Origin of the sequence: Labilibacter marinus, from assembly GCF_001659685.2 — a bacterium.
GTDB classification, from domain to species: Bacteria; Bacteroidota; Bacteroidia; order Bacteroidales; family Marinilabiliaceae; genus Saccharicrinis; species Saccharicrinis marinus.
The window spans coordinates 1-110011 of the sequence record NZ_LXYE02000029.1 but is presented as its reverse complement, the minus strand read 5'-3'; the positions used below and the strand labels follow the sequence as shown (position 1 = coordinate 110011).

Sequence of the window (110011 nt, the reverse complement as noted above, 5' to 3'; positions counted from 1 at the left end):
GACACGATACAAGACTTTCAGAACATTAAAATAAATCATTTAGGACGCCTATTGGTATTCAAAAAAAGTTTAACAGATCTTCAAACTCAGTGTAGCATCCAATTGAACTCGTATCTTAAATCATTAAAAGTCATGTAAATCAAGCTCTCCTTCTTTTCAAAGAGGAGTACCGCGAAGAATGAGTGGGGAGGTGGTTTTTTAATGCTAAATGCAATTACCCTGATCTATGACCATTGTCCGATACACCTACTTCTTCTTCAGATTTTTAATAATCATAATGGCATCCGCTTCATTGCGCCACGGGCGCCAATCCCAAAAGCCATATTTATGTGGAAATTCCAGTTTTTTCTCTTCTGTGTATTCTCCGGTAATGGTATTAAACCACTGTTGGGTAGCATTTGCCCAATCAAACTCTTTATCTAAATGTCTTTTAATATCATCTGAGTGTACTTCTTTAGGCATATACTGAAGTAGAATTCCATCTTCGTAGTTGGTTAGGTTATAAGAACGTACGTTGTACTTAGTAACCGGAACAAACTTATCGTATGCAACCTTATCGAACAACTCGCGCATATATTTAAAGTACTCAAAGTGTGGTTTCTTAAACTCTGCACTTTGCTCAAACGGATTATATATTAAAGCCGTCCATGCAGCACCTTGCCAATAATAAGTGGTATAGGTTCCGGCAAATAAACACAAGTAATTTCTACGTAGGCAAGCCTCGGCATTTGAGTAACCACCAGGAAAAACATCGTAAGGTGATTCTTCATAACCTCCATGTTCAATATTAAATACAGGTTTATCTTGATACCTTTTGTATGCATTTAACATTTGCGTATGAATAGATAATTTCCAATCCTGGATAGATACAAAATCAACCACATCCATATTATTTTTGCAAAAGCCATGATCATGAACAGAAACCAAACGATTATAAGCATCCAGTTTGCGGGTATCAATACATCTGTTACGAATATGCTCCCCAATATTATCGAACTTTTCCAAGGCAATTTTCGAGACTGCTTCTTTAGATACATCCCACATAATATTAGGAAATGCCTGATAACGTTTAACCACGTATTCAAAATACATATCGTCGGCCGCAGAACCTGGCTCGGGCCAATTAACTAGTTTATTCCATACATAAATCATTAAATGACTTACTATGTCCTTATCGTGCATTTCGGATATTACTTTATCAAAGTGTTTAAAAAAGTCAACGTTTAAAGCACTATAATCAGGCTTGGCATTAGAGCCTAAAAACGGAAAAATATCTTCTCTACCGCCAAAGTTATGTTCTGGGTGTTCTGCCAATAGCTTATCCTGTACCCAGTTGGTATCCACATCGTAGGCATACACATTCATCACCACTTGGTTAAAACCATTTTCGCCTATCAGCGATAATAAATGCTCCGTTTTAGAAATTTCATCTTGTCCGTAATCCAGAGCAAACAACCAATCGCACTCAAAAGCCAAGTTAAAATAATGCGAACCGTCTTCGTAATAAAAACGATTGGGTTGTTCTTCGTTTAAAACAATACCGCCATGTCGACCTTCTTTCTTGTTTTCTGTAATAACAAACTTCCCTTTCTTTCCATTTAATTCTTTTATCTCCGACTCTATTACAAATGACTTTTCACCTACAGTAGAACTAGAAAAACGAAACACCCATTCTTTATCACCATTAAAAAACATAGGTATTTTTTGTGTACCATCCTCACCTGTAACAATAGCATAGACTTCTTTATTAAAAGGGTCTTTAATATTCTTCTTGATTTTATACACCAAGTCGTTTACTTCCCATTGAACTACACTGATGGTTTTTCCTGTTTGTGGAGCATCCAAAACCTTTATTTTACCATAACTTAATGGTGCCATAAAAAGGCATATTAACAATATTATTACATGTTGATTTTTCATTTTTTTACGGACTAACTATTATTACTATAAAACTAATTCATGCCATACAATATTCTGTATACAAAATACATTACAATATGTAGGATATTCTATCTTTTTCAAAGAATAAGCATATCTATTTCAATAGAATACTCTATTCAAGTTCTATACAGTTATTTTATCACCCTTGTATAATATTAAACACCCCCTATGCTAGTCACAAGGCATTCATCCTTAAATAAACCCTTTAGGTTTCTCCTGATACAACAGAAAAACTGATGCTAATAGATATTTCACATTCACACCATCTAGCTATTTCTTTATTCCTGAAAAAATAGCACTTATTTTATTCAGCTTTTATGTTATAATTATTTTATATTGGCTAAGTAGTACAACAGTTTAAACATTACATATGCATTTAACTTCAGTTCATGTAGATCCCATAGTTTCTGAGTTTGTCATATTATCGGCAATCATTATAGTAGCGGGTTTTGTTTTGAGGTTATTTAATCAACCATCAATTGTAACCTATATTATTGTGGGCGTAGTGGTTGGCCCCTTAGGCTTAGGATTAATCAACGACGAAATACTCATTACCAACTTAGGCTCCTTAGGTTTGGTTTTGCTACTGTTTTTTATTGGTATGGAAATACACCTGCCCGACCTAATTGCCAATTGGCGGATTTCTGTAATAGGAACTTTGATTCAGGTATGTATTAGTATAGTGTTTATTTGGTTACTAGGGTATTATTTTAATTGGAAGATTAACCAAGTAGTGATGTTTGGTTTTGTAACCAGCATTAGTAGTACCGCAGTAATAATTAAGCTATTGCAAGATAGAGATGAACTAAACACCAAAGCTGGGCAAAATGTATTAGGAATATTACTGGCCCAAGATGTACTGATAGTACCCATGTTAATAATATTAGGATACTTAGGAGGAGAAACTCCAAGCAGCTCTGAGGTTATTAAACAGATTATAGGCGGAATTATTATTGTGGGTATTATAGCCTATATCATTAAAAACAAAGAAATTAAACTTCCCTTTAGGGTGAAGATTTACAAAGACCACGAAACGCAGGTTTTTGTAGCCTTTACACTCTGTTTTGGTTTTTCCGTGCTCACGGCTTACCTTGAGTTATCAGCTGCACTGGGTGCCTTTGTGGCAGGAATCATCATTTCCTCTACCAGATCTACTAAATGGGTACACGATAGTCTATCCGCCTTTAAAGTGATGTTTGTGGCCTTGTTCTTTGTATCCGTAGGCATGCTGATAAACCTGAATTTTATTAAAGAAAACCTACTCACCATAGGAACCTTAGTTGTTTTCGTTTTCCTTATCAATAGTTTTATCAATTATATTGTGATGCGTATTTTTAAGGTGGACAAAAAAACCAGCCTGTATGCCGCCGCATTACTTTCGCAGGTTGGCGAATTCAGCTTTATACTGGGTTCCATAGGTTATAAAGCAGGTATTATAGAAGATTATGCTTACCAGATTATTATTAGCACCATCGCTTTAACTTTACTACTTAGTCCTAGCTGGATTAGTATGATAAGAAAAGCAATAAAGGTGGAATAACAATTACTGCTTACTCAATATTCTTTTCGCTATTGGCGTTGACAAATAAAATATCTCCCATTTCGTTGTAACCATCAAAAATAGAAGCTCCAGCATGTTTTATTTGCTCTTCTCTAAAACCTATAATAGTTAAACCAGCATTAACAGAATGCTCCAGTACCAATGTTTTAATCGAGGCTTTTTCTTTTAAGGGTAATATTTCAATATTAGATAATGTGATAGGTAATCTACCTTCCTGAACCAGTTCTTTTAGCTTCTGTTTGGTAGATGCAATCTCGTTTTCATCACACACACTAAATATTTTTACATAGCCTTTTTTCCAATCGGGATGTGCTTGAAGAATAAAGCCTAAAAGAATCATTAAGTTAGCATTGGTCACATCAATATGCCTAATCCAAATATGAATACCATTCTTAAAAAAAGTATTTTTATTGGCATCTGCAAAAACACAAACATCATAATTTCCTGCCTGGGTAAGACTAATATTATCTAGTACATCATTAATAGCCTCGGGCTCACTTCTACGGTATTCGAAGATAATCATATTGTTCTCCATACCACTAATACTAGGCGATTGAATAGCCTGAGCAATGGCGGTAGTATACGAAGGAGAAATCATGCTATCTACATACAAGCTGCTTTCTTCATCGTGATGCTCTTCAATCATATCACGAACTATTTTTTCAGCTTCTAACCTATTGGCTTTGGAATAATATCCCTTGATAAAATGAAAATACGTTCCAAACCCATGCTTGTACGAAATCCATTTCATCAAACTAAATATTTTTTGATGATTAAAAGAATTGGCTGAAATACAAATAGCTGAAGGACGCCATTGCTCCTCATCAGGATGTTTAGTTCGGTTCTTTTGAAGGTATAATTGCACGCGCCTGCTTAGCTGAAACAAGGCACCCACAAATATTTTCTGCAATCCACCTCTATCCTTATGTAAATAATTCAGATAAATATATATAACAGTGATTAAAGCATACGCCAATACGGTGTAAATTGCATTAATTTTAAACATCACCCATATGGAAAGAATGAATCCCACCAAAGAGATTAACCAATGTGATTTAAACTGAGGACGATACGATGGAGAAGCTCCAAAATGATTCAAGAAAGATATCAAACATAAAGAGCCATAGGTAATCATAAAAAACATGGAGATGATTTGCGCCACAAAATTCACCTCACCCAGTAACACAAAAAACATAGCAATGATCAGAGTAATAAAAGTAGCATTATAGGGCTCTTTATTATCTCCTTTTCCTTTTGCTAACCAAAGGTTTACTTTTCTACCTGGCAGACTTTTATCAATAGCCAATGCTTGCAGGGTTCTGGGAGCAACCAAAACAGACCCAATGGCCGAAGAAACTGTAGAAGCACCTAATCCTAGCGGAATAATAATACTACCCCAAATAGCAATATTAGCCATAGATAATTGACTAGCAGTCATTTCTTCTGGAGAGGATGAAATGGAGAATTTATATACGATAAACACATAAATAATCATTCCTGCTAGCGTTCCCCATAAGGTACCACGTGGAATTGACTTTTTAGCATCCCTTAAATCGCCACTTAAACCAACACCCGCAGTCATACCCGTAAAGGCAGGGAAACAAATAGCAAACCAAACAAAGAACTGACCTCTATTGGAAAATATGAAATTACGACTGTAATCCACCTCTTCTATACTGCTAGGCTGCCCTGCAAAAAACATAGCCAGCGAAACAAATAAAATAGCCACTACAATATATAAGGTCTTTACTCCCATAGCAGACCCCTTCTTTAAAATAATGACAGCTAAAAGCAACAGGGTTGGTACACTAATGGCTTGACGAGGAAGTACAACATCGAACGATTGTAACAACCAATTAAACAGCGGTTCAAAGGCTTCGGTAAAAGCTATTACATAAAATGCTACACTAATGGTTTGAGAAAAATATAAAGCCAATCCAATGGTTGCCCCAATATTTAATCCAAACGAACGGGAAATAATAAAATACTCTCCACCTCCCTCTACACGCTTGTTAGTAGCTATTTCGGAAATAGCCATAGCTGTAGGAATGGTTATTAGGTGCCCCAAAACAATGATACCTATAGCACCCCAAAACCCCAAGGTACCAACTGCCATTCCAAACCTTAAAAAAAGGATGGCTCCAAGAATTGTAGATATGGCGGTAAAAAAAACGGGGGCTGTCCCAAAGCCTGCTTTATTATTATTTGTTCCCATAAGTATCTTAATAAGGATATGTTTGCTTTAAAACAAATGTAAATAATTAAAAAGTAATTATTGTAACGAAAACCAGCTCTTAACAATGTATAACAAAAAAGGCCAACCCGTAATAGGCTGACCATTTTGTATCTGAATATGATATCCCTATTCGTATTTACACAAGTAGCTCACTGGTTCTGATACTTTTACCTTAAAAGAAACACCTTTTTCTACTTTAAAGGTTTCTCCTTGTGAATATAGCTTCCATTCCGTTGTTTCAGGAAGTAAAACCTCCATTTCTCCATGCGTAATAGTCATATATTCAACTGTTGCAGTCCCAAACTCAAACTCACCCGGAGCAATAACACCAGCTGTTGCTTTTCCTTTACTATTATCTACCGCGATAGACTTTACTTGCCCATCAAAATACTCGTTTACTTGTAACATGTTAATTTTTATTAGTGTAATATATTGGTGCTGCAAATATATTACAGTTCTTAGTTTTTAGATACTAGTCATTAGGTTTATTTACAAGATGTGCGTTATTAAACTCAATAGATTTCTGATTCTAATAATAATCCTAAAAGCAGAATTACAACTCATTGAACCTCGTTAATTGGAACTTACGAACAAATTTATATATTTGTATCGATAATGAAAACAAGAAAAACATACACAAGAGTCATTCTGGAGGTCGTTAAAAAACATAACTGACTTTCGGTATTGTCGTGTATAAAATATATTCACCCTATCGAATTTTCGGTAGGGTTTTTTTATGGATTTTAAATTACAAAATAACATTCTTCAACTAGTCGTGGTGGTCGGTAATCGAACTCCATAGGCACCGTATATCTTATTTTTTAACCTTAAGCCCTGTGGAATCTTCTTTTCACAGGGCTTTTTTTATTTACACAAACTTTCACCATGATGAATCAGACAGAAAACATGATCCAAGCCGCCTTTAGTCAACGCATTAATCAAGTACCTAGGTCCTTTATACGCGACATATTAAGCGTTACGAACAAACCTGAAATTATTTCGTTTGCAGGTGGACTGCCCAATAAAGACTTTTTTCCTATTGAGGAGATTAAAGCATGCACGCAGAAAGTACTTGAACAAGAAGGACACCAAGCCTTGCAGTATAGCACCACCGAGGGACTGCCTGCTTTGCGAGAGCAAATCTGTGCCAACTACAAAAAGCAAGGATTAAAGGTATCTCCTAATCAAGTATTAATTACAACAGGTTCGCAACAAGCTTTAGATTTGATAGGAAAGGTATTTATCGATAAAGGAGATCGGGTATTAATAGAAGAACCAGCCTATTTGGGTGCCATTCAAGCTATGTCGATGTATGAGCCAGAATTTTACCCAGTTCCTTTAACTAACCAAGGCTTAAACCCTTTTTTACTAGAAGAAACACTAATTCAGAAAAACATTAAACTGGCATATTTAGTACCTAACTTCCAGAATCCATCTGGCATTAGCTATACGGAACAAAGAAGAGCTGAAGTGGCCGAACTTATTACCAAACACAATGTCTTAATTATAGAAGATGATCCATATGGCTCTATCCGTTTTGGCGAAAAAGCACATCATAGCTTATATTATTACGCACCGGAGCACACCTTTATGTTAGGTACTTTTTCTAAAACGGTGGCTCCAGGTTTCAGAATTGGCTGGATAGTAGCACCTAATCAACATTACTATGAAAAGCTTGTTACTGCCAAACAAGCAGCCGACTTACATTCCGATATCTTTTCGCAGCGTATCATCAGTTCTTTTTTATCTGAATACGAACTTGAAAATCATATCAAGAAAATTATCAAAGCCTATAAAAGTCAATCAGAAGTGATGATACAAGCCATGGAAGAACATTTTCCTTCTGAGGCTAGCTTCACCAAACCTCAAGGAGGCATGTTTTGCTGGGTAAACATGCCCTCTCATTTCTCGGCCATGAAACTATTCCATGAAGCCATCAAACAAAACGTTGCTTTTGTACCTGGCGTGCCTTTTTATATTGGCAAACAAGATTCCAATACTTTTCGCTTAAACTTTTCGTGTTCAACTCCCGAAGAGATTCAAGAAGGAATAAGGAGGCTTTCTGAAGCCATAAAAAACAATTTTACATAAAACTTGTAAGCTAAGGACTCACCATTATATTTTTCAAAGGTGAGTCCATATTTAAATGTAGACTCAGTTAAAAACTCTAACTAAACTATTCTATCCATTTAATAATTCTTTGATATAACCCCATGTTAGGAACCCCATAATCCAATAGTTTTTGCATGGCAGGTCTTAATTCTTGTTTAAATTTTTCTTCTGGAATTAACAATACAAACTTCTCTAGTACATGATTAAACTCTTCTTTTAGAGCATTTGACTGTTCTATCAAACTCCTAAAACCAGTATCATTTAACCTGCTACGTTCATAGTATTTTTTAATATCCAGATTTACTTCATCCACCTTAAATATAGCCTTAACCGTTTCGTTTACTTTCACATAACTATCATCAAACTGTATAATATCCTCCTTTTTTAGTGCGGAAGGCTGATTCATTAGAAATGCATTATCCAGTTCTATTAAACGTTTAGTTAAGGTTGATTTATAGTATGACGAGATTAAATTAAAAATGAAAAAATACACTAAAAAAGTGCTGACTGCCACACTAGATATAAACAACAACAGGTTTTTTAGTTTACTCATTTTTTCTTCCGTATGGGCTATTCTGTAGTTTTCGTAAAATGGAATTTCGTCTAACTGAAAATTTTTAGCTAACTGAGCTTCTGGAATGGATGATTTGTGTTCATCTAATATTTTTAACACCTCCAGGGCTGTTGAATTATCAACATCTTTAGAAGCTATTAAGGTGGCATAGGATCCATAAGTACTTATGTTTTTTCCTTGGTCTTCATACAACCCATTAAAATCGCATTGCACTATATCCAGGTTCGAACTTTTAATAACATCATTTATAAATATAGGTGATATACTCATTAGTTTAATATTCGGATCCTTAAGAGCCCTAGTTATGCTATTTAGGGGAGCTCCTGCAGTGAAAAAATCAAGATGTATTTTTCCATCCTTTAATAATTCAAGCCTTTCTTCGAAGTTACGCGTATCTTTTTCTGCCTCATAAAAATCTAACGTGATGTCTATTTCTTGACCTCCTTTCTTTATATTTTTAATATATTTAAGCATATGCTCTGCAACGAAATAAGCGCTACTTCCCACTGGAGGCCTATGTATTTTTGCCTTATTCAAAAACTTAAGTAACATAGTATTTGAATCATAACTACCTATAGTTATTACCTTCTTCTTATCAGCCTCATTTTTTAACAATGAACAATTATATAAAATATGAACTCTTTCAAGATAGAGTGGACTAATTACGTTCACAAAATCATAATTTTCTATTATATTTTTTGCATCATCTATTTGTACTATGCCAATGGACTTAGTTTTACGTAATACAGAACGAAGATTATCGGGACTGCCTTCGGTTGTTACATTGCTTACCCTAACATTGTACCTTCTTAGTTTAGATTTATTTTGGAGTAATTGTCCAATTTTTATGTAAAATCCTCCATTTGTTCCTGAGTAAAAATTTAAGCGTTCGGAAGATTGCCAGTTTATTGTAAAAACATTTTTACCATTAGGTATATAGTTGATTAAATATGTATAACCAACAATTCCAGAAAAAAGCGCCAAAATAAACAGAATATATTTTAAACTAAACATTTTTTTCAAACGAGGCACGTTAAAACTTTCAATCAAATTCATAAGGTTATTATTAAGTTCATATTAAAAGACCCTAATATCCTATATTCTCACTCCAATGTCAATACTAAATTTTTAATTTGTAAAATATAACTCCCTAAAAAGCTAGATCTATCATTCTAAATATATGATTTTTTGACATATATTTTTTATATCCTACTTTACCTATTAAGGTTTTTATAAAGAGACTTTCAGTATATCATACTCAACACCCTATTAACTATATCTACCTATCAATGCTCCACTTTATATTTACGGTTTGAACAACAGAAATAGCCTGTGGATTAAACTTCAAATCGCCATTGTTATAATACGAGTCTTTGATGGGTGGAGTATCACATTCCATTTCTTCCATTAAATCAAATGAATGTGGAAATATATAGTTTTTACTATAATTAATTTGATGAATCTGCACCAGATCAATATCTGCGGCTTCAGCTATTACAATCGCTTTTTGCTTTGCATCTTTAATAGCTCCTTTAATAGCCAAATCTCGTAATTTTTCCTTTTGAGTCTCAGATAATATAAATCTAAAATTATAATTTACTTCAACAGAATAGTTTTGAAAACTCTTTAGTAATTGGTTGGCAAATTCGGGTGTATACTCTTCCTCAATTACCATGGATAAATTTGCACTATATCCATTCTTTTTCCGCTTATTATTTTCCCAATTATAATCTTCAGAAACATTAAAAGAGTTTGTTTTAACCGCTTTCTCTGAAATACCATTTGCGATAAAAACTGCCTTTAGTTTTTTTCGTGTTTCAACCGCCTTCTCAAAACAGATATTGTACTTCATATCCTTTTCAGTGATATGCAGGTTCACTTGAATATCTTCAGGCACTTCTTTAGTTTTAAATTCTCCTTCGACTGAAACCAAACGAATATCCTCTTTCTTTTGCGACAATATGATGGTTGGCAGAATTAGTAAAATAATCAATATATTTTTCATCTCTATATAATTTAAATAAAACAATAGTCATTAAACAAACCTTCTTCTCTGTTCTGTCTATCCTACTCTAACTTAAAATTTATGGGCACAGTATAACTCATAGGCACACTTCTACCTCTTTGCTTGCCTGGTTTCCATTTGGGCATTGATTTTACTATCCTGATAGCTTCTGCGTCAACTGAAGGACAAATACCTCTAACTACTTTCACATCCTTTATACTTCCATCTACATCCACCGTAAATGTTACATAAACCCTTCCTTGAATACCACTTTCTGCTGCAATTGGTGGATATTTTAAATTAGATGCTATAAATTGCTTTAAGGCTTCCACACCTCCTGGAAATTCTGCATTAGTCTCAATTAGGAAAAATGGAATCGTTTCAGCTTCTTTCTCATCCTCCTCTAAGTTAAATTCGATAATTACATCTTCTTCAGATTCACAATCAAACTCCAACTCTTCACAAAGTTCTATATCATCTTCTACAATACTCAATTTTCGAGTTATAGGATATGGGTTAACACCTTTAGGAGATGTTACAGGTTGTCTAATGGTTCCGATCGTTCCGCTTACATTAGAAACATGATTATCAATAGCCAAGAAAGATGTATATTCTGTAAGCAGATTATACTTTTTACTTAAAGCAACAATTTCTTCTTTTTCGGTCTTTTGATAACTCAAGTTATTATAATCGGAAAGTAATCGTATTTTCTCTCTGGCCCATAAATATTTTAAGGCTTTACCATGTTGTTTGCTTTTTGCATTTATATTTATAGTTTGTAAATATTCCTTTTGTCCATTAATGCCTTTAATAGTCAACTTACCATTTGCCTCACCTTTATATTTGCCCGCAATTACCAATGGTCGGTTAGCAAATAAATCAGGGATTTGAGTAGGTAAAACATCATAAACCTCAAATCCTTCAAATTTGTATTGAATATTAGTTAATACAGGATTAGAAACATATTTAACAAAGCGATTAGCTACTTGATTTGCTACGGCTATATTCTCTGCTACAAAGGCTTCTCCATACCCAACATGAGCCATACCTTCAATAATGTGTCTATTTACACTTGACCCAATTCCAAACGAAAAGAAATTGGCTATCCCCAAATTACTACGGATATAATCAAAAGTTTGCGCTTCTACAGTAACATAACCATCCGTAAGAATAATAAAAGAGCGTGCATAATTAGGATTGTTATTGAGTTTCATTGCATTTTTTAATGCTGATAACAACTCTGTTCCTCCACTACCATCAATATTATTCATATACTCAATAGCACTTTGAATATTGTGCGAATTAGCAGGCAAAGATTCTGATGAATAAAGCTCTGATCCTCCAGCAAAAAACACAATATTAAACAAATCGCTTGGCTCTAGCTGTTCCAAAACTTTACGCATTATATTCTTAGATATATCCAACGGAAAACCAGACATAGAACCGGAAACATCTACAATAAAAACATACTCCCGAGCAGGAATTAAATCTGTTTTTACTTGCTCAGGAGCTTGCATCATAGCTAAAAAATAGTTTTCACCAGACGGATCTTGATAAGTAAGTACTCCCGATTCTATGTAATTACCTGCTAGTCCATATCTTAAAATAAAATCTCTATTTCCACCGTAAGAATCAATCAACTTAAGTTGAGCTTTGCTTTTATCGGAATACTGAATATTATTTTTGTGAGTAACACATTGCATATGTTGAATTGGCATTCCTGTATTTAAAGAAACTTCAATATCAATAGTTGGTGCTTGTGAAGTTCCTTCCTTGAGATATGGATTAACTACCCACTCCTCCTCAGATGATCCAGAAGAATATCTTGGACCAACGACTGTTGGGTAAACAAACTCATAGACTTTTTCTGTTGGAACTAACAATTCGGTGTAATACAAATCAACTTCCACCCTAGCACCTGGCGTTATATTGGCCACATTCATTTTAAAAACATTGGGTCTTTCTTCTTCCAGTAAGGAAGCCGTTTTACCTTTCTTTTTAGCGGAATTGTATTTTTTTCGAGCCAAACCTTTCTCCTCAATAACAGCTCGTATTACTCTGTCATCCACTTTCATTACCATATCGTAAACTGCGGCTTTTGTAGAAGCAGGAAAAACGTAAATAGCCTCGATGGTCTGTTCACCTGTATTTGCATATACTTGTTTTACATGAACGTCAGCTATAACACCAGAAATATCCACACTTACATTGGTAGATTTTAAAGGAAATTGTTCCTTATCGCCATTTTCAGAAACAACGATAAAATAAGGGGACTTGTTTTTATCCTGATTGTTTCTTTGTGCCAGTAAGCAAGTACAAACAGAAACAACAATTAGTGAGAATAAGGTACGTAACCTCAGATTAGTTTTATGTGTTTTCATCAGTAAAGTATTTAAACGGTTTCAACTGATGAAATAAAACCAAGTCTTGTGCCAACACTCAAAACTTAAAATTGCACTAGCAACTTAGCCAAACACATCATCTTAGTTTTAAGCTATATAACTAGATTGAATTTTCTTTACGAATGATAAAATACTGTTTCATACTTTTAAAGAACAAGCGCCCAAATGGGCGATATCGCATATCAAGAAGAAGTATATATACTAATTAAAAGAAGGTTTGATTATATGATCAAAAACTATTTGAACCGATGTTCCTCTACCTAATTCAGAATCAATACGAAGTTTCCAATCATGTTTTCTAGAAATTAGTTTAACCAAACTAACGCCAATTCCTAGTCCATTACTTTTGTGAAGAAGCAACTTATGGTTAATATCAAAATCATAGTAGGATCTCATTTCATGATTAGACATACCAACTCCAAAGTCTACTACTTCAATTAATAATGCATGATGAAATTTCATTTTTATAATCACCTCAGAACTTGAATATTTTAAGGCGTTCTTGATCAACTCAATAATAGCAATTTTAAATATTTCAATATCCAATTCAATGGTTGTTGAATTATGCTTACAATCATCATCTAACTTAAGCTCAATAGACCTATATTTAAATAAACTTTCTAATTGATTTGCAACTCCTTGTAAACAAGAGTAGACTTGCTCCAAAGAGTAACTCTTCTTCTTTAGAATGACAGAATTAGACTCAAAATCAGCCAACAACAAAAGGTTATCCAGCTTATTGGTAAGCTCGTTTGAATTTTCCCATATCGCTGAACTCAACTCTTGTGTATCTGGGTTGGAGTTTAGCATGCGTAAACCAGCATCCATCAGTCCAACAATTCCGTTTAAAGGAGTTCGTATTTCGTGACTTAAATTATTTATAATAGATGTAGTAAATTTTTCTTTAACTGTACCACCCGTTATATTATAATTATATAAATCTAAAATTTCTTTCATCCGTCTTGAAAACAAAGGCACAGTTTGCTCAAGCTCCGAAAATTTTATCTTATCTAATCCTCTTGGAAAAATAAAAACGCTACCTATTAAAACATTTTCATGATTTAAACCTATGGTATAAATATTATCTAGCCTAAATATATTTTCAATGGTTTTACAAACCCATTGTGGAAAAACACCTTCACTAAATTCAAAAAGACTCCCTTTAAAACTTTCTAAATGATTGGTGTGATAGAAATTTTCACGTCCATGTTTAGTATTCTTAAAACGTTTACCAATTGGATTTAAGCCAAACGTTTTAATAGATTTTACTAATAATGATTGAGACAGGCCAATAATATCATAAACAAAAGCTTCGTCTCTTTTTTCGTCTAATTGAATGAGAATACAAATAGAACTTTCAAGTATTGATTGTAGATATTCTGATAACAAATCATAAACCTCGTTGATGCTATGGGCCTGCTGCATTTTTATGTCTAGGTTCATCGAATACTTTTTTGCAAAATACTAATATTTTATAGTTGTACAATTATTTTTATGTTAATATTCGTAATGCATTCTATGCAACGACTTACTTTCTATATAATTAACAAATATTATTCATTATTAATTGAGTACTTTAATTACTTAATTATAATTCAATTATTCATAGATGATAATAATTAATACGTGTTGCTATCAAAATAGTTACTAAAGAAGCTAAATACGGTATAAGTTAATTACCACACATACATAGAACATCTATATATACTATTATATATCTAACACTTAAAACGTATAATTTAATAAATTATTTTACCTAATATTCTAACCTACACTCCTCAGCATCACAAATATATATATTAACATAACATATCTAATACGTATGCTTTTTACAGTAAAAATAACACGAATGTACATGATCAAAATTTATCGCAAGAAACTGTTGCTTTTTAAAAATACATTTAATATTTTTGACTGAACGTTTAGTCATTTTAAAATTATGTCACCGAGAAACGATAGTCAGAACGAGAAAATTAGGCAAGAGCGTAAATTACAAATAATGAATGTAGCACTTGAGGTAATTGCAGAAAAAGGTTTTTCAAATGCCTCTATTGCTACCATTGCCAAAACAGCAGGAATTTCAAAAGGGCTTATGTATAATTACTTTGCCAGCAAAGAAGAGCTGATATCAAGCATTATGCTACATGGCTTTAATCAGTTGACAACGGACTTTGACCCAGATAAAAATGGACAGCTGAACGAAAGTGAACTTCATTTATTTATTGATAGCTCCTTTAACCAATTAGAAAGTAACATTCCGTTTTGGCGAATGTATTTTATGGTACTACTACAACCCGAAGTTTTTAATATCATTGGTGAAGAATTTGAAAAAACAGTAGAACCTTTTATGGCCACTGCCATGACCTATTTTACCAATAACGGTTATGAAGACCCTGTGGCAGAGGTTCGCTTTTTTGCAGCCATGATGGATGGTGTAGGACTGCACTTTATTCTTGACCCTGAAAACTTCCCCTTAGAAGCTGTTAAAAAGAAGATACATCGCATATTTATTAATAAATAATATCAACATAAATTACCACAGCTATGCTTACAAGAAAAACAATATTGAATTTAGTTTTTGTATCTATGTTAAGCTTAATAACACTAAACATTGGTGCACAAACTGCTGCTGAAATAGTACAAAAAGCCAACGACAAAAGATTGGGAGAAAAATCAAGTATCTCAGAAATGTCGATGATTATTAAGCGGCCTACATACGAACGCAGCCTATCTTTTAAAAGCTGGACCAAAGGTACCAAGTATTCCATCACATTGGTAACCGGCCCAGCACGCGAAAAAGGGCAGGCATTCTTAAAACGCGATAGAGAAATGTGGAATTGGAATCCTAAAATTTCGCGTATGATAAAATTGCCACCTTCCATGATGTCGCAAGGTTGGATGGGCTCGGACTACACCAACGATGATGCCATGAACCAGGCTTCCATTGTAAAAGATTATACCCACAAAATGCTTGGGGAAGAAACTGTTGAAAATTTAGAATGTTACAAAATAGAGTCTATTCCTTTTGAAGAGGCTTCCGTAGCATGGGGCAAAGTTATTTTATGGATTTCGAAAGAAGAAAGTCTTTTGCTAAAACAAGAATATTACGATGAAGACGATTTTCTGATTAAAACAGAATTAGGGCATAATATAAAAACCTTAAGCGGAAGAGTATTGCCTACTCAGTTTGAAATTATACCTGCTGACAAACCAGACCAAAGAACCATTGTAAATATCGAAAGTATAGAATTCAACCCTGATATTGAGGATAATTTCTTCTCTCAACAAAACATTAAAAAAATCCGATAAAAACCTGAATACAATAATATTATGGCAGCTACAGAGCTTAAGTTAGCATGGCGAAATATATGGCGCAATAGGCGTAGAACGTTTATTACCGTTGCATCCATCTTTTTTGGCGTAATACTATGTACATTAATGAGTTCGATGCAAAATGGCACCTACTCTAAAATGATAGATAATGTGGTGAGTTTTTACTCTGGTTATGTGCAAATTCACCATCCTAATTATTGGGAAAGTAAATCCATTGACGACCTAATTATCCCCGATGATTCGTTGATAAATAAGGTAAAAGAAAGCGAGCATATTGAATTGATAGTTCCTAGAATTGAGTCCTTTGCCTTAATGTCGTACGGAGAGAATACGAAAGGAGGAATGCTCATTGGCATAAAGCCTGAGGAAGAAAACGAACTGACCGGACTAAAAAAATGGGTTAGTAAAGGAAGGTATTTAAACACCAAGGATGACGGCATACTAATAGCCGTAAACCTGGCGCGCAACTTAAATGTTGAGGTAGGCGATACGGTGGCGCTCATTAGTCAAGGCCACCACGGCTATAGTGCTAGTGGACTTTTCCCCGTTGCAGGAATTTTAGAATTCCCATTTCCTGCGTTAAACAATTTTGGCACTTATATCACGCTAGAGCAAGCTCAGCTCTTTTTCTCTGCTCCAGATATGGCAACCAGTCTAGTTTTAACCGTGGATGATTATGACAAAGTTTATCCCGCCAAGGATAATTTAGTAGATAAATTAGGTGAAAAATATTCTATTATGACCTGGGACGAAATGGACCCTGTTACCAAACAAATGATAGAAGGCGACAAAGGCCAAGGCATTATTATGAAAGGGATATTGTACATACTCATTGGCTTTGGTGTGTTTTCTACTGTTATTATGATGATAGCAGAACGAAGAAAAGAATTGGGCGTTATGGTGGCTATTGGCATGAATAAGCTCAAACTTGCCCGAGTACTATTTTATGAAACTGTTCTGATTGGCATTACAGGTATTGTTACTGGATTTTTAGTCAGCCTACCCTTGGTCATTTGGCTAGTTCATAAACCTATTCCACTAGGAGGCGAGGTAGCATCTGTTTACGAAGAATTTGGTATGGAACCTGCCATTTATTTTGGTGCTGACTCCATGGTTTTTGGTGGACAAATTTTAGTGGTCATTGGAATTACCATACTGGTCTCCATCTACCCTATCACTAAAATAATGCGCCTAAAAGTTACAAAATCACTTAGGTCTTAAAATCAACATTGGATACTTTAAAAATATAAAAATGATACTATCTGTTTCGTGGCGAAATGTTTGGAGAAGTAAAACCAGAAGTTTGGTGATACTTTTTGCCATAGCCCTAGGTATATTTACAGGTGTTTTCAACTATTCCTTTTATAACGGAATGGCCTTGCAAAGAATTGATTCTGCCATTTCAACCGAAGCTTCTCACATTCAGCTTCACCGTAAAGGATACCTTGAAAACCCTGAAGAAAAAGCATTTATTAAAGATGCAGAACAAATAGCATTGGCCATTGAATCGGAAGATTCGGTAAAAGCCACTTGCTATCGATTTATAGTGCAAGGAATGATTCAATCGCCCACCACTTCAACAGGTGTAAAAGTACTGGGTGTTAATCCTGAAAAGGAACAAAATATAACTAACCTGCACGACAAGATAATTGACGGAGCTTATTTCGAGGGTATTTCACGTAACCCCGTGGTCATTGGAAAAAAGCTGGCTGAAAAACTGAAATTAAAAGTTCGTTCAAAGCTGGTTATTTCTTTTGCCGATGCTTCGGGATATATTTCAGGCGCTTCGTTTCGTATTGCAGGCATTTACGAAACATCTAATAATGTATACGACAACTCCACTGTTTTTGTACGAACCGAGGACTTAAATCAGTTATATGGAGCAGATATAAAAGCAGGACATGAGGTAGCCGTTCTATTAAGTCACTCCGATTATGTGCCAATTAAGCAGCATGAACTTAAAGCCCAATACGTAGATTTAGATGTGAAAGAATGGCGAGAACTTCTTCCCCAGGTTTCAATGCTTGAATCAAGCTTAGACATCTCTATGTACATATTTATGATTATTATTTTATTGGCGCTCATATTCGGCATTATTAACACCATGCTTATGGCTGTATTAGAACGCACAAAAGAGTTAGGAATGTTGATGTCCATTGGCATGAATAAAGCCAAGGTATTTAAAATGATTATGGTAGAAACCGTTTTTTTATCGCTCATAGGCGGATTAGTAGGTATTGCTATGGGTATTGCTGTTACCCTTATTTTTGCTAATTCTGGCATTGATATCTCCAGCGTATCCGAAGGTTTTGGAGCCATGGGTTACGATTCTATCATTTACCCTGTATTATTAGTTAAAAACGTAGTTGACGTGGTAGTCATGGTATTTATTACAGGAATTTTGGCTGCTATTTATCCTGCTATAAAAGCACTTAAACTAAACCCTGCCGAAGCTTTACGCATGAATATGTAAAAGAGCATAGAACAAAGCGATACGTGCGAAAAGCTGAGAGCCTAAATACAAGGACTTAAAAGTATAATCAATAAAAAGTATTGACATGAATGTAATTGAAACAAATAATTTAACAAAAACATATAACGATTCTGAGGTAGAGGTACATGCGGTTCAAGGAATTGATTTAAAAATAGAAGAAGGAGAGTTTACCGCTATTGTAGGACCTTCGGGCTGTGGAAAAACTACTTTTTTAAACATGGTTGGTGGACTAGACCAACCGACATCTGGAACTGTAAGAGTGGGCGACACTTACGTCAACGAATTAAAATCATCCGAATTAATCGATTTTAGATTACACAACATTGGCTTTGTTTTTCAGGCCTATAATTTAATTCCTGTGCTCACTGCACGAGAAAATGTAGAGTTTATTATGCAGTTGCAAGGCAAGGATAAAAAGGAACGCGAACAACGAGCCAGTAATTTATTAACCGAAGTCGGTTTGGGCGATCGCATTAACAGCCGTCCATCACGTTTATCCGGAGGACAGCAACAAAGAGTTGCTGTAGCCAGAGCTCTAGCGTCAAAACCTAAGTTTGTTTTAGCCGATGAGCCAACAGCTAATCTAGACTCAAAATCGACAGAAACGTTATTGGATATGATGGAAAAACTCAATAAGGAAGAAAACATCACTTTTATCTTTAGTACACACGATATGCGCGTGGTAAATAAAGCACGTAGAGTAATTAAACTTGAGGATGGTAAAATTATTAGTGATGAACGTAAATCATAAATCATCAATAAGCTTCATAAAAATGAAGTATGCTGTAGTCTTAGCTACTATAATGCTTGTTATGCCGTTGCTAACATCTGCGCAAAGCAACGATAAATTCGAGTTAAACGGATATATCACCAACATGCAATATGTTTCCATATCCGAAATGCCCGATATTATTCCCGAGGAATTTAAAGACTTGTTAGAAGATGACAATAACTTATATAATACCAATATCAATTTCCAAAACAGGTTAAATATGTATTGGTATGCCAACGACAAATGGACTTTTTCTGCGCAGATGCGAAATAGGCTAATCATTGGCGACCAAATCCGATTAGATTTTAATCAGCAAATTGAAAAAAGCTATGAGAACAATGGTAACTACTTTAATCCTGCATGGAATGTGGCAGTGGGAAATAGTTATATCTTAAACCTAGCTTTCGATAGGCTTTACGCCGATTATTCCAGTGGTAACTTGGATGTTACAGTGGGTAAACAACGTATTAACTGGGGAAAGACTTTTGCCTTTAATCCTAATGATATGTTTAACACCTATTCGTATTTTGATTTTGATTACGAAGAAAGACCTGGTACAGATGCCGTGCGCATGATGTATTATACTGGAGCTTCAACATCAGTGGAGTTTGCAGCCAATATAGATAGCGCCGCTCAGGTAACAGCAGCTTTAAAATGGAATATAAATGTAAATAATTACGATGTGCAACTCATTGGAGGTATGTTGCAAGAAAGTGACCTTGCCTTAGGTATTGGATGGTCGGGTTATGTGAAAAATGCTAGTTGGCGCGGTGAATTATCTTGGTATCAACCTTTTGAAAACTTTGCAGACACCACTGGAGTAGTCATGCTTTCAACTGGTTTAGATTTTAATATTGGTAGCAAATGGAATCTTCAAACCGAAATGATGTTCGCTCATTTATCCGAAGATAAAAAAGTGAGCATGTTAAATGCATATTCTTCCCCTAGTTCAGTAAAAGACCTAGCCATTTCTCCATTTCAAATATTAGGAAGTGGTATGTTCCAAGCCAGTCCATTATCTACTTTCTCTTTGGCTTGCATCTGGTATCCGCATCAAGACATTAAGGGTATTTTCGTAAGTCCCTCGTGGTCGTATAGTATTTCTGATAATTTTAATGCTTCGTTCTATTGGCAATTATTCAATGGTAAGTTCCCTAATGAAATTACACAGGAGGTAAAACAACAAACGGTTAATTCAGGTTTTGTAAGATTTAAATATAGTTTTTAATTCTACTCATGTTCGATACTAAAAAAGGCCGATTCTCTTTCGAAAATCGGCCTTTCATATTTTTGGTGGGCACAATTATTATAATCCTATCAACTTAAACCCTAAAGTAAAAGTTAATACATCCGTTCTTCCATCAATATCTACCTTAGCAATATTCTTTACTCCCCACTCATAGCGAACGTCAGCAGTTAATCTCCAAAACTCAACACCTCCTCCAGCTTGCACTGTCCAATTGGTATTCTCTAAATTATCAAAATCTGACTTAGTAATAAATGATGCTACTGGTCCCCCAATACCATAAATTTTCGCTACTTTAAGATCTAGTACATCTAAACGAGCTAATAAAGGAATATCCCATGTTTGCAAATTACCATCAGTAGATATACCTTCCTCAGTTATTTCTGTATTCTTTTTGGCATAATAAAGCTCAGGTTGTACATAAAACTTCTCTGTTAATCTAATTTTAGCAAAACCTCCAAATAAAAATCCACCTTTAGCTTCATTCTTAATATCGGAACCAGAAGGAATGCTCGATAAGTTTATTTTAGTACTGTTGAATCCAGTTTTCAATCCAATGGCTACTCTATCCTGAGCACTAGATGCAAATGTTACCCCAACAAATGCCAAAACAAATAATAACTTTTTCATAATAATAGGTTTTTAATAATCTTCTTTATTCAATATGTTCTGTTAATAATGACAATCTATATTAAATATACACTTATAAATTATTTTCCCAGAAACATCTTTCATCAAACTTTATTACCTGTTAATTCTTTTTTGAAGAATTGTTGTCTCTCTTCTGATTGTCCTTTTTAACAGGCACTCGTCTTTTGCTATTTCGGTTAGAAGAGTTATTACGTTTGAAATTCTTTTTTGCAGGCTTCTTCTCTTCTACTGGAGCTTCCCCTGGCTCAAACTCTTCTATTATATTTAACGGAATTGTTTGTTTTAATAAACGTTCTATTCCTTTTAAATAATCCATTTCATCATGGCTAACCAGTGAAATAGCTTCTCCGTTGGCTCCTGCCCTGCCCGTACGACCAATACGGTGCACATAATCCTCGGGAACATTAGGAAGCTCAAAATTAACAACGTGTGGCAACAAAGGAATATCTAAACCACGCGCTGCTACATCAGTAGCCACAAGCGCTTTTACTTTTCCTTTTTTAAATGAATCCAAGGCTTTTACTCGTGCATTCTGGCTTTTATCACCATGTATTTCTACCGCATCAATGCCTCGCTTATTCAACTTTTTACTCAGTCTACTGGCACCACTTTTAGTACGTGTAAAAATAAGTACTTGCTTCCAGTCTCCTTCTGTAGCTAACTTTACCAACAAAGCTGTTTTATCCGTTTTGGCCACATGGTAAGCTTTTTGAATAATCTTTTCAACTGTTGTATTTTCCGGTGCTGCTTCTACCGTTACTGGATTTCTTAAAAACTTCCCAGCTAGCTTTTTAATTTCCTTCGAAAAGGTAGCCGAAAACAACAAGTTCTGACGACGAGAAGGCATTAACTGAAGTATTTTATTTACATCGCGAGCAAACCCCATATCCAACATACGGTCAGCCTCATCTAACACAAATATTTCAATTTTTGCTAACGAGATAATTTTCTGATTATGTAAGTCTAACAAACGGCCTGGTGTAGCTACCAATACATCTACGCCAAAGCGTAATTTACTAATTTGAGGTTTGATGTTTACCCCACCAAAAACCACCGTCGACTTAAGGTTTATAAATTCACTGTACTCCCGTACGTTTTCATAAACTTGTGCGGCTAGCTCACGTGTAGGTGTTAAAACCAAGGCTCTGATTGGCCTTTTACGCATGGGCGGACTTTGTGATAATATTTGTAACATAGGCAAGGTAAAACCAGCCGTTTTACCCGTTCCTGTTTGTGCTGATGCCAACACATCTTTCCCTTCTAAAACACTCGGAATAGCCTTTGCCTGAATGACAGACGGTTCCGTATATTTTTTCTTTGCCACTGCTTTTAATAAAGCAGGCATTAATCCTAATGATTTAAATGTCATATGTATAATTTTGTATCTGCTAGATTGACTAGCTATATTTTTTGTCTTTAATAAGAAGGCGACAAAAACAAGGCTTTCGATTAATTGAAACGTGAGAGATTACTGTAGTAACAAGTAGTTTCAATAAATGATAATAACGCAGTATTTGGTAATTTCTATAAAGACCATTTTAAGATATTACTTGAATAAATCGAAGTATCTATTCTAAAAATGCGCACAAATATACGCTAACATTTCCATTAATGACTTATGAATGACAAAAACAATTGGAGATAGCAACTCAAAAGTCATATTATATCAGATATTTCATACTTAAAACACAGACTTCATAGTACCTATAACCACCTGCATAACAATACTGTCTTTGTTTCTTTGTTCTGTGGTAGGAAATTTAACGTAATTGCCTTTAGCAATTTCTTTTGCATTAATGCTTAATACAATGCTATCCAGTATATCATCATCTGCTACATCCTTTTTTAAGAATTGGCTCCTAACAGATTCAAATAGTTTTTTAATATGAGGAAAGTTTCTTTCTAGAAGTTGCAAACGTTCTTCTTTTCCCTCTTGCGTTTTCTTTTTATAATTGAGTGATTGTCCTTTGAGATATTTAAAACAAAGTTCGGGATGACCTTCAAACATATTTTGCTTCAATTCAGGATATTTTCTTAGAAGCTTATCCAACTCTTTTATTTTTGGAACTATATTCCAAGATTGAATAGAGAGTCCTTTACCAAGAATTTCTTTATTCACCCGGTTTGCTTTAGGATAATCGTGAGCGTATACTGCCTGATGACAGGGAACATTAAATACAGACGAACTAAATGGGCTACCTAGCTCCTTACGTAACGAAACGTCACAATCTCTTTGCTCCGTATTTTCATGAACCAAGCCCATTGGCATATCTATAGAAACCACTTTAGATGTTTGTAGTATCTTAATCGCACTTTCTAATGAAGTATAAAGCTGAACATAAAGTTTCAAGTCAACATCTAAAGTGCTTAACAACCAACCTCCTCTACATCCATCAATTCCTGTATACGCTGCCATTTTAACCACTAGATTTTACGGGCAATATAAAATCCATAAGAATAATATTCCTTGTATTTCTGATACAACTCTATTTCGTCCCTATTTTCGTTTACAACTTGCTCTGCGAGCTTATTATTAGGATGGCGCCCAAGAAAAGCCGCCATCTCTTTTTGCAAAGGCTGGTAATAGTTATCTAACCAACAATACGCTGGTAAAGTAAAGAAACCAACAGGGCTATAACCACTTCCCTCTAACACCTTTACTTTGTTAGAAATTGTATCAATTTCAGGATATGCTTCTTTCCAAAACTTTTCTAATTCCACTGGTCGTTTATGAGTAGTCCAGGATAATTCCGAAATGGCAATGTATCCATCTTTCTTTAAAAAATTAGACCAATATTGAATGCCCTTTTCAAATCCCATGATATAAATAGCTCCTTCCGACCATATTACATCTAAACTTTCCTTTTCAAAAGGCATATCATCCATGGATGCACAAAGCGTAGTTATTCGATCGGACAGATTTAAATTTTCCGCTTTTATTTTTAGTTTATCTAAAAACTGAGGGAAAATATCAACTGCTGTTATGTGCGCTTTGGTATTTTGAGCAAGGTCAATGGTTTGAGCTCCTGAGCCACATCCTATATCTGCTATTCGAATATTCTGATTGGTATCTACATTTAGCAGCTCTAAAGCCTGCAAGGTTTCTTTAGTTCCACCTGGACCTTGACGGTCTTGTTGTAAATTTAAATCAACTAATAATTCTAATTCATTCATCATCAACCTGATTATATTTCTTACCTAAAATTAACCTTCTATACTGGTTTCTACAATTAATTTTAAAAATACTAGGGTTTCTCACAGCTAAAAATGCCAACATAAAAAACGCAGATAATCAATGAAGACTATCTGCGTTTTTTTTATGTGCTATAAAATTAATCTTATTCTTCCTTTAATTCATCTGGAATAATCCAGCCTCCGCCAAGCGCTTTATATAAATTTATATAAGCTTCGAGCTTTTGCTTATTTACTTCAGATGCACTTAATTCCGATTGAAATAAAGTACGTTCAGAATCTAATACCTCCAAGTAACTAGTTACGCCGCCATCGTATCGTTGCGATGATAATCTGGCCGCATTTTCGGCTGCTTTTTGCTGATTATTGATTGCCTCATATTCCATGTTATAAGTTGCTACGCTAACCAAGGCATTTTCCACTTCCTGAAAAGTAGTCAATACTGTTTGCTCGTAATTTAAACGCATCTGATTAGTCTTCTCTTTCTCGATTTCAACCCTACGTTTGTTTTTACCAAACTGAAAAATGGGACCTAATAAACCTCCTGAAACTTGATAAATAGCACCATTATCGCCAATCGTTGTTAAGTCATTACTTACAGCTCCCAATAATCCAGTTAAACTGATTGAAGGAAAACGCATAGCCTGAGCCACTCCAATTCGTGCATTTTGCGCTTTTAGTGTTTGCATAGCTTCTTGCACATCAGGTCTGCGTATTAGAATATCCGAAGGCAAACCAACAGGGATATCCATTTCAACAATGTGTCCAACACCCAAATCCTTGCGTGTAATTTCACCAGGATTCTGACCTAAAAGGATAGATAAACTATTTTCGGCAATAGCTACCTGGCGTTTAAAGAATGGTACCGCTTGCGCTGCAATAGCTTGTTGTATTTGAGCTTGATTATAATCCAACTCTGGCGCTATACCTTTTTCAAATCGTTGGTAAATGATGTCCATAGATGCATTTCTCGATTCCAATGTTCTTTCCGAAATGGCCAATCTTCTATCAAAATCTACCAAGGCAAAGTAGTTTGTTGCTACTTCCGCCATCAAATTTAAGATAATCCAATGTTGTGCAAACTCATCAGCCACTAACTCGGCACGAGCAGCCTCATTTCCTCTTCGGAATTTACCCCAGAAGTCGATTTCCCAACTTAAGCTAGCCCCAGCGCTGTACATTTCAAAATCAGTTTTAGTACCTGTATTCTGATTAAAATTAGAGAAGTCCGTAGAACCAGCATACCCAATAGAAGGCAACATATCCGCCTTTGTAAAACCAAGAAATGCTCTTGACTGCTCAATGCGAGAGGCCGCCATCAATACGTTTTTGTTATTATTGATGGCCGTTTTAATCAACTCCGTTAAAATAGGATCATTCATTAATTCAAACCACTCTGTATTAATTGTACTATCGCCAACAACAACGTCGTACCTAAACTGGTCTGGTGCATCTGTTTTAGGCGCAGCAAACTTGGGACCAACCATACATCCAGTTACGCTCATCATCGTTACAGCACACCAGATGATAAATATTATTTTAGTCTTATTTTTCATTTTCATTGTTTTCAGATAGTTTGGCTTCAGCTAAATCTCTCTTTTGCTCATATTTTCCTAATTTACCAACTAACACAAAAAACATTGGGTAAAAGAAAACACCTAATATAGTAGCAACAGTCATACCTCCAAGAAGCGCCATACCCATCACCTTACGGGATTCGGCTCCAGCTCCAGAAGCAAGTACTAAAGGAAACACCCCTAGGATAAACGAGAATGCTGTCATCAAAATAGGTCTGAATCGAAGTTTTGCAGATTCCATAGCAGCGTCGAACAGGTTCATCCCTTCGTCGAACTTAATTTTAGCAAACTCTACAATAAGGATGGCATTTTTAGCCGCCATCGCAATCAACATCACCAAGGAGATTTGCATAAAAATGTTATTCTCAAAACTTGGACTAAAAAAGCGTGAGATAAATACGAATAACATGGCACCTAGTATGGCAAATGGAGTTCCCAACAGAATACTAAATGGTAATGACCAACTTTCGTACTGAGCTGCCAGAATTAAGAATACAAATACCAAGGCAAATACAAATACGATATTACCCGATCCACCTGCTATTCGCTCCTGATAACTCATATTACTCCACTCAAAGCCCATACCTGCAGGTAATACTTCCGCAGCAACTTCCTCTAAGGCATCTAAGGCTTCCGCCGATGTAAACCCTGCTGCTGCAGCTCCTGATAGTTCTACAGATCGATATAGGTTATAGCGATTGGTATACTCTGGGCCCGAATTGGCTTCCACATTTACCAAAGAAGATAAGGGTAAACTTTGACCATCTCTATTTTTCACATAAAACATATTCAATTGCGAACCATCTTGTCGGTACTCTGGCTCGGCCTGTATATATGCTTTATATAAACGACCAAACTTATTAAAATCATTCACATAAGCCCCTCCTAAAAAGGCACTAATAGTGGTATATAAATCATTTAAAGGAACACCTGATTTTAAGGCCTTATCTCTGTTAATATGTAATCTACGCTGCGGAACATTAGCCCTAAAGGTGGTAAATACATTTCCTATTTCAGGCCTTTGGGTGGCCGCCGTAATAAATTTATTGGTTTGCTCAGATAGATATTCTGGTGTATTTCCAGACTTATCCTGAAGCATTAGTGAGAAACCAGAACCACTACCTAAACCTGGAATAGCTGGAGGCCCAAAAGCAAATACTTGTCCTTCCTTAATTCCCATAAAGAATGCTCCGTTAATTTTTCGCGCCAATTCTGTAGCTGTGATGCCTCGCTCACTCCAATCTTTTAATGTTAGGAACATGATACCCGCATTGGTACTCATACTTCCTGACAAGATATTGAAACCAGAAACCGCAGTTACCGTTTCTACTTCTGGGAAATTCTTTAGTATAAAATCTGCTTTATCTAATACAGCTGTTGTGCGCTGTAAAGACGCTGAATTAGGTAATTGTACATTAACAAACAAGTAACCCTGATCCTCTTCAGGAACAAAACCACCCGGCACAAATTTTCCGATGACAACGATAGCAACAACAGACAGTGCAAGATATATCATGCTTCGCTTAATTTTTTTAGCAAAGATGTTAGTCCCTTTCATATAACCAACCGATGTACGATCGAATACATTATTAAAGCCTTTAAAGAACTTCCCTAAAAGTCCTTTTTGCTCTTCAGGTGCTCTAAGTAACATTCCTGCCAAAGCCGGACTTAATGTTAATGCATTTAGAGAAGAAAAACATACCGACACAGCTACGGTTATAGCAAACTGCTGATACAGTCGACCTGTAATACCAGCCATAGCAGCTACCGGAATAAATACAGCCACCAACACCAAGGTGGTAGCAATTACCGGAGCAGTAACCTCTTTCATTGCTTCAATAGTCGCTTTTTTCCGTTCCATTCCTTTGGCAATATTTACCTGAACTGCTTCCACAACCACAATGGCATCATCTACTACAATACCAATGGCTAACACCAGTCCTAGCAAGGAGAGTACGTTTATAGTAAACCCTAACATCGGAAAAACAATAAAAGCACCAATTAAAGAAACCGGTATGGCAATAGTTGGAATTAAGGTAGCTCTCCAATCCTGAATAAATATAAACACGACCAATATCACCAGCAATAAAGCAATCACAAGTGTAATCGCAATTTCTTTGATACCCGCCGTAATAGGCAAGGTAGCATCTAAAGCCACATCGTAATTCATCCCTTCAGGAAACGAAGCCGAAAGATCATCCATAATGGCTAAAATTTCTTGCTGAAGTTCAACCGCATTAGAACCTGGTGCCTGATAAATAGTAATTAAAGCACACGGATTCTTTTTAAACTTAGAAACCACATTATAACTTTCCACACCTAACTCTATACGAGCTACATCTTTTAATTTTACTTGGCGACCTTTACTATCTGTTCGGATAACAATTTCACCAAATTCTTTTTCTGACCGAAGACGATCGGGAAGCGTTACTGTATACGTAAACTCAGTTCCTTTAGGTGCTGGTTCTGCACCAAACTTACCACCCGGTACAATCACGTTCTGTTCACGTATGGCAGCTGTAATTTCGGGCACCGTAATTCCTGTTTGCGAAAGCCTATCTGGGCGCACCCAAATACGCATAGAATAATCACTTGCACCAAGAACATTTACACGTCCAACACCTTTAACACGAGAAAGAATATCTTGAATATTAATTAATGCATAGTTTCCTAAAAAGTTTTGGTCATATCTTTCTTCGGAATATAAACCCAATGCAAGAACGATACTACTCATACTTTTTTGAGTAGTTACCCCCAAACGTTTTACTTCTTCGGGTAATTTAGCTGTAGCTGCAGAAACTCTATTTTGTGCAAATACAGTGTTCATATCCGGATCGGTACCCACCTCAAATGAAATTTGAATATTCATAGAACCATCATTGGCATTGATAGACTTCATGTAAAGCATGTTATCTACACCATTGATTTGTTGCTCAAGAGGAGTAGCTACCGATTGTTCAACATTTAATGCATTGGCTCCAGTATATTGAGCCCTTACCTCAACCATAGGTGGGGTAATATCTGGATATTGCTCCATGGGAAGACCAATAATGGATATTGTTCCTATGATTACAATTACAATGGCTATCACCATTGCAACAATAGGTCTTCTAACAAAAAACTCTCCCATATTATTTAGTTGTTTGTTTAGTTACCGATTTAAATTCTGTTATTTTAGGAACAATGGTCATTCCTGTTTTTACTTGTGTAAAACCCTCTAGCAAAACTTTTTCACCTACATTTAAACCAGATTTAATCACCATTAAATCGCCATGCTGTTGAGCAATTTCCACCGTTCGGAACTTAACCTCGTTTTTATCATTAACCACCAATACATTGTATTGTCCTTGTAATTCTTGTAAACAACGATGCGGGATAACAATTCTATCAGAAGAATCATCCATTATCGCTCTAATTTTAGCAAATAAACCAGGGCGAGCTGTAAAATCAGGATTTGGGAATGAAGCCTGAAGCATGATGGTACCCGTAGTAGGATCTATGTTTCTATCAATAAAATCTACTCTTCCAGGATAAGGATGCTCTGAATCATCTGCAAAAAGCAATTTAATATCAGCTTCATCACCTCCTCGTCCCTTATATAAATTTTCATTTTTCTTAGCATATTCAACTAATTCAAGATACATCATTTCAGAAAGTGTAAATTGAACTAAAATGGTATCGATACGAGATACAGCATTCAAAACAACAGGATTAGGATCTCGCCCCACAAACTCACTGGTTTTAGCCTCTGTACGACCAATAATACCACTTATAGGAGAATGTATTTTTGTATAACTCTTTTCTATATTCGCAAATTTAAGCTGAGCTTGGGCAGCTTCAACACCTGCTTCAGCCGCACCTAAAGTTGCAATTGCTGCATCTAGGTCGCTCTGGCTAACTGCATTGCTTTCTGCCAACGGTTTAATTCTAGCAAAATCACCTTCAGCTTGTACCAATCGTGTTTTTGCTTCAGCTACTCTACTTAAGGCCTCTGCCACTTTAGCATCAAATGGATCTGAATCAATGGTATACAATAATTGTCCTTTTTTCACTCTTCCTCCCTCTTGAAAATGAACACCTTCAAGATAACCTTCAACACGAGCCCTAATGCTGATATCAAAATACCCGAAGGTCTGTCCGACAAAATCTTGAATTAAAGGAAAATGTTCTACCTTAACCTCTACAACAGGTATTTCGAGAGGCATGGCTTGTTTGGCTTTTTTCCCTGAACAGCTATTCATTAGAAATAGCACAGCCAGCGACATAAAAAAGCCAATTGTGGTTAGTTTTAATCTTCTCATTAGAATAAGTAGTTTATTTAATTTATTTGTTTTTTATTCAATATAGGATCTATAAATCAGTATGGAAAACACGTTAGGCTCCATATAGTTTTTAAAACCGGCTTCAAATACAAAAAAAAATGTAAAATAAAAGCCTAAAAACGTAACCTTTTTTATAACGAGGAAAAAGATAATCATTTTAAATATTTCAGAAGTCATAATTCATCCAAAATATACCTCCCCAGTACAATTTACTATAAATTTCGCGCTTTAAGCTCCTGTGGTAACAGGGTATGGTATATAAAAAAGCTAGTTGAAACTTCAATCTCATGCTTTTTAGCCAACTTAACCACTGTTCCTATTTGATAATCTAACTCTGAAGGTTTACCCGCCCATAAGTCTCTTGCCATAGAAGAAGTGGCCTGTGGAGAAAAGCTTTCTGTAATTTTTAAAGTAGATTCCTTTATGGATTCTTTCAGTTTGATTCCTTCATATTGTGAAACCGTATATATTTCGGAGAGTATTTGCTTGAGCATTTCTTTTAACTCAGGCGTGTTACACAAAACGCCGTAATTAGATTTAGTTAATGCGCCCAGTGTACCCAAACAGATTAGCATAAACTTACGCCACGTATCTCCTTGAATATAATCTGATAATTTGCTTGTAATACCCGCATCTGTAAATATGCTTTCAATATTTTTACTTCTATCAGAAATGGAATTATCTAACTCTCCGAAAACAATAGTAGGATCGGCACTCATATGCTCAATAACACCTGGCTCTTTTATCTTACTGAAAACATTACACAACCCTCCCATCACATTGCATTCTGGCAGTTCATCCAGCAACTCTTCAGCCGCCATCACACCATTTTGTAAGGGAATAATTATAGTATCATTTGTAACAATACCTTTTAGCTGGATTGCTATTTCTTTTACCTGCCAAGCTTTTACACCAATTAATATGAGTTCAGGATTATTTAATTTTAGTGGTGAGTCCACTACTTGTGTATCTTTGTGCAAATAATCGCCCAACGGACTTATTATTCGCAATCCATTATCTGTCATGCTTTTTGCATGCTCGCCGCGTGCAACAAAAGCTACATCATGTCCTGCTTGAGCTAATCTACCTCCAAAATAACCACCTACTCCACCAGCTCCAATAACTGCAATTTTCATTGTTGTTTTGATTTATCGTATTGGAATTTCTTTCTTGTGACAAAAGCCAATCATAAAAATGATTACTACTGCCTAAAAGCCTGTGAAGTTAAGATTTCTGATTGAATTATTTGAGTAGGAAGGTACTCTTTTTTATTGGCTCTTACTGGACAGATATCAATTCCACCTCTTCGGGTGTATAAACAAGCCACCATCAGCATTTCAGGTTGAAATTTATCTGAAAGGCGCTTGAATAACATCTCACAAATTTCCTCGTGAAAATGATTCTCATCCCTAATGGATACCAAGTATTTAAGCAAGGATACTTTGTCAATATGATGTTTAGATTTAATACGAATAAAAGCACTTCCCCAATCGGGTTGATGCGTTATTTTACAATTACTACGCAATAAATTACTCGATACTTTTATCTCTATTGACGCACCTTGTTTAGTTGCCTTTAATAATGACTCATCTTCTGTATACTTCTCGAAGCTTACCTCATCTGCCTCTGGCAAATCCTCCAACAATTCAAACCCTTCAAAGTCCGTTATACCTTTACTGTATTCTGTATGAAACGACAGATCAATTTGAGTTTGTAATAACTTAGATAAATCTGCTTTTATGGTCTCTAAAACGATAGTTATTCCTTGCTCACGATTAGCCCCATACCTTCCCATATTAAAGGAATTTAGGTAAAGCTTTAACGATTTACTTTCCACCAAACATTCGCTATCGCACGAATACACCAATTTTAAAACTCCTGCAACAGGCAATCCTTTTTGAGTCAGAAACCCAAGTTCATAAGCATGCCAAGCATCCACTCCAACAAATGGTAAGTCTTGCTCTTCAATTTGATACTGCTCCCTGTTTAAATAACGCGGTACAGCAACTAATATTTCTGGAGCATACTCGCGCGGGTGACTAATTTGTTTCCCTAATACTTTCCCTTCAATTAAATTGGTCATTAGGTGTTATTTTTACAGTGATAAGTTGAATTGATAAGTATGATAAAGCTAAATTAAACACCTTGTTTAGAGCCAAATATTTCAATATGAATACGCGGTGTATATTTCCAACCATTTTGAATACACAACTGAAGTACGATTGGGTTAGATTGTTCAATCTGCTCATGGGTTGCACCAAGCGGCATCAACATGATATCTTGTTTGTTGTACCTTTCTAACACATTTAGGTAATCTGATATAATTTCATCTGCATCACTTTGCATGCCAACCACAAACTTCAACTGTAAATCCTTAGCTGAATCAATATAATTCTGTAATACAGGTATATTTCTCCTAACCTCGTGGTGATATCTTGATGCTCCTGTTTCTTCCTCTTTATAAAATGTTAATTTTTCAGATGAAGGAACGGAGTTGCTTAATTTTGGTGAGATGCTAAACAAATCTACAAATTGAGTTAGTTTCTCATCATACAAAGTACCATTGGTTTCTATGGTAATATGTAAATCCAATTCTTGCTTAATAGCCTTACAAAGTTCTGTAACACCATTCTTCTGCAACAAGGGTTCACCTCCTGTAATAACCACATGCTGCATTTCACCTATATTGTGCTTAACCAGTAACACAATCTCTGCTATATCCCAAGTCTTTTTATCATCGGGATGAAACGAGGCGTAGGACGTATCGCAACGACAAAAACTACCATCAACCATTTGCCAAATACATCTTAAATTACAACTTGCCAAACGGATGAATAAAGAAGGTGTTCCTGCTAATTTACCTTCTCCTTGAATGGTACCTGCAATTTGAAGACCTGTTTGTGGACAATCGTTTATATGCTTACCTTCAGCATCTTTAGTAATTGGAAAAACACCCTCTCCTACTAATACTAACTTAGCAGTATCTTTCGATGAGCACTTATCTACCCCAGCTTTATCTCTTACATCAATATCCATTACTCTATAACTAAACTTTGTAAATCTTTGTTTTTTTATTTCCTTCTCTTTGCTCAAGCCGCAAGCTTTTACTTTCTTCCTTCAGTCGAAGAAATCAAACAAAGAAAACCGCCGACTCCTTATTTCTTTAGCGCCGCATCTTCGTAGCCAGCTTCAGCAAAAGCTTTTGCTCTCAACAAACAGCTATCGCAGGTACCGCAAGGCTTTTCTCCACCTCGATAACACGACCAGGTTAATCCAAAATCAACCCCTAAGTCCATACCTAGCTTTATTTCTTCAGCTTTGGTTTTATTCACAAATGGCGCATGAATTTTAATGGGCTTACCACCTTCGGCACCCATTACAGTACCTTTATTAATTGCCGTTTCCATGGAATCAATAAACTCTTGACGACAATCTACATAACCAGAATAATCTACTTGACTAACACCTATATATATATTCTGCGCCTCAATACTCTCTGCATAAGATGCCGCTATTGAAAGAAAAACCATATTGCGAGCTGGTACATATGTCACAGGAATATCTGTACGTGTTACATCTCCATCTTCTACTTCAATGCTTTTATCCGTTAAGGAAGATCCTCCAAAATCGCCTAAGTTCAAGGTGACAATTTTATGAGCAGCAACTCCAGCTTTTTCTGCAATCGCTTTAGCATGGTTTAACTCTGTTTCATGGCGTTGTCCATAATCAAAGGAAACCGCATGAACCTCATCATACCCCTTACTCTTAGCCAAATATAGTGCAACAGCCGAATCGAGTCCGCCTGATAATAATACAACTGCTTTCATTTTTTTACAAAGTATCAAGTATTAAGACACACGTATCAAAATTATTTAGCCTAAGTCCAAAACAACAACCACGAGATATACGCACAGAAAAGTGCACAAGAAAAGTTTCTAGATATCTACCCTGGTTTTGTTTATAGACAGGATGGCGTAATCGAACTGTCTTAATAAAATTCTGTGCAAAGATAACAAAATACCTATTCGTCAACAACAATCATATTCAAATAATATATTGGAGCATTTAATAAATTTAAAAACTAGTTTTTAGTATGTAAAAGAGCCTATAATCGTAAAATATTTTCAACACTTAATTGAAACCGAATATTAAAAAAATCACTTCTTTTCACCAGAATCATACCGAAAAAGACAGCTATCACAGGTATAAAAAGATATAAAATAAGGGGGTATTCCGTTTCACCATGCAGATTCCTTAAAAATTCCCGCATTCTACTTATGTAATTCACTACTTTCATCAATACCATTTAAAATAGTTAACAACGAATACTAAAATTAACATACAAAATGAAACAATTATTATCACTGTTATTCATGAGCTTGGTATTAACATCCTGCTCAACGCAAACCGTAAAAGAAGAAAAAAAGGAAGACGTAAAATACGAAGAAAATTGGGAATCAATGTCTGCCCACAACGAGGCTCCTGATTGGTTTTCTGATGCTAAATTCGGAATTTATTTTCACTGGGGTGTTTATTCAGTTCCTGCACATTATTCGGAGTGGTACCCATTTTTTATGTACCGAGATAATAAAGTAAAAGAATACCACGAGAAAACTTATGGTAAATTGGGTGAATTCGATTATCACGATTTTGTTCCTATGTTTACCGGAGAGCAGTTTAACGCAGAAGAATGGGCGCAACTGATGACTGATGCTGGTGCAAAATTTGGAGGTCCTTGTTCGCAACACCACGATGGTTTTGCAATGTGGGACAGTAAGGTTAATCCTTGGAACTCCACCGACAAAGGGCCTAAAAAAGATATTACTGGAGAAATGGAGAAGGCTTTAAAAGCACGTGGACTGAAATTCATATCTACTTTTCACCACGCTCGTAATTTACAGCGCCACGAAGGAGACCCTGAAAAATTTGATACATATCACAGTCATTTCGCTCATGTTCCTGGTACTGCAACTGCTGACACCGATGCTGAAATCGCAAAAATGTACGGCAACATCCCTGCTGCTGAATTTAACGAATATTGGTTTGAGCAATTGAAAGAGGTAATTGACCAGTACTCTCCTGACATTATTTGGTTTGATGTTTGGTTAAGAATGATTCCTTTGGAATACCGTCAGAAATTTGCAGCCTACTATTTAAATGAGGCTAAAAAGAAAAATCAAGAAGTAATTATTGCCTACAAACAAGCTGCCATTCCTAAAAGTGTTGGTGTGCTAGATATTGAGCAAGGTGGTAAAAGAGACATGTCAGAATCAGCATGGTTAACTGACATTACTTTAAGCAACAAATCATGGAGTTATGTTGAAGGACAAACTTACAAATCACCATCCATGGTGGTTAGAAACATGATTGATGTTTGGAGTAAAAATGGAGTTGTTCTTTTAAATATCTCTCCTACAGCCGACGGCGTTATTAACAAAGAGCAAAGAGATATTCTTAAGCGAGTTGGTGAATGGATGAAAAAGCACAGCGAAGCAGTTTACGAAACTCGTCCGTACAGCATTAAAGGTTTTGGCCATGCTAAAGCAGAAGACGGTGCCCATGGTGGACAATCAGCTACTCAGAAATACACTGCTAAAGATGCTCGTTTCTTAAAGTCTAAAGACGGTAAATATCTTTACCTTTTTATACTTGGAAAACCTGAGGTTGGTTCTGTGATAGCTACCAAAGAACTGGGCTTACACAAGTATTATCCTGAAGAAGGAATTAAAAAGATTACCTTAATGGGTTCGGATACCGAGTGTAAATGGGGGTTTGGAGACATCGACTTCGAACTTACTGTTCCTGATGCTGAGCTAGATGATATTGCTAATGTATTTAGAATGGAGCTTAACTAGTTTTTACCCGTAAAGTCTAATTTCTTCGTGACGGCTTTTTTTGAAAACAGTCCTTTACAAAAGTAAATTCCTTGATTTTCGAAAAGGCCAAGCTTTGAACTTAAACTATAGGATTCAAAATCTAAAAAAACAAGATATTTACCCCAAGGTTATTCATTTAATCTTGGGGTATTTTTTCATCTCTGCGCATAAAATCAAATTACCCACACAACACTTTACCTAAAAAATGGGTACATTGAGCTAACTTAAATCGGCAAATTTTATTTAGCACAGATGAACCACTATCATCAAATACTAGGTATTACCGCAAATGCCTCCTTAGACCAGATAAAATCTGCTTATCGAAAAAAGGCTAAACTACTGCACCCCGACATCAACAAAGCCGACAATGCTCAAGAACAATTTATCTTATTAAATGAAGCTTACGAATATCTTTTAAATACAGCAGGAAGCCATACCAATCAATTTAAAAGAGCGCAAGAGCAAGCTAAGCGACAAGCTGCTTATCAAGCACAATGGGAACAACAAGAAAAGGCAAAAACTAGAGTTAGAGCACAAGCGTATGCTCGCATGAAATACGAAGCTTATATAAAATCAGATATTTACAAAACAACAGAAGCCATTAATATGGTAGTTGATTTTATGGTGACTTGTCTTATTTTACTTTTTGTCATCGGCCTTCCTGTATTAAGCTATCAAGTACATGGTCCTTTTGCCCTCATTTTCTGCGCTATAATTATTTTACCCACTTCTCCTCTTTGGTTTCGTTTCTTGGTAAGTATGTTTGGTAACCTGCGCTTAAAAAGTCTGATTAAAAACCGAAAAGCAACTTTACGCTCTAAAATGACTGTATTGGTTGGTGCTACATTCCTTAACCTATTGGTGTTATTTAAAATAGCGTTCTGTACGCTTATAGAAATTCACATTTCATTTAGCTTGTACATATTGGCTATTTCAATAGCTGTTTTGTTGACCAACGCCAACAAGGGTAAATTCAAGAAATATATGTACCGCTACAACCTTGCACCAGGAATTATTAGCCTACTTTTTGCAATCAACTATTATTTATCATTTAATCCAAGTAGTGAAACTTATATTTATAGCTACAAATACAACTCCTCTCCTATTTTTGTATCTATTCAATTAAACAACAACGCCTATTTCCATCACAAAGGCATTAGAACATTTATGTCTAAAGAATCCATTATTGGTTATAAATACATTAAATATACTTTTGCAGAAGGCGCAATGGGTTATAAAGTAGCTAGAGCTAGAGAGTTTATGTATGAATTGCCTCAATAGTAAATTTGATTTACCTTCAAGAACTAACAATATTACTTACATACTAACAAATTAAAATATGAGTTTATAATTATAACGATTTAGTAGTTATTAGTAGTTTTATTTGTAAACTAATAAGTTCGATAGAAAAAAAGATTTAAACACAACACATCATGAAAAACATATTAATCATACAAGCCCATCCAGACAAAGATAGCTTCTGCTCAAAATTGGCACAATCATACCATATTGGCGCTACTAACTCATGCAATTGCAAGTTAATACACTTGAGTGACCTAAACTTTAATTTAGTGTTGGAGCACGGCTACAAAAAACGTACAGAATTAGAACCTGACCTATTAATGGCTCAAGAAGAAATTAAAAAAGCCGACCATCTAGTATTTGTTTATCCCACATGGTGGGGCACCATGCCTGCTTCGTTAAAAGGATTTATAGATAGAACGTTTTTACCGGGTTTCGCTTTTAAATATCGCGACAACTCCGCTTTATGGGATAAACTATTAACAGGAAAATCAGCTAGGCTAATTGTAACAATGGATGCGCCAACTTGGTACTATAATATATTTTACAAAAAACCAGGCCATCAAGCTATGAAAAAAGCCACTTTAAATTTTTGCGGAGTAAAACCAGTAAGAATAAGCACCTTTGGTTCTGTAAAATCATCTACCGTAAAAAAGAGAGAACAGTGGCTATTTAAAGTGAGAAAACTCGGAGAAGCCTTAAAATAAGTATGATCCCATAAAAAAAACTTAACAAAATATTTAATTATTACTTTTAATATAGCTAAGTGTTGATTAATTTTATGGAGATAAAACCAACAATTCTTCATTAATGAGAACAATAACTTCCATGTACCTAAGCCCTAAAGGCAGCATACGATTTTTATGCTTCATTTTATGTATCATCATTTTTGATGCATGTACAAACTCTTCAGAAAGCAATGCAAAAATAGAACACATTACTAATTTCTCATCTAAGTACGTAGCCACACGAAACATTGACGTTTGGCTTCCGCCGGATTACAGTAGCAAACAAAAGTACAGCGTATTATATATGCATGATGGGCAAATGTTATTTGATAGCACTGCAACTTGGAATAAGCAAGCCTGGATGCTAGGCAAAACCATGAACCAACTTATTGATGAGCAAAAAATTAAAGAATGCATTGTGGTGGCCATCTGGAATATAACAGAGTTAAGAACCATAGAGTATTTTCCGAACAAAGCATACTTAACATTATCTGACTCAGTTAAAGAAGGATTAAGCAAGGAGCGATTGAAAGAAACACCTAAGTCTGATTTATATTTAAAGTTTATTACCCAGGAATTAAAGCCATATATAGATGAGACCTACAGCACATACTCGGATGCCGAACACACTTTTATTGCAGGTTCCAGCATGGGAGGATTAATATCGATGTATGCCATTTGCGAATACCCTGAGATATTTGGGGGTGCAGCTTGCTTATCCACACATTGGCCAGGCACCTACAATAGCAACATTGAAATACCTACCGCCTTTAGAGACTACTTCGAAAGCCATGTTCCTTTTGCCGAAAAGCACAAAATATATTTTGATTACGGAACTGAAACATTGGATGCCTTATATAAACCGTACCAACAGATGATAGATACCGTAATGCTACGTAAAGGCTACCCTTCTGAGTTATGGATGACAAAAGAGTTTATTGGCCATGCTCATGATGAAAGAAGCTGGGCAAAAAGACTTCACATTCCCTTAGAATTTTTATTATTAAAATAAATATATTAATTTAATAGAACAAAATATTTTATTTACCGTAATAAAAAACCGTGGAGTCCAGAAACCACTAAAAACGGGGTGAATCCGAAAAACCTTAAGAGTAGGAGTCTTAAAATTTAAATCTATTATGGAAGAATTTGATCAATCAGCAGGTATGTTTGCTGCCGTTGGAACAGGTGCAATTATTTTCTCATTATTAATTGCAGTTTTTTTCATTATTGTAGGTTGGAAAATATATGAAAAAGCAGGGAAGCCAGGCTGGGCAGTTATTATCCCTATCTATAGAGAAATTGTACTCCTAGAAATCATTAAAAAACCTATGTGGTGGATAATAATGTTATTTATTCCTCCATTTTCAATAATTTTCGGAATATGGTCCGTAAATCTACTTTCTAAGAGTTTTGGAAAAGGAGTTGGTTTCACTATAGGCTTATTATTTTTCCCTTATATTTTTGGTCCAATCTTAGCTTTTGGAAGTGCAAAATACGAAGGATAAACAATCATCCTCATAAAATACAAAAGCCAGATTCTTTTCAGAATCTGGCTTTCTTGTTTATCAATTCTAAGAATTGACCTCCTAATCCCCAACCCTTGCAAGCAACAGAAACGCCTCGACATCTCAATTAATAAGAATGTAAGATTACTTTTTGTCCAAATTTTAAACTTCATACAGAATACACCCTATAAAATGTATTTATGGCACTCATACATACAACAAACCCCCAGTAAACTTGCCTAAACAAAACAAGTAAAATCAAGATAGACTCAAAAGCTATCTGAGAATGAGAAACACAAATAATCAATACTAAATGCTAAAACGCAAAATGAAGAAACTCTTATTATTAAACCTTGCAACCCTATTCATTAACCTTTCCTATTCACAAAGTAAAACGCAAGTTGGTTTCATCATACAATTAAATGGTGATACTATTCATGGAGAAATAGAAAATAGATCAAACATAAAAAATGCAGAACAGTGTAAGTTCTATAGTAAAAATGGAAGTTTCACATACAATGCTAATGAAATAAAGGAATACAATATTTCTAATCAGAAATATTACATAAGCAAAAGTGTTAAACTCCCTACCGAAACACAAAAAGAAACCTATTTTCTAGAGTTTCTTGTAAAAGGAACAGCAAACCTGTACTATTTAAAAAGAATGCATGATGAATATTTCTTTATTGAAAAAGACAGCACTTTTACGATTCTAAACAATAATGAATCCATTGTGAATGAGGATGATGGTTCAACTTATGCTAAAGAAAGTAAACAATATATAGGAGCTATGATTTATGCATTTCAGGATGCACCCCAACTAAGAAACAAAATTAAGAACAGCGAATTTTATTACAAACCACTCATTAAAATAGTAAAGGAATATAACACATCTGTTTGTGGCATAGATGATAATTGCATTGAGTATAAAAAAGATGTAGAAGATAAGGTATACCTGGAAGTTCTTGCGGGATATAACAGTCAGAAACTTACGCTTAACTCATCAAGTCAGTCAATAAATTCAAACAATCTTACCTTTGGAGCCAATTTTGCCTTTACACCTTTAAAATCCCATTATGTATGGAATTTTATAAGCGGAATTGAGTTCTCAAACTTTAACAGCTCTCAAAATATTACAGACTATACTGCTATACCTAACGATTTTGTATCTGTTGAAGCTTCTTTCTTTAGAATTAACATTCCTATTAAAGTTAGATATACACTGCCATTAAATAGATTCAGGTCATTTATAAGTGCAGGTATTAACAATAGTTTCATTGCTTCAAACAAATCAACAATGATTATACAAAGAACTCAGTATACTAAATACAACAAGGATACAAAACTATCAACATACCAACTTTTTTACTCACTTGAGGCCGGATTAAAAATTCCTAATCAAAAAAATAACTACTGGATTACACGCTTGAATTATGACATAAAAAACTCGAATTCATTTCCTGCAAAATCAATTTTGGATGATAGTTCGGAAAATAGAATAATGTTTACTCTTGGATATGCATTTATTTTGTAAACCAAACATAAGCCTCTAAAAAATACAAAAGCCAGATTCTTTTCAGAATCTGGCTTTCTTGTTTATATACTATATACTATTTCTACTTCTTTGCTTCTACCCACTTTCGAGCATTTACAAAAGCTTCAATCCAAGGGGTTACTTCGTCTTGTTTACGATTCTCAGGATAGTGCGCCCATTGCCATGGGAAAACTGCTCTTTCTAAGTGAGGCATCATTGCTAAATGACGACCATCTTCAGAGGCAATAGCTGCTGTACTGTAATCACTTCCGTTTGGATTTCCTGGGTATGCAGCGTAAGAATATTTACCTGCAATACTGTATTTATCCTCACCATAAGGCATGCTAAACTTACCCTCACCGTGTGCAATCCAAACTCCAAGTTTGTTACCTGCCAATGTTTTTAACATCACCGAGTTGTTTTCAGCAATATCCATATTCACAAAGTTAGATTCAAACTTATGCGACTCATTGTGCAACATAACTGGTTGCTCAGCATGATCTGGATAGACTAAACCTAACTCAACCATTAACTGACAACCATTACAAACTCCTAAACTCAAAGTATCTTCACGCTGATAGAAGGCATCTAATGCTGCTTTTGCTTTTTCGTTATATAAGAAAGCTCCAGCCCATCCTTTTGCAGAACCTAATACATCCGAGTTAGAGAATCCTCCTACAAATACAATAAAGTTCACATCCTCTAAAGTTTCTCTTCCTGCAATTAAGTCAGTCATGTGAACATCCTTCACATCAAAACCAGCTAAGTACATTGAGTAAGCCATCTCACGATCGCCATTCACACCTTTTTCACGAATGATGGCTGCTTTAACTCCACTCTTCTCAGAACGATTTAAAGCTAAACCGTAATCGGCTAATTTACCTTTAAAGTCCATATTAAAACCGAACTCCAGTGGCTGCTTTTTATAATTGTCGAAACGCTCCTTGGCTAATTTATCTCCACTTTGCTTTCTATCTAACAAGTATGAAGTTTTGTACCAAGCATCACGCATTTCGTTAATATCAAAACTTAAAGCTTGAGTATCTTTAGTTATACTTAAGGTTCTTTCCTCAACAGGAGAACCTATCACCTCATAACCCAACTCATTCTTCTCCAATAAAGCAGTTACCTTACCAGTATCTTTCACCTGAATTAATACACCAGGATTTTCAGCGAATAAAATTTTCACTAAATCATCCTCAGCTATAGCTGACAAATCGGCTTTAATTCCATAAGAATTGTTGGCAAAACACATTTCTAACATAGCAGTCACCATACCTCCAGCAGAAATATCATGTCCTGCAAGTATATCTCCGCTATTCACTAATGACTGAATAGTTTCAATACCTGTTTTAAAGTAAGCTGTATCTGCAACCGTAGGTGCTTCTGCTCCTAATTTATTTACAACCTGTGCAAAAGAACTACCGCCTAACTTATGACTATCGAAAGATAAATCGATATAAACAAGTGAAGTATCTGTATCTTTTACTAAAACTGGCTCTACAATTTTCTTAACATCATTTACCTCTACTCCTGCAGAAATAATAACAGTTCCTGGAGAAATGACTTGCTCTCCGTCTTTATATTTTTGCGTCATCGAAAGCGAATCCTTACCTGTTGGGATATTAATTCCCAAATCGCAAGCAAATTCACTCACTGCCTCAACAGCTGTATATAATCTGGCATCTTCACCTTTGTTTTTACAAGGCCACATCCAGTTTGCGCTTAGCGAGATACCTTTAACACCATGTGTAAATGGTGCCCAAACTAAGTTAGTTAAAGACTCGGCAATAGCAATTTTAGAACCCGCTGCAGGATCAATCATAGCGACGGCAGGAGCATGACCAACAGAAGTTGCCATACCTGATGTTCCTGTATAATCGATAGCCGTTGCCCCCAGGTTATTCAAAGGAATTTGAATTTCACCTGCACATTGCTGCTTAGCTACCTTACCCGTTACCGAGCGATCCACTTTATTGGTTAACCAATCCTTACTAGCCACAGCTTCTAACTGCAATACATCTTTAAGATAAGTCTCAATTTTAGATGCATCATAAGCCACAGCTTCATATGTTTCATCCACCGTAACATCATTCATGATGGTTTTTGGAGGATTACCAAACATATCGGCCAACTGCCAGTTGATTGGTGCATTTCCTTTATTGTCTTTAAAAATAAAACGCATATCGCCAGTTGTTTCTCCTACCACATACATTGGAGAACGCTCGCGATCGGCTACTTTTCTTAAACGATCAATATCTTTTTCCTTCATCACAAGTCCCATGCGCTCTTGCGACTCGTTACCTGCAATTTCTTTGGCAGATAAAGTTGGATCACCCACAGGAAGCTTATCTAAATGAATAGTACCACCTGTTTCTTCCACTAATTCAGAAAGACAGTTTAAGTGACCTCCAGCACCATGATCGTGAATTAACACGATTGGATTTTCTTCTCCCTCAGCCATGGCACGAATCGCATTCATGGCACGTTTTTGCATCTCAGGATTTGAACGCTGAACGGCATTTAACTCAATTCCACTATTAAATTCTCCTGTGGCTACTGAAGAAACAGCTCCACCACCCATTCCGATACGGTAATTGTCGCCTCCTAAAAGAACCACTTTATCACCCGCATCAGGTGTATCTTTAATGGCATCCGATTTTTTGGCAAAACCAATTCCTCCGGCCAACATAATTACTTTATCGAAAGCAAATTTCTTATGGTTCTCGAAGTGCTCAAATGTAAGTACCGAACCACAAATCATTGGCTGACCAAACTTGTTACCAAAATCACTGGCTCCGTTAGATGCCTTAATTAAAATTTGCTCTGGTGTTTGATACAACCAAGGACGTGCCTCATTCTCTTGCTCCCATGCTCTCCCTTCCTCAGAACGAGAATAAGAGGTCATGTAAACCGCTGTACCTGCTAATGGCAACGAAGCTTTACCTCCACCTAAACGGTCTCTGATTTCTCCTCCTGCTCCGGTAGCAGCACCATTAAAAGGCTCAACCGTAGTTGGGAAGTTATGCGTTTCCGCCTTAAGCGAAAGAACTGTATCTATTTCTTTAGTCTCAAAAAAGTCAGGTTTATCATGACTTACAGGAGCAAACTGCATGGCTTTAGGACCTTCAACAAAGGCCACATTATCTTTATATGCCGAAACTAAATAATTGTGATTTTCTTTTGAGGTACGTTTGATTAACTGGAACAAAGAGCTTTCCTTCTCTTCGCCATCAATAATAAAAGTACCGTTGAATATTTTATGACGACAGTGCTCTGAGTTCACCTGAGAAAATCCAAAGACCTCACTATCGCTTAGCTTACGACCTAGCTTAACAGCCAAACCATCTAAATAAGCTACCTCATCATCGCTTAAAGCAAGACCTTCGGCTTTGTTATACGCTGCTACATCATCAATCTCAACAATAGGATCTGGCTCTTTGTCGATGGTAAAAATATCCTGACCTAAACCTGTGTACAATACTTGCAACATAGGATCAAACTCAGCATTTTCATCAGCCACACCAAAGAATTCCTCAATACGAATAATACCGCTTAAGCCCATGTTTTGGGTAATTTCAACGGCATTGGTACTCCAAGGAGTAATCATCTCTTTACGAGGGCCAACAAAAAAGCCACCTAACTCTGTTTCATCAGTTTTGGTGGCACCACTAAATAGCCATTCAAGCTTTTTTACATCCTCGGCTGTAAACTCCTGATTACAACCCACTGCTAAAATCTGTTCCGATTTACCTTTAAAGAAAAGGACCATGAATTTTCCTGTTTTTGAGATTTTACTAATTCGCTGCAAAAGTACAATAAACCGAGCAAATTACGTAATTATGCCCCATAGTTTTTCACGAGTTATGAACACTATTATGCTAGCTATTAGTTATTAGGCTTTATTATGATTTTCAAAACCCTTAAAACCAAAGCTGTAAGAAATCTGAGTTAGAACAATCAAAGAACTAAGCAACTGTTATTTATAATTATTTAACAGAGAGGAAGAGTAGAAAAATGATAATTATTAAGGAGAACTAGCCACAAGTAGGGGCATTCATATTTTAATAAAGTTATATTGAACAACTACACCCTAAAACATTAAGATCAGCTGATCAAGCCAACCGTTTTTAAAAACAACTTATACCAATTGTAATATGAAATTGGACTTCAATAAAGTTAGACATTTTGGAGTTAGGGAAGGCGATAAAATTGAAGCATAGCCATAGCTACGGTGAAATTTTATAACGATGGATAAATCCTAAAGTATAAATCTATAAGGCTCATTTCATACTACAATTGGTATTACCATCTAAATAGAAAATACCTCACGCAATAACCTCCATTGGTTCACCATCCGCAAATCGTTCCATCTGAACCTTTGGAATAATCTTGTTTTTCTTTTTATTAAATACTATTGCATCAGATGATTAAGCTTCATTTGCATTGCATAAAACAGTAGCGACCTTTCGTGCACATACGTAAATTAAACTATTTACAATTTATCTACTCCATAAACGAAAAAGCATCTACTGAAACAGGCCCTTTATCTTTTCCCTTATAATGTTTACCTGTTAGTCGGATTTCCAACTTATGCAGTCCCACAGGAAGAACGCCCGTTTGATATATCACAGCATCGTGCAAATCTGCACCAAAATAACAATCCGCCTTTTCAATAAAACTATCATCAATATACACCTTAAAACTCCCCATCTGCCTACTAATATGTCCGTAACACCTGGCTTGAGTTCCATAAAAATAAAAAATAGCTGCAGCACCTTGTTGGGCGGAGACCTGTTCCGATCCCATATAAATATCCTTACCTGTCTTATTCTGCATCCAATCTCCTTTATACACCACCGTATAATGATTATCATCCACCTTATTCCAAAGCTCGACCTCCCTTTGAGCATCTACAATTACAGCTTCATAAACTGAATTTTCATCGAGAGATACAGAAAGCTCCACATCAAACTTTTCGTACGGCTCCAAAACAGGAATCTGCCACGATTTTATTTCTTCTCTTTGATGATTGGCGTATTTAAAAATCTTTAGTTCACTTATCGGCGATTTCTTTAAACCACAATTTTCTACTGAAGTATTCAATATTTGAACACCTTCTTCATCCTCAATTTTAATAGGCAAGCATACCAATGCAGCTGGATCATCCGTATAATTAGGCAGTAATGCATAACCATACAACAATCCACCAGTCTTATCCTTCCCCAAGAGTTTTACATCATAATCATTCCCCGAAATTTCGAGCTTTTCCGCATTAAATACGATGATCAAATCCTTGTTATCAATAGATGATCCCGTAGCTTTGGCTCCGCCACCATAGTTAACACTATTAGAAGAACCAAGTCGCAACGACGCCATATCAACCTGCGTAATAGGGTTAAAATCAGCCTCCGCTTTAATACGTATTCTTAACTCCGCTTTATCACTTTGCCCATCACTCTTAGGCTCTACCTCAACCAAACGCTCAATAGCCAATGGTAAAACAACTTGCTTCGAACTATGATTATCATTACCCAGCTCTTCACTTTTCTCTACGTCCATTACGGCCAAAGACAGGTGCGTAGCCCTTCCAAATTTATCTTGCACTACCTTTGGCCTTTCGAATTTACACCACTCATTGGTAGTTCCATCCGAATATCTAAAAACCGTTTTATCATAAGCAACACCTGGCTCTATTTTCCAATTCACACCATCCAAGGAGCGCATGTAAACCGATTTTTTATCCACCGCATGATTAAAAATAACATGATACTGATGACGACTTTTCCATATAATCGGATCTTCTGGATATCCAGTATATCTGTCGTAATTACCAACAGAAACTATTTTAAAAGGTCCTAAAATCCCATTATTCGAGATCATTACATCACCCCGTTTGGTAAAGAAAAGAAAACTACCATCCTTACGCTGAAGACCTGTTAAGTTGGTATATAAATGAGATAACCCCTTATAACCCCTTGTATCAATTTCAATTTCCCCAAGTAACTCCCATGCACCAGGCAACCTCTTTGAAGCATATATCTGACCGCCACTAATGTGTAGTATATAAGTACCATCATTAAGCTTTATTACTTCAGGATTATGCGCTTTATCCAATACTGTACCCTCCACTTTATAAGGCCCCGTTGGCTCTTTAGAAACCGCATGAGCCACCTCCGACTTAGGCCAACCCCAATGCCCTGTTTCTTCTTTCCACCGCGCTATAGCAATATGATATTTTCCATCATCACCCAATATTGGGTTACCTCCCCAATAACACCAAGTATTATCCTCTACCCCATTATTCAAATCTCTTGGTTTAACCTCATCCGTTCCCCAAATATTCTTATTTGTAAGTTTTTTATCAATAGGCATTGGGAGTATTATATCCTTAAATTGACCTCCATTAGCAATTTCTATATTCGGTTTATAAGGCACCTGTGCAATACAGATATTAGATAAACAACAAACTTCAACAAGGAAAATAACAGCCCCCAACAATAATTTCATAGTACTCATGATATGGAATATAATTATAGATTTTTCTTTTTCAGATTTAGACTACCAAAATAGAATAAAAGACCTACACCCATACTATCATTAGCAATAATGTTCCCAAATCTACCTATACTTATACTCAACATATGCATGATATTAAAATTCCCTCTTCATAAATAATCACAAAAACAACTCTCCTTATCATTACCTCTTTATCAACAAAACACCCCTCTCAAATGTCATTATTATCCAGATAAAAAATTATTATTTTCGCCTCCATATGCAAAAAGCAAAAGACTTAACTAAAGGACCGATTTTTAAACAGTTGCTTAATTTGGCGATTCCAATCATTGGAACGTCTTTAATGCAGATGGCCTATAACCTAACCGATATGATTTGGTTAGGCCGTTTAGGAAGCGAAGCTGTGGCATCGGTTGGTTCTGCTGGGTTTTACGTATGGCTTGGTATGTCCGTATTACTGATTACACGCGTTGGAGCCGAAGTAGGTGTTTCTCAATCTCTAGGCAAAAAAGATACGGAGCAAGCCGCTAAATATGCTCGCCACTCCTTATTTTGGGCTTTGATTCTATCGGCCTTATTATCCATGACAGCCTTTGTGTTTGCAGATGAACTAATGGGTGTTTTCAGACTTTCGAAAGGCTCAGTCGAAGATGGAGCTATTGGCTATTTACGGATAGTATCCATCGGTTTTATTTTCACTTTTATCAACCCTACCTTTCAAGGAATATACAATGGCTTAGGTAATAGCAAACTTCCGTTTTATTATCTATTGGTAGGACTAGGATTAAATATAATTTTAGATCCGTTACTTATTTTTGGAGTCAGCATTTTTCCTGCATTAGGAACTAGCGGAGCTGCTATTGCTACTGTAATAGCTCAAGGAATTGTATTTATCATCTTTATCATACGTTTTGTAATAAAAAAAGAGATCATACAACCTGAGTTCCGAAACTTTAAACTCAGTAAGAAAATCACAAAAAGTATATTTAAACTTGGCTCACCTGTAGCAATGGAAAGCACCCTTTTTGCTGTGTTTGCACTGATATTAGCCAGAATGATTACCAAATGGGGAGACATGCCCATAGCGGTACAAAGCGTAGGTGCGCAAATAGAAGCACTTTCGTGGATGACTTCCTCGGGATTTGCGACAGCACTTGGATCTTTCACAGGGCAAAATTTTGGCGCTAAAAATTGGGAGCGCATACGCAAAGGTTATTTCACCACGCTTGGCATTGGTGTATTTATGGGTACGCTCACCACCATAGCCTTCTTTGTTTTTGGCAGACAGATATTCTCTCTCTTTTTAAAAGAGCCTGAAGCCTTGCAGATGGGCATTACCTATTTAAAGATTCTGGCTGTTTCGCAAATATTTATGATTATCGAAATTATTACCAGGGGAGCATTCAACGGCATTGGTCGCACCATTCCACCTTCCATCATAGGCATAGTTTTTACTGGCGCAAGAGTTCCTGCAGGATATATTTTATCATCGGCAAAATTGCTAGGCATGCTGGGCATTTGGTGGGCCATTAGCCTATCGAGCGTAGTTAAAGGAATCGTTTCACTCAGCTGGTTCCTAACCGTTTTACGTAATAAATCGGGAAGACCAAGAAAGAATATCCTGCTGTGTTTAATTCCGAATAGAATGAGACAACAGATGACGGTGAACAAGAAATAGTAAGCAGTAGAAAAAAGTAGACAGTAGACAGTAGACAGTGCGCACTAAACAATAGGCATTGGCCTATAACCAATTCATTCAATAATTTGCTCCAACGGAGCAAAAGCAATAGCCCAGTCAGCAAGGCTGGATTTTATACCAATACTAATTTAAAATGGTATTAAATATAAAGAAAGCAAACCGCAGACAATTTACATCAGAAAATTAAGGCATAAAAAAAGAGGTTACCTACCACAGTAACCTCTCTTACTCTAAAACCAAAAAACTACCTGTGCTTATAATGAACCTTTGAAAGGTCACGAAGCCTTTTTGCGCTAGTTTCGGCAGTAATGTCACGCTGAGGTGTACCCAACATTTCATATCCTACCATAAACTTCTTCACTGTTGCTGAACGCAACAATGGCGGATAAAAACTCATATGCAAATGCCACTCAGGATGCTCTTCGCCATCGGTTGGAGCCTGATGAATACCAGCCGAATAAGGGAAAGATACCTCAAAAAGGTTATCATACATCACTGTTAATTCTTTGTAAGCAGCTGCAAATGCTTCTTTCTCCTCTTCCGTTAGCTCAGTTAAGTTAGTTACATGACGTTTACTAACAATCATTGCCTCAAATGGCCATACAGCCCAATAAGGAACTAAACCAACAAAATGTTCATTCTCAAATAAAACTCTTTCTTTTTTCTCTAACTCAGCAGCTACATAATCAGCCAATAAGCTTTTTCCTTTTTTATCGAAGTACTCCTTCATTTTCACCTGCTTTTTAGCTGGCTCATTAGGTACAGTACTGTTCGACCAAATTTGTCCGTGTGGGTGAGGATTACTACATCCCATCACACTTCCTTTATTTTCAAAAATCTGAACGTAATTTACGAAATCATTTTCACCAATTGATTTATATTCTGATGTCCATAAATCAACCACTTTTTTAATTTCCGACACTTCCATTTCTGGAACGGTTAAATCATGACGAGGAGAAAAACAGATTACTTTACAAATTCCGCTTTCACTCTTTGCTTGAAATAACTCTTCATCAACTCCACCTTCTGGTGTATCTTTTAAAAGTGCAGAAAAATCATTTACAAAAACAAAAGGTTCATTGTATTGAGGATTCATGTGCCCACCAATACGCTCGTTGCCTGGACATAAGTAACACTTAGGATCGTACTCAGGCCTAACTTCTTCTGAAGTTTTTTCTACCTGACCTTGCCAAGGACGTTTAGCCCTGTGCGGAGATACTAAAACCCACTCTCCTGTTAATACATTTAATCTTTTGTGAGGATGATCCTCCATGTTAAATTGCGCCATTCTATTCTTTTTTTAGTTGCAATATTTTATGCTTAAAACTAGAAATATCTTACTATAACATCCTACTATTTTAACTAGTAGGTACTGGTAGGCAAAATTACTATAAATTTTTATTCCTCAAAGCAAAAGAGAAATAGTTTTTGACCTATAGCGAGTTTCGTTTGGTAAACCTAGAAGTGTTTTTAACCTCTCCTACTTTTTTGTTTTCAACAAAGTCTGCCAATGTTTTCCCCATCAGTTTAAAGTCAGTAGAAATAGTAGTAATACCATTGGCTACAACTTCCTTTAATGCGGATTCATTAATTGAAATCACCCCCACATCTTCACCCAGCTTCCATCCTTTTTCCCAACTGCGTTTTACTAGGTTAATCAACATTCTATCTGTTGGCAGAATATAAACCTCTCCTTTTTTTATAGGTCTGTTTTTAATTTGGTCGTATACTTCGTAATTCAGCTTTTTATCTTTACAAAAACGCTCAAAACCAGTCATAAAACCTTCTGGCTCCTTACCTCCTGGATGAGCCAATATTACTTTTTCATATTTAGATAACAACTCATACCCTTCGCTTAAACCGTTATACATATCCTCGTCAAACGACTGATAAATTACTGGATAATCCTTCAGCTCATCCAATTTTCTATCTAAAATATACACCTTATCCTGTGGTAAAAGCTGAATTAAAGACGACAAGCCAGAAAGGTTGGCAGGCATAATAACATACGAAGAGTATTTACCTACTCGTTCTTTTATCAGTGTAGAGAATACGTTTAAATCGAAGTGATGAAAATAAATATCTACTTGCGTATCGTCCGATAGATTTTCGATAAAAGCATTATAAAGCTCCTCTTTAAAGGTGTTTAGCTCATCAAAAAGTAACAAAACTCTTTTTTCAATACCAATATTATCGCTCTCAACAAAATAACCTTTACCCGGGACAGCTCCTAAAATACCCCGAGCTTTTAACTCATTAAAAGCCAACATAACGGTATCGCGCGATAGGTTATACTCATTGGCTATTTCATTAATAGAGGGTACTTTATCTCCTTTTTTAATAATTCCGTCTGCAATTGAGTTTATAACAGACTGAATGATTTGGCGATATTTGGCCTGTGCATGTTCTGTTGTTATCTTTATGATTTTCTTTACCATGTATGTGTTTTTCCTACTGGTGCCTACCAGTATGCAAAAATAATTATTTTAATATTCTGCGCAAGAGAGATGATAGGTCAATACTGATATAAGCAACATTTTCATATCCCTTCCTCCAAGCAAGTGTTAATAATCTTTAATACACTAAAAACTAAGTACCTATTAATCTTTAACTATTGCTTTTTTTATATTTTTGTCGACTTAAAATAAATCAATTATGGCATATAAAATGTTGGTGTTGGATTTGGACGACACATTATTGACGGACGATTATAAGATTTCTGAAAGAAATAAAGCTCGCTTAATGGAAGCTCAGGAAAAGGGTATCTATGTAGTTCTAGCTTCAGGAAGACCAACGCAAGCCATGCAACAATATGCCGAAGAATTGAAGTTGGCTAAATATGGCTCGTATATTATTTCGTACAACGGCGCCATCATAACCGACATCAAAAACAACATGGTCATTTTTGAGCAAACATTAACTCAGGAAGAAATCCATGAACTTCACGATTACAGCAAGGATAATCAACTACATATTCTTACGTACAAAGATAACCAGATAGTAAGCGACACTGAATCTGAGTTTATTGATGTGGAAAAGAAATTAACTGGCCTGCCTATTAATAAAGTAAACTGCTTTAAATCAGAAATGAATCAATCAGCGGTAAAATGCATATTGCTAGATGACCCTATTCGTTTGAAGAACTTTGAGCCAAAACTTAAAGAGGCCAAACAACATTTGAGTGTGGCGATCTCTAAACCATACTTTTTAGAAGTAATGCCAAAGGGAATTGACAAGGCAGCTAGCATTCAACGATTAGCCAGCAAGCTAAACATCAAACAAGAAGAGGTGATTGCCGTCGGAAATGCAGGCAACGACCTAACCATGGTAGAATATGCAGGACTGGGTGTTTGGGTTGATAATGTAACTCCTGAATTACGTGATAGAGCAGATATTATTGTGTCCTCAAATAACGAGGATGGCGTTGCTGAGGTAGTTGAGAAGTATATTCTGAAATAGAGATTAGTAGAATAGTCATTGGTCAATAGTATATTTATTAAACTACTGACTAATGACCAATCAGCCAATGACTATTTCAACTTATCTAAGGCTGTTTTTATTCTATTCATCGCCTCCACCAATAATTCATCGGCTGTAGCATACGAAAAACGTAAACACTTAGGACTTCCAAAAGCTTCACCTGATACCGTAGCAACATGAACTGTTTCTAATAAATACATGGCCAAATCAGTGGCCGTATTAATCGTATATCCTTCTGCCGATTTACCAAAATAATTATCCACTTCCGGAAACAGATAAAAGGCGCCTTGCGGAACACTCACTTTCATACCTTTAATTTCCTGAGCCATCTTAACTACCAAATCGCGTCTTCTTAAAAATACTTCTTTCATTTTTAATGATGGTTCTTGTGTTTCAGTTAAAGCTGCTGCGGAAGCCACTTGAGCGATAGAACATGCGCCAGAAGTATATTGTCCTTGAAGTTTAATGCAAGCATCTGCAAGCCATTGTGGAGCGGCAATATAACCAATCCTCCATCCTGTCATCGCATATCCTTTAGATACTCCATTTACAATAACTACTCTATCTTTTAGTTCATCGAACTGCGCGATGCTTTCATGCTTTCCTTCGAAGGTGATTAACTCATAAATCTCATCGGAGATAATTACAACATCTGGATGTTTTACAAAAACATCTGCCAAAGCTTTCAATTCGTCTTTGGTATACAAATTACCCGTTGGGTTAGATGGAGAGCTGAATAAAAATACTTTGGTTTTGGGAGTAATGGCAGCTTCTAGCTGAGCAGGCGTAATTTTAAAATCCTGATCTAAACCAGCTTCAATAACCACACTATTGGCTTGCGCTAAATTAACAATCTCAATATAGCTAACCCAATAAGGCGCTGGTATTATCACCTCATCTCCAGGCCCCACCAAACTTAAAATAATATTAGCAATAGATTGCTTAGCTCCGTTCGAAACCACAATTTGTGATGGTTTAAAATCCAAGTCGTTATCGCGTTTAAACTTGGTACAAACAGCCTCTCTAATAATAGGCAATCCTGGTACAGGTGTATATTTTGAAAAGTTATCGTCAATTGCTTTTTTAGCAGCATCTTTTATATGGTCGGGCGTATTAAAATCGGGCTGACCAATGCTTAAGTTAATCACATCATGTCCTTGCGCCTGCAACTCTCTACTTTTTTGAGACATAGCTAAGGTCGCCGATTCATTTACGTTGGCTAATCTTTCTGAAATATTCATTATGCAAGTGTAATTAGTAATACAAAAGACATCTTTAAAACAGATATCCTATAAAAATGAACTATAATTACTATTTTCACGAAATAATAATTTATTCTTTTTGCAAAAGTAATATTTTTCACGGTTATGGAAGTTTTTCTTGAAGTGTTACAGTACACTATTCCCAGTTTAATTGTACTTGTATTCACGTTAATTATAGTTAGATGGTTTTTAAAGAGCGAAAATGACAGACGAAAACAAGAATTGCTATTGAGTCAGAATAGAGATTCGTTACCTTTAAGGATTGCTGCATACGAAAGATTAACCTTGTTTTTAGAAAGAATAAGTGCAGAATCTATTATTGTAAGAGAACAACCAAGTGCTCGAACAGTAAAGGATTTTCAAGCTATATTACTCAGTTCCATCAGAACCGAATATGAACACAATATGGCCATGCAAGTGCACCTGCCAACCTCTACCTGGCAATTGGTTAGAAATGCAAAAGAAGAAATGATCAGAACAGTCAATATTTCAGCTGGAATTGTAAAACCTACAGATCCTTCCATTGCTTTAGGCAAAACCATACTTGAGCAATACCCCAATGGCGCTGCATATCATGTAAAAAGAGCCTTGGATGCACTAAAGAATGATGTTCAATCGTTTTACAATATTTAATTTGATCACTGCCAAAGCAAATTTACGTGGACAGAAATAACAAATTCAATAATCATATACCTCATCCGCAAACCAAGTCGGATGGATTGCCTGATATTAGAAAGATTGTGATGTTGGTGCTCAAAAATTGGTACCTCTTTCTGATATCGTTTCCTCTTTTTATTGGGGCTATTTACCTGTATCACCGATACACACCTGTTGTATACAAGGGATCTGTTACGGTTATGATGAAAAGCGACAACCAACGAACTCCCTCTGGCGCTGGTATTATAGAAGGTTTTGGTCTTTCACCTGAAACTAAAAGTATCGAAAACCAAACCATAATTCTTCGCTCGAAAAAGGTGATTAAAAGGGTTATTGATAAGCTTGATTTTGGTATAGATATATATAGTGATGGTACTTTTAAGGATTCGGATATGTACCATAAAAGCCCGTTTAATATTACGATGGACTCTAGCCATGTACAACCGTTAAATACGGCCATACACCTGGAGCCAGTAGGAACACAACAGGTTAAAGTAAGTATTCAATCGGACAATGCACTATTACACACCTTTATAGATCAGAAGAACCATGGTGGCAGTGGGCAAATAGCTTTTGAAAAGACGATAAATTGGGGAGATAAAATAGAAACCTCGTTTGGTAAATTTACCATTAGCAGAAATAACAGACCTGCACCAACTGCTGAATTTTATTTCTTTTTTCGTTCACACGATTGGTTGACATCTACGTTTAGGGGGCGTGTTGCTGTGAATGCCTACAAAGAGGGAAGTTCTATTATTTATATTTCGACCACGGGAACTAACACGCAAAAAATCAACACCTTTCTTAAAGCTCTAAGTGATGTTTATATAGAACAAAGTTTAGAACGAAAAAACGAGATTGCAGAAAAAACACTGGCTTTTATAGATATTCAATTATGTCAGGTTTCGGATACACTAAAAGAAACGCAACGAAAACTCATGGAGTTTAGGCGCGAGAATATTTTCAGTGCGCCCACAGAAATATCGCAACGGTTGGCAGATAAATATTTCGAATACGAATCGGAACTCAATAAAATTCAGATTCGCAAAAACTATTACAGCCGATTAAGCAAGCACCTAATTGAAGACCCAGTAAGTGACGATTACCTGCTACCAGCATTTTCATTTGATGCAAACAGTTTAATATCTTCTTTTGTAACTGAATTGCTAACGCTCAACAACGAGCGAACCATCATGGCCTCAGAAACCAGTGCTAACAATCCACTTCTTAACGAACTGGACAAAAAAATTGCCATCAGTAAAGAAAATCTATTATTAGCTTTAAGTAAGCTGATTAAAAACATAGATATCGAAGAAGAAAAGCTTGAAGGACAAATGAATAGTGCAGCTGCGAAAATGAATTTCCTTCCAGAAACAGAAAGGGAGTATTTAGATATTGAAAGAGAGCATAAACTAAACGATGCCATCTATACCTTCTTGCTTCAAAAGCAATCGGAAACGCAGATTACTAAAGCATCCAACACTCCTGACAATGAAATTTTAGATAACGCGAGTATCACTGGGATTGTAGCTCCTAACAAAAAGAAAAACACGCGTCAATCTTTATTGCTAGCATTTATACTACCCATTGGAATTATAGTACTAAAAGAATATTTAAACACCAAAATTAGAGATAAGCAAGAACTATTATCGCTGGCTCCAAACGCTAGTATTTTAGGCTATATTCCAGAATATAAAGGCAACGATAACTTTGTAATTGAATCAGAACCCTTATCGAGTATCTCTGAATCTTTTAGAGCTTTAAGAACTAGACTTAAGTACTTAACACCACAAGGAGAAAAACTAACCATTACCGTTACCTCAACCAATACAGGTGAAGGAAAAACTTTTTGTGCTTTAAACTTAGCTTCTGCCTTTGCTATATCTGGCAAAAAGACTGCTTTAATTGGTTTTGACCTTCGTAAACCTCGATTAACAGAATTGTTTAACCATCATAACCATCTTGGTCTATCTAATTATTTAATTGGACAAGCCAATATTGATGAAATTACCTATAGCAGCGATTTAGAAAACTTAAGTATAATTCCTTCAGGAGCCATCCCTCCCAATCCTTCGGAGCTGATTTCAAATGAAAACACCATTAAACTTTTTAATGAAGCCAAGGAGCTATTCGACATTATTATTGTAGACTCACCACCTATAGGTGTAGTTGCAGATGCTCGTCTTTTAATGGAACATAGCAATTGCTACCTGTTTATTACTCGAATGAATAAAACAGTAAAAGACCATTTTAAACATACCATCCAAAACCTAACCGACGATAAGATAGGTCCAATCGGAATTGTATTAAATGGATTAACCAGTAATAATAGTAGTTACGGATACTACTCCGAAAAATACTATGCCGACTCTAAATAAGTCATAATAACTATGCTCATACAAGAACATTTTTCGTTAAGAAACCACAATACTTTTCATTTTGATATTTACACTGATTTTTTCTCTGCACCACAAAACGAAGAAGAAATTATTGAAGTACTAAGTGATGTCAGAATTACAGACCAAGCACTATTTATATTAGGAGGAGGAAGCAACGTTTTGTTTAAATCTGACTTTAAAGGGCTTGTTCTTAAACCAAACATTCAATCTATTAAAGTGATTGATGAAAATGAAAACAGTGTTTGGGTTGAAGCTGGGGCTGGAATTGATTGGGATCATTTTGTTGCTTGGACGGTGGAACAAGGCTATTACGGAATCGAAAACCTATCATTAATTCCAGGAAATGTAGGTGCTTCCCCAGTGCAAAATATAGGTGCTTATGGGGTTGAAGTAATGGATGTTATAACACAAGTAAATGGCATTTATCTTGATACCCTCGAACCCTTTAGTTTTAAAAATAAAGAATGTAAATTCTCTTATAGAAATAGTGTTTTTAAAAATTCTTTGAAGGACAAAACCATTATTACTTCTGTGCAATTTCTGCTACATAAACAGGGCGAACTCTCTACGGATTATATCGGAATAAAAGAAGAGCTTGAAAACCTAGGAGAGCTTAATCTGGCTAATTTAAGAAGAGCTATCATTAACATTCGTGAATCAAAATTACCCGATCCAGAGATTATCGGTAATGTGGGTAGCTTCTTTAAAAACCCCATAGTTGATAAATCTATAGCGGATAAGATCATAGCTAAATACCCAGAAGCTCCTCATTATAAGGTAAGCGAAAATGAACTTAAGATTCCTGCAGGTTGGATGATTGACCAGTGCGGATGGAAAGGCAAAACAATAGGTAACGCTGGAGTACATGAAAACCAGGCCTTGGTATTGGTGAATAAAACTGGCAAAGCGAAAGGCGAGGATATTCTTCAACTAGCTAAAAAAATTGAAGAATCAGTAAAAACAGAATTTGGCATTCAAATAGAAAAAGAAGTAAATGTCATTTAATTTTGAAACAAAAGGCAGCTAATATTCTTTTATGCTTGGTCGCAGATTAAATTAAAATTTAAAATGAGACCGCGGATATTACACTGACTTTACTTTATAATGAATAAATATATCTCTGAATTAATAGCTACCTACGCACTTATTTTCTTTGGATCAGGAGCCATTATTATAAATACAACCTCAGGAGGCTTACTTACTCACTTAGGAGTTGCTATTGCCTTTGGCGTAGTAGTTATGGCGCTTATATATGGTTTTGGTGAAACTTCTGGCTGCCATATTAACCCAGCTGTAACATTGGCTTTTTGGTATGCAGGCACATTTCCTGGCAAGCAAGTTCTACCCTATATCATTTTTCAAGCTATAGGTGCATTCCTAGCCAGCTTAACGCTTAAAATTCTATTTCCTGATCAGGAATTTTTGGGAGGAACTTTACCCGCAGGTACTGCCATGCAATCTTTTGTTATTGAAATAATACTTACTTTCTTTTTAATGCTTGTGGTTATTAATGTAGCTACAGGTTCTAAGGAAGTGGGAACATTGGCTGGAATAGCCATTGGTGGCATTGTATTACTTGAAGCCCTCGTCTTTGGTCCAATAACAGGTGCTTCTATGAACCCAATACGATCGCTTGCTCCTGCCATTGTTTCAGGTAAACTACAGCATATTTGGGTTTATCTTTCCGCTCCTATTATTGGTGCGCTGTTAGCCATCATGGTATACAAAATAATGGTTAAACCACAGCAAACCTCCATTGATTAAACTTCTGTTGAAATCATACTTTCTTGAAAAATTGGCTTTAACTTTTGCATTACAAAACCAGGAGCTAACATTGGCTTACGAGTCTTTAAATCTACAAATACTACTTCCGAATGAGAATGACTGACCAGCTGACCTTGCTCTTTTCTTATTTCAAATTCAAAAGAAAATCTAACCTTGGGCAACTCCTTAATTCTTGTGGTAATCGTCAATAATTCATCATATTGAGCAGGAGTTTTATACTTAATATCAAAAGAAATTACGGGTAGCATAATTCCATTTGCTTCCAATACCTTATCATTTAAACCATATGTTCTTAAAAGCTCTGTTCGCGCTTGATGGCAATAACTTATATGATTGGCATGATACACATACCCCATCTGATCCACCTCATCGTAACGAGGTCTTATTTGATATATTGATTCTATCATAGTTTCTTTTCTAACTGTTGCATATTAATGTAATCCCAAACCTCAATTAGCGCTCTACTTAATTCGGAATATGGTTTATATTCTAAAATAGTTTCTCCTTGTATCATTGCTTTTACCACATCCTTGCTAAATGGAATTTTGGCCAACAATGGAATACCTTGATTTACAAAATAGTTTTCCATAGATAAACATATACTTTCATTAATATCTGCTTTATTGATAGCGGCCACTATAGGTATTTCAAAAGACTGGGTTAATTCAACCAAACGCGAGGCATCCATTAAACCAGACTTTGATGGTTCCGTAACCAAAACAACTAGGTTTGTGCCTGTTAACGCAGAAATAGCAGAACACCCAATCCCAGGAGGTCCGTCGTTAATAATAAACTCAAGCTCATTATCTACAGCTATTCTTCTGGCCTCTTTCCGAAGAGTTGAAACCAGTTTTCCTGAATTTTCCTCCCCCGGCCCCATTGTTGCATGAACCATAGTTCCATAACGAGTATTGGAAATATACCAATGATTATTGGTGCTACGTTCTGCATCTATGGCTGCAACAGGGCAGACTTTCTCGCACAACCTACACCCTTCACATTTAAATGGTTGCACCTCTACAAAGCCATTTACATTTATTTTAATAGCATCAAAACGACAAGCATCGATACAAATATTACACTGTATACACTCTTTTTCGTTGACACTCGCCTGCCATGCTCCCGCAAATACAAATTCTTTTTGCACCACCGGCTTCATCAGTAAATGCAAATCTGCAGCATCCACATCATTATCGCATAAAACAATGTTTTGAGCTAATGAAGCCAAAGCAGCCGTAACTGTTGTTTTTCCTGTTCCTCCTTTACCGCTAAGTATGGTAATTTCTTTCATGCAACGTTACTTTAGAATGCAACTTTTCAGCAATATTATTTATACTTTGTTCTACATGAATAGGCCATTTATTGGATAGATCGCCAACCGCATAATAGGAAGCCATCGACTTTGAAAAAGGTATCTCACCCACTAAATCAACATTATTATCACGTATAAATTGATAAATATTATCACTGCCTAAGCCCGCCTTATTTATTATTACACCAAAATCTTTTTTTAAATCATCCATTAGGTTTACTGCCAGTTTTAAATCGTGTAAACCAAAGGGAGTAGGTTCAGTAACCAAGAGCACATAGTCTGCATCAATAGTAGATTCTACCACGGAACAACTAGTACCTGGGGGTGCATCATAAATATTGATTTCAGAATTCAATAGCACACTTTTTTTGAGTTGCTTTATCAACAAAGTTTGCATAGGAGAACCCACCTTAAGTTTCCCTTCTTGCACAAGCTCACCATTATGTCCTTTAAACTGTGCGATTTCTCCAATTTTATGAGGAGCTTCGCCAATAGCGTTATTGGAGCATGCCACCAAACAAGCTCCACAAGAGTGGCACAGAGAAGTATTTATTTCAGCAAATTGGGTACTTGGAATTAATGTAATGGCATTATACTCGCAATAATCAGCACATTTTCTACAAAAGTCGCAATTGTCTGTATTAATCGTAGGAATCATCTGCACCGCATCCTCTTGCCAAACCTTATCTATACCTTCAAAAAAAATAACATCATTGGGCTCCTCCACATCGCAATCCACCAATTGCACCGTATAATTATATTTATTGAGTAACAATTGATAGATGCCAACAGCAACAGTTGTTTTACCAGTTCCGCCTTTTCCACTTGCTATTGCAATATTATACGCCATTCATATTAGTTTCAGAACTATTATAATAAGTTATTAATGATCGCAATAGTTTGCCGTGTAGCTTAATGAGTCTTGCATAAAAGACTCCAGAAGATCCTCTGCTTTATTTTTTGGAGCACCCACATAAGCACTTATCTTATTATTATTAAATAAGCTAATGGCCTTTTGCCCCATTCCTCCAGCAATAATATCTGTCACATTTTTTTCTGCAAGCCATTTAGGCAATAAACCAGGCTCATGTGGAGGTGGCACCAACTTTTCGGTTTGTATAACAGCTCCATTTTTAATCGTTGCAACATGTAATAATTTACAATGACCAAAATGAGCATCTAATACTCCATTGTCATCAACTGGGATAGCTATTTTTTGATTCATCTTTTTTACTTTGTTAATTTATACACGTAGGAGATTCGTTTCCTTTAAAAACGAGGAAACAGCACCGAGTAACGGGATGGGTCAGTTAACTGCAACCTCATTTATATAGCAAACCAATACTAATCTTGTTGATTTCTTCTTCTGCGCCCCATGCCATTTTTAGCACCCATGCCACGCAAACCTCGGCCCTCCTCTGACATACATTGAGCTTTTCTTCCTTTTTTATTTCTGCCTCTTCCTTGGCAACCTGATAATTGTAACCCTTCCATTTGTTTATTAAAACCTCTCATTTTCTTTCGTTTTAATCTTTTAACTTATTAACGATATCATCAACGGTTAAACCCGCATTTTGCAGAACTACCATTTGAACATTGAACTTCTCCAACAGTTCTTTGGCTTTGGGCCCAAAATCTCCTGAAACAACTTTTTTTACGCCAAGCTCAATCAGTTGCTCCGCGACTTTAGTCCCTGCTCCAGAATCATCATCTTTATAAACATTCTCAATAAATTCAATGGTGTCATTCTCAGGATTTAGTAAACAGAAATAAGCTGCCCTACCAAACCTCATATCAAATAAAGTTTGTATATCTTTTCCTGATGATGTAATTACAGTTTTCATGTTTATAGTTTTATTTTACAATTTCATAAGTATCATCCGCTTAAATAGCACTACTCTGCCTGTAGAAGTTTAATTTTTGAGGATTTACAAATAGGGCAATCCTCACTAATTACACTTTCTGGCTTATTAAACTTAGCTTCACAACTCGTACACAGAAACCAATTATCTTGTAATTCAGCATTTCCAAACACCGACTTTATTTCCTTTGTTTCAACTAAGGCTACGGCAATTTTTCGTCGTGCACTTTCGTAGATACGGGCAAATGTAGGACGCGAAACACCCATTAGAACAGCGGCTTCGTTGTGATTCATTAAATCGTAATCAGCTAGTTTGATCGCTTCATATTCTTCGTACAGCAAATCAACAGAGCCATTTCCTTCTAATCGTGAACCATATGGCTTGTAACCCTGAAATCGTGGTGGTGCAACTACTTTTCTTAACCTCTTTTTTCGTGGCATGGATATAAAACATTCAATAATGAGAATATTCTCACTACAAACATATTGAGAATATTCTCATTAAGCAAATATTTTAACCAGAAAGAGACGATCTGAATTTAGTCTTTGGCTATCATAACATTCGTAAAATACTTATATGATGACACCTACAAACCAACGCAGTATGAAAAAAATATATAGAATGTTCTTATGATGAGGATAATGAAATAGCTTTATTTAGTTTTCGGAACTCAATTATGACAAATACAAAACACACCATGGCCGAAGTCGTATCCGATATTGGAGCAGATAACCAAACACCTGACAGGCCGAAGTATTTTGGCAAAATAACCAACAATGGAATAAGCATAATAACCTGACGAAGTAAGGACAGTATAGCTGAGATACCTGCTCGACCGATTGATTGGTAATAATTACCCAATACAATTTGAAAACCGATTAAGGGTAAGGCAAATAGAAAAATCCTTAAACCTTCAACTCCTATTCTTAATAATTCAGGATCTTCACTATTAAACATTTTAATAATAGGAACAGGAAATAACTGACTTACTGCAAAGCCAATAAGAGAGATAGCGGTGGCAGCCAACATTGAAACCTTCAGCGTTTCCCGTACTCTTTTAAAATTCTTAGCTCCATGATTAAAGCCAATAATGGGCTGATTGGCCATAGTAATGGCCATAATTGTCATTACCAACAACATAGCAATACTAATAATGACGCCCATGGCACCCACTGCCATATCATTTCCATACTTTATTAATTGAATATTATAAAGTCCAAAAACTATGCTCGAAGCTATCTGCATGCTAAACGGCGCAAAGCCAATGCTAATAATATACCAAACAATATCGCCCTTAAGCTTTAGGTTTTTAGTATGTAATTTTATAACGGAGCGATTACTTTTAAAATGTGCTATTACCCAAATAGTCAAGGCCACTTGCGACAAAACAGTTGCATAAGCAGCTCCTTTTACGCCCATTCCCCATACAATAATAAAAAGGTAATCGAGTATGATATTTAAACCTGCACTAATCAGCATGGATATCATGGCAATGTTTGCACTGCCCTCGGAGCGAATAAGGTTATTCAAGGCATAACCCAAGATATTAAAAATGGTTCCTGCTAAAATAATATGCAAATATTCCTGAGCATAGGCATAAGTTTCGTCATTTACTCCAAAAAATGTAAGTAGAGGGTCACTAATAAGAAAACCTATTAAAGTAATAATACCCGAAACAATGATCATTAGAACGAAGGCATTACCTAATACTTTTTCGGCTCGCTTAAAATCCTTTTTACCCAGATTAATTGAAATACGAACGCCAGCTCCCATGCCCACCATCATACCAAAAGCCATTACAATAATCATCACAGGAAAAACAGCACTTAAACCTGCTAGCGCCAATGAACCAACACCTTGCCCAATAAAAATTCTGTCAACTATATTATATAAGGAATTAATGATTACCCCAGCAAAGGCAGGTAAAAAATAGCGCCACAATAATTTTGGAATGGACTCAAACTCTAACTCTTTTACCTTTCCTGTGTTGTTATTCATTTTAAAGTTTATCGTAATATAAAGCAAGCTATCATTAGCTATACTTAAGCATAAAGCGCACTAAGGTAGTTCAAGTATTTTACTTTTAAGAAAGATAGGTTTTATAACGGTATAATATATTACTGAATCCAGTAAAATAAAGCATGAACAATCTAATCCATCGATTCTCCATCGCTAAAACCTTCACCACCTCCACGTCTTCGTTCTGGTTTATAATTATTAAACCTGTAGGTAAATGTAAAAGTTAGAATTGGGGTATGAATTTTCTGAAAATAATGATCCTTAAAGTCGATGCCTTTGTTGGTATTTTCTCTATTGTTAGTGGCAAAAACATCGCGAAGCTCAACTACTGCGCTTAGCTTTCGCTTCATCATTTCTCTTTTAAAGGCAATATCTAAAGTATACACCGGCTCGTATACTCCTTGTGAAGTAATTCTTTTGCTATAATAACGCCAGTTACTCTGAAATTGAGCCAAGGGTCCCATTTTTATGGTTTGATTCCATTTATAATTCCAAGTCAACTGCTCTTCGTCATAATTCAGGCCTCCCCACTCTCCTTTCACTTTGTAATTGTACAAAGTTCCTGTTACGCCCATCTTCCACCATTTTACAATATTAAAGTCGATAGAAGCATCTATACCCAAAGAATAATCCTTACCTACATTTTCTGGATAACGTTCAATAATATTATCCTCATAATTTCCTTCATACACTTGCCGTACCCACTCTACTTTATTGTTTGTTACACGGTAATAGGTTTCGAATGAGAAATACGAACTACCGAACTTTTTCAGGTAATTAAGCTCATACGAATCGATATACTCTGGCTGTAAAGCACTATTACCGCGTCTTATATTATAGGCATCCTGCCAAGTATAAAAGGGTTCTAGATAGTAACTTCTCGACCTTTCTATCCTGCGCGAATAGCTACCCATTAATTCCTGATTGGAAGGTAGTTTATAAGACATATGAATAGACGGAAATAAATCTAGCTTTTCAACAATCGTTTCATCATCCCATGTTGGCTCTTCACTTCCTGTTTCAACCAAGCGAACAATTCTATTATTATACTCTCCTCTTAACCCCACCTGATAACCAAACTTGGCCACTTGATTTCCATAAGTAGCGTACAAGGCATGAATATCTTGACTAAATTCCACCTCATTTTTATACAACGGATTTTCTTCATAATCTCCCGAGCCATCTTCATCTTCCAATAATCCCGTAAAATCAGTACTTCGAGCAAAGGTACTTTGATAACCCAATTCCAATGTAGAGTTCTCTGTAAGCGGTTTTGTATAATCTAATTTGGTTTGCCAACGCCCCATGGGGCCTTTCTCAGTGCTTTCTCTACCATTAAGTGCAACTCCAGAATCATCCTTGAGCACATTACGACTATACTCATCCGCCTCTCGCCCTCGATAAGTAATTGAAGCATTTAACTCATGTCCTTTATCCGCAAATCGATGGATAAAAAAAGTATTTATAGATAAGCCATCTCCTCCTCTATAACCATCTTCATCACTTAAATAACTATTATATGGTCCTCCAATGTTATCGTACTCTTCATACTTTAAGTCTGAATAACTATTACGACCTCTATTGCCATATCCTAACTCAACATTAAAAGTATTCAGACTATCAAAGCGCATTTCCATACCCCCTTTTACATTATATCGGGTATACTTCGTTCGAATACTTCCATCGTTGGAAACAGTAAAAGTAGTAGCTTCATTATACGTTTCTCTGGTGCCATACTTTTCTCCAGAATAATCGGAAAGATTATAATCTGCACTTACAAACCACAATACCTTTTTACGCTGAAAATTAAATAGAAAATCGCTACCAAAATTATTGCTTCCAGCCTTGAGATTAATTACCCCATTGAAACCATTCATTCTATTTTTTTTGGTAATGATATTGATGATTCCAGCTGTCCCATCTGGATTATACTTGGCCGAAGGGTTAGTGATAATTTCAATATTTTCGATGGTAGATGCGGGTATTTGCTGCAGCGCTTCTGAGGGTTCCAAGACAGACGGCACACCATCTATCAACACCGAAAAACCTCCACTTCCACGCAGCTCAACGTTTCCTTCAATATCCACGGTAACAGATGGAACATTCTCTAACACATTCACCGCAGTACCCGAAAGAGAAGTAAATTGCTTACTAACGTTAATTATCTTTTTATCCAGCTTGAATTCAACAAAAGAACGTTCGGCCACCACTTCAACCTCATCAATACTTTTAGCTTCCTCACCCAACTCTATCTGACCTAAATCTACATGTCGGTTTGCTTCATTGATAATAATATTATTGATTCGTTTGGTTTTATAACCTACAAAACTAATATCTAGATAATAAGTATCGTTGGGCAATTGTTTTAATTGAAAAATACCATTAGGCTTCGTGATTACGCCGCCTTGCAGTTCATTATTTGAAGTATGGTAAATGGCGACTGTTACATATTCTAAAGGAGCACTATTTTGAAAAGCAACTACTTTTCCTTGAATCGTCCCTGATGGTTTTTCTCCATAAGCGGAAATTTCCGCACAAAAAAACACCATCACCCCCAACAATACCAATACCTTATTCATATATAGCTGTTATTTATAACTCACCCCCATAATAAAATAGAAGGCTAAAATGTAAAACTAAAGACATTCAAAAATAACAAATCCCATATATAAAGTAGCTATTGTCTCAAATAATCGTTTGTTAGTTTTTTGTGGCGGGTGATTAGCATCTTTCATATTTAAAACCTAAAAACCTAGTAGCCTATCAATTACAACCACAAAAAAACTATAACATCATGGACATATAGCTTCTTCACATGTTTGTAAAGAAAAGTTTAAGTTCAAACCTACCCGATGATAGGCAGGGCTTGTTTTTTTTTGTAAATCAATGAGTTTACTTTCGTCAATGATTATTTTCAAAATGAGCGTAATGAAAAAATTAGACTTTGGGAGTCAGCGTTAGTTAACCATCATACGTTTCAATCCTAATATAGAACGAATAGGCAGTTTGCAAGTATTATTTTTACATAAATAAAAAGCCAGCTGTTTGCTAGTTTTACCTTGTGCAATAGGAACCTGCTCACTTTCTCCTGCCACAAACACAAAAGGATTAAAATCCATTAAAAACTCATCACGAGCCTGTTCCTTGCCTTCGCCTGCAATAACAAGCTCATAATTTTCATGAATAAAAAACAGCTTTAACCGTTGCCAATTAGCATAATATTTTCCATGATCATCAATTCTTCCCGACAAGTTTTTAAGCATCTGCAATGAAGTATGATATCCTTCCTTATTCAGAAAATACTTACTTAATCTAAACAGGTTCATGGCCATTACCGAATTGGACGCAGGAATGACATTATCGGATAATTCAGACTTACGAATCATCAATGGATCATCTAAAATGGAGGTATAATAATAAAGCTGATTGTCATCGTTAAAGAAATGACACGAAGCATACTCACATAATTCATGGGCTCCTACTAACCACTGCTCATCAAAAGTAACTTGGTACAAATCAATCCAAGCATCAATCAATAGAGCATAATCATCTAAAAATGCATTGATGGTAGCTTTTTCAGCTTTTAAGCTACGCCATAATCCACCATCTTCCTGTATAGCTTTTCCTTGAATGAATTTGGAAGTTTCAATGGCATTATTTAGATATTCAGGATTTCCAGTAGCTCGATATGCATGCACCAAACCTTTGATCATGATGGCATTCCAAGCCGTTAAAATTTTATCATCTAAACCTGGGCGAACTCTTTTATTACGCGCCGCAAAAAGAATTTCTTTACCTTTTTGTAATAACTCCGATAAATCCTCTAATATCAGTCCATGGTCAAATACAAATTGCTCCAGCGAAACGGTTTGAAACAAGACATTCTTTCCAGATTCCCAATTTCCCTTCTCTGTGATATTATAAAATGCGCAAAATAACTCAGCCTCATCGCCCAATAACTCTTCAACCTCATTTTTATTCCAAACGTAGAAACGCCCTTCTTCTCCTTCGCTATCGGCATCAATAGAAGCGTAATAACCTCCTTCTGGAGATTTCAATTCCCGATTAGCAAATTCAATAGTTTCTTCAATCACTTTTTTAAACAAAGGATTCTGCGTTAGCTGAAAGGCATTGGCATATACTTCCAGCAACTGACCTTGGTCGTACAACATCTTTTCGAAATGAGGTACTTTCCAATACTCATCCACCGAATATCTTGAAAATCCTCCTCCTACATGATCATATATTCCACCCCAAGCAATACGCGAAAGCGATAGATTTACATATTGCTCAATATCCGCATTTGATTTTTTAGATAAGTATGTTAGTAAAAACTTAAACTCCACTGGCATAGGAAACTTCGGAGCTCCTTTATTTCCTCCCCAATCAAAATCAAGATTCTGTTTCCACGAGTCAACAATATTATCCATTCGTTTTGCCGTAAACAAAGCAGAATCCTTTACCAAGCCAACAAAATCCATTCGCTCAATACCTTGCTTTATTTGATCTGCTAGGTCATTTAACTTTTCGGGCGATTGAATAAAAAGTTGCTGAATTTCGTTTAATAAATTTAACCATTGGCGTTTTTGAAAATACGTACCCGCAAAAACGGGTCTGCCATCTGGTAGTGCTATAATATTTAGTGGCCAACCTCCTTTTCCAGTTGTTAGATGTGCTACATCCATAAACAATTGGTCTAAATCAGGACGTTCTTCTCTGTCTATTTTTATAGATACAAAGTGTTCATTCATTATTCCTGCGGCAAAATTATCGCTGAAACTCTCCTTCTCCATCACATGGCACCAATGACAAGCCGCATAACCAATAGAAATCACCATTAATTTATTCGATTCCTTGGCCAGCTTTAAGGCCTCTCTGCCCCACGGATACCACTTAACAGGATTATGCGCATGCATAAGTAGGTAAGGACTGGTTTCATTTAACAATGCATTTGTATATATATGTGTTGTCATTTATCTTCTTTTATAAGTATTCTGGCCTGCTTACATTTAACGTTTATCACTTCAAACCTAATTATAACAACATACCAACTCTTCTGAAAGTTTAAATTAAACGCAGTAAAATTCAAGTTTTTTCAAGTATTCATTGCTAACAACAGATAAGTTTTATAACTTTGATAGAAACGCAGAAATAATCAGAAACATCGATTTTTAAAATATCTATAGGGATGACAACCTTTGTTGGGAATCTTAACCTCCACATATGAAAGTTTGTGGAGGTTTTTTATGGCCTAAGTTTTACAGTTGTTAGTTCTCGATAAATTACTTTAAGTATCCGTTAAATATTCTACTTTCATTAAGTTTAGAATTCGGCTATAAAGTTATCTTTGCCCAACATCTAAAAAACATTACTTTTTTATGTTTGACAAAAACATACTTCTCGATTTGGTTAAAACCAGAATGCCCTATGGTAAATACAAAGGAAGGGTTATATGCGATCTGCCAGAGTTTTATTTGGCTTGGTATCATCAAAAAGGCTTCCCTGAAGGAAAAATAGGAATACTCCTAGGCACCTTATATGAGATAAAACTAAATGGTTTAGAATATTTATTGAAGGAGTTACGAAAACTGTAAAAATTCATCCTAAATTCCTGCAATTTTATATATAAGGATATGCTATCTATCATATCAATGTTAAAAAACATGAAATAAATCACTATTTAAGCTGCTTTCAACAGGGCATAAGCAATGATTTGTTACATTTGTTTACCGTAAATATTATATTAAACATGGCTAACAGAGAAATAATTCTTGTCAATATTTCTGGTGATGACAAACCAGGATTAACCTCTTCCCTTACAGAAATATTATCGCATTACAACGTTCAAATTTTAGATATCGGACAAGCAGTTATTCATGACGACCTTGGTTTAGGTATTTTATTTGAAGTACCACAAGCATACGAGTCTGCTCCTATCCTAAAGGACTTATTATTTAAGTCGTACGAGATTGGCGTTAAAATTAAATTTACGCCTATTTCTGAAGAACGCTATGCTGACTGGGTAACGCATCAAGGAAAAGAGAGATATATTATTACTCTATTAGCACGTAAAATTAACGCGGAACATTTAGCTAAAGTAACTAGGGTTATTTCTTCGCAACAGTTAAATATTGATACTATCACTCGTTTATCGGGTAGAATTGATTTAAATAGCGAACCAACGTTAAATAAAGCTGTGGTTGAATTTTCGGTACGTGGTACACCTATTGATGCCGAAATAATGAAGAGTGACTTCATGGAGCTTTCGGGCAAAATTGGTGTAGACATCGCTTTCCAAGAAGATAATATATTCCGCAGAAATCGTCGTTTAGTTTGTTTTGATATGGACTCAACTTTGATTCAGACCGAAGTAATTGACGAACTAGCTGAAAAAGCTGGCGTTGGAGCTAAAGTAAAAAAGATTACTGAAGCTGCCATGCGTGGAGAAATTGATTTTAACGAGAGTTTTATCAAGCGCGTTTCTCTATTGAAGGGACTTAACGAAAACGTAATGAAGGAAGTGGCTGATAACTTACCCATTACGGAAGGTGCTGAACGCTTGATGAGAACGTTAAATAAATATGGTTACAGAACGGCTATTCTGTCGGGAGGTTTTAACTATTTCGGAAATCACCTTAAATCTAAATTAGGTGTGGATTACGTTTTCTCCAATGAATTGGAAATTAAAAAAGGTAAACTAACCGGAAAACACGTTGGTGATATTGTAGATGGAAGCAGAAAAGCAGAATTATTAAAACTTTTAGCTTTTAAAGAAGATATTCATTTAGATCAGGTAATTGCTGTAGGTGATGGATCAAATGATTTACCTATGCTACAATTAGCTGGCTTAGGAATTGCTTTCCATGCAAAACCAAAGGTGATTGCAGGAGCTGATAATTCTATTTCTACGATTGGCCTTGATGCAATTTTATATATGCTTGGTTTTAGAGATAGAGAAATTAATTCGTAGCAAAATATTTTAAGATACAAGAAACCCCGAAAAGGGATTGTTATAAGATAAATTTTACACAAAAACCTGAAAAGCTCGCTTTTCAGGTTTTTTTATTATAAATCATACGCTCCTTACATCAACTCCAAAACACCTTTACCTTACCTCAGAAATTACCTAAACATTGATGTATAGATTAATAATAGCACTTGTTTAGTTTTTTTCTATACTTTTTTTCAAGATTATAGCTGGTCATCTAGAGAAAAACCTTCCTTTTCAGCTAGCGTCTAGTTAAAGTAAAACCGCTATACATCAAATACCACCTAATATTTCTTTAAATGAACTTGCACTTATACAATACATGTTTTAATATTGTACTCGATTTAAGGTCCGGTCTCTAGCCTTAATTATTCTATATTTTTAATTCATAAATAAATTTAAGATGGCAACATTGAATGTTAAGCCTGCATCTGAGTGTGCATACGATTGTATTTCGTTGGGAGAAGTAATGTTAAGATTGGATCCAGGTGAAGGAAGAATTAGAACAACACGTCAGTTCCGTGCTTGGGAAGGCGGTGGAGAATATAACGTATCTCGTGGCTTAAGAAGATGTTTTGGAAAGAAAACAGCTATCGTCACTGCTTTAGCGGATAACGAAGTGGGTGCATTAGTGGAAGACTTTATGTTACAAGGAGGCTTAGATACTCAATTTGTAAAGTGGATTGACTATGATGGATGTGGTCGTACCGTACGTAACGGATTAAACTTTACTGAAAGAGGATTCGGAATACGTGGTGCTAAAGGAGTTTCTGACCGTGGAAATACTGCTGCTTCGCAATTGAAACCAGGTGATATTGACTGGGAATATATTTTTGGAACATTAGGTGTACGTTGGATTCATACAGGTGGTATCTTTGCTGCTCTTTCAGAATCGGCAGCGGAAACAGTTATTGAAGCAGTTAAGATTGCTAAAAAATACGGCACTATTGTTTCTTACGATTTAAACTATCGTCCTTCTCTTTGGAAAGCGATTGGTGGAGAAGCTAAAGCGCAAGAAGTAAACCGCGAGATTGCCAAATACGTGGACGTAATGATTGGTAACGAAGAGGACTTTACAGCTTGTTTAGGTCTTGAGGTAGAAGGTAACGACGAAAACTTAAAAGAGTTGGATCTTACTGGATACAAGAGCATGATCAACAATGCCGTTAAAGAATTCCCTAACTTTAATGTGATTGCGACTACTTTACGTACAGTGAAGTCTGCAACGATTAACTCTTGGGGTGCAATCTGTTATGCAGATGGACAAATTCATGAAGCGGAACACAGAGAGGATCTTGAAATTATGGACCGTGTTGGAGGTGGAGATAGCTTTGCTTCTGGTTTAATCTATGGTTTCTTAGAGCATAACGATGGCGCAAAAGCTGTTGAATATGGAGCTGCTCACGGTGCATTAGCTATGACTACTCCGGGCGATACTACCATGGTTACCTTAGCTGAGGTAGAGAAAATCATGGGTGGCGGAAGCGCTCGTGTAGATAGATAAGAATTCAATTGATGAATCAAATAAAAAAGGTTGTTTCCTATATAGGAAACAACCTTTTTCTATTTTGTAAGTTAGTCAATTGCGATTACTCATTGTAAATTAGTCACACTCGACACTTTTAACTTTCAACTCGGTATTACAAAAAACTATCTGAACTTAATAATCTTCTTCATGGTTCCATCATAGATATTAAACTTATGATATCCGCACTCTAAACCTCCATTATATAACTTCAATTTCTCCAACGGCTTCAAACCAACATTTTTCAAGGCTTCTTTATCCGAAGTAATTACCCAGGCATCATATCCAACAAAAGTTTGCTTCAATTGATTTCCAATCATTTTATAAAAGTCCACCACATTCTTCTCTTTCATCAATCGCTCACCATAAGGAGGATTCATAATGATCATTCCTTTAGGATACAGTGGATCCAACTTTTCGTATCGCTCTACAGAAAAATTAATATCTCTATTAAACCTAAATTGTAATGCTGACTCTCTAGCAATATCAATGGCTTTTATATCGGCATCACTACCAAATATTTTTAAACGAGGATGTTCTATTTTATCTTTAGCTTCTTCAACTACCTTATTCCAAAGTGCTTCATCATACTCTTTCCACCCCATAAAGCCAAAACGCTTTTTATGCAAGTTTGGCGGATAATTACGAGCATACATAACAGCTTCCATTAAAATGGTACCTGAACCACACATGGGATCAATCAATGGCATTTTTTTATCCCAGCCCGAAAGCATTATCATACCTGCAGCCAACACTTCATTTAATGGTGCTTTATGATGCCCTGTGCGATAACCTCTCTTATGCAAGGAATCACCAGAGCTATCCATAGATATGGTTGCTTTATCTTTGGCGATATGAATAACCAAGCGTACGCTAGGATTTTCAACATCTACATTAGGTCGCTTACCCAGCTTTTCCCTAAACTGATCTACAATAGCATCTTTAGCTTTAAGGGCTACGTACAACGAGTGGGTAAAAACTTCTGAATATACCACAGGATCGATAGCTAATGTTTCGTCAACACCCATGATGGTAGACCAATCGAACTGCTGAACGCCGTCGTACAACTCCTGGTCGTTTTTAGCATTAAAATGATGGATAGGAAGCAATATCCTGATTGCAGTACGTAGGTTTAAGTTAGCCTTGTACAAAATTTCTTTATCTCCTTCAAACTCAACAGCTCTGTTTACTTCCTTAATATTCTGAGCTCCAATTCCCTTTAACTCCTCAGCCAGAACACCTTCTAGCCCATGAAATGTTTTTGCAATCAGTTTCAATGTAGTATGTCTTTAGTGTTTAATCGTCAGGTAACATCGTTCATTACCTATTTCGCTGCGAAGTTAATAAAATCATGGTTTATCTGAGCTTAAGATTTTTATTTTCTATTCTTTTAACAATCTCTTAAAACATAATTGTTCAGTTTTAAGAATAAAAACCGCTCTCAAGGCACAATACCTATAAGAACGGTTTATTGAATGTTCGGATTTAACTATGGGGGAACACCTATTTATCTTCTCTTTTCTCTAAACGCTTCTTAATCTTTTTCACCACAGACTCAATAGATGCTTCAGGTTCAATAACGTTATAGTCGCCCCAAAACTGGGGATCGTTAAAACCTTCTTGTTGATCTTGTAATATAATATTGTGCTTAATGCGATCTTTTACTCTAAACTGCTTTTCTTCTGCTTTTTTCCAATCGGTAGATACCATTTCTATAGTTGAAGTGTAGAAGGTGTTAAACACTTTCTTCTTCCAATTAATTTTAAAGGTAATCTGTCCGCGAGAATAGCTATACATGTAACGACCATCTTGTTTTCTATAATTCACCAAATAACTAGCTTCGGTAGGATACACCTCGGCACCAACAGGCTTACGTTTAATAAACATAGACGATGCTTTGTTTTTATCCTCAATATTAATGCTGTAATTGGCACTGGTAATGGCCATATCATCTACATCAATATATAATTTACCATAGAACAATGGATCTTCGATATATTCTTTTTGCTTGAAGTTTACCACGTAAATGATCTTATTATTCACCTTCGTGATATTATCTAATTTGAAATCGTAATAATCCAATTCCTCTGTAGATAAAATACTATAAGGATCTTTCATTATATCCAACATGAGCGTGGAATATGGCCCACCTTGCAATTTAAATGTTACTGTATCCATCTTGCTATAATCAGCATCCTTACGTGCTTTATACAACTTTAATCCATCCAGTTTATACCCTGAATAAGGTTGTTTATGAACATCTATAACAGCTTCGGCCAATGAAACATAGGTACGCCTTCTCTTAATAGTTTCACGATAAAAGGCAGTCATACGAACAGGATCTTGCATATAATTTTCTCGTTTCTTATAAATTACCTCTCGAATGATTTGGTGGGCATCTTTAGGCGCTACGTTCACTTCCGACAAAGAAATAGACAACAACTCCAAACGAATTTTATTATTATCTGGCTTTAAATCCGACAAAGGAATGTCCATACTTTTATACCCTAGGTAAGAAATCATTATTTTAGTGCTCACTGGCATATCCTTAGGAACCTTCAGTAAAAAACGACCTTCAGAGTTAGATACAGTGGCAATATTAGTTCCTTCAATAGTTACCGTTGAAAACACCAGAGGATCTCCTGATTTACTATCCATAATTTTACCTCTATACTGAACCGTGTTCAATGTATCTGGTAAAACATCTTCAGCAGCCCATGGTGATGCGTGCAACGAAGTTGGTATAATACCAATCATCATAAATAAAATGGTACAAACCATTAAAATGCGAAATTGATTATTTAAATTTTTCATGATGCTATATTTTAAGTTTGACTTCCTGTTTCTGTTATAAGGACAATAGTGATGAAGTTTTACCCCTACTCTATTTTTACTTTTTTTGAAAATAGGTTTGCCTAGATATTAAAAAGCCTAGAAAATGATGAGTTGAAGTAATCGTGGTATCAGCATAACACGTGGTATCGTAATCTCATTGTAGTTATTCTTTCAATTCACCATTTCAAAATTACCATTTCAAAAACCGCTACATCACCTTTGCTACCTTATACCGCACGGCAATCGCATTTATACAAATATTTAATATACCACCCTGCCTTCGGCACCCCTCTTAAAATTCAGGAGGGAAAAGTGCTACGGAGTTCTCATTTTTAAGGAGGAGTACCGCGAAGAATGAGTGGGGAGGTGGTTTTAAAATGCAACTACTTTGTGGTTGTTAATAGTATTAGAATCATAACCCGGCACTTTGTACAGAGCTATTTAGATTTAATTCTTTCAGGATTTTTGCATTAAAAACCACCAATGTTCAATGACTATTGACCTTAGTTTCTATTGCCCTACAATTTTACACTCTTAAATCTCCCCGCTACCATCTTCACACTTCCTATTTGTAAATGGCACAGCGCTTGAACCATATATCATAGGCAAATGACTAAAAACAGGTTTCAATACTGTTTTTCAACAAGATAGAATGATAGTCATCATAAGATCATCCTACATTTTTGTAGAAAACCAGAAAAAAGAACCACGATTTAGTCGTATTATTATTAACCTCTAAATAAAAGACAAGATGAAAGTATGCTTACCAATTATGGGCGAAACAAGCCTAAAAAAAGAGCTATTAGCAGGAGACTTTTACAAAGCGCAACACTATTGTATCTACGATATGAAGAATAATTCTTCATCCATATACTCACTCAATGATGCCAATAGCATTTACATGTCTATCAGTGAAATTAAAAAACTGGAGATACAAGCCATTATAACGCCCAACCTACGCCCTATGGCTGCTAAAATTTTATTCGAGAACGAAATTGAAGTCTACCAAGCAGGAGGTAATGTGGTAGATGAAAACATAGACCATTTAAAACGCGGCCTACTCAGAGATTTTACCGAGGCTATGATAGAATCGAAGAAAGACTGTTCTCCCGATGCTTGCTCGTCTTGTTCATCCTCTGGAAGTTGCAATTAAAAGAAAAAAGGGTGAAAGGACGAAAGGTACTATGGGTGAAAGATAAAAGGTTAAAACACTATCATTCATCCTAATACCTTGCATTACAAATAATCAGATATTCAGATAACATAACAAGCGTTGACTACTGTAACAATGACGATTAACCCAAACTAAGCGCCCCATATTTCTTTATACCTTTGTACCATTGTACCCTTAAACAAAAAAAACCGTACTCTCTTTCGAAAGCACGGTTCTATTATATTGTAATTTAACTATTAGCTAATAAGCAACAGCTAGTCTACTTCATATCTGCAAAGAAGTCGTTTCCTTTATCATCTACGATAATAAAAGCAGGGAAATTCTCGATACGAATTTTTCGAACCGCTTCCATTCCTAACTCTGGAAAATCAACTACTTCCACCGACTTAATACTTGTTTTAGCTAAGATAGCAGCAGGACCTCCGATAGAACCTACGTAAAAACCACCATGCTCTTTACAAGCATCGGTAACTTGTTGCGAACGGTTTCCTTTGGCTACCATAATCATAGAACCACCTTTACTTTGAAAAGGTCCTACATAAGGATCCATACGACCCGCCGTAGTTGGCCCAAAACTTCCTGAAGCCATTCCTTTAGGCGTTTTTGCAGGACCAGCGTAATATACAGGATGATTTTTCATGTACTCTGGCATTTCCTTGCCTTCATCCAACATTTTTTTGATGTTAGCATGGGCAATATCACGCGCTACAATTAAAGTACCCGATAGATTCAATCTGGTTTTAATAGGATACTTGGTTAACTCCTTTAAGATATCTTCCATCGGTTGATCCAGGTCAATATCTACCGCAGGAGCTAATTCAGGCGCTCTTTCTGGCACAAACTTAGATGGATTCTTCTCTAACTGCTCCACAAAGATTCCTTCTTCGGTAATCTTACCTTTTACGTTTCTATCTGCACTACAGCTCACGCCTAATCCAACAGGACAAGAAGCGGCGTGACGAGGCAAACGAATCACACGTACATCATGTACAAAATACTTACCGCCAAACTGCGCACCAATCTTACTCTCCTGACAAATCTTCAATACTTTTTGCTCCCACTCTAAATCGCGGAAAGCCTGTCCAGAATCATTACCTTCTGTTGGTAAATGATCTAAATATCCTGCTGAAGCTTTTTTAACAGTAGCCAAAGTAGTCTCAGCAGATGAACCTCCAATAACCAAAGCTAAATGGTATGGCGGACAAGCTGATGTTCCTAAATCCTTTAATTTATCTTCAACAAACTTAGTTAAGTTCTCCTCTGTCAAAAGACTCTTAGTTTGCTGATACAAAAATGTTTTGTTACCAGAACCACCACCTTTAGTTAAAAATAGAAACTCATACTTATTACCTTGCTCGGCATAAATATCGATTTGTGCAGGAAGGTTATTACCCGTATTTTTTTCCTGAAACATTGTTTGAGGAACTACCTGCGAATAACGTAAGTTTCTATCTTTATATGTTTCGTAAATTCCTTTTGAAAGATATTCTGCATCACAAGCACCCGTATATACATCTTCCCCTTTTTTAGCTACCACAATAGCTGTACCTGTATCCTGACAAGTAGGTAATTCACCTTCAGCAGCTACCACTTGGTTCATCAACATGGTATGTGCCACAAACTTATCATTATCAGAAGCTTCTTTATCTTCTAAAATATTGCTTAGCTTTTGTAAGTGAGCCGGACGTAAATAAAATGAAACATCACCAATCGCTTCTTTAGCCAACAATTCAAGTCCTTTAGGATCTACTTTTAGAATCTTTCTGCCATCAACATCAATGGTTGATACGTAATCTTTGGTCAATAACCTATACTCTGTAGTGTCAGCCTTAATTGGAAAAGGCTTTTGGTAGATAAACTCTGACATCTTATCTAAATATTTTATGATTAGTATTTAAAATTCTTCAATGTGGATAGAAATTATCCTTCTTGTTTTTAAGTCCGCCAAAGTTAGCAAAGAATGCCAAATGGTATCGCTTAGCAATGAATTATATTTGATGTTTTGGAACAGGGTTTCGACAATAAAAGTTGATAAAAGGAGAAGGGAAATCGGAGAACGGAGGAAGGAGTGAGCAGCTATTAGTAGGCAATCATCAGTACACAGTCATTAGCAAGCTCTGAACCACTACACACTTGCACCTTTGTACTTTTAACCTTTAACCTTTAACCTTTGTACCTTTAACTTTTGTACCTCTACCCCATCAACCCAATGATCTAAAAACCTATTAACCTACATCACCATTTACCTATACACCTGCAATCCTCAACATCACCATACCACCTCCTGCCAACCCCCTGATATTCAAACGCAACTTTTAAACCACCCAAAAACAGCGCTTTTTTAGCCTATTATTCTACTCAACTATCAAAAAATTTATACATTTGCTTGTTCGAAAATCGAAGAATTTTGAAAGAAGACACAACAACATTTACTTGGTACGCCCTTTATACCAAGTCAAGAGCTGAGAAGAAAGCAGCAGAAGGGCTCAACAAACTTGGAATAACCAATTACCTACCTATGAAAAGGGAGCTTAAACAATGGAGCGACCGCAAAAAATGGGTAGAAACACCAGCTATAAGTTCTTATATATTTGTTAAAATTACACCCGACCAATATCGCACTGTATTTGAAGTGAATGGCATCGTAGCCTATGTAGCAAACAAGGGAAATGCCTTGGCCATACCTGAGCATGAGATGCTTGCCATGCAACGTACCATCGATAATAAAATTGAATTTAATATAGAAGCCAGAAATATTAAAAAAGGAGAGCAAATTACTGTAACCTCTGGCCCGCTAAAAGGTATACAAGGCGTTGTTAATTCTGTGCAGGGGACAAAAAAACTATATCTGAATATTTCGAACATTGGTTATACTTTGGTCGTCGATTTAAACGACGCTACCATAGAAAAAACATGATTTAAACCTTGACTCCTTTTTGTCATCATAAGAGGAAGTCAATCACATATAAATACCACATACTCATCTCGTAATTGGGACTGAGGGTGGCGAAGCACTGCCTGAAGGGCAGGAAATGTTAGATATTAGGACGCTACGCTTTAGGCTCTAGAGTTAAAAAATATTCATGAGTAACTGTAATTTTGGTTTTAAAGACTTATTAGTTTGGCAAAAATCTCTGAATTTTGCAAACGAAGTAATAAAAACCACGGAATCACTAAACTCTCAGAAGAAACATTTTCGTTTAATAGAACAAATTGAAGCGTCTTCAGCTTCTGTTGCTCAAAACATTGCAGAAGGAAAAGGAAGGTATTCCCCGAAAGAATTCAAACAATTCCTCTATTATTCGAGAGGTTCATTGTACGAAACAATTACTGTTTTAAATCTATTTTATTTAAGAAATTGGATTACGAGAGAAACTCTTGTGGAATTAGAAATGAAAGCTGATGAAATTGGAAAAATGTTGAACGGCTTAATAAATAGTCTAAAATAAACATTCCTAAGAGCTAAAAACTAATCACTAACAACTAAATGTATGACTAACATCCATCCAACCAACATATACCTTAGTCGTTCTGAGAAGGAACATTACCTCCGACAAAATGCAAAAGTAGTTTGGATCACAGGTCTTTCTGGATCGGGCAAGAGTACCTTGGCAAGTGGTCTGGAAAAGAAACTGGCCGAGAAAGGTTATTTTACACAGGTGCTGGATGGAGACAATATACGTTCCGGAATCAATAAAAACCTAGGTTTTAGCAACGATGACAGAACAGAAAACATTCGTCGTATAGCAGAAGTTAACAAGTTATTCTTAAACTGTGGTATCATTACCATCAATGCTTTTGTATCGCCTACCAACGACATACGCCATATGGCCCGTGAGATCATTGGAACAGAGAACTTTATTGAAATATTTGTAGATGCCAGCTTTGATACTTGTAGCAAACGAGACCCTAAAGGTTTGTATAAAAAAGCCCTGGCAGGTGAAATAAAAAACTTTACAGGGCTAGATGCTCCCTTTGATAGACCTGATGATGCTGAGCTCACTATCGATACCGATCAGCTCACTATTGACGAAGGAATTGAAAGAGCTTTTGAATATGTAAAAGCTGCGGTGAGGTGGTAAAGGAGGCGCAGCCTCCGGTCAATAGGTAATTAGTGCGCTCCGCTTTTAGAGTTTAGCAAATAGCCTGTAAGTAAGAGCTAGTTACTAACAACTAATCCCTAATAACTAAAAACTTAAAAACATTCCTCTACTAATTTCATGAGTACTAATAACGAAAAAACAAAAATTGCCATTGTAGGATTAGGATATGTAGGGCTTCCGTTAGCGGTAGAATTTGCTAAAAAATACCGTACAATTGGACTCGACATTGACTCCAATAGAGTATCCGAACTACAAAAAGGCAATGATAGCACACTTGAAATCAGTAGTGAAGAATTAGAATCTGTTATTGATAATAAAACCAATAATAACTATCTAAAACTGACCAGCGACAGAAATTTTATTTCAGACTGCAATGTTTTTATTGTTACGGTACCTACGCCTACCGACAAAAATCATCACCCTGATTTAAGTCCGTTGATAAAAGCCAGTGAAACAGTGGGCTTAAATTTAGAAAAGGGCGATTTGGTGATTTATGAATCTACGGTTTATCCTGGTGTAACCGAAGAGGAATGTATACCAGAACTAGAGCGTGTAAGTGGCTTAAATTTTAACAGTGATTTTTTTGTTGGTTATTCTCCAGAGAGAATTAACCCAGGTGATAAAGTCAGAACATTAACAAAAATATTAAAGCTGACTTCAGGTTCAACCCCTGAAACAGCAGAAAGAGTTGACCGCTTATATAAATCGATCATCACAGCAGGAACCTTCAAAGCTTCATCTATTAAAGTAGCAGAAGCTGCTAAAGTGATCGAAAATAGTCAGCGCGATATAAACATTGCTTTTGTAAATGAGTTGGCCATCATATTTTCAAAGCTAAACATCGATACCAATGAGGTATTGGAAGCAGCTGGCACCAAGTGGAATTTCCTACCCTTCCGACCAGGTTTAGTAGGTGGACATTGCATTGGTGTAGATCCTTATTATCTGGCACAAAAAGCACAAGAAACAGGTTATTCGCCAGATATTATTTTAGCAGGCAGAAAAATGAACGATGGTATGGGCGTTTGGATCGCTTCACAAATCATCAGAAAAATGCTACTGGCTGGTCATACCATCAAAGACAGTAAAGTACTTTGTTTAGGCATTACCTTTAAAGAGAATTGTCCTGACATTAGAAATACCAAGGTGGTTGATTTAATCAATGAATTAAACTTGTTAGGGTGCAAGGTAGACATTTACGACCCACAGGCCAGTATTACGGAAGTAAACAAGGAATATCAGCTAGACTGCATCAACAATGAAAGCGACCTTAACGATAAAAGATACAATGCCATTATTCTGGCCGTAGCACATAGCGAGTTCCTAGAGATGGACCTGGAAAAATATAAAACAGATCAATCATCCATCATCTATGATATAAAAGCAGTATTACCAAAAGAAACAGTAGATTATAGACTATAGAAAATAGGAGAAAGGAACACGGAGATAGTAGACAGAAAAGTAGTAGGTAGTGGGCAGTAAACAACAACCAATCATTTTAAACCATTGTACCGTTACACAATTAAACCTTATACCTTTACACCTTTGAATTTTAACACTAAATCACAACACAACTAATAACCTAATCACAAATTAGCTAATAACCACTAATTAACCCTAAATCAAACGAATTATATCACCTTTCGGCTAATAGTAGACGCTAAAAAAAAATGGTATAATCCTCTTAATCTGTGGACAAAAACAACTGCGAAGCAACTTTTAATCGTTAAATTTATAGAAGTTAAAATTACAACAACATGAATGCTGCAGAACTCAAATTAATGATTTTCCGACAAGTTGATACGCTTGACAATAGTAGCTTAGAGGATATTTATGGGCTATTAAGTAATTACATAAATGGACAAAAAGACACCTCTGACTGGAAATTACTATCTGAAACTCAAAAAAAAGGAATCTATAAAGCCATTGATGAACTCGATGAAGGACAACATATCTTGAATGAGGATATAATAAAAAAGTATAAAAAATTACATGCGGATGAGTAAACAAATAGTTTGGTCTCCCTCTTCCGAACATGATTTTGCAGGAATACTGAATTATTTGAGTAGAAAATGGAACAATAAAGTTGCTTTACAATTTATCAACAAAACAACGTTTCTACTGAATCAAATTGCTGAAAACCCAAAACAATTTCCAGTAATATATAAATCGTTGAAAATTAGAAAGTGTGTATTAACAAAACACAACTCGCTATATTACCGAACAAATAGAAAGCACATTGAAATACTAAGAATCTACGATTCGAGGCAAGACCCACAGAAACTAACATTCAATTAGATAAACCGTTAAATCGTAGCACCTTTATACCCTGAACCCTATACCTTAAAACCATATCACAACACAACTAATAACCTAATCACAAATTAGCTATCAACCACTAATCAACATTTGAACAATTAAACACCGCAACATTGAAAGATTACGATTTAATTATACGCCCCAAAAGGCACGCATTCGACATCAACTTTAAAGAGATATGGGCTTACCGCGATTTGCTCAGCATGTTTGTAAAACGAGATATCATCACCGTATACAAACAGACCGTACTTGGCCCTATCTGGTTTATAGTGCAACCCATCATGACAACCTTAATATATATTGTTGTCTTTGGTAATATTGCTAAAATATCTACCGATGGTGTTCCGCAGCCCTTATTCTACTTAGCAGGTATCACTATCTGGAACTATTTTGCAGAGAGCTTTAACACCACCGCCAAAACATTTACCGAAAATGCCGGCATATTTGGCAAGGTATATTTCCCGCGGCTCATCATGCCTTTTGCTAAGGTCACCAGTGGCCTCATCAAATTCTTGATACAGTTTGTATTATTCTTGGCCGTTTATGCCTATTATATCATTGTGGGAGATGTTAGCGTAAACCCTAACTGGAACATCGCTTTATTACCGGTATATATCCTACTCATGGCTGCATACGGTTTGGGAGCTGGTATCATCTTTACAAGTCTTACAACTAAATACCGCGACTTAACCTTTTTATTGGCCTTTGGGGTTCAATTATTAATGTATGCCAGTCCGGTGATTTACCCGGTAAGTACCATCGAAGATCCTCGTTTACAAACCATTGCTTTATACAATCCCTTCACCCCTATACTTGAAGGTTTTAAATATGCCTTTTTAGGCGCAGGACACTTTAGCTGGCCAAACCTATTATATAGCGTTGTTGTAGCTATCGTATTACTCGTATCAGGAATAGTCATCTTCCATAAAACAGAACGTAACTTTATAGATACTGTATAGTCTGTCACCTAATTATTACTAATTTACTCGAATAAAATAATTAGCGATAATTTATTAATCGAATATGAAATGCCCGAACTTCTTAAGCAACATGATCTTTTATTCAAAAATGAATCCTATCGGATTATTGGAGCCGCAATGGAGGTTCACAAAGAACTAAAAAATGGCTTCTTGGAACCTGTATATCAAGAAGCCTTAGAAAAAGAACTTAAGCTACAAAACATACCATTTGAAAGAGAAAGTCTTATTCACATTTATTACAAGGGTGAAAAACTTGATAAATACTATAAGGCTGATTTCGTTTGCTATAATGAAATAATTATTGAACTTAAGGCATTGAGTGATTTAACATCTGCTCATGAATCTCAATTGATTAACTACCTAAAAGCAACAAATAAGAAACTAGGTGTTTTAATTAATTTTGGAAAGACCAGTTTACAATATAAGCGAATCATAAATACCTTTCATTAATTCGCGACAAATAAGACTGCGCAAGCAGCAATAAAATAAAATTCGCGTTAATTCGTGAAAATTAGATGACATGAAGACTGTAATCAAAATAGAAAACCTCAGTAAAATATACCGCCTCGGCGAAGTAGGCACAGGTACCCTCTCCCATGACCTTAACCGCTTTGTACGAATGAACATCCTCGGACAAGACGACCCCTACGCCAAGATAGGTCATGTAAACGACCGCACCCAAAAAGCCGAAAAAGGAGAACTGGTAGCCGCCTTACAAGATATAAATCTTGAGGTAAAAGAAGGTGAAGTACTGGGTATTATAGGTAAAAACGGTGCAGGTAAAAGTACCCTACTAAAACTCCTCAGCCGTGTAACCTCCCCTACTACTGGTAGTATCAAAGTAAAAGGCCGATTAGCATCCTTATTAGAGGTAGGTACAGGTTTCCATCCCGAGATGACAGGCCGCGAAAATATTTATATGAACGGTACTATTATGGGTATGCGTAAATGGGAAATAGACAAACAGCTCGACGCCATCGTTGATTTTGCTGGTGTAGCCAAATATCTAGACACCCCTACTAAACGATACTCTAGCGGTATGACGGTACGTCTGGGTTTTGCCATTGCGGCACACTTGGAGCCTGAAATACTAGTGGTGGATGAAGTATTGGCTGTTGGTGATGCTGAATTCCAGAAAAAAGCCATTGGTAAGATGCAGGATGTGAGTACCAATCAAGGTAGGACTGTGCTTTTTGTGAGTCATAATATGCCATCAATAAGAACCCTATGCCCAAACACCATATGGATGCAACAAGGCATGTTGCACAAAAGCGGAAATACTAATGACATAATTGACGAGTATCTGAAAGAACAGATTAATAGTCAAGTTGGTTCTACATCAAGCTTTCCTGAAGACAAAAGCAAACCCTTTCAAGTAGATTCTATTAGAGTATTAGATAAAACTCATCAGATACAAACATCCTTTGAATGCGATGAGGAAATAAATATTGAAATAATTTGCACTTCACGACAAGCAATACCAGGTTTATACGGTTGGTTTGATTTAACAAAAGATAACGGAACCATGGTTTTAATGTCTGATACCTATGATTTCCAACCAAATTGCATGGACTCTTTAGAACCTGGTCAATATTGTTTTCAATTAAAGATTCCACGAAGAACTATTGGGCATGGTAAGTATCTCATAACGTTATCATTTACCAGTCGTCAAAACTTTAGTGGCTTTCAAATAGACAAACATGAATACGCTTGTTCTTTTGAAGTAATAGATACAACAACTCCAAGAGGCAACAAGCGACTTGGGCACTTAAGCACATTGCTTAAATGGGAAAAAACAAAATTACTGTGAAAAAAATATTAGTTACAGGTGCTGATGGTTTTATCGGCTCACATTTAACAGAGGCTTTACTACGAAAAGGCCATAAAGTAAAAGCCCTTTCGCAATATAATTCATTTAATAATTGGGGATGGTTAGAAGATATAGATGAGAATAACAAGCTTGAGGTTGTATCCGGAGATATCCGCGATCCTCACTTTTGCAAAGAAATAACCAAAGGAGTTGATATTATTTTTCATTTGGCTGCACTTATAGCGATTCCCTACTCCTATATTGCGCCAAGTAGTTATGTTGACACCAATGTTACCGGCACACTAAATATATGTCAGGCAGCAAAAGAAAACGGTAACATTAGGGTAATTCATACTTCTACATCAGAAGTTTATGGCACTGCACAATACGTGCCTATTGATGAAAAGCACCCGAAACAAGCACAATCACCCTATTCTGCATCTAAAATTGGTGCTGATGCCATGGCCATGAGTTTCTTTAATGCATTTAATCTGCCCCTTACCATCGCTCGACCATTTAATACTTATGGTCCTCGACAGTCGGCAAGAGCAATAATACCAACTATTATTACACAAATAGCCAACGGGGTTAAAGAAATAAAACTGGGAGACTTATCTCCTACGCGTGATTTTAATTTTGTAAAAGATACTTGTAAAGGGTTTATTGCCCTAGCCGAAAACGATAAGACAATTGGAAAAGAAATTAACATTAGTTCCAATTTTGAAATATCCATGAAAGACACCCTTGATTTAATTAAAAAAATAATGAAATCGGATGTCAGGTTTATCACTGATGAACAGCGATTGCGCCCAGAAAAATCAGAAGTATTCCGACTCTGGGGCGACAATAGCCTCATAACTGAATTAACAGGTTTTACGCCCGATTATGACATAGAAAAAGGATTGAAAGAAACCTGTGACTGGTTTTGCTTACCGGCCAACCTATTGAAATATAAAGCCAATATTTATAACGTATAGTTATGGCCAACTTCAAAAAGACTATCCAATATATAAGGCAAGTATTCAACGAACCGGAAGCATTTATCCCCCTTCACGCGCCTGTATTTTCTGGTAACGAGAAAAAGTATCTCAATGAATGCATCGATACCACTTTTGTTTCAAGTGTAGGCAAATTTGTTGACCAGTTTGAAACAAAAATAGCAATCTATACCGGTTCTACAAAAGCGGTGGCCTGTGTGAATGGCACCAATGCACTACATCTTGCGTTAGTACTAAGCGGCGTTGAACAAAACCACGAAGTCATTACCCAACCACTGACCTTTATTGCTACGGCAAATGCCATTAGTTACTGTGGTGCCAAACCTGTATTTGTGGATGTGGATAAAGAAACCATGGGATTAAGTCCAGATGCCTTAAGAGCATTTCTTAACGAACATTGTGAAATAATAAATAACAACTGCATAAACAAGACAACAGGTAACACGATTAAAGCTTGTGTACCCATGCACACCTTTGGACATCCGTGTAGAATAGATGAAATAAAAACCATCTGTGAACAATTTCACATTGCTCTCATTGAAGATGCGGCAGAGAGTTTAGGCAGTTATTATAAGAGCAAACACACAGGAACCTTTGCCCCTATCGGTATACTAAGTTTTAACGGTAATAAAACCATTACTACAGGCGGTGGTGGAATGCTTCTGTTCAATGATGAAGCCCTTGCCACAAGAGCTAAACATCTTTCAACACAAGCCAAAACATCTCATCCTTGGGCATTTTTACACGATGAGATTGGTTATAACTATCGTATGCCTAATATAAATGCAGCCATTGGCTTGGCCCAATTAGAAAAGCTCAATGAAATTATAAAGGCAAAACGTAAGCTAGCCCACAAATATGCTGCTTTTTTTACTGATAACAAGATTGACTATTTTGTGGAACCCAAGGATGCACAATCGAACTATTGGTTAAACTGCCTTGTTCTAAAAAACAAAGAAGAACGTGATTCCTTTCTTGAAGAAACCAACAAAAAAGGTGTTATGACTCGCCCTGTATGGGAGTTGATAAACCGTCTGCCAATGTTTCAAAACTGTATGTGCGGTGATTTAAGTAATACAGAATGGCTTGCTGACAGAGTCGTTAATATACCGAGCAGTTCATTATTATAATGCATTAACATTACATACATGAAAATAAACAAAATTTTAAAAGTAGGTTATTTTGCAGATGGCCCTTGGTCACATAAAGCATTTGAGAAGCTAATTAAAGATACTTCTATTGAAATAAAATTCATCGTACCAAGAAATGACACTGCAGATTTAACCTTAAAAAATGCTGCTTCAAAAAATAATATTCCCTATATAATTGGTCATAATATTAATTCAAATGAATTTTATCAATTAGTGGCAAAATATAATTGTGACCTTTTTATTTCGATGAGCTACAACCAAATCTTCAAAAGAAGAATTTTAGAACTCCCCAAATTACGAACAATAAACTGTCATGCTGGAAAATTACCATATTACAGAGGTCGTAACATCCTAAATTGGGTTTTAATTAATGATGAAAAAGAATTTGGCATTACTGTACATTATGTAGATGAAGGAATCGATACAGGAGATATAATTTTGCAACGAACATATCCTATAACTGATAATGACACATATAAGACTCTTCTTGAAAAATCATACACTGAATGTGCTCAAATTTTATATGATTCTGTAAAGCTAGTACAAGAGAATAAGATAAATTTGATAAAACAAAACGACATACATCCAGTAGGCTTTTATTGTGGGATAAGAGGTAATGGTGATGAAATTATAAACTGGCAGCATAATAGTAGAGATATTTTCAATTTTATTCGTGCAATCTGTACGCCTGGCCCCATGGCTCAATGCTATCTTAAGGGACAACAAATAAAAATAAACAAGGCTAGACTAATTGAAAATGCACCTATTTATAAAAATAGAGTCGGGCAAGTTGTTGGAAAAACAGAACTCGGCTATATTGTAAAAACTCTAGATTCAACTATCGAAATTCAGGAGGTTGTAAGTAATTCCAAAATTAAAATTGGAGACAAATTTGATTTATGAGAACACTAATAATAGCAGAAGCTGGAGTGAACCATAATGGTAATCTTAAACTAGCAAAACAATTAATACAGAAAGCTGCGCTAGCAGGAGCAGATTATGTAAAGTTTCAGACATTTTCAGCAGAAAAGCTTGTTACTCTAAATGCACCAAAAGCAGACTATCAAACGGCCAACATGAAGGACGGTGATAGTTCTCAATATAAAATGCTAAAGGCTTTGGAAATACCTAAAGAATGGTATCCGGACCTTATAAGTTGGGCGAACACATGTGGTATAAAATTCTTTTCCACAGCTTTTGATTTGGCCAGTATTGAGTTTTTGGATAACCTGGGTATGGAACTTTTTAAGATCCCATCCGGTGAAATCACCAACAAACCTTATTTAAAAAGGGTAGCGAGTAAGCAAAAACCGGTCATCCTATCAACAGGAATGGCAACCATACAAGAAATAGAAGATGCCCTTACTGTATTAAGCGAAAATGGCATTGCAAAAAGTAACATAACCATACTGCATTGCACTACAGAATATCCGACTCCGATGGAAGAGGTAAATTTAAATGCCATGCTTCAAATAGAGAAATACTTTAATACATCCATCGGTTACTCCGATCACACACAAGGTATTGAAGTCCCTGTTGCTGCAGTTGCTCTGGGTGCCAAAGTAATTGAAAAACATTTTACTTTAGACTGCACATTACCCGGGCCGGATCATATTGCATCATTAGAGCCTACTGAGCTGAAAGAGATGGTAAAGTGCATACGAAATATTGAAAAAGCAATTGCAGGTACCGGGATTAAAGCACCCACAAAAAGTGAATTAAAAAATAGAAAAGTTGCCCGCAAAAGTATTGTGGCGGCAAAAGAAATAAGTAAAGGAGATCTATTCACCGAGGATAACTTAGATGTCAAACGGCCCGGAACAGGGTTATCGCCCATGAATTGGGACGAGGTAATCGGTAAAATTGCTCCAAAAGATTTCAATATTGATGAACTTATAACACTATGAAGCGCATTTGTGTAGTCACCGGTACTCGTGCCGAATATGGATTATTGAGCCATCTGATGAAGTTAATTCAAGCCTCTTCAGATCTGGAACTTCAAATAATCGCATGCAATATGCATTTGTCACCGGAGTACGGATCAACCTATCTGGAAATAGAAAAAGATGGTTTTACCATTAACTCCAAGGTAGAAATGATGTTATCGTCCGGTTCAGCGAATGGAACGGTTAAATCCATTGGCATTGGAACGATAGGTTTTGCAGAAGCGCTGGAACAGTTGAAACCGAATTTATTATTGGCTCTTGGCGATCGGTATGAATTGTTATCGGCCGTAAATGCAGCATTAATATATAAAATACCGGTAGCACATATCCATGGCGGTGAGATTACAGAAGGTGCGTACGACGATGCTATTCGGCACGCTATCACAAAGATGAGCCATCTTCATTTCACCTCAACAGAAGCTTATCGTAAGCGAGTTATTCAATTAGGTGAAAATCCGAATAAGGTTATTAATGTGGGTGCACTTGGCGTAGAAAACACAAAAAATTATGAACTTTTAAAATTTAACGATTTTGAAACCGCCATCGATTTTGAAGTGACTACTCAGTTCTTCTTGGTTACCTTTCATCCGGAAACTTTATCCGATAGTTCTGCTGAAGACCAAATGAAAAATCTGCTTTCTGCATTGGACGAACACAAAGACTATAAAGTTCTATTCACAATGCCCAATTCAGACACAGGCAGCTATGCTATAACCCAAATGATACACGAATATGTTAACCTCAATAAAAAGCGCTGCACTGCATATAAATCATTGGGTCTGATGAGGTATTTATCTGCCTTAAGCCATTGCTCCGCAGTCATAGGTAATTCTTCCAGCGGCATTATAGAAGCTCCTAGTTTTGGAAAGCCTACTCTTAATATTGGTGACAGGCAAAAAGGCAGAATATATGCAAGTAGTGTCTTTAACTGCAAAGCAAGTTACGAATCAATCAGTGCCGGCCTAAATCACATCTTATCAGATAATTTCAAGCAGACAGCTTTAACAACAAAAAACCCTTATGAAAAGGAAGGCACAGCTGAAAACATACTTACTGTCATAAAAAAAACAACTTTCAGCGCGCTTATCCCCAAACGATTTTACGATTTATAAAATGACTGATATATCTAAATATATTATCTCACCGGCAGCATCCATACACGATGCCTTAGTCAAACTGAATAAACTGTCCGATGATGTATTGACTCTTTTCGTGGTTAATGAGGCAGAAAAAATGGTTGGCACTTTAACTGACGGTGATATCAGAAGACATTTGATAGCCGGCATTGACATACAAGATCCCGTTGAAACTGTTATGTGTGACCATTTCAAATTTATCCGCGATGGTGACATGAATGTAGCTGAGATAAAAAAATGCCGCAACCTCAACATTGGCCTTTTGCCTTGCTTAAACAATGACAATGAAATCATAAGGGTAATTAATCTAAAAAAACATAAAACTCGTTTGCCAATTGATGCCGTTTTAATGGCAGGAGGAAAAGGAGAGCGTCTACGCCCTTTAACACAAAACACGCCTAAACCCCTATTAAAAATAGGAAACAAAGCAATAATAGACATAAATATCGACAGCTTATTGACTCATGGACTGGAACACATCCATGTTACTGTCAACTACCTGAAAGAACAGCTTGAACAACATTTTAAAGAACCTCGAAACAATACAACCATCCAATGCATCAGAGAAAATAATTACCTGGGAACTATAGGTGCTGTTAAAAACATACCGTCTTTCAATAACCCAACAGTCTTGGTCATGAATTCGGATCTTTTTACAAATATCGACTATGAAGATTTCTTTATCCATTTTACAGAGAATGATGCAGATATTTCGGTGGCCGCAGTGCCCTATACTGTAAATATTCCTTATGGTATATTTAATTTGGACGGTAGAAATATCACCGGTCTTAAAGAAAAGCCAAGCCATAATTATTATGCCAATGCCGGCATCTATTTGATTAAAGCAGAACTGCTAAATATGGTGCCCAAGGATACCTTTTATAATGCCACTGATTTTCTGGAATTAATGATTGAAAAAGGACACAAGGTTATTCGTTATCCGATTACAGGCCACTGGATTGATATTGGGAAACATGAAGATTATAAAAAAGCACAAGATCTTGCTAAACACATTGATAATGGATATAAGTAAAGATGTGCTGTTTATAATTCCCGCAAGAGGTGGATCAAAAGGATTACCTAGAAAAAACATACTTCCTTTAGCAGGTAAACCTTTAATTCATTATACTATTGATGCGGCAAGGGAAATTTCAGAAGATGAAAACATTTGTGTTAGTACTGATGATGTTGAGATAAAACAGGTTGTTGAAAAATATAATTTAGAAGTACCATTTATCCGACCAACATCATTATCAACAGACACTGCTTCGTCTGTTGATGTTTTATTGCACGCAATCAATTACTATAAAGCTCAATTAGGCAAAGAATATAAATGCGTTTGCCTACTACAGCCAACAAGTCCATTAAGAAACTCAAGCCATATAAAAGAAGCATTTTTACTTTGGAATAATAATCTTGATATGGTAGTTTCAGTTAAAATAAGTAAATCCAATCCATACTTTAACTTATTTGAAGAACAACAAAATGGTTATTTAAAAATATCAAAAGAAAGCACTTATACGAGGAGGCAAGACTGCCCTCCTATTTACGAATTTAATGGTGCGATATATATAATTGCCACTTCTAGTTTGAAAACACATAAAACCATTTCAAACCTTAAGCGAATTAAAAAATATATCATGGATGAATCCTCTTCTTGTGATATCGACAATTTGAATGATTTTAAGAATGCAGAACAATTAATATTCTAAAAAAAATATAACACGCGCACTCACAACAGTTACTAAATCAATCTATAAGTTATAGTTAACTATTGGATTAAAGAAAACAAATACACTATTTGATCAAAGTTTAATACCATAAAATAAATGAATTTTAAAGATTTCCTTCCACCTATATTACTAAAACTTGTAGTTTCGTTAAATAAAAAAAATAACGACTACATAGTAGAAGATATTTCAATACTAACAAAAGAAATAAATATAAATAGTAATAATAGTGCACTTATACTGGGTAATGGTCCATCCCTAACTAAAACAATAAATCAACAATCTTCTTTTTTGAAGGATAAGGTTCTCTTTTGCCTAAACACATTTGGTGCTTCAAAGGAATTTACAGCTTATAAACCTAATTTTTACGTGATAGCAGACCCAATTTTTTGGGATAAAAACATTTCTGATTCGAAATATCAAGAATATGCACCTACAATAAACGCATTACAAAAGGCCACTTGGAAAATAAACTTATTATTACCACATCAAGCTAAAGATTGGAACATTCTAGATCTAAGCCAAAATAAAAACATAAGCGTTTATTTTTATAGAAATAATGGCTGCAATAACATTACATCTTCAACATTTAATTCATATAAAAAAAACCAATCCCACCCGCATTATCAAAATGTACTAATTGCAGCTATATTCCAAGCTTTGAACCTAGGATTTAAAACTATTTTTTTAATCGGAGCAGATATGTCCTTGCATAATCATGCGTTTGTTGGGAATGATAATATTGTATATCACAACACACCACATTTCTACTCAATAAATAAAGTCATGCCTTCCCCTTTTATAAAAGGCTCTTCCAACATCACCTTTAAAATGCATGAATTACTTCGTGCTTTCGCCTTAATGTTTGAGGGGTTTCAGATACTTGAAATGTATTCCAAGTATTTGGATTCAAAAATATATAATGCTACTCCAAACTCTTTTATAGATGCATTTGAACGGCTTGAGTTATCATAACTTATATTTAAAATGAAGTTTATAAAAGCAATAGTATATTACTTTGCAGAGAAATTTTATCCTGATCTTAAAAATTTAAGAGATGGTAAAACTTGCTTTTTTACAATCAGAAAAAACCTTAACAATACACGAGTTAATAATACGGCCAATATACTTTCTCCCTCCTACATGAACGAGGTATCAATTGGCAATTATACTTATTTAGCTCATAATTCATTTATCCAATTTACATCCATAGGCAATTTTTGTTCAATTGGACCTAATTTTCGAAGTGGCTTAGGAATTCATCCAACAAATGGCTTATCTACTCATCCTATGTTTTATTCAACCTACAGCCCGAACAAAATTGCTCTTTCGAAAGAAAATAAAATTGAAGAATTTAAACCAATTGAAATTGGGAGCGATGTGTTTATTGGTGCTAATGTAACTGTGTTAGATGGAGTTAAAATTGGAAATGGAGCTATTATTGGTGCAGGAGCAGTTGTTTCAAAAGACATCCCTCCGTACGCTATTGCAGTAGGTTGTCCTATACAAATAATAAAATACCGATATTCAGCTGAACAAATATCACAGCTTAATAAAATAAAATGGTGGGAATGGGAAGCTAAAGAAAATCTTCAGGAGATTGAAAAATTCTTCTACAATGTTGAAGATTTTATTTCAAAGTATACAATTAAAGATAACCAAGACACACATGATTAATCCTAAATTCTCAATAATAACTCCAAGTTTCAACCAAGGGCAATATATAGAAGAAACTATTTTATCTATTATTAATCAAAGTTATAAAAACTACGAATTAATAATTATTGATGGTGGCAGTACTGATAATACAGTTGAAATTTTAAAGAAATATAACACAGAAATAGAATATTGGGTTTGTGAACCTGACAAAGGTACATATGATGCCGACAATAAAGGTTTAGCAAAAGCTACAGGGGATTATTGGATGGTTGTTAATTCAGATGATACTTTAACACCAGACGCTTTAGAAATTTTAGCTAATAAAATTGAATCTTATCCTGATACAAAATGGTTTTGTGGAGGCATAAATTATATAAATAAAAAAAGTACTATTACAGGTACTTACCAACCTACTAGTCCAAAGCCTGTGTTAGGTTATACATTTCTTGCCGAGTGTTGGATTTCTCACCCAACTGTCTGTCTTAGTATTGATTTATATTACAAATTTGGTGGTTTTGATAAATACCATATGATGGATCTAGCATATTGGTTAAAACTTGAAGATAATAAGATAAAACCATTCGTTATAGATAAAACAATAGCAAACTTAAGGCTGCATCAAAATTGTAAAAGCAATGATCGAATTAAATTAACAGAAGAACATTTGAGAATAATACAGGACTTCACAAACAAAAAAGGCATTCAGAGTAAAAAGGAAGTTAAATCAATTATATGCTTTATCAAGCAATTAATAATTCAAAGAAAAATACATCAGTCAATATCCGGTTCTGATCGACTAAATTCAATTAAATTAATCCTATTACATGTTTTAAAGCACCCACTATTAATGAGAAAAAGATGGTTTTTAGGTGCCATCAAAAGAGCTTTTTTTAGTATTAATTCCTCCGACCCACTCAAAACAGTAGGCATATCGAACCCAAGTAATGCTAACTGGAACGAAAATTAGAACCAAAGCAATGCAATGCAACAATATTTATACAAGAAAAACAATCATCATTTAAAAGTTCCGGAAATTAACAATTACTGGAATATAAATATTCCAAGCCATAAAATTGTACCATATAACAAAACTCTAATAACTCCAACAAATCACCTTTTTGTTAAAGGAAGATACATTCCTACTGGGCTTTATAAATCATTCGACAATAAACAACTATCCTTTATTCAGAAAACCTACCTTTATATTAAGAGTAAATACATCAATAAAAAAATAAGATTTAACGATAACATAATATGGGTATACGACAGTTGGAGTGGCAATTACTATCATTGGTTATGCGAAACCCTACCAAGAATTTGGCATTTGCATAAACATAACCCCATAGCCTCTGTAATTATACCCAATCGTTTTAAGAAGTTTACGTATATAAAAGAATCCCTCCATTTATTAGAGATTGAACCTACTTTTATAGATGAAACGACCACCTTAATTGCAGATAAAGTTTATACCATTAAAACTGAACCTTATTGGGGAATCATTAACCCTGAATTTCAGCAGGAACTTGCGTTTAACCTAAAGAAGAATGCCCTGGTTTCACAGGAAGATTGTGGAAGACGAATCTATATTTCAAGAAAAAAAGCAAAATATCGGAAAGTTGTAAATGAAGACAAAATTATACCCATACTTAATCAATTCAACTATGAAATTATTAATGCTGAAGATTTGACATTCACTCAACAAATTAAACTGTTCAGCGAAACAACTTCTTTAATTGCACTGCATGGAGCAGGCCATACTAACTTAATGTTTATGCCACCCCACAGTACCGTTCTTGAAATTCGTAACAAAAAAATTGATAGTCAACCTTTCTGCTATTTCGAATTATCTAATATTTTTAGTATAACTTGGAATTATATTTCCTCCAAAGCTATTGGTAAAGTAGATAATTTTAATGATATAGAGGTTGATGTTCAACAATTTAATAGAAAACTTAAAGAACTTCATTTATAACCTATAATCTGATTATGAAGTTTTCAATCATAGTCCCAAGCTATAACCAGGGAAAATATTTAAAAGAAAATCTCACCTCTTTAATTAATCAGAATGAAGAGATTGAGATAATTATTATAGATGGAGGCAGTACAGATACTTCTGTTGAAGTAATACGACAATTTGAAAATAACATTAGATATTGGCAATCAAAAAAAGACAATGGGACTTATGATGCATTAAATATTGGTTTGCAGCATTGTACCGGTGACTATATTGGAGTAGTTAATTCTGATGATATATTACTGGATGGCGCTTTAACAAAGCTTAAACAATTTATCATAAATAATGAGTGTCCTGATTGGGTAACAGGAGGCATTTATGTGCTTAACGAAAATTCTAAGGTTAAAGCAGAAATAATACCAACACTCCCTAAGCCAATAGGAGGGTATTCTTTTCTAAACGGTTGCTGGATATATCATCCTTGTACCTTTATCAAAAAAGAAATTTATCAGAAAACAGGAGTTTTTGCACCAGTTAATGTTGTTGATTTGGACTATTGGTTACGTATGGAAAAAGCAGGATATAAACCAGTAATATTTAAGGAATATATAGCTGGACTAAGGTTTCATTCCGATTGTAAAAGTTTTAATTACGTTAATTTATCTGAAGAAATAAGAAATACGCTTATTAAGTTTGCTATAACCAATAGCTTAAACTCATTAGAATCTTTTAAACGCAAAATAAAAGAATTAGATATTGAACTAGTTAAATACAAAACCTACAATGCAAGACTTGAAAAAAAAGTATTTAATAGTCTAAACCTACTTATTAATTTTACAACTGCACATCCAGATTCTATAAAAGAAAAATGGTTTTGGGGCCTATTACAACGTTGTATCTTTGGCTTTAAAAAAAATGAGTTTAACCCGGTAAAATACCTTGAAGATTAAAATGAGAGTTTCATTTTTTAATACCTTTTTACAAGGAGGAGCCGCCTACGGAGCCATAAACCTCTTTACAAACCTCTTAACTCAAAATGACCATATTGTAGGCCGCTTTAACTATATGCAAGACCTTACTAATGGTCAGAAGCAACAAAGGTTAAAACATAAAGGTCACTATCAGGCCTTTCACCCAATAACATTAAACAAAAATCCTTTAACCAAACTAAGCAACTCCTTTAAAGCAAGAAAATATTATGCTGCTATTAAAAAACACATAAAGGATTGCCCAAAGGAATTTGAGCAGTTTCATACTGCCTGGCAATATTATAAAAGTCCTTATAAATGGTTCTCAAATAAATTACCAGATATTATCCACCTGCATTGGGTAGCTAAATGGATAGACTATCCCTCTTTTTTTAATTCTATCCCTGATAACACACCTATTATATGGACATTGCACGACCAAAACCCGATGACAGGAGGCTGTCATTATAGCTGGGAATGCAAAAGATATAAAAAGGAGTGCAATACCTGCCCTCAACTCGGAACCAATAGCAAAGGTGATCTGGCTTTAAAAAACTGGGAAACAAAATTCAACGCTTTAAAAAATAAGAACCTGCATATTGTGGGCGACAGCACATGGATTACACACGAAGCACAACTTAGTCCATTGTTTGCTTCAGCAAAAAGTTTCCAGACCATCCACTATAGTATCGATTTCAACACCTTTAAACCATCGAACAATAGGAATAGTTTATTGGCGAAGTATAACATTCCGAAAAATGCCTTTGTTATCTGTTTTGGTGCAGCTGATTTTACAAACCGAAGAAAAGGTTTTCTTGAACTAATGGTGGCCCTAAGGCTGATAAAAGAAAAAAACAACAATATTCATTGCCTGGTATTTGGAGCAGGAAAGCTGGATACAGATACCTCTCACCTCCCTCCCATCCATTTTACTGGCAGGTTAAATGCCAATGAACTGGCAGAAGTTTATGGTGCTACCGACATATTTATTATTCCATCCTTATACGAAGCCTTTGGTCTAACAGCCATTGAATCTATGGCCTGCGGAACTCCCGTTATTGGTTTCAACACAGGTGGTATTCCTGATTCTGTAAAAGAAGGAATCAGTGGTTGGTTGGTAGAAAAAGGAAACAGTCTAGCATTAGCCGATAAAATACTCTATCTGGAAAAAAATAGAAAAGAAGTAGAAGCAATCGCCCAATCTGCAATCCCCTTTGTAAGAAAAAATTTTAATAAGGAGAGAGAGGTTGAAGCATATTGGGAACTTTACAATAAGGTTTTAGGAGCTAGACTTTAGAATGTTTAATTTTTGAATTTAGGTCATATGAGTTTAGGGCTCTAATAAGAGTAACTAACAATTTGAGCAAATGATCAATCGAGCTGCACACACAATTACAATCTGTAAAATCTGCTGAATCCGCGGACAAATATACTAATAAGTGAAAAACCTAAAAATAAGCATCATTACCCCCAGTTTTAACCAAGGTAAATTCTTAGAAGAAACCATTCTATCGGTTTTAGATCAGAACTATCCAAAATTAGAATATATCATTATTGATGGAGGCAGTACCGATAACTCTGTTGATATCATCAAAAAACACCAAGATAAACTGGCCTACTGGATAAGTGAAAAAGATGATGGACAAAGTCATGCGATTAACAAAGGTTTTCAAAAAGCAACAGGAGATATTATCTGTTGGCTCAATAGCGACGACCTGTTACAACCCGACACTTTAAAGCTAGTAAGTGATCAATTTAAAAACAAACAAACCAATTGGCTAACTGGTAATTGCTCTACTATTGATGCCCAAAGTAAAACAATAGGTAGTTATACCTGTAATATCCCCCCCTCAAACAAAGAGTGGTTAAACCATTTTGCGAGGGGAGCAAGTTTTGCCATACTGCAGCCCTCTACCTTTTGGAAGAAAGAAATTATTGATAAAGTGGGATTATTAAACCAAAAATTACATTACTCTTTCGATCACGAATACTTTTTAAGAATGTATTTACAATTTGGAAAGCCAAATGTAATCAACAAAAATCTGTCGGCTTTCAGATTGCATGATGAAAGTAAAACTGTTTCCACAAAAGAAGCTTTTCATAAAGAAAACAGAAAAATTGCACGTAATTACATATCCCATCTTCCAATAAAAGAGCAGGTATATTTATGGGCGGTGTATTGTTTTAAAGGGAAGTAATTATATTCCATACGAGTATCTGAGGAATTGAAACTAAACTGAAAATTATTTTTTATGGCAAAGGAATCTGAAATAATATTTTATCAGGCAGATGATGGTAACCTCCGGATTGAGGTACTATATCATGATGAAACTTTTTGGATGACACAAAAGAAGTTAGCAGAACTTTTTGGTGTTCAAAGGCCTGCCGTAACAAAACACCTAAAAAACATTTTTGAAAGTGGTGAATTGGAGGATAATTCAGTTAGTTCCATTTTGGAACATACTGCTGAAGATGGTAAAAAATACAAAACTAGATTTTACAATTTAGATGCAATAATAGCTGTTGGATACCGGGTAAACTCAAGCAAAGCAACAAAATTTAGAATATGGGCAACTAAAGTACTCACAGAGTTTATAACCAAAGGATTTGTTTTAGATGATGAACGGTTAAAACAAGGAAAAAAATTCGGGAAAGATTATTTCGATGAATTAATTGAAAGAATTCGAGAAATTCGTGCAAGTGAACGAAGGTTCTATCAAAAAATAACAGATATTTATGCACTATCCATTGACTATAGTAAATCGGATGGGGTTACAAAAGATTTCTTCGCAACAGTTCAAAACAAATTGCATTGGGCAATAACCGGAAAAACAGCTGCTGAGATAATATACTCATCGGCAGATGCAACAAAGTTATATATGGGCTTGTCTAACTGGAAACATGCTCCTGATGGAAAAATACTAAAATCAGATGTTGTGATAGCAAAGAACTATCTCAATGAGCAGCATATTAAAGAACTTAACCGAATTGTGTCTGCATATCTCGACTTAGCTGAGAGTAGGGCTCAAAGGCAAATTCCAACTTCTATGGAAGAATGGATTATTTTTTTGCATCAGTTCTTGGAATTATCGAGTTTCCCTATACTCAAAGACAAGGGAAAAATTTCTACATTAGAAGCAAAACTAAAAGCAGAACTAGAATATAACAAATACAGGAGAATTCAGGATAAAAACTATGAATCCGATTTCGACAAAGAAATAAAACGTTTAAAAGGAAAATAGTTTATTAACCTAAAAGCGAAGTGCCCTTTCAACTTAACGACCTTTATACACTCTGAAACATGTTACTTTTATACCTATAAATCCCTTCACCTAAATGCTACAATCCATCATAACTAATGACTACTGACCAATGATCTTATTACCATTACAAACCCACATAGCAGTAATATAAATTCGTATTAATCTGTATAATTAATAATATAAACTTGACTTTATAAGGTATTACTGAACTCCTTTAAGTCGTTTCGCGTACAAAAAATAACTACGTACTCAGTGGACAGTAAGCAGTGATTTACAAAGAACTTAAAGTAACATTAACTGCACAACAGTAACAATTCGCTAAATTAACAATTAAAAGTCTGTTTTAAAGGCATTATTGAATTCATTTCATTCATTTCGTTAAATTCGCGGTTCAAAAGTCTGCGAAGCAGTAAAACTTATAATTTGTGGAAAAAACCGTCTCTATTATCATACCTACATACAACCGCCGCCACCTCATCGGCACCACCATTGACAATATCCTTCGTCAAACCCTACCCGTTCACGAAATTATCGTAGTAGACGACCATAGTACCGACGAAACCTTAGAGTGGCTAAAGGAAACCTACGGTGACAAATTAATTCTATTGACCAACGATGGTAAAGGCCCCGGGGCAGCACGCAATACCGGACTAAAAATAGCCACGGGCAGCTATATCAAGTTCTTTGACTCCGACGACCTGATGACTTCCAATACCTTAGAGGTGCAAGTTGAAACTCTGGAAAAATCAGATAAAGGATATATAACAGGCCCCTATTTTTATGCCTCGGAGGAGAATGAACAATGGATTCCTAAGGATAATGTCATATTAAACTACCATAACTTCCCGCAAAATAAACCTTTATGGCACTGGATGATTTGGGGATTGTTTATCACTATTCCAGGAATGTTATTCCGTAGAGATTTTCTAGACAGTGTTGGCCCATGGCCAGAAGATATCATTACAAGTGAGGATTGGCTCTATCTTTGGCGTATAGCACAAAAAGAGCCCTATCCTGCCCACGATAGCCGTTGTGCTTTTATTTATCGTTTGCATGGAGAACAAAGTGTAGGCAATAACTTTGATAATTTAAAAAGGGATAAAGAAAAATTTAAAATTTTAAAAAATATATTTGAAAGCGATATAAAACCATCCGACAAATATACATGGTGGCAAAAACAAATCTTTATAAATAAATTTTACCAAACTGCGAGAGTCTGTATCGATCCCTGTTTTAAACAAGAACTATTATCTATTTCTGGTAATTTTTCCAAAATTATTTGGCAACTTTATCGTTTAAAAATGAAATGGGGAAGAATTAAAACAAAAACAGACTGGCAGCCTTTTCATGGTGTAAATTTAGATAAAGTTATGGTTTCAAATTATACTAATTTCATAAACTGTGAATAATAATCAAAATGTAGCAATACTCACATACGTTTTAAACGAAGAAGCTTATATTCAAGAATGGCTTGAATATCATATTATTATTGGAGTAGATAAGTTTTATATAGTAAGTACAGATGATAATCCGACTAAGTATGATAAGTACTTACAACCTTTTGCTGACAAAGTAAAACTATTACATATTGACAGAAATCAAGATAAACTCCAATTTGTAGCATACAAGCATGCACAAGAATATATAAAAGAAGATTGGATATTAGTTATTGACTTAGATGAATTTATATATCTTAATAAATATAATAATATTAAGGATTATCTAAAATCCATGCCGGATAATACAGGACATATACAATTTCCATGGTTATTGGCTCCTTCTTGGGAATATTCACATAGCACCATAAAACAAAACATTAATTCTTCAAATTTATATGCCAGCGACCATTGTAAAAGCATGGTGAAAAAATCAGAAGTTAAAGCTTTTTCTGCACACAATCATCTAACCAATTCATCTACAACTTCAAGGTTAAGTTCGGGTAAAGAGCATGCTAACAGGCCATACCACAATACATTTCAGTTAGATACAACTTACTTCCAAAACCACCCGTTTGTTATTCATCTAGTAAGTAGAGGGTTTTATGATATTCTCAATAAAATAATTCATCAAAGGGTTGTTCATCGTTGGAAAACATCTGATGAAATAAAAAAGGTAAAAAAGATATTAAAGCGGAAAAAAATTACCCAAAATAATATTCCCTTAAAGTTTTTCCTTTTAAAAATGTACGACAGTTTCCCTTTAGTTAATATCAAACTAGAAAATTTACCTATTCAAAAATATCAAAGAGATATTGAGGCTGAGAAGGATTTGTTAATAAACAAATTCAAAACTTTATTTAAAACAGACCTTAAGGATGAAAATATTTCTTCTTTTAAACTGAAAGAAAAATTTAAAAAATTTGTCTTTCCATATCATTTTAAATTAGAAGAATACCACAAGGCAATAACGCAAATATCCTACTTTAAACATTTACAATATAATTACCAAAGCCAACTACTAAAGTTGGTATCTAGGGTATTAGCAAAACTTAAAAAATTGCCGTAATATATGTATAAAAAAGACTACGATGCTTTCTTTTGGTTACACATCAAAAAATCTGCAGGAACAACAACCAGAAAGCTATTGCAACCATACTATAAAGAGATTGACAGGGGTAAAAAACCAAAAAATTTCATTCAGTCATCACCAACTGAATATAATGACATCTTAAATAATGACCGCACCTTATTAGGTGAATATCAATTCAAAAGAGTACTATTTGCTAAAAAATACTTATACCCTGATAATTGGAATTCAGTCTTTTCCTTTGCCTTTGCAAGAGAACCAGTGGATAGATGTGTAAGTATGTTTTATTATTTACACTACACAAAAAGAAGCTTTCCAAGGAAGATTTATACCGCCGTAAAAAACTTAAAATATGACAAAAGGCTAGGTTTATCTACTTCTTATGATTTTGATATGTTTTTAGATTTAATTGAAGGCATAAATCAAGTATACGAAAAGTGTGGATTAAATAATACACTCAATTTAAATGAATTTCGAAATAGAAATAAAAACAGAGGACATTATATACCAAACGAAATTCAACGAAAGAAAATAGAAAGTATTTATTATCAAGATTTTGAAATTTATGAAACAGCAGCAAATCCTTTGTCAAAATAATATTTATTAATATAATAATTAACACTTAGCTATCATACATAGTAGTTTTATGGTGTGAATGAAAGACTCAATTTAAAATAACTTTCTCTAAAAAAATGACAATAGCGTTTCTATTCCTGACATACCAAAAACCGGATCAGCATTTTATCAACTTATTAGATGTACTTAAACGGTTTCCATCAGTTGAGGTTGTATTGCATCATGATTTTAATCAATCAAATTTTCCTGATGAAATTATTAAAGAATACAATATAAATCTGTTACCAAAGCATTATAAAACCTATTGGTCGCATATCAATAACGTAAAAGCAACCATTGATGGTATCCATTACATTTACAACCTCCAATCTAAACCAGATTGGTGCATTACCATAACACCCAATTGTTACCCGATAAAATCAATAGAACATATTCTAAAATTTTATAATGACACTGAGTTTGATGGTTTTATTGAAATGAACCAGTTAAATGTAACTTCCCCGAATACTGTTAGGGAGAAAAATTTTAATAACAAGATATTTAAAAAGCCCTTATTCAATATTAAACTGCCTACCCCCATTAACAAATCAAAAACAATATTTATCAATAGGGATAAAAATAGAATACCTTTCTCTAAGAATTATCCCCTATGGCATGGTTCCAATTGGTTATCAATTAACCGAAAAGTTATGAAAGAAATCAATAATCGTTTATCATTAGACCACCCCTTAATTAAATTTTATCAAGAAGAGTTACTTGCAGAAGATATGCACCCATGCCCACAAGAAGTAATACTACAAACCTTTATTGCCAATGAAACCAACTGCAATATAAAACATAAGTACAATCGCTTTATTAAATGGGAAGAGAATAATTGGTCGCCTTTAAACCTAACATTTAAAGATTGGATTGAAATTAAAAAATCAAATGCCCTTTGGGGTAGAAAATTCGATTCAACACAAAGTGCTACTTTGATTAATAAATTAAATTCAGAAATACTTTATGAAAACAAATAATATTATTCTTTTACTGGGCATGCATCGGTCAGGCACATCCCTCCTTGCCAAATGGTTGCATCATTGTGGGTTAAATATTGGAGAAAACCTTTTAGGTGCCGATATGAGTAATTCTACTGGCCATTATGAAGATATGGATTTTTTAAATACCCACATTAACATATTAGAAAGCCATAATTTACCCTATAAGGTAGGAACAGAAACTAAGCTTAAGCTAACAAAAAATGATATTTCCCAATTAAAGCAAAATATTGATAGTAAAATAAAAAAAAACAAAGATACTTATTGGGGCTGGAAAGAGCCAAGAACATGCCTTTTTCTCAATGAGTACAACAGGTTAGTTCCAAAAGCATTTCCTATAGTTATATACCGAAACCATAAGGAAGTAGTTGACTCCTTATACAGAAGAGATTTCAGATGGTGGAACAATAAACCTCTTACCCAAAGAATAAGAGGTAAGCTTGCCTTGCTCTATAGAAGAAAAAGACTACTAAACCTATACCTTTCAATATGGATAAGGCACAATGAAGAAATAATAAAATATCTTGATAACAAAAGTAACTATCTTGTGTTAGACAATTACGATCTTTTTGATAATGATATGAAAATCACTTCTTTTTTAAAGAAGAAAATTAATGTTAATTCAATTGTTGAAAATCCAATTTCATCTGTATATAAAAAAGGAAACCTTCAACAAAGGAAATACCATTTTAACTTTTCAAAAAAATACAAAAAACAAGTTCTAAATATTTATGAGAAATTAGGTAAATACAGGGAGATAACGTTGACAAACTTATCTGAATAATAATCTGCTTTAAATTACGGAAAGAAAACTTTCAACTCACAATATTTTAAACTTGTAAAAAATGAGACAATATAACCCCAAAGAATATGTATTCTCCTTACATATCCCCAAATCTGGAGGCACAAGCTTTACTGAAACCTTAAAAAAATGGTTTTGGCCTGGTTTTCATGCCCATTATTTCGATCATCAGTTTAACCGTATGCCTTTACCCATTCGTAAGTTTAAACCGCCCTTGCACAAACTGGGTATATATCCTATGTGTATTCATGGTCATTTCGAAGAAGAATGTGGAGTTTACGAAACCTATCCCAACGCCAAACAATTCATTACTCTGCTCCGTGACCCTTTAGAATTACAAATCTCATTATTCTTCGATCATCAACGTAGATTAAAAGATACGGGTGCGTTGTACTGGAAAGGAGAAAAAGTAGAAATGGAGTTTGATAGTGATCTGGATACCTGGGTGAAAGAACGTCCTTCATTTTTAATGAAATTTTTACCTTGGGATATCACCAAAGAAAACTATAAAGAAGTACTTAACCAACATTTTATACATATTGGCGTAACAGAATATCTGCAAAAAAGTATTGACATATTCGCCGAAAAACTCAACAAAAAAACAGTACAGATACCTCATCTCAATAAATCAGAAAGATTCCAACAAGCTTCGGATGAAGCCATTAAAATATTTAAAGAAAAACATGAATTAGAATATCTAATATATGATTACGCAGTTTCTTTAAACAAATAAACCTCATTAAACCTTATACCTTTAAACCCTTGTACCTTTATACTTTATACCCTTACCACCCTACAATTAACATTAACAAATGACCATTGACCAGTTAACAAACATACCATTCTCATTAGTATCCACCGTTTTTAACGAAGTAGGTAGGCTTTCCAAAACAATAAGCAATATAGAAGCCCAAACCCTATTGCCTGCAGAAATTATTATCACTGATGCTGGCAGTAACGATGGCACATACCAACAATTACTTCGATGGAAAAAGGAAAGCCTAATAAAAATTACCATACTTCAGGAGAAAGGCTGCAATGTAGCCCGTGGACGTAATCTGGCCATAAAAGAAGCTCATACAGATATTATTGTATCTACAGATTTCGGCTGCTTTCATTCTCCAAATTGGCTAAGAAGTATCATTTCTCCTTTTAATGAAGATAAACAACTTGAAGTAGTTGGAGGAGCATATGGCGTTTTAGAAAAAGATGTAAACACAACTTCAGCTAAAGCTGAATACATCATTCAAAATGGATATAATATCCCCTTAGACAAAACTTTTATTGTTTCTTCCAGATCTATCGCTTATAAAAAGCAAGTTTGGCAGCAACTCAATGGTTACCCGGAATGGCTTACTCTTGCTGGTGATGATAGCACCTTTTGGAAATTAATACTGAGAAAAGGTTTTAAATACAAAATCAGCGAAGATGTGCATGTCTTTTGGCAACGTCATGAATCATTAATTGGATTTAAAAAAGAAGCATATCGTTACGGATTGGGCGATGGAGAAAGTGTCATCAATGTAAAAAACACCATCTCTCACCTAATCGAAACAGGATTAAGGTATACTTTCTTTATTTCTTTAATTACGTGGCTTTGTGTAATGATCTATCCAGGATTAGTCAATTCCTCAATTCCTCAAGATTCCTATACCCTAAAACCTATATTCTATTTCCTAATTTTTATAACTTTAATCTCCATAGCGGGACTTCGTTCTTATCTATGGTCATTCAAAAACTGGTTAAAACTAAAATCATCCAAATATCATGTTGGAGTGCTCTTTTACTCCTTTTATATGACCGAACATTTAAGGTGGAGCTACCTAAATGGCTATTTCAAAGGCTACTTTAGAAAGAGTGAATTACAAAAGAAACGAGCTGAACAACAAAAAGCACAATTAGGAAAATATGTTGGATAAATTAGATATCATCATTCCTACATTTAACAGATGGAAAGAATTACATACAACACTGAATGTTTTACTAACTTTTCGCATACAACAAGAGCAAATATTTATATATGATGACAGCTCTAACAATGAAACAGAGAAAAATATCTTAGCACTATTTCCTGAGGTTCATTACTTTCGGCCTTCAACCAAAGGCAACGGTGTAATCAAAGCACGCAACTACCTATGGTCATGCACTTCACAACCTTATGTACTTTCCTTAGATGATGACTCAGCTCCTATAAAAAAGGAAGATATTATTGAAGCCATTAAAACTTTATCTTCAAAACCTAATGCAGGGATTTTTGCTTTTGCTTTACACGAATCTCCTAATGCTCCAATAGAACTACCTTCAGAAACAAATCTTAGGCCTATTCGCCTCTTTACCGCATGTGGATGTATATTTAAGCAGGAAGTCTTAAAAAGTTTAAAGTATTACGCTTGGGAAAGATTATTCTTCCATGGTGAAGAACTTGATTGTTCTATCAGAGCATTTAAGAAAAATTACAATGTAATTACCCGAGACGATATAATCATTCATCATAGAGTAGATTGGAACAAAAGAAACTTAAAACGCTGGGGCAAATATGGTAAAATATGGAGATCAGCCAATGGTTTTTCGGCCAATCTTATCATTGCTTTAAAACACTACCCCTTGGGTTTAGATATAGCTTTTATAGGTCTCTATATTATCAAACGCTTTTGGCAGTATGCTGTTAAAAAAGGTCATTTCATAGGTTTTATTTATGGAATCCTACGATTCTCCTATTTTATTCCTTCTATAATTCTCAGTTTAAACAAGCTGTCCTACAAACAATTCAAAGAATGGATTTCTTTACCTACTATTTAAACAACATGAGAACAAATACTTAAGTTATGCCTGTTGGAAAAAGCAAAGTACTTTAATTATTCATTCTTATGAAAACACTTTCATATAAACTATCAAATTGAACTTGCAACAAAAAAGTAGACAATAAATTAAGGAATGAACTCCCTTTTGCAATACCATTGGATGCTGCGCTGAATTTAATAATCTGCCTACTATTGACCATTGACCATTGACCATTGACCATTGACTGCCTACTATTGACCACTGACTATTGACTAATAACCATTGACCACTGACTACTATCCACCACCCCACTCCAACACCACCTCCTAAAACATCACATCACCCCCACCCACTCTTCACAATTTCTCCACAAACATAATGCGAAGCCATCGTGTACATTTTGCGAACAAGCTGCGAAGAATTGCGAAGCGGTTCCGAGGCATTTGCGAAGCGGTCCCGAAGAAAGGTATCATAAAATGGAAAAACGCGAAAAAGTGGGATGATTTTTAAGCTAAACGCCAAAAAACGGTATCATTTTGTCGTTTTAGGGCTTAAAATGGAATCCTAGCCGTATTTTCTTACAAACATTACCCTCCTTCTATACAGGCAAAAAACCTATATCACTACACAACTGCATCTTACACGCCCAAAAAGTTACAGTAATATTACTGCTATTTTTTTCTTACTACTGCTGCTCTACTTTAGCTCATACAAAATCAAAAATCGGTCCGATATCATGTTTAACCCGATTCTCCTTATGATCTGATCAATCATAGGAGCATCACAAAACAGAAATCATGAATGAGTTAAAGAATTTCGCCTTGGGTTCATTAGGGACGCTGGGCATAATGGAGGCAGCGGATACGCAATTACTCGCCCCTCAAGAGACGGATTTAGAAAGTTTGATTATCCGTACCGTCATTACCCTGGTAGCAGGTGCGCTAACTACACTTTTTTCTAGATGGTTTAAAAAAGGAAAGAAAAACCGCACAGAAAAAAATGTAGCCTCTCAACAAAATGATTCTAAAAAAGCAACAAACGAAAATTTAAAAAATCAATAGTCATGGCAAAGTTTGAACAAGGAATCCTGGGTGGATTATAACTTATGCTTGTAAGTCGTTGGTTATTTGTAGGTAAGGGATATTGTAGAAAGCCTTACTCACCAATTGCTCACCTGTAGTTTGATGTTCAATGATTTGTTTTATAGTCCTTTGACTGTTGCAAAGATACGAAATGACATTTACTTTGTAAACTAAATGGAATCAAATTATATGAGATATTGGTAAGGATTATTACATGACAACACGATCTTAATCTAGTCAATCAAATACTCGCTAATCACTTCAATTGAAATTCCAGAATACTCAGCGAACTCCTGTTTTGTAATAAA

93 protein-coding genes are annotated in these 110011 nt (G+C 35.5%); 57 read left to right on the top strand and 36 right to left on the bottom strand.

All coding sequences use genetic code 11. The features are described 5' to 3' along the window. Positions 1-246: 246 nt before the first annotated feature. Positions 247-1878 carry an apiosidase-like domain-containing protein gene (locus A8L32_RS12490; RefSeq protein ID WP_075590689.1) on the bottom strand — a complete coding sequence of 544 codons (1632 nt, stop codon included), beginning with the start codon at positions 1876-1878 and terminating at the stop codon, positions 247-249. Between the two features lie 433 nt (positions 1879-2311). On the opposite strand from A8L32_RS12490, the gene A8L32_RS12485 reads away from it, so the two are divergent. Continuing rightward, positions 2312-3481, top strand: a complete 1170-nt coding sequence (locus A8L32_RS12485) for a cation:proton antiporter (protein ID WP_075590688.1) — start codon at positions 2312-2314, stop codon at positions 3479-3481. A gap of 10 nt (positions 3482-3491) precedes the next feature. Here A8L32_RS12485 and A8L32_RS12480 read toward each other — a convergent pair whose 3' ends face one another. Next, positions 3492-5717: an amino acid permease gene (locus tag A8L32_RS12480; protein ID WP_075590687.1), complete on the bottom strand. Its 2226-nt coding sequence runs from the start codon at positions 5715-5717 to the stop codon at positions 3492-3494. A 147-nt stretch (positions 5718-5864) separates the two neighbouring features. Further along, positions 5865-6146: a pyrimidine/purine nucleoside phosphorylase gene (ppnP, locus tag A8L32_RS12475; protein ID WP_075590686.1), complete on the bottom strand. Its 282-nt coding sequence runs from the start codon at positions 6144-6146 to the stop codon at positions 5865-5867. A gap of 477 nt (positions 6147-6623) precedes the next feature. Between ppnP and A8L32_RS12470 the strand changes: the two genes are divergently transcribed. Further along, positions 6624-7829 (top strand): aminotransferase-like domain-containing protein, encoded by a 1206-nt coding sequence (locus A8L32_RS12470; protein ID WP_198931772.1) that lies wholly within the window; start codon positions 6624-6626, stop codon positions 7827-7829. Positions 7830-7914: 85 nt separating this feature from the next. Here the strand turns inward: A8L32_RS12470 and A8L32_RS12465 are convergent, their stop codons facing one another. From A8L32_RS12465 to A8L32_RS12450, 4 genes are all read right to left on the bottom strand, one after another. Continuing rightward, a complete protein-coding gene (locus tag A8L32_RS12465; RefSeq protein ID WP_075590684.1) occupies positions 7915-9480 on the bottom strand; it encodes a TAXI family TRAP transporter solute-binding subunit in 1566 nt (521 codons plus the stop codon). A gap of 223 nt (positions 9481-9703) precedes the next feature. Next, positions 9704-10429, bottom strand: coding sequence for an SIMPL domain-containing protein (locus A8L32_RS12460; RefSeq protein WP_075590683.1), 726 nt, complete (start codon positions 10427-10429; stop codon positions 9704-9706). 62 nt (positions 10430-10491) lie between these two features. Beyond that, entirely contained in the window at positions 10492-12810 is a 2319-nt protein-coding gene (locus A8L32_RS12455) for a TonB family protein (protein WP_143525090.1), read from the bottom strand. Between the two features lie 222 nt (positions 12811-13032). After that, positions 13033-14274 carry a sensor histidine kinase gene (locus A8L32_RS12450; protein WP_075590682.1) on the bottom strand — a complete coding sequence of 414 codons (1242 nt, stop codon included), beginning with the start codon at positions 14272-14274 and terminating at the stop codon, positions 13033-13035. Between the two features lie 496 nt (positions 14275-14770). Between A8L32_RS12450 and A8L32_RS12445 the strand changes: the two genes are divergently transcribed. The 6 genes from A8L32_RS12445 to A8L32_RS12420 all read left to right on the top strand — a co-directional run bounded on the left by A8L32_RS12445 (position 14771) and on the right by A8L32_RS12420 (position 20658). Further along, entirely contained in the window at positions 14771-15352 is a 582-nt protein-coding gene (locus A8L32_RS12445; RefSeq protein WP_075590681.1) for a TetR/AcrR family transcriptional regulator, read from the top strand. Between the two features lie 23 nt (positions 15353-15375). Continuing rightward, positions 15376-16140 (top strand): outer membrane lipoprotein-sorting protein, encoded by a 765-nt coding sequence (locus A8L32_RS12440; protein ID WP_075590680.1) that lies wholly within the window; start codon positions 15376-15378, stop codon positions 16138-16140. Positions 16141-16161: 21 nt separating this feature from the next. Further along, positions 16162-17385 carry an ABC transporter permease gene (locus A8L32_RS12435; RefSeq protein ID WP_075590679.1) on the top strand — a complete coding sequence of 408 codons (1224 nt, stop codon included), beginning with the start codon at positions 16162-16164 and terminating at the stop codon, positions 17383-17385. A gap of 31 nt (positions 17386-17416) precedes the next feature. Then, positions 17417-18637 carry an ABC transporter permease gene (locus A8L32_RS12430; protein WP_083631308.1) on the top strand — a complete coding sequence of 407 codons (1221 nt, stop codon included), beginning with the start codon at positions 17417-17419 and terminating at the stop codon, positions 18635-18637. A gap of 85 nt (positions 18638-18722) precedes the next feature. Next, the gene (locus A8L32_RS12425; protein WP_075590677.1) at positions 18723-19409 is read left to right on the top strand and encodes an ABC transporter ATP-binding protein; all 687 of its coding nucleotides are present in this window, start codon (positions 18723-18725) and stop codon (positions 19407-19409) included. Then, a complete protein-coding gene (locus tag A8L32_RS12420; RefSeq protein ID WP_143525089.1) occupies positions 19393-20658 on the top strand; it encodes a DUF1302 domain-containing protein in 1266 nt (421 codons plus the stop codon). Before A8L32_RS12425 ends, A8L32_RS12420 begins: the two co-directional genes overlap by 17 nt. A 78-nt stretch (positions 20659-20736) precedes the next feature. Here A8L32_RS12420 and A8L32_RS12415 read toward each other — a convergent pair whose 3' ends face one another. From A8L32_RS12415 to queC, 11 genes are all read right to left on the bottom strand, one after another. Next, the gene (locus tag A8L32_RS12415; RefSeq protein ID WP_075590675.1) at positions 20737-21306 is read right to left on the bottom strand and encodes a porin family protein; all 570 of its coding nucleotides are present in this window, start codon (positions 21304-21306) and stop codon (positions 20737-20739) included. A 121-nt stretch (positions 21307-21427) separates the two neighbouring features. Further along, positions 21428-22696, bottom strand: coding sequence for a DEAD/DEAH box helicase (locus A8L32_RS12410; RefSeq protein ID WP_075590674.1), 1269 nt, complete (start codon positions 22694-22696; stop codon positions 21428-21430). Positions 22697-23008: 312 nt separating this feature from the next. Continuing rightward, positions 23009-23743 (bottom strand): DUF429 domain-containing protein, encoded by a 735-nt coding sequence (locus A8L32_RS12405; protein WP_075590673.1) that lies wholly within the window; start codon positions 23741-23743, stop codon positions 23009-23011. Positions 23744-23751: 8 nt separating this feature from the next. Then, positions 23752-24504: a class I SAM-dependent methyltransferase gene (locus A8L32_RS23720; protein WP_233145484.1), complete on the bottom strand. Its 753-nt coding sequence runs from the start codon at positions 24502-24504 to the stop codon at positions 23752-23754. A gap of 161 nt (positions 24505-24665) precedes the next feature. Beyond that, positions 24666-26075, bottom strand: a complete 1410-nt coding sequence (locus tag A8L32_RS12395) for an efflux transporter outer membrane subunit (protein WP_075590691.1) — start codon at positions 26073-26075, stop codon at positions 24666-24668. Then, on the bottom strand, positions 26065-29226 hold the full coding sequence (locus A8L32_RS12390; protein ID WP_075590671.1) for an efflux RND transporter permease subunit: 3162 nt from the start codon (positions 29224-29226) through the stop codon (positions 26065-26067). Before A8L32_RS12390 ends, A8L32_RS12395 begins: the two co-directional genes overlap by 11 nt. A gap of 1 nt (position 29227) precedes the next feature. Further along, positions 29228-30397 (bottom strand): efflux RND transporter periplasmic adaptor subunit, encoded by a 1170-nt coding sequence (locus A8L32_RS12385; protein WP_083631306.1) that lies wholly within the window; start codon positions 30395-30397, stop codon positions 29228-29230. 233 nt (positions 30398-30630) lie between these two features. Continuing rightward, positions 30631-31554: a ketopantoate reductase family protein gene (locus A8L32_RS12380; RefSeq protein WP_075590669.1), complete on the bottom strand. Its 924-nt coding sequence runs from the start codon at positions 31552-31554 to the stop codon at positions 30631-30633. Positions 31555-31619: 65 nt separating this feature from the next. After that, entirely contained in the window at positions 31620-32501 is an 882-nt protein-coding gene (locus tag A8L32_RS12375; RefSeq protein WP_075590668.1) for an NADPH-dependent 7-cyano-7-deazaguanine reductase QueF, read from the bottom strand. Positions 32502-32554: 53 nt separating this feature from the next. Further along, the gene (locus A8L32_RS12370; RefSeq protein ID WP_233145483.1) at positions 32555-33511 is read right to left on the bottom strand and encodes a 7-carboxy-7-deazaguanine synthase QueE; all 957 of its coding nucleotides are present in this window, start codon (positions 33509-33511) and stop codon (positions 32555-32557) included. A 62-nt stretch (positions 33512-33573) separates the two neighbouring features. After that, on the bottom strand, positions 33574-34245 hold the full coding sequence (gene queC, locus A8L32_RS12365) for a 7-cyano-7-deazaguanine synthase QueC (RefSeq protein WP_075590666.1): 672 nt from the start codon (positions 34243-34245) through the stop codon (positions 33574-33576). 519 nt (positions 34246-34764) lie between these two features. Between queC and A8L32_RS12355 the strand changes: the two genes are divergently transcribed. The 6 genes from A8L32_RS12355 to A8L32_RS12330 all read left to right on the top strand — a co-directional run bounded on the left by A8L32_RS12355 (position 34765) and on the right by A8L32_RS12330 (position 41366). Continuing rightward, positions 34765-36273 (top strand): alpha-L-fucosidase, encoded by a 1509-nt coding sequence (locus A8L32_RS12355; protein WP_075590664.1) that lies wholly within the window; start codon positions 34765-34767, stop codon positions 36271-36273. A 273-nt stretch (positions 36274-36546) separates the two neighbouring features. Next, a complete protein-coding gene (locus A8L32_RS12350) occupies positions 36547-37575 on the top strand; it encodes a J domain-containing protein (RefSeq protein WP_075590663.1) in 1029 nt (342 codons plus the stop codon). Positions 37576-37727: 152 nt separating this feature from the next. Next, entirely contained in the window at positions 37728-38303 is a 576-nt protein-coding gene (locus A8L32_RS12345; protein WP_075590662.1) for an NAD(P)H-dependent oxidoreductase, read from the top strand. A 103-nt stretch (positions 38304-38406) separates the two neighbouring features. Next, positions 38407-39336, top strand: coding sequence for an alpha/beta hydrolase (locus A8L32_RS12340; RefSeq protein ID WP_198931771.1), 930 nt, complete (start codon positions 38407-38409; stop codon positions 39334-39336). Between the two features lie 127 nt (positions 39337-39463). Then, positions 39464-39832: a DUF5684 domain-containing protein gene (locus tag A8L32_RS12335; RefSeq protein ID WP_075590661.1), complete on the top strand. Its 369-nt coding sequence runs from the start codon at positions 39464-39466 to the stop codon at positions 39830-39832. A 328-nt stretch (positions 39833-40160) separates the two neighbouring features. Further along, positions 40161-41366 (top strand): hypothetical protein, encoded by a 1206-nt coding sequence (locus A8L32_RS12330; protein WP_075590660.1) that lies wholly within the window; start codon positions 40161-40163, stop codon positions 41364-41366. Positions 41367-41448: 82 nt separating this feature from the next. Here A8L32_RS12330 and purL read toward each other — a convergent pair whose 3' ends face one another. After that, the gene (purL, locus tag A8L32_RS12325; protein WP_075590659.1) at positions 41449-45138 is read right to left on the bottom strand and encodes a phosphoribosylformylglycinamidine synthase; all 3690 of its coding nucleotides are present in this window, start codon (positions 45136-45138) and stop codon (positions 41449-41451) included. A gap of 734 nt (positions 45139-45872) precedes the next feature. Continuing rightward, on the bottom strand, positions 45873-47885 hold the full coding sequence (locus tag A8L32_RS12320; RefSeq protein ID WP_075590658.1) for a glycoside hydrolase family protein: 2013 nt from the start codon (positions 47883-47885) through the stop codon (positions 45873-45875). Between the two features lie 313 nt (positions 47886-48198). Between A8L32_RS12320 and A8L32_RS12315 the strand changes: the two genes are divergently transcribed. Beyond that, entirely contained in the window at positions 48199-49563 is a 1365-nt protein-coding gene (locus A8L32_RS12315) for an MATE family efflux transporter (protein ID WP_198931770.1), read from the top strand. Positions 49564-49828: 265 nt separating this feature from the next. Here A8L32_RS12315 and A8L32_RS12310 read toward each other — a convergent pair whose 3' ends face one another. Together A8L32_RS12310 and A8L32_RS12305 are read right to left on the bottom strand one after the other, a co-directional pair. Next, positions 49829-50872, bottom strand: coding sequence for a UDP-glucose--hexose-1-phosphate uridylyltransferase (locus A8L32_RS12310; RefSeq protein WP_075590656.1), 1044 nt, complete (start codon positions 50870-50872; stop codon positions 49829-49831). A 145-nt stretch (positions 50873-51017) separates the two neighbouring features. Beyond that, positions 51018-52022: a GntR family transcriptional regulator gene (locus A8L32_RS12305; RefSeq protein ID WP_075590655.1), complete on the bottom strand. Its 1005-nt coding sequence runs from the start codon at positions 52020-52022 to the stop codon at positions 51018-51020. 217 nt (positions 52023-52239) lie between these two features. Between A8L32_RS12305 and A8L32_RS12300 the strand changes: the two genes are divergently transcribed. Continuing rightward, positions 52240-53043 carry a Cof-type HAD-IIB family hydrolase gene (locus A8L32_RS12300; protein WP_075590654.1) on the top strand — a complete coding sequence of 268 codons (804 nt, stop codon included), beginning with the start codon at positions 52240-52242 and terminating at the stop codon, positions 53041-53043. 71 nt (positions 53044-53114) lie between these two features. Here the strand turns inward: A8L32_RS12300 and A8L32_RS12295 are convergent, their stop codons facing one another. Continuing rightward, a complete protein-coding gene (locus A8L32_RS12295; protein ID WP_075590653.1) occupies positions 53115-54305 on the bottom strand; it encodes a pyridoxal phosphate-dependent aminotransferase in 1191 nt (396 codons plus the stop codon). 126 nt (positions 54306-54431) lie between these two features. Here A8L32_RS12295 and A8L32_RS12290 point away from each other — a divergent pair, with 126 nt between their 5' ends. The 4 genes from A8L32_RS12290 (at position 54432) to A8L32_RS12275 (ending at position 59146) form a co-directional block, all read left to right on the top strand. Then, complete coding sequence (locus A8L32_RS12290; protein ID WP_075590652.1) at positions 54432-54959, top strand: DUF7935 family protein; 528 nt, start codon at positions 54432-54434, stop codon at positions 54957-54959. A gap of 26 nt (positions 54960-54985) precedes the next feature. Continuing rightward, the gene (locus tag A8L32_RS12285) at positions 54986-57361 is read left to right on the top strand and encodes a GumC family protein (RefSeq protein ID WP_083631305.1); all 2376 of its coding nucleotides are present in this window, start codon (positions 54986-54988) and stop codon (positions 57359-57361) included. Between the two features lie 12 nt (positions 57362-57373). Beyond that, positions 57374-58387, top strand: coding sequence for a UDP-N-acetylmuramate dehydrogenase (gene murB / locus A8L32_RS12280; RefSeq protein WP_075590650.1), 1014 nt, complete (start codon positions 57374-57376; stop codon positions 58385-58387). A 99-nt stretch (positions 58388-58486) separates the two neighbouring features. Further along, on the top strand, positions 58487-59146 hold the full coding sequence (locus A8L32_RS12275; protein ID WP_075590649.1) for an aquaporin: 660 nt from the start codon (positions 58487-58489) through the stop codon (positions 59144-59146). On the opposite strand, the gene A8L32_RS12270 is transcribed toward A8L32_RS12275, so the two are convergent. The 10 genes from A8L32_RS12270 to A8L32_RS12230 all read right to left on the bottom strand — a co-directional run bounded on the left by A8L32_RS12270 (position 59143) and on the right by A8L32_RS12230 (position 69333). Beyond that, positions 59143-59574, bottom strand: a complete 432-nt coding sequence (locus A8L32_RS12270; RefSeq protein WP_075590648.1) for an acyl-CoA thioesterase — start codon at positions 59572-59574, stop codon at positions 59143-59145. The two genes, A8L32_RS12275 and A8L32_RS12270, sit on opposite strands and share 4 nt — an antisense overlap. After that, a complete protein-coding gene (locus A8L32_RS12265) occupies positions 59571-60458 on the bottom strand; it encodes an ATP-binding protein (protein WP_075590647.1) in 888 nt (295 codons plus the stop codon). Before A8L32_RS12265 ends, A8L32_RS12270 begins: the two co-directional genes overlap by 4 nt. Beyond that, on the bottom strand, positions 60436-61329 hold the full coding sequence (locus A8L32_RS12260) for a nucleotide-binding protein (protein WP_075590646.1): 894 nt from the start codon (positions 61327-61329) through the stop codon (positions 60436-60438). Before A8L32_RS12260 ends, A8L32_RS12265 begins: the two co-directional genes overlap by 23 nt. 33 nt (positions 61330-61362) lie before the next feature. Next, positions 61363-61704, bottom strand: coding sequence for a NifB/NifX family molybdenum-iron cluster-binding protein (locus A8L32_RS12255; RefSeq protein WP_075590645.1), 342 nt, complete (start codon positions 61702-61704; stop codon positions 61363-61365). A 119-nt stretch (positions 61705-61823) separates the two neighbouring features. After that, positions 61824-61994, bottom strand: a complete 171-nt coding sequence (locus A8L32_RS23545; protein WP_158027237.1) for a hypothetical protein — start codon at positions 61992-61994, stop codon at positions 61824-61826. Between the two features lie 11 nt (positions 61995-62005). After that, complete coding sequence (locus tag A8L32_RS12250; protein WP_075590644.1) at positions 62006-62323, bottom strand: NifB/NifX family molybdenum-iron cluster-binding protein; 318 nt, start codon at positions 62321-62323, stop codon at positions 62006-62008. A 50-nt stretch (positions 62324-62373) separates the two neighbouring features. Continuing rightward, on the bottom strand, positions 62374-62781 hold the full coding sequence (locus tag A8L32_RS12245) for a DUF134 domain-containing protein (protein ID WP_075590643.1): 408 nt from the start codon (positions 62779-62781) through the stop codon (positions 62374-62376). A 187-nt stretch (positions 62782-62968) separates the two neighbouring features. Beyond that, on the bottom strand, positions 62969-64339 hold the full coding sequence (locus tag A8L32_RS12240; RefSeq protein WP_075590642.1) for an MATE family efflux transporter: 1371 nt from the start codon (positions 64337-64339) through the stop codon (positions 62969-62971). 152 nt (positions 64340-64491) lie between these two features. Further along, a complete protein-coding gene (locus tag A8L32_RS12235; RefSeq protein WP_075590641.1) occupies positions 64492-66939 on the bottom strand; it encodes an outer membrane beta-barrel protein in 2448 nt (815 codons plus the stop codon). Between the two features lie 378 nt (positions 66940-67317). After that, positions 67318-69333 (bottom strand): thioredoxin domain-containing protein, encoded by a 2016-nt coding sequence (locus A8L32_RS12230; protein ID WP_075590640.1) that lies wholly within the window; start codon positions 69331-69333, stop codon positions 67318-67320. Positions 69334-69738: 405 nt separating this feature from the next. Between A8L32_RS12230 and A8L32_RS12225 the strand changes: the two genes are divergently transcribed. From A8L32_RS12225 to A8L32_RS12215, 3 genes are all read left to right on the top strand, one after another. Further along, positions 69739-69954 (top strand): DUF3820 family protein, encoded by a 216-nt coding sequence (locus tag A8L32_RS12225; RefSeq protein WP_075590639.1) that lies wholly within the window; start codon positions 69739-69741, stop codon positions 69952-69954. Between the two features lie 155 nt (positions 69955-70109). Further along, positions 70110-71330 (top strand): phosphoserine phosphatase SerB, encoded by a 1221-nt coding sequence (gene serB, locus A8L32_RS12220; protein WP_075590638.1) that lies wholly within the window; start codon positions 70110-70112, stop codon positions 71328-71330. Positions 71331-71751: 421 nt separating this feature from the next. Next, entirely contained in the window at positions 71752-72852 is a 1101-nt protein-coding gene (locus A8L32_RS12215; protein ID WP_075590637.1) for a sugar kinase, read from the top strand. A gap of 146 nt (positions 72853-72998) precedes the next feature. On the opposite strand, the gene A8L32_RS12210 is transcribed toward A8L32_RS12215, so the two are convergent. Both A8L32_RS12210 and A8L32_RS12205 read right to left on the bottom strand, forming a co-directional pair. Next, a complete protein-coding gene (locus A8L32_RS12210) occupies positions 72999-74150 on the bottom strand; it encodes a THUMP domain-containing class I SAM-dependent RNA methyltransferase (RefSeq protein ID WP_075590636.1) in 1152 nt (383 codons plus the stop codon). Between the two features lie 226 nt (positions 74151-74376). Next, positions 74377-75687, bottom strand: coding sequence for a DUF5686 and carboxypeptidase-like regulatory domain-containing protein (locus A8L32_RS12205; protein WP_075590635.1), 1311 nt, complete (start codon positions 75685-75687; stop codon positions 74377-74379). Between the two features lie 772 nt (positions 75688-76459). Here A8L32_RS12205 and A8L32_RS12200 point away from each other — a divergent pair. Beyond that, on the top strand, positions 76460-76861 hold the full coding sequence (locus tag A8L32_RS12200) for a NifB/NifX family molybdenum-iron cluster-binding protein (protein ID WP_143525088.1): 402 nt from the start codon (positions 76460-76462) through the stop codon (positions 76859-76861). 280 nt (positions 76862-77141) lie between these two features. On the opposite strand, the gene A8L32_RS12195 is transcribed toward A8L32_RS12200, so the two are convergent. Then, positions 77142-78749, bottom strand: coding sequence for a fumarate hydratase (locus A8L32_RS12195; protein ID WP_075590633.1), 1608 nt, complete (start codon positions 78747-78749; stop codon positions 77142-77144). Positions 78750-79289: 540 nt separating this feature from the next. Here A8L32_RS12195 and A8L32_RS12190 point away from each other — a divergent pair. The 33 genes from A8L32_RS12190 (at position 79290) to A8L32_RS12030 (ending at position 109682) form a co-directional block, all read left to right on the top strand. Continuing rightward, a complete protein-coding gene (locus tag A8L32_RS12190) occupies positions 79290-79799 on the top strand; it encodes a UpxY family transcription antiterminator (RefSeq protein ID WP_075590632.1) in 510 nt (169 codons plus the stop codon). Between the two features lie 166 nt (positions 79800-79965). Then, positions 79966-80331 (top strand): four helix bundle protein, encoded by a 366-nt coding sequence (locus A8L32_RS12185; protein WP_075590631.1) that lies wholly within the window; start codon positions 79966-79968, stop codon positions 80329-80331. Positions 80332-80373: 42 nt separating this feature from the next. After that, entirely contained in the window at positions 80374-80964 is a 591-nt protein-coding gene (cysC, locus tag A8L32_RS12180) for an adenylyl-sulfate kinase (RefSeq protein WP_075590630.1), read from the top strand. A 138-nt stretch (positions 80965-81102) separates the two neighbouring features. Beyond that, positions 81103-82407, top strand: coding sequence for a nucleotide sugar dehydrogenase (locus tag A8L32_RS12175; protein WP_075590629.1), 1305 nt, complete (start codon positions 81103-81105; stop codon positions 82405-82407). Positions 82408-82742: 335 nt separating this feature from the next. Continuing rightward, a complete protein-coding gene (locus A8L32_RS12170) occupies positions 82743-82991 on the top strand; it encodes a hypothetical protein (protein ID WP_075590628.1) in 249 nt (82 codons plus the stop codon). Then, positions 82978-83283: a type II toxin-antitoxin system RelE/ParE family toxin gene (locus A8L32_RS23850; RefSeq protein ID WP_083631304.1), complete on the top strand. Its 306-nt coding sequence runs from the start codon at positions 82978-82980 to the stop codon at positions 83281-83283. Before A8L32_RS12170 ends, A8L32_RS23850 begins: the two co-directional genes overlap by 14 nt. A 134-nt stretch (positions 83284-83417) precedes the next feature. Next, complete coding sequence (locus A8L32_RS12160) at positions 83418-84263, top strand: ABC transporter permease (RefSeq protein WP_075590626.1); 846 nt, start codon at positions 83418-83420, stop codon at positions 84261-84263. Between the two features lie 69 nt (positions 84264-84332). Further along, the gene (locus A8L32_RS12155) at positions 84333-84734 is read left to right on the top strand and encodes a GxxExxY protein (RefSeq protein ID WP_075590625.1); all 402 of its coding nucleotides are present in this window, start codon (positions 84333-84335) and stop codon (positions 84732-84734) included. 70 nt (positions 84735-84804) lie between these two features. Beyond that, on the top strand, positions 84805-86094 hold the full coding sequence (locus A8L32_RS12150) for an ABC transporter ATP-binding protein (protein ID WP_075590624.1): 1290 nt from the start codon (positions 84805-84807) through the stop codon (positions 86092-86094). Further along, positions 86091-87071, top strand: a complete 981-nt coding sequence (locus A8L32_RS12145) for an NAD-dependent 4,6-dehydratase LegB (RefSeq protein ID WP_198931769.1) — start codon at positions 86091-86093, stop codon at positions 87069-87071. The genes A8L32_RS12150 and A8L32_RS12145 overlap by 4 nt, the downstream gene beginning before the upstream one ends. A gap of 2 nt (positions 87072-87073) precedes the next feature. Further along, positions 87074-88222 carry a LegC family aminotransferase gene (locus A8L32_RS12140; protein ID WP_075590622.1) on the top strand — a complete coding sequence of 383 codons (1149 nt, stop codon included), beginning with the start codon at positions 87074-87076 and terminating at the stop codon, positions 88220-88222. 18 nt (positions 88223-88240) lie between these two features. Continuing rightward, a complete protein-coding gene (locus A8L32_RS12135) occupies positions 88241-89146 on the top strand; it encodes a methionyl-tRNA formyltransferase (protein WP_075590621.1) in 906 nt (301 codons plus the stop codon). Next, a complete protein-coding gene (gene neuB / locus A8L32_RS12130) occupies positions 89143-90150 on the top strand; it encodes an N-acetylneuraminate synthase (RefSeq protein ID WP_075590620.1) in 1008 nt (335 codons plus the stop codon). The genes A8L32_RS12135 and neuB overlap by 4 nt, the downstream gene beginning before the upstream one ends. Continuing rightward, positions 90147-91301, top strand: coding sequence for a UDP-N-acetylglucosamine 2-epimerase (gene neuC, locus A8L32_RS12125; protein WP_075590619.1), 1155 nt, complete (start codon positions 90147-90149; stop codon positions 91299-91301). The genes neuB and neuC overlap by 4 nt, the downstream gene beginning before the upstream one ends. Position 91302: 1 nt before the next feature. After that, complete coding sequence (locus A8L32_RS12120; RefSeq protein WP_075590618.1) at positions 91303-92358, top strand: nucleotidyltransferase family protein; 1056 nt, start codon at positions 91303-91305, stop codon at positions 92356-92358. Next, positions 92345-93037 carry an acylneuraminate cytidylyltransferase family protein gene (locus A8L32_RS12115; RefSeq protein WP_075590617.1) on the top strand — a complete coding sequence of 231 codons (693 nt, stop codon included), beginning with the start codon at positions 92345-92347 and terminating at the stop codon, positions 93035-93037. The genes A8L32_RS12120 and A8L32_RS12115 overlap by 14 nt, the downstream gene beginning before the upstream one ends. A 117-nt stretch (positions 93038-93154) precedes the next feature. Continuing rightward, on the top strand, positions 93155-94030 hold the full coding sequence (locus A8L32_RS12110) for a 6-hydroxymethylpterin diphosphokinase MptE-like protein (RefSeq protein ID WP_075590616.1): 876 nt from the start codon (positions 93155-93157) through the stop codon (positions 94028-94030). Positions 94031-94042: 12 nt separating this feature from the next. Beyond that, positions 94043-94732, top strand: coding sequence for a CatB-related O-acetyltransferase (locus A8L32_RS12105; RefSeq protein ID WP_075590615.1), 690 nt, complete (start codon positions 94043-94045; stop codon positions 94730-94732). Continuing rightward, a complete protein-coding gene (locus A8L32_RS12100) occupies positions 94725-95681 on the top strand; it encodes a glycosyltransferase family 2 protein (protein WP_075590614.1) in 957 nt (318 codons plus the stop codon). The genes A8L32_RS12105 and A8L32_RS12100 overlap by 8 nt, the downstream gene beginning before the upstream one ends. A 15-nt stretch (positions 95682-95696) precedes the next feature. After that, positions 95697-96686 carry a glycosyltransferase family 61 protein gene (locus A8L32_RS12095; protein ID WP_075590613.1) on the top strand — a complete coding sequence of 330 codons (990 nt, stop codon included), beginning with the start codon at positions 95697-95699 and terminating at the stop codon, positions 96684-96686. A 14-nt stretch (positions 96687-96700) separates the two neighbouring features. Further along, positions 96701-97618, top strand: a complete 918-nt coding sequence (locus A8L32_RS12090; protein WP_075590612.1) for a glycosyltransferase — start codon at positions 96701-96703, stop codon at positions 97616-97618. 1 nt (position 97619) lies between these two features. Further along, on the top strand, positions 97620-98933 hold the full coding sequence (locus tag A8L32_RS12085; protein ID WP_075590611.1) for a glycosyltransferase: 1314 nt from the start codon (positions 97620-97622) through the stop codon (positions 98931-98933). 142 nt (positions 98934-99075) lie between these two features. Next, positions 99076-99834: a glycosyltransferase family 2 protein gene (locus tag A8L32_RS12080; protein ID WP_075590610.1), complete on the top strand. Its 759-nt coding sequence runs from the start codon at positions 99076-99078 to the stop codon at positions 99832-99834. 54 nt (positions 99835-99888) lie between these two features. After that, positions 99889-100878 carry a virulence RhuM family protein gene (locus A8L32_RS12075; protein WP_075590609.1) on the top strand — a complete coding sequence of 330 codons (990 nt, stop codon included), beginning with the start codon at positions 99889-99891 and terminating at the stop codon, positions 100876-100878. Between the two features lie 446 nt (positions 100879-101324). Continuing rightward, a complete protein-coding gene (locus A8L32_RS12070; RefSeq protein ID WP_075590608.1) occupies positions 101325-102308 on the top strand; it encodes a glycosyltransferase family 2 protein in 984 nt (327 codons plus the stop codon). Next, positions 102301-103404, top strand: coding sequence for a glycosyltransferase family 2 protein (locus tag A8L32_RS12065; protein WP_075590607.1), 1104 nt, complete (start codon positions 102301-102303; stop codon positions 103402-103404). Before A8L32_RS12070 ends, A8L32_RS12065 begins: the two co-directional genes overlap by 8 nt. A 3-nt stretch (positions 103405-103407) precedes the next feature. Then, positions 103408-104022 (top strand): sulfotransferase family 2 domain-containing protein, encoded by a 615-nt coding sequence (locus A8L32_RS12060; RefSeq protein WP_075590606.1) that lies wholly within the window; start codon positions 103408-103410, stop codon positions 104020-104022. Positions 104023-104117: 95 nt separating this feature from the next. After that, the gene (locus A8L32_RS12055) at positions 104118-105017 is read left to right on the top strand and encodes a beta-1,6-N-acetylglucosaminyltransferase (protein ID WP_075590605.1); all 900 of its coding nucleotides are present in this window, start codon (positions 104118-104120) and stop codon (positions 105015-105017) included. Further along, positions 105004-105822 carry a hypothetical protein gene (locus A8L32_RS12050; protein ID WP_075590604.1) on the top strand — a complete coding sequence of 273 codons (819 nt, stop codon included), beginning with the start codon at positions 105004-105006 and terminating at the stop codon, positions 105820-105822. The genes A8L32_RS12055 and A8L32_RS12050 overlap by 14 nt, the downstream gene beginning before the upstream one ends. A 61-nt stretch (positions 105823-105883) precedes the next feature. Continuing rightward, positions 105884-106573 (top strand): hypothetical protein, encoded by a 690-nt coding sequence (locus tag A8L32_RS12045; RefSeq protein WP_075590603.1) that lies wholly within the window; start codon positions 105884-105886, stop codon positions 106571-106573. Positions 106574-106652: 79 nt separating this feature from the next. Further along, positions 106653-107759, top strand: a complete 1107-nt coding sequence (locus A8L32_RS12040) for a glycosyltransferase (protein WP_075590602.1) — start codon at positions 106653-106655, stop codon at positions 107757-107759. Continuing rightward, positions 107749-108639, top strand: coding sequence for a glycosyltransferase family 2 protein (locus tag A8L32_RS12035; protein ID WP_075590601.1), 891 nt, complete (start codon positions 107749-107751; stop codon positions 108637-108639). Before A8L32_RS12040 ends, A8L32_RS12035 begins: the two co-directional genes overlap by 11 nt. Positions 108640-109418: 779 nt before the next feature. Next, on the top strand, positions 109419-109682 hold the full coding sequence (locus A8L32_RS12030; RefSeq protein WP_075590600.1) for a hypothetical protein: 264 nt from the start codon (positions 109419-109421) through the stop codon (positions 109680-109682). Positions 109683-110011 lie beyond the last annotated feature (329 nt).

Excerpts from the sequence above, each read along its gene's own strand:
- A8L32_RS12490 (WP_075590689.1), bottom strand. The coding sequence starts at position 1,878 with ATGGCACCATTAAGTTATGGTAAAATAAAGGTTTTGGATGCTCCACAA.
- A8L32_RS12485 (WP_075590688.1), top strand. The coding sequence starts at position 2,312 with ATGCATTTAACTTCAGTTCATGTAGATCCCATAGTTTCTGAGTTTGTC.
- A8L32_RS12480 (WP_075590687.1), bottom strand. The coding sequence starts at position 5,717 with ATGGGAACAAATAATAATAAAGCAGGCTTTGGGACAGCCCCCGTTTTT.
- ppnP (WP_075590686.1), bottom strand. The coding sequence starts at position 6,146 with ATGTTACAAGTAAACGAGTATTTTGATGGGCAAGTAAAGTCTATCGCG.
- A8L32_RS12470 (WP_198931772.1), top strand. The coding sequence starts at position 6,624 with ATGATGAATCAGACAGAAAACATGATCCAAGCCGCCTTTAGTCAACGC.
- A8L32_RS12465 (WP_075590684.1), bottom strand. The coding sequence starts at position 9,480 with ATGAATTTGATTGAAAGTTTTAACGTGCCTCGTTTGAAAAAAATGTTT.
- A8L32_RS12460 (WP_075590683.1), bottom strand. The coding sequence starts at position 10,429 with ATGAAAAATATATTGATTATTTTACTAATTCTGCCAACCATCATATTG.
- A8L32_RS12455 (WP_143525090.1), bottom strand. The coding sequence starts at position 12,810 with ATGAAAACACATAAAACTAATCTGAGGTTACGTACCTTATTCTCACTA.
- A8L32_RS12450 (WP_075590682.1), bottom strand. The coding sequence starts at position 14,274 with ATGAACCTAGACATAAAAATGCAGCAGGCCCATAGCATCAACGAGGTT.
- A8L32_RS12445 (WP_075590681.1), top strand. The coding sequence starts at position 14,771 with ATGTCACCGAGAAACGATAGTCAGAACGAGAAAATTAGGCAAGAGCGT.
- A8L32_RS12440 (WP_075590680.1), top strand. The coding sequence starts at position 15,376 with ATGCTTACAAGAAAAACAATATTGAATTTAGTTTTTGTATCTATGTTA.
- A8L32_RS12435 (WP_075590679.1), top strand. The coding sequence starts at position 16,162 with ATGGCAGCTACAGAGCTTAAGTTAGCATGGCGAAATATATGGCGCAAT.
- A8L32_RS12430 (WP_083631308.1), top strand. The coding sequence starts at position 17,417 with ATGATACTATCTGTTTCGTGGCGAAATGTTTGGAGAAGTAAAACCAGA.
- A8L32_RS12425 (WP_075590677.1), top strand. The coding sequence starts at position 18,723 with ATGAATGTAATTGAAACAAATAATTTAACAAAAACATATAACGATTCT.
- A8L32_RS12420 (WP_143525089.1), top strand. The coding sequence starts at position 19,393 with ATGAACGTAAATCATAAATCATCAATAAGCTTCATAAAAATGAAGTAT.
- A8L32_RS12415 (WP_075590675.1), bottom strand. The coding sequence starts at position 21,306 with ATGAAAAAGTTATTATTTGTTTTGGCATTTGTTGGGGTAACATTTGCA.
- A8L32_RS12410 (WP_075590674.1), bottom strand. The coding sequence starts at position 22,696 with ATGACATTTAAATCATTAGGATTAATGCCTGCTTTATTAAAAGCAGTG.
- A8L32_RS12405 (WP_075590673.1), bottom strand. The coding sequence starts at position 23,743 with ATGGCAGCGTATACAGGAATTGATGGATGTAGAGGAGGTTGGTTGTTA.
- A8L32_RS23720 (WP_233145484.1), bottom strand. The coding sequence starts at position 24,504 with ATGATGAATGAATTAGAATTATTAGTTGATTTAAATTTACAACAAGAC.
- A8L32_RS12395 (WP_075590691.1), bottom strand. The coding sequence starts at position 26,075 with ATGAAAAATAAGACTAAAATAATATTTATCATCTGGTGTGCTGTAACG.
- A8L32_RS12390 (WP_075590671.1), bottom strand. The coding sequence starts at position 29,226 with ATGGGAGAGTTTTTTGTTAGAAGACCTATTGTTGCAATGGTGATAGCC.
- A8L32_RS12385 (WP_083631306.1), bottom strand. The coding sequence starts at position 30,397 with ATGAGAAGATTAAAACTAACCACAATTGGCTTTTTTATGTCGCTGGCT.
- A8L32_RS12380 (WP_075590669.1), bottom strand. The coding sequence starts at position 31,554 with ATGAAAATTGCAGTTATTGGAGCTGGTGGAGTAGGTGGTTATTTTGGA.
- A8L32_RS12375 (WP_075590668.1), bottom strand. The coding sequence starts at position 32,501 with ATGACCAATTTAATTGAAGGGAAAGTATTAGGGAAACAAATTAGTCAC.
- queC (WP_075590666.1), bottom strand. The coding sequence starts at position 34,245 with ATGAAAGCAGTTGTATTATTATCAGGCGGACTCGATTCGGCTGTTGCA.
- A8L32_RS12355 (WP_075590664.1), top strand. The coding sequence starts at position 34,765 with ATGAAACAATTATTATCACTGTTATTCATGAGCTTGGTATTAACATCC.
- A8L32_RS12350 (WP_075590663.1), top strand. The coding sequence starts at position 36,547 with ATGAACCACTATCATCAAATACTAGGTATTACCGCAAATGCCTCCTTA.
- A8L32_RS12345 (WP_075590662.1), top strand. The coding sequence starts at position 37,728 with ATGAAAAACATATTAATCATACAAGCCCATCCAGACAAAGATAGCTTC.
- A8L32_RS12340 (WP_198931771.1), top strand. The coding sequence starts at position 38,407 with ATGAGAACAATAACTTCCATGTACCTAAGCCCTAAAGGCAGCATACGA.
- A8L32_RS12335 (WP_075590661.1), top strand. The coding sequence starts at position 39,464 with ATGGAAGAATTTGATCAATCAGCAGGTATGTTTGCTGCCGTTGGAACA.
- A8L32_RS12330 (WP_075590660.1), top strand. The coding sequence starts at position 40,161 with ATGAAGAAACTCTTATTATTAAACCTTGCAACCCTATTCATTAACCTT.
- purL (WP_075590659.1), bottom strand. The coding sequence starts at position 45,138 with ATGGTCCTTTTCTTTAAAGGTAAATCGGAACAGATTTTAGCAGTGGGT.
- A8L32_RS12320 (WP_075590658.1), bottom strand. The coding sequence starts at position 47,885 with ATGAGTACTATGAAATTATTGTTGGGGGCTGTTATTTTCCTTGTTGAA.
- A8L32_RS12310 (WP_075590656.1), bottom strand. The coding sequence starts at position 50,872 with ATGGCGCAATTTAACATGGAGGATCATCCTCACAAAAGATTAAATGTA.
- A8L32_RS12305 (WP_075590655.1), bottom strand. The coding sequence starts at position 52,022 with ATGGTAAAGAAAATCATAAAGATAACAACAGAACATGCACAGGCCAAA.
- A8L32_RS12300 (WP_075590654.1), top strand. The coding sequence starts at position 52,240 with ATGGCATATAAAATGTTGGTGTTGGATTTGGACGACACATTATTGACG.
- A8L32_RS12295 (WP_075590653.1), bottom strand. The coding sequence starts at position 54,305 with ATGAATATTTCAGAAAGATTAGCCAACGTAAATGAATCGGCGACCTTA.
- A8L32_RS12290 (WP_075590652.1), top strand. The coding sequence starts at position 54,432 with ATGGAAGTTTTTCTTGAAGTGTTACAGTACACTATTCCCAGTTTAATT.
- murB (WP_075590650.1), top strand. The coding sequence starts at position 57,374 with ATGCTCATACAAGAACATTTTTCGTTAAGAAACCACAATACTTTTCAT.
- A8L32_RS12275 (WP_075590649.1), top strand. The coding sequence starts at position 58,487 with ATGAATAAATATATCTCTGAATTAATAGCTACCTACGCACTTATTTTC.
- A8L32_RS12270 (WP_075590648.1), bottom strand. The coding sequence starts at position 59,574 with ATGATAGAATCAATATATCAAATAAGACCTCGTTACGATGAGGTGGAT.
- A8L32_RS12265 (WP_075590647.1), bottom strand. The coding sequence starts at position 60,458 with ATGAAAGAAATTACCATACTTAGCGGTAAAGGAGGAACAGGAAAAACA.
- A8L32_RS12260 (WP_075590646.1), bottom strand. The coding sequence starts at position 61,329 with ATGGCGTATAATATTGCAATAGCAAGTGGAAAAGGCGGAACTGGTAAA.
- A8L32_RS12255 (WP_075590645.1), bottom strand. The coding sequence starts at position 61,704 with ATGAATCAAAAAATAGCTATCCCAGTTGATGACAATGGAGTATTAGAT.
- A8L32_RS23545 (WP_158027237.1), bottom strand. The coding sequence starts at position 61,994 with ATGAGAGGTTTTAATAAACAAATGGAAGGGTTACAATTATCAGGTTGC.
- A8L32_RS12250 (WP_075590644.1), bottom strand. The coding sequence starts at position 62,323 with ATGAAAACTGTAATTACATCATCAGGAAAAGATATACAAACTTTATTT.
- A8L32_RS12245 (WP_075590643.1), bottom strand. The coding sequence starts at position 62,781 with ATGCCACGAAAAAAGAGGTTAAGAAAAGTAGTTGCACCACCACGATTT.
- A8L32_RS12240 (WP_075590642.1), bottom strand. The coding sequence starts at position 64,339 with ATGAATAACAACACAGGAAAGGTAAAAGAGTTAGAGTTTGAGTCCATT.
- A8L32_RS12235 (WP_075590641.1), bottom strand. The coding sequence starts at position 66,939 with ATGAATAAGGTATTGGTATTGTTGGGGGTGATGGTGTTTTTTTGTGCG.
- A8L32_RS12230 (WP_075590640.1), bottom strand. The coding sequence starts at position 69,333 with ATGACAACACATATATATACAAATGCATTGTTAAATGAAACCAGTCCT.
- A8L32_RS12225 (WP_075590639.1), top strand. The coding sequence starts at position 69,739 with ATGTTTGACAAAAACATACTTCTCGATTTGGTTAAAACCAGAATGCCC.
- serB (WP_075590638.1), top strand. The coding sequence starts at position 70,110 with ATGGCTAACAGAGAAATAATTCTTGTCAATATTTCTGGTGATGACAAA.
- A8L32_RS12215 (WP_075590637.1), top strand. The coding sequence starts at position 71,752 with ATGGCAACATTGAATGTTAAGCCTGCATCTGAGTGTGCATACGATTGT.
- A8L32_RS12205 (WP_075590635.1), bottom strand. The coding sequence starts at position 75,687 with ATGAAAAATTTAAATAATCAATTTCGCATTTTAATGGTTTGTACCATT.
- A8L32_RS12200 (WP_143525088.1), top strand. The coding sequence starts at position 76,460 with ATGAAAGTATGCTTACCAATTATGGGCGAAACAAGCCTAAAAAAAGAG.
- A8L32_RS12195 (WP_075590633.1), bottom strand. The coding sequence starts at position 78,749 with ATGTCAGAGTTTATCTACCAAAAGCCTTTTCCAATTAAGGCTGACACT.
- A8L32_RS12185 (WP_075590631.1), top strand. The coding sequence starts at position 79,966 with ATGAGTAACTGTAATTTTGGTTTTAAAGACTTATTAGTTTGGCAAAAA.
- cysC (WP_075590630.1), top strand. The coding sequence starts at position 80,374 with ATGACTAACATCCATCCAACCAACATATACCTTAGTCGTTCTGAGAAG.
- A8L32_RS12175 (WP_075590629.1), top strand. The coding sequence starts at position 81,103 with ATGAGTACTAATAACGAAAAAACAAAAATTGCCATTGTAGGATTAGGA.
- A8L32_RS12170 (WP_075590628.1), top strand. The coding sequence starts at position 82,743 with ATGAATGCTGCAGAACTCAAATTAATGATTTTCCGACAAGTTGATACG.
- A8L32_RS23850 (WP_083631304.1), top strand. The coding sequence starts at position 82,978 with ATGCGGATGAGTAAACAAATAGTTTGGTCTCCCTCTTCCGAACATGAT.
- A8L32_RS12155 (WP_075590625.1), top strand. The coding sequence starts at position 84,333 with ATGCCCGAACTTCTTAAGCAACATGATCTTTTATTCAAAAATGAATCC.
- A8L32_RS12150 (WP_075590624.1), top strand. The coding sequence starts at position 84,805 with ATGAAGACTGTAATCAAAATAGAAAACCTCAGTAAAATATACCGCCTC.
- A8L32_RS12140 (WP_075590622.1), top strand. The coding sequence starts at position 87,074 with ATGGCCAACTTCAAAAAGACTATCCAATATATAAGGCAAGTATTCAAC.
- A8L32_RS12135 (WP_075590621.1), top strand. The coding sequence starts at position 88,241 with ATGAAAATAAACAAAATTTTAAAAGTAGGTTATTTTGCAGATGGCCCT.
- neuB (WP_075590620.1), top strand. The coding sequence starts at position 89,143 with ATGAGAACACTAATAATAGCAGAAGCTGGAGTGAACCATAATGGTAAT.
- neuC (WP_075590619.1), top strand. The coding sequence starts at position 90,147 with ATGAAGCGCATTTGTGTAGTCACCGGTACTCGTGCCGAATATGGATTA.
- A8L32_RS12120 (WP_075590618.1), top strand. The coding sequence starts at position 91,303 with ATGACTGATATATCTAAATATATTATCTCACCGGCAGCATCCATACAC.
- A8L32_RS12115 (WP_075590617.1), top strand. The coding sequence starts at position 92,345 with ATGGATATAAGTAAAGATGTGCTGTTTATAATTCCCGCAAGAGGTGGA.
- A8L32_RS12110 (WP_075590616.1), top strand. The coding sequence starts at position 93,155 with ATGAATTTTAAAGATTTCCTTCCACCTATATTACTAAAACTTGTAGTT.
- A8L32_RS12105 (WP_075590615.1), top strand. The coding sequence starts at position 94,043 with ATGAAGTTTATAAAAGCAATAGTATATTACTTTGCAGAGAAATTTTAT.
- A8L32_RS12100 (WP_075590614.1), top strand. The coding sequence starts at position 94,725 with ATGATTAATCCTAAATTCTCAATAATAACTCCAAGTTTCAACCAAGGG.
- A8L32_RS12095 (WP_075590613.1), top strand. The coding sequence starts at position 95,697 with ATGCAACAATATTTATACAAGAAAAACAATCATCATTTAAAAGTTCCG.
- A8L32_RS12090 (WP_075590612.1), top strand. The coding sequence starts at position 96,701 with ATGAAGTTTTCAATCATAGTCCCAAGCTATAACCAGGGAAAATATTTA.
- A8L32_RS12085 (WP_075590611.1), top strand. The coding sequence starts at position 97,620 with ATGAGAGTTTCATTTTTTAATACCTTTTTACAAGGAGGAGCCGCCTAC.
- A8L32_RS12075 (WP_075590609.1), top strand. The coding sequence starts at position 99,889 with ATGGCAAAGGAATCTGAAATAATATTTTATCAGGCAGATGATGGTAAC.
- A8L32_RS12060 (WP_075590606.1), top strand. The coding sequence starts at position 103,408 with ATGTATAAAAAAGACTACGATGCTTTCTTTTGGTTACACATCAAAAAA.
- A8L32_RS12055 (WP_075590605.1), top strand. The coding sequence starts at position 104,118 with ATGACAATAGCGTTTCTATTCCTGACATACCAAAAACCGGATCAGCAT.
- A8L32_RS12050 (WP_075590604.1), top strand. The coding sequence starts at position 105,004 with ATGAAAACAAATAATATTATTCTTTTACTGGGCATGCATCGGTCAGGC.
- A8L32_RS12045 (WP_075590603.1), top strand. The coding sequence starts at position 105,884 with ATGAGACAATATAACCCCAAAGAATATGTATTCTCCTTACATATCCCC.
- A8L32_RS12040 (WP_075590602.1), top strand. The coding sequence starts at position 106,653 with ATGACCATTGACCAGTTAACAAACATACCATTCTCATTAGTATCCACC.
- A8L32_RS12035 (WP_075590601.1), top strand. The coding sequence starts at position 107,749 with ATGTTGGATAAATTAGATATCATCATTCCTACATTTAACAGATGGAAA.
- A8L32_RS12030 (WP_075590600.1), top strand. The coding sequence starts at position 109,419 with ATGAATGAGTTAAAGAATTTCGCCTTGGGTTCATTAGGGACGCTGGGC.